At 55.2% G+C, this 115033-nt stretch carries 110 protein-coding genes and 3 pseudogenes (2 of these 113 cut by a window edge); 66 read left to right on the top strand and 47 right to left on the bottom strand.

Features of this window, described 5'->3' with window-relative positions:
• The 3 genes from lapB to yciH all read left to right on the top strand — a co-directional run.
• Window positions 1-399, top strand: partial view of a lipopolysaccharide assembly protein LapB gene (lapB, locus tag ABIE11_RS03680; RefSeq protein WP_100779975.1) — the 3' end only. It extends 771 nt beyond the left edge of the window; only the last 399 of its 1170 coding nucleotides appear in the window; its start codon lies beyond the left edge, outside the window; it ends in the stop codon at window positions 397-399.
• Between the two features lie 186 nt (window positions 400-585).
• Complete coding sequence (gene pyrF, locus ABIE11_RS03675; protein WP_429184009.1) at window positions 586-1323, top strand: orotidine-5'-phosphate decarboxylase; 738 nt, start codon at window positions 586-588, stop codon at window positions 1321-1323.
• Entirely contained in the window at window positions 1323-1649 is a 327-nt protein-coding gene (yciH, locus tag ABIE11_RS03670; protein ID WP_123427728.1) for a stress response translation initiation inhibitor YciH, read from the top strand. Before pyrF ends, yciH begins: the two co-directional genes overlap by 1 nt.
• A gap of 101 nt (window positions 1650-1750) precedes the next feature.
• Here the strand turns inward: yciH and osmB are convergent, their stop codons facing one another.
• The 3 genes from osmB to ABIE11_RS03655 all read right to left on the bottom strand — a co-directional run bounded on the left by osmB (window position 1751) and on the right by ABIE11_RS03655 (window position 3235).
• Window positions 1751-1969: an osmotically-inducible lipoprotein OsmB gene (gene osmB / locus ABIE11_RS03665; RefSeq protein ID WP_100780870.1), complete on the bottom strand. Its 219-nt coding sequence runs from the start codon at window positions 1967-1969 to the stop codon at window positions 1751-1753.
• A gap of 265 nt (window positions 1970-2234) precedes the next feature.
• On the bottom strand, window positions 2235-2987 hold the full coding sequence (locus ABIE11_RS03660) for a DNA-binding transcriptional regulator YciT (protein WP_100779978.1): 753 nt from the start codon (window positions 2985-2987) through the stop codon (window positions 2235-2237).
• A gap of 65 nt (window positions 2988-3052) precedes the next feature.
• Window positions 3053-3235, bottom strand: coding sequence for a hypothetical protein (locus tag ABIE11_RS03655; RefSeq protein WP_268196076.1), 183 nt, complete (start codon window positions 3233-3235; stop codon window positions 3053-3055).
• A 193-nt stretch (window positions 3236-3428) separates the two neighbouring features.
• Here ABIE11_RS03655 and ABIE11_RS03650 point away from each other — a divergent pair, with 193 nt between their 5' ends.
• A complete protein-coding gene (locus ABIE11_RS03650) occupies window positions 3429-4298 on the top strand; it encodes a crotonase/enoyl-CoA hydratase family protein (RefSeq protein ID WP_102103841.1) in 870 nt (289 codons plus the stop codon).
• On the opposite strand, the gene pdeR is transcribed toward ABIE11_RS03650, so the two are convergent.
• The 10 genes from pdeR to pspF all read right to left on the bottom strand — a co-directional run bounded on the left by pdeR (window position 4295) and on the right by pspF (window position 17067).
• Window positions 4295-6286 carry a cyclic di-GMP phosphodiesterase gene (gene pdeR / locus ABIE11_RS03645; RefSeq protein WP_100779981.1) on the bottom strand — a complete coding sequence of 664 codons (1992 nt, stop codon included), beginning with the start codon at window positions 6284-6286 and terminating at the stop codon, window positions 4295-4297. The two genes, ABIE11_RS03650 and pdeR, sit on opposite strands and share 4 nt — an antisense overlap.
• Window positions 6287-6606: 320 nt before the next feature.
• Window positions 6607-8541 (bottom strand): exoribonuclease II, encoded by a 1935-nt coding sequence (locus ABIE11_RS03640; protein ID WP_100779982.1) that lies wholly within the window; start codon window positions 8539-8541, stop codon window positions 6607-6609.
• A gap of 87 nt (window positions 8542-8628) precedes the next feature.
• A complete protein-coding gene (locus ABIE11_RS03635) occupies window positions 8629-9630 on the bottom strand; it encodes a CMD domain-containing protein (RefSeq protein ID WP_429184008.1) in 1002 nt (333 codons plus the stop codon).
• A 164-nt stretch (window positions 9631-9794) separates the two neighbouring features.
• Window positions 9795-10583 (bottom strand): enoyl-ACP reductase FabI, encoded by a 789-nt coding sequence (gene fabI, locus ABIE11_RS03630; protein WP_100779984.1) that lies wholly within the window; start codon window positions 10581-10583, stop codon window positions 9795-9797.
• Window positions 10584-10707: 124 nt separating this feature from the next.
• Window positions 10708-11514: a putrescine export ABC transporter ATP-binding protein SapF gene (gene sapF, locus ABIE11_RS03625; RefSeq protein WP_100779985.1), complete on the bottom strand. Its 807-nt coding sequence runs from the start codon at window positions 11512-11514 to the stop codon at window positions 10708-10710.
• A complete protein-coding gene (gene sapD / locus ABIE11_RS03620; protein ID WP_102103838.1) occupies window positions 11515-12507 on the bottom strand; it encodes a peptide ABC transporter ATP-binding protein SapD in 993 nt (330 codons plus the stop codon).
• Window positions 12507-13397 (bottom strand): putrescine export ABC transporter permease SapC, encoded by an 891-nt coding sequence (gene sapC, locus ABIE11_RS03615; RefSeq protein ID WP_100779987.1) that lies wholly within the window; start codon window positions 13395-13397, stop codon window positions 12507-12509. The genes sapD and sapC overlap by 1 nt, the downstream gene beginning before the upstream one ends.
• On the bottom strand, window positions 13384-14349 hold the full coding sequence (sapB, locus tag ABIE11_RS03610) for a putrescine export ABC transporter permease SapB (RefSeq protein ID WP_102103837.1): 966 nt from the start codon (window positions 14347-14349) through the stop codon (window positions 13384-13386). Before sapB ends, sapC begins: the two co-directional genes overlap by 14 nt.
• The gene (sapA, locus tag ABIE11_RS03605; RefSeq protein ID WP_100779989.1) at window positions 14346-15986 is read right to left on the bottom strand and encodes an ABC transporter substrate-binding protein SapA; all 1641 of its coding nucleotides are present in this window, start codon (window positions 15984-15986) and stop codon (window positions 14346-14348) included. Before sapA ends, sapB begins: the two co-directional genes overlap by 4 nt.
• Before the next feature lie 88 nt (window positions 15987-16074).
• A complete protein-coding gene (pspF, locus tag ABIE11_RS03600; protein ID WP_164971786.1) occupies window positions 16075-17067 on the bottom strand; it encodes a phage shock protein operon transcriptional activator in 993 nt (330 codons plus the stop codon).
• 151 nt (window positions 17068-17218) lie between these two features.
• Between pspF and pspA the strand changes: the two genes are divergently transcribed.
• From pspA to ABIE11_RS03525, 15 genes are all read left to right on the top strand, one after another.
• Window positions 17219-17887, top strand: coding sequence for a phage shock protein PspA (gene pspA, locus ABIE11_RS03595; RefSeq protein WP_107703462.1), 669 nt, complete (start codon window positions 17219-17221; stop codon window positions 17885-17887).
• Between the two features lie 54 nt (window positions 17888-17941).
• A complete protein-coding gene (gene pspB / locus ABIE11_RS03590) occupies window positions 17942-18166 on the top strand; it encodes an envelope stress response membrane protein PspB (RefSeq protein WP_100779992.1) in 225 nt (74 codons plus the stop codon).
• A complete protein-coding gene (gene pspC, locus ABIE11_RS03585) occupies window positions 18166-18525 on the top strand; it encodes an envelope stress response membrane protein PspC (protein WP_100779993.1) in 360 nt (119 codons plus the stop codon). Before pspB ends, pspC begins: the two co-directional genes overlap by 1 nt.
• Before the next feature lie 15 nt (window positions 18526-18540).
• Entirely contained in the window at window positions 18541-18762 is a 222-nt protein-coding gene (gene pspD / locus ABIE11_RS03580) for a phage shock protein PspD (protein WP_100779994.1), read from the top strand.
• 201 nt (window positions 18763-18963) lie between these two features.
• Window positions 18964-20661: a sugar phosphorylase gene (locus ABIE11_RS03575; RefSeq protein ID WP_429184007.1), complete on the top strand. Its 1698-nt coding sequence runs from the start codon at window positions 18964-18966 to the stop codon at window positions 20659-20661.
• A 13-nt stretch (window positions 20662-20674) separates the two neighbouring features.
• Window positions 20675-21967: an ABC transporter substrate-binding protein gene (locus ABIE11_RS03570; RefSeq protein ID WP_429184006.1), complete on the top strand. Its 1293-nt coding sequence runs from the start codon at window positions 20675-20677 to the stop codon at window positions 21965-21967.
• A 21-nt stretch (window positions 21968-21988) separates the two neighbouring features.
• Complete coding sequence (locus ABIE11_RS03565) at window positions 21989-22870, top strand: carbohydrate ABC transporter permease (RefSeq protein ID WP_429184005.1); 882 nt, start codon at window positions 21989-21991, stop codon at window positions 22868-22870.
• A complete protein-coding gene (locus ABIE11_RS03560; protein WP_107703464.1) occupies window positions 22857-23699 on the top strand; it encodes a carbohydrate ABC transporter permease in 843 nt (280 codons plus the stop codon). The genes ABIE11_RS03565 and ABIE11_RS03560 overlap by 14 nt, the downstream gene beginning before the upstream one ends.
• Before the next feature lie 28 nt (window positions 23700-23727).
• Window positions 23728-24780, top strand: a complete 1053-nt coding sequence (locus tag ABIE11_RS03555; protein WP_429184004.1) for a zinc-dependent alcohol dehydrogenase — start codon at window positions 23728-23730, stop codon at window positions 24778-24780.
• 17 nt (window positions 24781-24797) lie between these two features.
• Window positions 24798-25586, top strand: a complete 789-nt coding sequence (locus tag ABIE11_RS03550) for a sugar phosphate isomerase/epimerase family protein (RefSeq protein ID WP_429184003.1) — start codon at window positions 24798-24800, stop codon at window positions 25584-25586.
• Window positions 25587-25597: 11 nt separating this feature from the next.
• Window positions 25598-26656: a Gfo/Idh/MocA family protein gene (locus ABIE11_RS03545; RefSeq protein WP_429184002.1), complete on the top strand. Its 1059-nt coding sequence runs from the start codon at window positions 25598-25600 to the stop codon at window positions 26654-26656.
• Window positions 26650-28920 carry a glycoside hydrolase family 65 protein gene (locus tag ABIE11_RS03540; protein ID WP_429184001.1) on the top strand — a complete coding sequence of 757 codons (2271 nt, stop codon included), beginning with the start codon at window positions 26650-26652 and terminating at the stop codon, window positions 28918-28920. The genes ABIE11_RS03545 and ABIE11_RS03540 overlap by 7 nt, the downstream gene beginning before the upstream one ends.
• Entirely contained in the window at window positions 28913-29620 is a 708-nt protein-coding gene (gene pgmB / locus ABIE11_RS03535; RefSeq protein WP_429184000.1) for a beta-phosphoglucomutase, read from the top strand. Before ABIE11_RS03540 ends, pgmB begins: the two co-directional genes overlap by 8 nt.
• Window positions 29601-30683, top strand: a complete 1083-nt coding sequence (locus tag ABIE11_RS03530) for an ABC transporter ATP-binding protein (RefSeq protein WP_429183999.1) — start codon at window positions 29601-29603, stop codon at window positions 30681-30683. Before pgmB ends, ABIE11_RS03530 begins: the two co-directional genes overlap by 20 nt.
• 67 nt (window positions 30684-30750) lie before the next feature.
• A complete protein-coding gene (locus ABIE11_RS03525) occupies window positions 30751-31665 on the top strand; it encodes an OmpG family monomeric porin (protein WP_429183998.1) in 915 nt (304 codons plus the stop codon).
• A 34-nt stretch (window positions 31666-31699) separates the two neighbouring features.
• Here the strand turns inward: ABIE11_RS03525 and ABIE11_RS03520 are convergent, their stop codons facing one another.
• A complete protein-coding gene (locus ABIE11_RS03520; protein WP_429183997.1) occupies window positions 31700-32710 on the bottom strand; it encodes a LacI family DNA-binding transcriptional regulator in 1011 nt (336 codons plus the stop codon).
• A 153-nt stretch (window positions 32711-32863) separates the two neighbouring features.
• On the opposite strand from ABIE11_RS03520, the gene ABIE11_RS03515 reads away from it, so the two are divergent.
• The 4 genes from ABIE11_RS03515 to ABIE11_RS03500 all read left to right on the top strand — a co-directional run bounded on the left by ABIE11_RS03515 (window position 32864) and on the right by ABIE11_RS03500 (window position 37250).
• Window positions 32864-34261, top strand: coding sequence for a YcjX family protein (locus tag ABIE11_RS03515; RefSeq protein WP_100780006.1), 1398 nt, complete (start codon window positions 32864-32866; stop codon window positions 34259-34261).
• Window positions 34258-35307: a TIGR01620 family protein gene (locus tag ABIE11_RS03510; RefSeq protein ID WP_429183996.1), complete on the top strand. Its 1050-nt coding sequence runs from the start codon at window positions 34258-34260 to the stop codon at window positions 35305-35307. The genes ABIE11_RS03515 and ABIE11_RS03510 overlap by 4 nt, the downstream gene beginning before the upstream one ends.
• Before the next feature lie 106 nt (window positions 35308-35413).
• Window positions 35414-36961: a transcriptional regulator TyrR gene (gene tyrR, locus ABIE11_RS03505; protein ID WP_100780008.1), complete on the top strand. Its 1548-nt coding sequence runs from the start codon at window positions 35414-35416 to the stop codon at window positions 36959-36961.
• A 52-nt stretch (window positions 36962-37013) separates the two neighbouring features.
• Window positions 37014-37250, top strand: a complete 237-nt coding sequence (locus ABIE11_RS03500) for a DUF2543 family protein (protein ID WP_429183995.1) — start codon at window positions 37014-37016, stop codon at window positions 37248-37250.
• 123 nt (window positions 37251-37373) lie between these two features.
• Here ABIE11_RS03500 and ABIE11_RS03495 read toward each other — a convergent pair whose 3' ends face one another.
• The 3 genes from ABIE11_RS03495 to tpx form a co-directional block, all read right to left on the bottom strand.
• The gene (locus ABIE11_RS03495) at window positions 37374-37697 is read right to left on the bottom strand and encodes a hypothetical protein (RefSeq protein WP_232731011.1); all 324 of its coding nucleotides are present in this window, start codon (window positions 37695-37697) and stop codon (window positions 37374-37376) included.
• An 81-nt stretch (window positions 37698-37778) separates the two neighbouring features.
• Complete coding sequence (locus ABIE11_RS03490) at window positions 37779-38540, bottom strand: GIY-YIG nuclease family protein (protein WP_100780010.1); 762 nt, start codon at window positions 38538-38540, stop codon at window positions 37779-37781.
• A gap of 387 nt (window positions 38541-38927) precedes the next feature.
• The gene (gene tpx / locus ABIE11_RS03485) at window positions 38928-39434 is read right to left on the bottom strand and encodes a thiol peroxidase (RefSeq protein WP_429183994.1); all 507 of its coding nucleotides are present in this window, start codon (window positions 39432-39434) and stop codon (window positions 38928-38930) included.
• Window positions 39435-39529: 95 nt separating this feature from the next.
• Between tpx and ycjG the strand changes: the two genes are divergently transcribed.
• Complete coding sequence (gene ycjG, locus ABIE11_RS03480; protein ID WP_107703474.1) at window positions 39530-40495, top strand: L-Ala-D/L-Glu epimerase; 966 nt, start codon at window positions 39530-39532, stop codon at window positions 40493-40495.
• Here ycjG and mpaA read toward each other — a convergent pair.
• Window positions 40486-41199, bottom strand: coding sequence for a murein tripeptide amidase MpaA (mpaA, locus tag ABIE11_RS03475; RefSeq protein WP_123427763.1), 714 nt, complete (start codon window positions 41197-41199; stop codon window positions 40486-40488). The genes ycjG and mpaA overlap by 10 nt on opposite strands.
• Before the next feature lie 184 nt (window positions 41200-41383).
• Here mpaA and ABIE11_RS03470 point away from each other — a divergent pair, with 184 nt between their 5' ends.
• Window positions 41384-43000, top strand: a complete 1617-nt coding sequence (locus ABIE11_RS03470; protein ID WP_409255146.1) for a peptide ABC transporter substrate-binding protein — start codon at window positions 41384-41386, stop codon at window positions 42998-43000.
• A 49-nt stretch (window positions 43001-43049) separates the two neighbouring features.
• On the opposite strand, the gene ABIE11_RS03465 is transcribed toward ABIE11_RS03470, so the two are convergent.
• The 3 genes from ABIE11_RS03465 to ABIE11_RS03455 all read right to left on the bottom strand — a co-directional run bounded on the left by ABIE11_RS03465 (window position 43050) and on the right by ABIE11_RS03455 (window position 46727).
• A complete protein-coding gene (locus ABIE11_RS03465) occupies window positions 43050-43190 on the bottom strand; it encodes an Ecr family regulatory small membrane protein (RefSeq protein WP_142503374.1) in 141 nt (46 codons plus the stop codon).
• Window positions 43191-43265: 75 nt separating this feature from the next.
• On the bottom strand, window positions 43266-44498 hold the full coding sequence (locus tag ABIE11_RS03460) for a diguanylate cyclase domain-containing protein (protein WP_429183993.1): 1233 nt from the start codon (window positions 44496-44498) through the stop codon (window positions 43266-43268).
• 99 nt (window positions 44499-44597) lie between these two features.
• The gene (locus ABIE11_RS03455) at window positions 44598-46727 is read right to left on the bottom strand and encodes a putative bifunctional diguanylate cyclase/phosphodiesterase (RefSeq protein ID WP_429183992.1); all 2130 of its coding nucleotides are present in this window, start codon (window positions 46725-46727) and stop codon (window positions 44598-44600) included.
• 453 nt (window positions 46728-47180) lie between these two features.
• On the opposite strand from ABIE11_RS03455, the gene ABIE11_RS03450 reads away from it, so the two are divergent.
• Window positions 47181-48335: a methyl-accepting chemotaxis protein gene (locus ABIE11_RS03450; RefSeq protein ID WP_371972507.1), complete on the top strand. Its 1155-nt coding sequence runs from the start codon at window positions 47181-47183 to the stop codon at window positions 48333-48335.
• A gap of 27 nt (window positions 48336-48362) precedes the next feature.
• Here ABIE11_RS03450 and ABIE11_RS03445 read toward each other — a convergent pair whose 3' ends face one another.
• On the bottom strand, window positions 48363-49484 hold the full coding sequence (locus tag ABIE11_RS03445; RefSeq protein WP_429183991.1) for a membrane-associated sensor domain-containing protein: 1122 nt from the start codon (window positions 49482-49484) through the stop codon (window positions 48363-48365).
• A gap of 201 nt (window positions 49485-49685) precedes the next feature.
• Between ABIE11_RS03445 and zntB the strand changes: the two genes are divergently transcribed.
• From zntB to dbpA, 3 genes are all read left to right on the top strand, one after another.
• Window positions 49686-50669 carry a zinc transporter ZntB gene (gene zntB / locus ABIE11_RS03440; RefSeq protein ID WP_100780017.1) on the top strand — a complete coding sequence of 328 codons (984 nt, stop codon included), beginning with the start codon at window positions 49686-49688 and terminating at the stop codon, window positions 50667-50669.
• 265 nt (window positions 50670-50934) lie between these two features.
• Window positions 50935-51087: a hypothetical protein gene (locus tag ABIE11_RS03435; protein ID WP_157809239.1), complete on the top strand. Its 153-nt coding sequence runs from the start codon at window positions 50935-50937 to the stop codon at window positions 51085-51087.
• A gap of 58 nt (window positions 51088-51145) precedes the next feature.
• Window positions 51146-52519 (top strand): ATP-dependent RNA helicase DbpA, encoded by a 1374-nt coding sequence (gene dbpA, locus ABIE11_RS03430; RefSeq protein ID WP_429183990.1) that lies wholly within the window; start codon window positions 51146-51148, stop codon window positions 52517-52519.
• A 45-nt stretch (window positions 52520-52564) separates the two neighbouring features.
• On the opposite strand, the gene ttcA is transcribed toward dbpA, so the two are convergent.
• The 7 genes and pseudogenes from ttcA to nifJ form a co-directional block, all read right to left on the bottom strand.
• Window positions 52565-53500: a tRNA 2-thiocytidine(32) synthetase TtcA gene (gene ttcA, locus ABIE11_RS03425; protein WP_100780019.1), complete on the bottom strand. Its 936-nt coding sequence runs from the start codon at window positions 53498-53500 to the stop codon at window positions 52565-52567.
• A 49-nt stretch (window positions 53501-53549) separates the two neighbouring features.
• Window positions 53550-53765, bottom strand: a pseudogene (locus ABIE11_RS03420) (tyrosine-type recombinase/integrase); the annotation flags it as partial.
• 136 nt (window positions 53766-53901) lie between these two features.
• Window positions 53902-54378 (bottom strand): ferritin-like domain-containing protein, encoded by a 477-nt coding sequence (locus ABIE11_RS03415; RefSeq protein WP_100780020.1) that lies wholly within the window; start codon window positions 54376-54378, stop codon window positions 53902-53904.
• Window positions 54379-54782: 404 nt separating this feature from the next.
• Window positions 54783-55052: a hypothetical protein gene (locus ABIE11_RS03410; RefSeq protein ID WP_312154048.1), complete on the bottom strand. Its 270-nt coding sequence runs from the start codon at window positions 55050-55052 to the stop codon at window positions 54783-54785.
• Between the two features lie 127 nt (window positions 55053-55179).
• On the bottom strand, window positions 55180-55305 hold the full coding sequence (locus ABIE11_RS03405; protein ID WP_256469542.1) for a hypothetical protein: 126 nt from the start codon (window positions 55303-55305) through the stop codon (window positions 55180-55182).
• A 34-nt stretch (window positions 55306-55339) separates the two neighbouring features.
• Window positions 55340-55552: a KTSC domain-containing protein gene (locus ABIE11_RS03400; RefSeq protein WP_100780022.1), complete on the bottom strand. Its 213-nt coding sequence runs from the start codon at window positions 55550-55552 to the stop codon at window positions 55340-55342.
• A 286-nt stretch (window positions 55553-55838) separates the two neighbouring features.
• Window positions 55839-59363: a pyruvate:ferredoxin (flavodoxin) oxidoreductase gene (gene nifJ, locus ABIE11_RS03395; RefSeq protein ID WP_429183989.1), complete on the bottom strand. Its 3525-nt coding sequence runs from the start codon at window positions 59361-59363 to the stop codon at window positions 55839-55841.
• A gap of 268 nt (window positions 59364-59631) precedes the next feature.
• Between nifJ and ABIE11_RS03390 the strand changes: the two genes are divergently transcribed.
• Window positions 59632-59898, top strand: coding sequence for a putative hemolysin (locus ABIE11_RS03390; protein WP_100780875.1), 267 nt, complete (start codon window positions 59632-59634; stop codon window positions 59896-59898).
• On the opposite strand, the gene hslJ is transcribed toward ABIE11_RS03390, so the two are convergent.
• From hslJ to ABIE11_RS03370, 4 genes are all read right to left on the bottom strand, one after another.
• Window positions 59899-60312: a heat shock protein HslJ gene (gene hslJ, locus ABIE11_RS03385; protein WP_123427772.1), complete on the bottom strand. Its 414-nt coding sequence runs from the start codon at window positions 60310-60312 to the stop codon at window positions 59899-59901.
• A gap of 128 nt (window positions 60313-60440) precedes the next feature.
• Window positions 60441-60569: a DUF2474 domain-containing protein gene (locus ABIE11_RS03380; RefSeq protein ID WP_100780025.1), complete on the bottom strand. Its 129-nt coding sequence runs from the start codon at window positions 60567-60569 to the stop codon at window positions 60441-60443.
• On the bottom strand, window positions 60569-61579 hold the full coding sequence (gene cydB, locus ABIE11_RS03375; RefSeq protein ID WP_100780026.1) for a cytochrome d ubiquinol oxidase subunit II: 1011 nt from the start codon (window positions 61577-61579) through the stop codon (window positions 60569-60571). Before cydB ends, ABIE11_RS03380 begins: the two co-directional genes overlap by 1 nt.
• Window positions 61579-62985, bottom strand: a complete 1407-nt coding sequence (locus ABIE11_RS03370) for a cytochrome ubiquinol oxidase subunit I (protein ID WP_429183988.1) — start codon at window positions 62983-62985, stop codon at window positions 61579-61581. The genes cydB and ABIE11_RS03370 overlap by 1 nt, the downstream gene beginning before the upstream one ends.
• A gap of 434 nt (window positions 62986-63419) precedes the next feature.
• Between ABIE11_RS03370 and ABIE11_RS03365 the strand changes: the two genes are divergently transcribed.
• The 7 genes from ABIE11_RS03365 to patD all read left to right on the top strand — a co-directional run bounded on the left by ABIE11_RS03365 (window position 63420) and on the right by patD (window position 70763).
• Window positions 63420-63611: a cold-shock protein gene (locus tag ABIE11_RS03365; protein ID WP_100780028.1), complete on the top strand. Its 192-nt coding sequence runs from the start codon at window positions 63420-63422 to the stop codon at window positions 63609-63611.
• 81 nt (window positions 63612-63692) lie between these two features.
• Window positions 63693-65102 carry a PLP-dependent aminotransferase family protein gene (locus ABIE11_RS03360; RefSeq protein ID WP_100780029.1) on the top strand — a complete coding sequence of 470 codons (1410 nt, stop codon included), beginning with the start codon at window positions 63693-63695 and terminating at the stop codon, window positions 65100-65102.
• A gap of 293 nt (window positions 65103-65395) precedes the next feature.
• Entirely contained in the window at window positions 65396-66541 is a 1146-nt protein-coding gene (gene ydcS, locus ABIE11_RS03355; protein ID WP_429183987.1) for a putative ABC transporter substrate-binding protein YdcS, read from the top strand.
• 17 nt (window positions 66542-66558) lie between these two features.
• The gene (locus ABIE11_RS03350) at window positions 66559-67572 is read left to right on the top strand and encodes an ABC transporter ATP-binding protein (RefSeq protein WP_429183986.1); all 1014 of its coding nucleotides are present in this window, start codon (window positions 66559-66561) and stop codon (window positions 67570-67572) included.
• Window positions 67573-67579: 7 nt separating this feature from the next.
• Window positions 67580-68518, top strand: a complete 939-nt coding sequence (locus tag ABIE11_RS03345) for an ABC transporter permease (RefSeq protein WP_409255131.1) — start codon at window positions 67580-67582, stop codon at window positions 68516-68518.
• Window positions 68508-69314 carry an ABC transporter permease gene (locus ABIE11_RS03340; RefSeq protein ID WP_100780033.1) on the top strand — a complete coding sequence of 269 codons (807 nt, stop codon included), beginning with the start codon at window positions 68508-68510 and terminating at the stop codon, window positions 69312-69314. Before ABIE11_RS03345 ends, ABIE11_RS03340 begins: the two co-directional genes overlap by 11 nt.
• 24 nt (window positions 69315-69338) lie before the next feature.
• Window positions 69339-70763, top strand: coding sequence for an aminobutyraldehyde dehydrogenase (gene patD / locus ABIE11_RS03335; RefSeq protein ID WP_429183985.1), 1425 nt, complete (start codon window positions 69339-69341; stop codon window positions 70761-70763).
• Between the two features lie 79 nt (window positions 70764-70842).
• Here the strand turns inward: patD and ABIE11_RS03330 are convergent, their stop codons facing one another.
• Genes ABIE11_RS03330 through ABIE11_RS03320 form a run of 3 tightly spaced genes read right to left on the bottom strand, consistent with a single transcriptional unit; the run spans window position 70843 to window position 71738 of the window.
• Window positions 70843-71025: a DUF1869 domain-containing protein gene (locus ABIE11_RS03330; protein WP_095282123.1), complete on the bottom strand. Its 183-nt coding sequence runs from the start codon at window positions 71023-71025 to the stop codon at window positions 70843-70845.
• Between the two features lie 4 nt (window positions 71026-71029).
• Window positions 71030-71383, bottom strand: a complete 354-nt coding sequence (locus ABIE11_RS03325) for a DUF1971 domain-containing protein (protein WP_231275678.1) — start codon at window positions 71381-71383, stop codon at window positions 71030-71032.
• Between the two features lie 28 nt (window positions 71384-71411).
• The gene (locus ABIE11_RS03320) at window positions 71412-71738 is read right to left on the bottom strand and encodes a DUF1971 domain-containing protein (protein ID WP_100780036.1); all 327 of its coding nucleotides are present in this window, start codon (window positions 71736-71738) and stop codon (window positions 71412-71414) included.
• A gap of 249 nt (window positions 71739-71987) precedes the next feature.
• Here ABIE11_RS03320 and ABIE11_RS03315 point away from each other — a divergent pair, with 249 nt between their 5' ends.
• Together ABIE11_RS03315 and ABIE11_RS03310 are read left to right on the top strand one after the other, a co-directional pair.
• A complete protein-coding gene (locus ABIE11_RS03315; RefSeq protein ID WP_095284283.1) occupies window positions 71988-72161 on the top strand; it encodes a GhoT/OrtT family toxin in 174 nt (57 codons plus the stop codon).
• An 85-nt stretch (window positions 72162-72246) separates the two neighbouring features.
• Complete coding sequence (locus ABIE11_RS03310) at window positions 72247-73005, top strand: alpha/beta fold hydrolase (protein ID WP_429183984.1); 759 nt, start codon at window positions 72247-72249, stop codon at window positions 73003-73005.
• 31 nt (window positions 73006-73036) lie between these two features.
• Here ABIE11_RS03310 and ABIE11_RS03305 read toward each other — a convergent pair whose 3' ends face one another.
• From ABIE11_RS03305 to ABIE11_RS03295, 3 genes are read right to left on the bottom strand one after another with little or no spacing between them, the layout of a single operon-like run.
• Complete coding sequence (locus ABIE11_RS03305) at window positions 73037-75211, bottom strand: virulence factor SrfC family protein (protein ID WP_429183983.1); 2175 nt, start codon at window positions 75209-75211, stop codon at window positions 73037-73039.
• Entirely contained in the window at window positions 75208-78189 is a 2982-nt protein-coding gene (locus ABIE11_RS03300) for a virulence factor SrfB (protein WP_107703493.1), read from the bottom strand. Before ABIE11_RS03300 ends, ABIE11_RS03305 begins: the two co-directional genes overlap by 4 nt.
• Before the next feature lie 4 nt (window positions 78190-78193).
• On the bottom strand, window positions 78194-79540 hold the full coding sequence (locus tag ABIE11_RS03295) for an SrfA family protein (protein ID WP_429183982.1): 1347 nt from the start codon (window positions 79538-79540) through the stop codon (window positions 78194-78196).
• Window positions 79541-79822: 282 nt separating this feature from the next.
• On the opposite strand from ABIE11_RS03295, the gene ABIE11_RS03290 reads away from it, so the two are divergent.
• Both ABIE11_RS03290 and ABIE11_RS03285 read left to right on the top strand, forming a co-directional pair.
• Complete coding sequence (locus tag ABIE11_RS03290; RefSeq protein WP_429183981.1) at window positions 79823-81421, top strand: ABC transporter substrate-binding protein; 1599 nt, start codon at window positions 79823-79825, stop codon at window positions 81419-81421.
• Between the two features lie 109 nt (window positions 81422-81530).
• Window positions 81531-81764, top strand: a complete 234-nt coding sequence (locus ABIE11_RS03285) for a YdcY family protein (RefSeq protein ID WP_102103795.1) — start codon at window positions 81531-81533, stop codon at window positions 81762-81764.
• Window positions 81765-81767: 3 nt separating this feature from the next.
• On the opposite strand, the gene ABIE11_RS03280 is transcribed toward ABIE11_RS03285, so the two are convergent.
• Window positions 81768-82217 carry a DMT family transporter gene (locus ABIE11_RS03280; RefSeq protein ID WP_102103794.1) on the bottom strand — a complete coding sequence of 150 codons (450 nt, stop codon included), beginning with the start codon at window positions 82215-82217 and terminating at the stop codon, window positions 81768-81770.
• The gene (locus tag ABIE11_RS03275; protein ID WP_429183980.1) at window positions 82214-82732 is read right to left on the bottom strand and encodes an N-acetyltransferase family protein; all 519 of its coding nucleotides are present in this window, start codon (window positions 82730-82732) and stop codon (window positions 82214-82216) included. The genes ABIE11_RS03280 and ABIE11_RS03275 overlap by 4 nt, the downstream gene beginning before the upstream one ends.
• Before the next feature lie 148 nt (window positions 82733-82880).
• Between ABIE11_RS03275 and ABIE11_RS03270 the strand changes: the two genes are divergently transcribed.
• The 5 genes from ABIE11_RS03270 (at window position 82881) to ABIE11_RS03250 (ending at window position 86510) form a co-directional block, all read left to right on the top strand.
• Window positions 82881-83456 (top strand): helix-turn-helix domain-containing protein, encoded by a 576-nt coding sequence (locus ABIE11_RS03270; protein WP_429183979.1) that lies wholly within the window; start codon window positions 82881-82883, stop codon window positions 83454-83456.
• A gap of 65 nt (window positions 83457-83521) precedes the next feature.
• Window positions 83522-84559, top strand: a complete 1038-nt coding sequence (locus tag ABIE11_RS03265) for an NADP-dependent oxidoreductase (protein WP_429183978.1) — start codon at window positions 83522-83524, stop codon at window positions 84557-84559.
• A 259-nt stretch (window positions 84560-84818) separates the two neighbouring features.
• Window positions 84819-85487, top strand: a complete 669-nt coding sequence (locus ABIE11_RS03260) for a GntR family transcriptional regulator (RefSeq protein WP_100780046.1) — start codon at window positions 84819-84821, stop codon at window positions 85485-85487.
• A gap of 172 nt (window positions 85488-85659) precedes the next feature.
• Complete coding sequence (locus tag ABIE11_RS03255; RefSeq protein ID WP_228483284.1) at window positions 85660-86166, top strand: hypothetical protein; 507 nt, start codon at window positions 85660-85662, stop codon at window positions 86164-86166.
• On the top strand, window positions 86163-86510 hold the full coding sequence (locus tag ABIE11_RS03250; protein WP_129035244.1) for a hypothetical protein: 348 nt from the start codon (window positions 86163-86165) through the stop codon (window positions 86508-86510). Before ABIE11_RS03255 ends, ABIE11_RS03250 begins: the two co-directional genes overlap by 4 nt.
• A 61-nt stretch (window positions 86511-86571) precedes the next feature.
• On the opposite strand, the gene pqqU is transcribed toward ABIE11_RS03250, so the two are convergent.
• Window positions 86572-88686, bottom strand: coding sequence for a TonB-dependent receptor PqqU (pqqU, locus tag ABIE11_RS03245; RefSeq protein ID WP_231275672.1), 2115 nt, complete (start codon window positions 88684-88686; stop codon window positions 86572-86574).
• A gap of 269 nt (window positions 88687-88955) precedes the next feature.
• On the opposite strand from pqqU, the gene ABIE11_RS03240 reads away from it, so the two are divergent.
• Complete coding sequence (locus ABIE11_RS03240; protein ID WP_429183977.1) at window positions 88956-90017, top strand: YncE family protein; 1062 nt, start codon at window positions 88956-88958, stop codon at window positions 90015-90017.
• 116 nt (window positions 90018-90133) lie between these two features.
• Here ABIE11_RS03240 and ansP read toward each other — a convergent pair whose 3' ends face one another.
• Window positions 90134-91630 carry an L-asparagine permease gene (gene ansP / locus ABIE11_RS03235; RefSeq protein WP_100780049.1) on the bottom strand — a complete coding sequence of 499 codons (1497 nt, stop codon included), beginning with the start codon at window positions 91628-91630 and terminating at the stop codon, window positions 90134-90136.
• Window positions 91631-92059: 429 nt separating this feature from the next.
• Between ansP and ABIE11_RS03230 the strand changes: the two genes are divergently transcribed.
• On the top strand, window positions 92060-93043 hold the full coding sequence (locus tag ABIE11_RS03230; RefSeq protein ID WP_429183976.1) for an aldo/keto reductase: 984 nt from the start codon (window positions 92060-92062) through the stop codon (window positions 93041-93043).
• 1 nt (window position 93044) lies between these two features.
• Here ABIE11_RS03230 and ABIE11_RS03225 read toward each other — a convergent pair whose 3' ends face one another.
• Window positions 93045-93935: a LysR family transcriptional regulator gene (locus tag ABIE11_RS03225; RefSeq protein ID WP_100780051.1), complete on the bottom strand. Its 891-nt coding sequence runs from the start codon at window positions 93933-93935 to the stop codon at window positions 93045-93047.
• Between the two features lie 111 nt (window positions 93936-94046).
• On the opposite strand from ABIE11_RS03225, the gene ABIE11_RS03220 reads away from it, so the two are divergent.
• Window positions 94047-94445 carry a (R)-mandelonitrile lyase gene (locus ABIE11_RS03220; RefSeq protein ID WP_194512391.1) on the top strand — a complete coding sequence of 133 codons (399 nt, stop codon included), beginning with the start codon at window positions 94047-94049 and terminating at the stop codon, window positions 94443-94445.
• Here ABIE11_RS03220 and ABIE11_RS03215 read toward each other — a convergent pair.
• Window positions 94442-95977 (bottom strand): methyl-accepting chemotaxis protein, encoded by a 1536-nt coding sequence (locus ABIE11_RS03215; protein ID WP_429183975.1) that lies wholly within the window; start codon window positions 95975-95977, stop codon window positions 94442-94444. The two genes, ABIE11_RS03220 and ABIE11_RS03215, sit on opposite strands and share 4 nt — an antisense overlap.
• Between ABIE11_RS03215 and ABIE11_RS03210 the strand changes: the two genes are divergently transcribed.
• The 10 genes and pseudogenes from ABIE11_RS03210 (at window position 95976) to pptA (ending at window position 104859) form a co-directional block, all read left to right on the top strand.
• On the top strand, window positions 95976-96110 hold the full coding sequence (locus ABIE11_RS03210; protein ID WP_255409570.1) for a hypothetical protein: 135 nt from the start codon (window positions 95976-95978) through the stop codon (window positions 96108-96110). The two genes, ABIE11_RS03215 and ABIE11_RS03210, sit on opposite strands and share 2 nt — an antisense overlap.
• A gap of 324 nt (window positions 96111-96434) precedes the next feature.
• Window positions 96435-97436: an LLM class flavin-dependent oxidoreductase gene (locus ABIE11_RS03205; RefSeq protein ID WP_429183974.1), complete on the top strand. Its 1002-nt coding sequence runs from the start codon at window positions 96435-96437 to the stop codon at window positions 97434-97436.
• Window positions 97433-98554, top strand: a complete 1122-nt coding sequence (locus ABIE11_RS03200; protein ID WP_129035252.1) for a M20 peptidase aminoacylase family protein — start codon at window positions 97433-97435, stop codon at window positions 98552-98554. Before ABIE11_RS03205 ends, ABIE11_RS03200 begins: the two co-directional genes overlap by 4 nt.
• Before the next feature lie 16 nt (window positions 98555-98570).
• Window positions 98571-100833: pseudogene (locus ABIE11_RS03195) on the top strand (NtaA/DmoA family FMN-dependent monooxygenase).
• A gap of 9 nt (window positions 100834-100842) precedes the next feature.
• Window positions 100843-101229: pseudogene (locus ABIE11_RS03190) on the top strand (GNAT family N-acetyltransferase); the annotation flags it as partial.
• Window positions 101230-101361: 132 nt separating this feature from the next.
• A complete protein-coding gene (locus ABIE11_RS03185) occupies window positions 101362-102285 on the top strand; it encodes an amino acid ABC transporter permease (RefSeq protein ID WP_100780059.1) in 924 nt (307 codons plus the stop codon).
• Window positions 102269-103042 carry an amino acid ABC transporter ATP-binding protein gene (locus ABIE11_RS03180; protein ID WP_100780060.1) on the top strand — a complete coding sequence of 258 codons (774 nt, stop codon included), beginning with the start codon at window positions 102269-102271 and terminating at the stop codon, window positions 103040-103042. Before ABIE11_RS03185 ends, ABIE11_RS03180 begins: the two co-directional genes overlap by 17 nt.
• 9 nt (window positions 103043-103051) lie before the next feature.
• On the top strand, window positions 103052-103939 hold the full coding sequence (locus ABIE11_RS03175; RefSeq protein WP_107703506.1) for an ABC transporter substrate-binding protein: 888 nt from the start codon (window positions 103052-103054) through the stop codon (window positions 103937-103939).
• Between the two features lie 37 nt (window positions 103940-103976).
• On the top strand, window positions 103977-104594 hold the full coding sequence (locus tag ABIE11_RS03170) for a glutathione S-transferase family protein (RefSeq protein ID WP_429183973.1): 618 nt from the start codon (window positions 103977-103979) through the stop codon (window positions 104592-104594).
• Between the two features lie 34 nt (window positions 104595-104628).
• Entirely contained in the window at window positions 104629-104859 is a 231-nt protein-coding gene (pptA, locus tag ABIE11_RS03165; RefSeq protein WP_012017474.1) for a tautomerase PptA, read from the top strand.
• Window positions 104860-104901: 42 nt separating this feature from the next.
• Here pptA and ABIE11_RS03160 read toward each other — a convergent pair whose 3' ends face one another.
• The gene (locus tag ABIE11_RS03160; protein WP_123427826.1) at window positions 104902-105204 is read right to left on the bottom strand and encodes an ArsR/SmtB family transcription factor; all 303 of its coding nucleotides are present in this window, start codon (window positions 105202-105204) and stop codon (window positions 104902-104904) included.
• Window positions 105205-105364: 160 nt separating this feature from the next.
• Between ABIE11_RS03160 and fusA the strand changes: the two genes are divergently transcribed.
• Complete coding sequence (fusA, locus tag ABIE11_RS03155; protein ID WP_429183972.1) at window positions 105365-107467, top strand: elongation factor G; 2103 nt, start codon at window positions 105365-105367, stop codon at window positions 107465-107467.
• A 61-nt stretch (window positions 107468-107528) separates the two neighbouring features.
• On the opposite strand, the gene ABIE11_RS03150 is transcribed toward fusA, so the two are convergent.
• A complete protein-coding gene (locus ABIE11_RS03150) occupies window positions 107529-108101 on the bottom strand; it encodes a flavin reductase family protein (RefSeq protein ID WP_429183971.1) in 573 nt (190 codons plus the stop codon).
• A 137-nt stretch (window positions 108102-108238) separates the two neighbouring features.
• Here ABIE11_RS03150 and ABIE11_RS03145 point away from each other — a divergent pair, with 137 nt between their 5' ends.
• From ABIE11_RS03145 to ABIE11_RS03120, 6 genes are all read left to right on the top strand, one after another.
• On the top strand, window positions 108239-108931 hold the full coding sequence (locus ABIE11_RS03145; protein ID WP_429183970.1) for an ABC transporter ATP-binding protein: 693 nt from the start codon (window positions 108239-108241) through the stop codon (window positions 108929-108931).
• Window positions 108928-109896: an ABC transporter substrate-binding protein gene (locus ABIE11_RS03140; protein ID WP_429183969.1), complete on the top strand. Its 969-nt coding sequence runs from the start codon at window positions 108928-108930 to the stop codon at window positions 109894-109896. The genes ABIE11_RS03145 and ABIE11_RS03140 overlap by 4 nt, the downstream gene beginning before the upstream one ends.
• Before the next feature lie 39 nt (window positions 109897-109935).
• The gene (locus tag ABIE11_RS03135) at window positions 109936-111591 is read left to right on the top strand and encodes an ABC transporter permease (protein ID WP_429183968.1); all 1656 of its coding nucleotides are present in this window, start codon (window positions 109936-109938) and stop codon (window positions 111589-111591) included.
• 72 nt (window positions 111592-111663) lie between these two features.
• Window positions 111664-112509: an N-hydroxyarylamine O-acetyltransferase gene (nhoA, locus tag ABIE11_RS03130; protein WP_100780069.1), complete on the top strand. Its 846-nt coding sequence runs from the start codon at window positions 111664-111666 to the stop codon at window positions 112507-112509.
• A 323-nt stretch (window positions 112510-112832) separates the two neighbouring features.
• Complete coding sequence (locus tag ABIE11_RS03125) at window positions 112833-113747, top strand: LysR substrate-binding domain-containing protein (protein WP_429183967.1); 915 nt, start codon at window positions 112833-112835, stop codon at window positions 113745-113747.
• Window positions 113748-114028: 281 nt separating this feature from the next.
• Window positions 114029-115033 carry the beginning of an autotransporter outer membrane beta-barrel domain-containing protein gene (locus tag ABIE11_RS03120; RefSeq protein ID WP_429183966.1) on the top strand. The gene runs 1215 nt beyond the window's last position, so only the first 1005 of its 2220 coding nucleotides appear in the window; it begins with the start codon at window positions 114029-114031; its stop codon lies off the right edge, out of view.

Here is a 115033-nt window from a genome sequence, read left to right as displayed (position 1 = left end):
TGTTATCAGCAGCTTGGGCGTCCGGATGAGTGGGTGAGTTTCTTACGTCGCTGCGTCGAAGAGAACACCGGTGCGACGGCGGAGCTGATGCTGGCGGATGTCGTGGAGCAGCACGAAGGCAACGATACCGCCCAGGTCTATATCACCCGTCAGCTGCAGCGTCACCCGACCATGCGCGTCTTCCACAAGCTGATGGACTACCATCTGAATGATGCGGAAGAAGGGCGCGCGAAAGAGAGCCTGATGGTGCTGCGTGACATGGTTGGCGAACAGGTGCGCAGCAAGCCGCGCTATCGCTGCTCAAAATGCGGATTCACCGCCTACACGCTCTACTGGCATTGTCCTTCTTGCCGCGCCTGGTCAACCATTAAGCCGATACGCGGTCTGGACGGGCAGTAATTTTTTAAAACACTGCATATTAGTTACAACATACTCTTTGCGTTTTATGACCTGTTAAACTCCGTGCGGTCTGCCGTCATGCAGGACGGTAAATCGATTCTGTCAATTTCTGGCGCCGACAGGTAGAATGCTCGCCGTTTATCTATCTCGCGCCGCTGCGGCGCCCATAGACGAAAAGGGCTGGTCATGACGTCTGTTGCATCCTCTTCTTCCCGCGTAGTTACCGAATCTCCTGTTGTTGTTGCACTCGACTATAACAATCGCGACAGCGCACTCGCGTTTGTCGATCGCATCGACCCACGCGAGTGCCGTCTGAAAGTCGGCAAAGAGATGTTCACCCTGTTTGGACCGCAAATCGTGCGCGACCTGCAACAGCGTGGCTTCGAGGTATTTCTAGACCTGAAATTCCATGACATCCCAAACACCACTGCCCACGCGGTAGCAGCTGCGGCTGAACTGGGCGTCTGGATGGTGAACGTTCATGCATCAGGCGGGGCGCGAATGATGACCGCCGCTCGCGAAGCGCTGGTGCCCTTTGGCAAAGACGCACCGCTGCTGATTGCCGTTACCGTACTCACCAGTATGGAAGCGAGCGATTTACTTGATCTGGGCGTGACGTTGTCACCGGCTGAGCACGCTGAACGCCTGGCGCGCCTGACGCAAAATTGCGGGCTGGATGGCGTGGTCTGTTCCGCTCATGAAGCCGTGCGTTTCAAGTCTGAGCTGGGGCAGGCATTCAAACTGGTTACTCCGGGCATTCGTCCTCAGGGCAGTGATGCAGGCGATCAGCGTCGTATCATGACGCCAGAGCAGGCGCTGGCGGCAGGTGTTGACTATATGGTGATTGGTCGTCCGGTCACGCAATCTGCCGATCCGGCGCTAACCTTAAAAGCAATCAATGCATCTCTGGGTAAGGGGGCATAATGAGCGATTCTAACAGCCGTCTGGTCTATTCGACGGACAGTGGCCGTATCGATGAGCCAAAAGTGGCCGTGCAGCGTCCGAAGGGCGATGGCATTGTGCGCATCCAGCGTCAGACCAGTGGTCGTAAGGGCAAAGGCGTCTGCCTGATCACCGGCATTGACGAGGATGACGCAGCGCTGGCAAAACTGGCCGCAGAGCTGAAAAAGCGATGCGGATGTGGTGGCGCGGTCAAAGACGGCGTAATCGAAATTCAGGGCGACAACCGCGAGTTAATTAAAACCCTGCTCGAAGCCAAGGGGATGAAAGTCAAACTGGCAGGCGGCTAAAATAATAAGCCACGGTATTTACCGTGGCTTTTTTCTTGGTGCGTAAGTCAGAAAATTGCGTTCTGAATTAATCAAATCAAACAGTGGCTATTTAATATATCTTATTTACCGACCTGATGGCCGATAACACCACCTACGGCGGCACCACCTAATGTACCCAGCGTGCTACCATCGGTTAAGACTGCACCACCGAGAGCACCGGCACCTGCCCCGATCGCGGTGTTACGGTCACGTTTAGACCAGTTAGAACATGCGCTCAGAGACATTGCGAGGGTTACTGCCAAAACAGCTGCGGCTAATTTTTTGCTGGTTAAATTCATCATACTTTCTCCTGAATTATTGATTCACGGAAATAAGCTATCTGTAAGTATAGTCAAAAGAATACTTCAGCGTCATATTCCGTGAAACCTGGTCGCGCAGGTGTTACACAATCACGCAGGTGATAGTCACTTCCTGTTATATCGCTAATAGTAATTTTAAGTTTTTGGTATCGAAACGACAGGTAAATAATCTTAAAGGGGTGTTCAGAATTATCTCAGATGCCAGAATAGGCTATGCGCCCGAGAAGACGGGCGCAGGTGAGCGTCAGACAGAGTGTTTGACGATATCGACGGTCAGGCCATCGCGCTGCAGTTGCTCGCGGTGCGCATCGCTCAGACGGTCATCGGTAATGACACGGCTGAAGCGGGAGATCGGCCCCATCATATAGGGATGCACCGCGCCAAATTTCGAGCTATCTGTCAGCACAATGGCTTCACAGCCTTTTTCCAGAACCGCGTTTACCACATCGGAACGCATCATATCGCGGCCGGTAAAGCCGGTTTCCGGCTGCCAGCCGTCAATCCCAATAAAGGCCTTGCTGAAGTGAACCTGCTGAACATACTGACGCGTCAGCGGCCCGACCATGCTTTCGCTTTTTTTCTGGTAGATACCGCCCAGCAGAATCACCTCGCATCGCGTCTCTTTCAGCAAATGGGCGATATAGCTGCTCACGGTAATGATCGTGATGTCTTTCTGCTCCGCGAGCGTGCGGGCCAGCAGGGCGTTGCTGCTGCCGTTCTCGATAAACACGGTTTCACCGTTGTTGACCAGCGAGGCGGCAAACTCCGCCAGTTCACGTTTTAGTGCGAAATTGGTCATCATGCGCGTTTCAACGTCTTCACTGTCCAGCGGTACGGCGTAACCGTGAGCACGGCGCAGATAACTCTGTTTTTCAAGCAGATTCAGATCCTGACGAATAGTGACCTCTGAAACGCCGGTCGTTTTGGCCAGCTCGACGACACTCACGCGTCCTTTGTCGATCACCATCTGCAGAATGATTTGTTGTCGGGAATTCATAGCATCCATATAAACGCGGCGAACGCCGCGGGTTGAAAGTACGACAAAACGAAAAGGGGTAAAGGTTACACTTCCCAGGGGGCTTTAGACGGGTCGGGATCGGGCGAATGGCCCGTACCGTTCTGCGCCAGTAATTCAGATTTCAGGATCTCAAGATTACGGATCGCGGAGTGGTAATCGCCAGCGACCAGAATATCCAGCACCGTATCAATACGTTGTGCCACTCTCTGCGCGTCAACTTCAGACATCATCTCACCCTCAGAACGAAAAGTTAATAATTTCAATGATGCAGAAATTGCTTCCAAAAGAGAAGGGAAAAAATGCACTAACCAAATTACATAAATGAAAGTGATAAATTTATCCCTCCGCATACAGACGAGTTGGGTGGTGGATTAGTCTAAAACTGCGCGCAAGGCGCTTTTTTATATGAGGAATTAGACTATGACAGTCATCAACCAAGCAACCTGCAAACTGTTCACCGATCCTGAACGTTTTACCCAACTCGCAGGCTATTACGAGGAGGAACGGCGCACCGTGTGGATGCTGCTACGCGCCCAGCCGCGTCCTTGCTTTAATCACGCATTAATTGAGGAGATCATGAATATGTCCTGGCTGGTGCGGCAATCCGGTTTTGCCGTCGACTTCTGGGTTACCGGTTCACTGGTTCCGGATATGTACAACACGGGAGGGGATTTACGCTTCTTTGTGGAATGCATTCAAAACGGACGCCGCGAAGCGTTACGCGCCTACGCTCGCGCCTGCGTCGATTGCGTTCACGCGGCGTCGCGCGGGTTTGATACAGGCGCCATTACGCTGGCGATGGTGGAGGGCAGCGCGCTCGGCGGGGGATTTGAGGCCGCGCTGGCACACCATTTTGTGCTGGCGCAGCGCGATGCGCGGCTGGGCTTTCCGGAAATTGCTTTTAACCTGTTCCCCGGCATGGGCGGATATTCGCTGGTCGCTCGCCGCGCAGGTATGAAGCTGGCCGAGGAGTTGATCTACCGAGGTGAGTCGCACACGGCGGAGTGGCACGAGCAGTTTGGTCTGGTGGATGTGCTGTTTGAGCCGGGGCAGGGATACGTATCGACACGCACGTTCATCGATACCTTACAGCCGAAGCTGAACGGTGTTCGGGCAATGCTTCGCGCCCGTCAGCGTGTGTTGCGGCTGCCACGCAGTGAATTAATGGATATCACTGAGGACTGGGTGGATGCGGCGTTCTGCCTGGAGTCGAAAGACATTGCTTATATGGAACGTCTGGTGATGCTGCAAAACCGTCATAATGCGGCGGGCATGCGCAAAGCCAGTTAACGCATTTTTTTCGCCTGATAACGCTTGAGCCAGCGCTCGAATGCGGCAGCGGGCATCGGCTTAGCAAACAGAAAACCCTGCCGTTCGTTGACGCCGTTCTTGGTCAGAAAGGCGTCTTCTTTCGCGCTCTCCACACCTTCCGCGATGACCTGCAAATTCAGCGCCTGAGCCACGGCCACAATAGCGCGCACCAGCGACTGTGAAATCGACTGCTTATGGATATCGCGCACAAACACTTGGTCGAGCTTAATGGCGTCAATCGGGAAGCGGGCCAGCTGTGACAGGGAGGAATACCCGGTGCCGAAGTCATCGAGGTGAATTTGTGCCCCCAACTGACTGAACTGTTGGATCACCGACAGGGCCAGCTCCTCGTTTTCAATCAGGCAGCTTTCCGTCAGTTCCACATCAATCGGGCAGTATTCGAAATGAAGATCTTTCAGCGCCTGCTTGAGATCGCTGAATATCGTCTGGTCGGCGAGCTGTCGCGCAGAGACGTTCACCGCCACCCGCAGGTTGATGCCTTTATCACGCCATTTCGCGACCTGACGCACCACGTCGAGCATGACCCAGCGCCCGAGGGGAACAATCAGTCCCGACTCTTCGGCGTAGGAGATAAACTCCAGCGGCGGGATCAGCCCGCGCTCTGGCGACTGCCAACGCACCAGCGCCTCAAGGCTACGCACTTCGCCGCGCCAGGTTATTTTCGGCTGGTAGTGAATCAGCAGCTGATCGTTATCCAGCGCTTTGCGCAGGTTGGTATCCAGCCACAGGTATTCGAATACCCGCTGGTTCATTTCAGGCGAGAAGACGCAGAACTTACCGCGGCCGCTCTCTTTGGCCGTGTACATCGCCGTATCGGCGTTGCGAATAATGCTCTCGCGATCGGTGCCGTGCTGCGGCGCCAGGGAGATCCCCAGCGAACAGCCAGTGTAGATTTCGATAAGACCGATGCGGAAGGGCTGGCGCAGACGCGTCAGGATGCGCGAAGCCATCGCCTCAAGGGTGCTTTGTGAGGTGTTGGTCGCCAGCACGATAAACTCATCGCCGCCGAGACGCGCCAGCACCTGGCCCTCTTCCAGACAGCTTAAAATCGCCAGGGCGACCGCCTGCAGAAGCTGATCGCCAAACATATGCCCGTAGGCATCGTTCACTTTTTTAAAGTTATCGAGATCAAGATACACCACGCCGACCTGAGCCTCGCCGCGCGTATCGATCGCGTCGCTGATGAGTTCATGAATGGCGTTGCGGTTGGGGAGACCGGTAATGGTGTCGGTATTGGCCAGCACGCGCAGACGCTCCTGCGCGCGGCGTTCTTCAGTGATATCTGTACCGGAACAGATAAGAAAAATTTCATTTTTCCCGCTGCCGCTGTGGACGAATTTGTTTCTGAACAGAAACAATCGTTGGCCTTTTCGGGTCTTGATCCAGCGCTCGACTTCGTAAGAACTGCCGTTACGGAAAAAACCGGAAATATTTCGTTTAGATGCTGCCGCTTCGCTGCGGCTCATGAACAGCTTAAAGACGTTTTGCCCGATCACTTCCTGCTCTTTCATGCCGGTATATTCTTCGCTCAGACGATTAAAGCGCTGAATATTGCCCTGCTGATCGAGGATCACTATTACCGAGTTAGCTTCAGAAACCACCTGTTCGGCAAAGGATAACCCCTGCACCAGGTCGCGCGCGACGGAAGGGGTGTCGTTCCAGGCAGAGGCCGTGCCGGCCCACTCTTTTTTGTTGATTTTGCGCCCCACCAGATGGACGGGAACATCGGTGCCGTACAGGGAAAGGGTCAGGGTGATGCTGGAGGTAATAACGGTGAGCTGGCGAATCAGTTCTGCTTGATCGTCGCTTAAGGCGATGACCTGCGTCGTGTCCGAGTTTTCACTGGCGGCGAGATGGAGAGCATTACTGTCCGCTGTAAGACGCCACCAGGGGCTGTGTGTGCCCATGTAACGAAACAGCAAATTATGCTCCAGATCGTCAATCATGTTTTCTCCCGGACCTGCTCAATGGCGCAAAATTATGCATTTGCATTCGACTTTTCCGTAGTGACACAGCGGCATAACCGAGCTGAACTTATTGTTTTTCCCTACATTCTTATATTAAAACGAGAAGCGATAAAAAGGATACACGTGGATAAAAATTCCCGTAATCAAAGATGACGGTCTTCTTTTACTGTAGATAATTGTGATTGTTTTTGTGGGCTTCGAGAGGAATATATTAAGAAAAAGTGATGAATACACGATTTAGCAAGGGAAGAAAAATGTCGGCGTTCCTAAAAAGAAACCGCCGACATATTTAAGGCTTATCAGGCAACAGGGCGCGCGATAATACTGCGGGTTTCCATGCGCACTTCTGCAATATTGACATCAATCACATCGGTGACCTTGTAAACCGTCTCACCTTTGATCTGCACCGCGCCATTTTCCTGGCTGCAGGTCAGCTCATCGCGAACCGCATGCAGGAACGGGGCAGGGATAAAGGCAACGGCGCCATTGTCCACCAGACGCACGCGCATACCGCCGCGGCTAACGTCAATGATCTCTGCCGCGAAACGGGTCTCCGTTCCGGCTTTATCATTCAGGAAGCGTGCGTACAGCCAGTCACCGACATCGCGTTCAGCCATGCGGTTCAGGCGGCGACGCTCTGCCATCTGGATGGTTGTCTCTTCCTGCGGACGGGCGATGGTTTCACCCTTGATGATCGCTTTCAGCAGACGGTGGTTCACCATGTCGCCGTATTTACGAATCGGTGAGGTCCAGGTCGCGTAAGCGTCGAGACCGAGGCCAAAGTGCGGGCCAGGCTCAGTGCTGATTTCGGCGAAGGACTGGAAGCGACGGATGCGGCTGTCGAGGAAACCAGACGGCTGCGCGTCCAGTTCGCGGCGCAGTTTGCAGAAGCCATTCAGCGTCAGCACTTCCTGCGGATCGACGTGAACGTCATGCGTTTTCAGCAGGGCAGCCAGCGCTTCGGTGTTCGCCGGATCAAAACCGGTATGAACGTTGTAAATGCCAAAGCCCAATTTGTCGCGCAGCACACGGGCGGCACAAATGTTGGCGGCAATCATCGACTCTTCAACGATGCGATTGGCGATACGACGCGGTTCAGCAACGATATCCAGCACTTCGCCTTTTTCGCCCAGTACAAAGCGGTAATCCGGACGATCTTTAAACACCAGCGCATGGGTTTTACGCCATTCGCCACGGCTCAGGCAGAGGCGCTGCAGCAGGGTAATTTGCTGAGCAATCGCTTCGCTTTCCGGTTTCCAGCTGCCGGTGTTCTCCAGCCAGTCGGAGACATCATCATAGGCCAGCTTCGCTTTGGATTCGATGGTCGCGGCGAAGAATTCGATATCGTCTTCAATCGTGCCGTCTGCGGCAACGGTCATGCGACAGGCGAGTACCGGGCGGACTTCGTTCGGACGAAGAGAGCAGAGATCGTCGGAAAGTTCACGCGGCAGCATCGGGATATTGAAGCCCGGCAGATAGTTAGTGAACGCGCGAATTTTCGCTGAGTCGTCCAGCTTGCTGCCTTCAGCAATCCAGGCGGTCGGATCGGCAATCGCGACGGTCAGGTGCAGTTTGTCGTCACTGCCTTCTTCGATATACAGCGCATCATCCATATCTTGGGTGCTGGCGCTGTCGATAGTGACAAAGTTCAGGGCGGTCAGGTCGCGACGCGCCAGGCCTTCATCCATCATCTCTGTCGCAACGCCGTTTGGCGCCTCTTTTTCCAGATTATGACGGGCAAGCGTTACCCACCACGGCACGAAATGATCGTCGCTGTAGGTAATAAAATGAGTCAGTTCTGCGTAGAAACCGCGATCGCCTTTCAGCGGATGGCGACGCATCTGGGCAACGGCCCAGTCACCTTCTTTAAAATCGTGTTCAACGCCGCGTTCTGCGCGGCAAGGGATAGCATCTTTGAGCAGCGGATGGTCCGGCACAATAGACAGGCGATCGTCTTTGCGATGCACTTTACCGACAAAACGGGTCAGGAAAGGTTCGATCAATTCTTCTGGCTCGGCGGATTCACGATCTTTTTCGGTGTGAATCACTGCCGTCACACGATCGCCGTGCATCACTTTTTTCATCTGCGGAGGCGGGATGAAATAGCTTTTCTGTGCATCGACTTCCAGGAAGCCAAAGCCCTTTTCCGTGGCTTTTACCACCCCTTCAGCGCGTGGCGTCTGGGAATGCAGTTGCTGTTTAAGCTGCGCTAGCAGCGGGTTGTCCTGAAGCATAGTGTTCTATTTTCGTGGCCATTGAGCGGCTGACAGTTTTACGCGAATCTCACTGCTACAGCAAGCGCATTTCGGGATTGTGCAGGGTTATTGGCCCTTGCTTAAGGCGATTTTCAGGCGGTTGATCCAGCCCAAAAAAGCACTCCAGGTCAGTAAATGGATGGCGTCGGCGGCGGGAATACCCTCTTCAATAAGAGGGGAAAATTGCGCGGCGCTAAAGCGATCGGGAGAGCGGCTCAACAGTTCGGTCGCGGCAAGCACAGACGCCAGCGCGCCATAGCGCGAATTTGCCGCGTGCATATCGCTTTGCAGAAATTCCCCTAAGCATTCGAGCAGCGCCGGTTCGTGACACAGGACTGGCGTTAGCTCACGTAACAGCGGCTCTGCCTGCCAGCGGGAGAGCGATTCCAGCTGCTGAGCGGTGGCATAGCGTAACTCTACGCCCGGGAAAATCGGCTCCCACGCACTCATATCCACATCAGGAATCAGCGCATGCGGCGGAATATGGTGTCCAGGCAGCCAGCGCACAGGGTGCCCCAGCATTGCCTGAAATGACGCTACGACGCGGGCCTGAAAACCAATAAAGCCAATAATCTGGTTGATGACAATAACGTCGTAGGTCGTTAGGCCGACCTCATCGAGCTGCAGCTGCGCTTTGCCATCGATAATATCCGGCGAACTGGTCAGCTGGCGGGCGTACTGGGTGATTTGGGCGAGGCGTTGATTACTTTCACGCGAGGAGTCAGGGCCGGGAAGTGGGGCGAGCAGGGCGGCATAGTGGTTACACAGTCGCTGAACACCACAGGCCTGCGCCACGGTCAACGCGGTGCTCAGGCGGTCATAGGCGCTGAGCGTGTGCAGGCGATTCACCGCGATATGCAACGGGAACAGTAAATCGCACAGCGCACGCGCCGGTTTCAGCCAGCTTTCGCACGGGGTCACAATCTCTGTGGGCAAGGCTAAATCGAGCAGAAAACGATCGTCGACATGAGCGGCCTCGGGAACCAGCGGCAAAACATCATCCCGACAGTGATTTGTCTGGGTCTCATGATACCAGTGGCCTTTGCCGGTAAAGCGGCGTTGTTCCATGTGCGTTCCTTGATCTCAAATGGCGATCAATATCCTGGCGCATGGCTTTCAGTGCGAAAAATATTGTTAGGTGATAACAAATAGCGGAACGGAATAACGACGGGAAAAAGGGCGGTTCTGGCGGGAGAAAAACTCTCTTCCCGTGCGGGAAGAGAGTGAAACACTTATTTGATTTCCAGCTCGTTCATTGCCGCGATGTTGAAACCGCCGTCAACGTGAACCACTTCGCCGGAAATACCCGCAGAGAGGTCAGAGCACAGGAAGGCTGCGGAGTTACCCACGTCTTCGATGGTGACGGTACGACGAATCGGCGTAACCGCTTCGCAATGCGCCAGCATTTTACGGAAATCTTTGATACCGGATGCCGCCAGCGTACGGATTGGGCCAGCAGAGATACCGTTAACACGCACGCCTTCAGGACCCATCGCGTTCGCCATGTAGCGCACGTTAGCTTCCAGAGAGGCTTTCGCCAGGCCCATCACGTTGTAGTTAGGGATAGCGCGCTCAGCACCCAGGTAGGACAGGGTCAGCAGAGCGGAGCCTGGGTTCAGCATGGTGCGGCAGGATTTAGCCATCGCCACAAAGCTGTAAGAGCTGATGTCGTGAGCGATTTTGAAGCCTTCACGGGTTACCGCATTCACGTAGTCGCCGTCCAGCTGATCGCCCGGTGCAAAACCGATTGAGTGAACGAAGCCGTCGAATTTCGGCCAGACTTTTGAAAGCTCAGCAAACATGCCATCGATGCTTTCGTCTTGTGCAACGTCGCATTCCAGAATGATGCTGGAACCCAGCTGCGCGGCGAACTCTTCAACGCGGCCTTTCAGCTTGTCGTTCTGGTAGGTGAACGCCAGCTCAGCGCCTTCGCGGTGCATAGCCTGTGCAATGCCGTAGGCGATGGACAGTTTGCTGGCAACGCCAGTCACCAGAATGCGCTTACCGGAAAGAAAACCCATAGCTTAGATCCTTATATTCATTGTTATGGCGAACGCCCTCTCATCGTGGCGATCGTCGTTAAAACGCGGCGATAATAGCACGTGTCGCGTTCAGAGTTAATCCGACCACTTTATATGGCCGGTGTCATTTATCCTTGCGCCAGGCATCAGCCGTCAGCGCCTCACCGAAATGCCCGGCAATCAGGCGCTTGGTCAGGTCGTGCAGCGGGGAGGCCAGCACATCGGCGGTGCTTCCGCGCTCCACCACTTCACCCTGATGCATCACCAGCACCTGGTCGCTGATGTGTTTCATCATTCCTAAATGCTGGGTCACATAGATATACGAAATACCCTGTTTCTCCTGCAATTCAAGCATCAGGTTGATGAGCTGTGAACGCATCGACATATCGAGTGATGCCAGCGCTTCGTCGGCGATAATCACCTTCGGACGCAGGATCAACGCGCGCGCAAGCCCAAGACGCTGTTTCTGCCCCGGTGCCAGCATGTGCGGATAATAGCTGACGTGATCGGGCAGCAGGCCGACCATGCGCAGCGTTTCAATAATACGTTTACGCCGCTCTTCTGGCTCCAGGTCGGTATTCAGTCGCAGCGGGAAATCCAGAATCTGCGAGATACGCTGACGCGGATTGAGCGACGTCGACGGGTCCTGGAAAATCATACGAATGCGCTGACTGCGGAACGAATAGTCGCCAAACGACAGAAAATGGTCGTCGATCAGCACATCACCCGCCGTCGGCTCGACCATCCCCGCCAGCATCTTCGCGAGCGTAGATTTCCCCGATCCGTTTTCGCCGATAATCGCCAGCGTCTGCTTCTCGCGCAGGGTAAAGCTGAGAGGCTTCACCGCTTCGACAGTTTGACGATGAAACAGCCCCGTGCGATAGCGAAAGGTCTTACTCAGGTTGCGAACTTCCAGCAACGTTTCGACCATTTACTCTCTCTCCATGTTCAGCGGGAAATGACAGGCGTACAGATGGTTTTTCGCGCCGGTCAGGCGGGGCGTTTCAATGCATTCGCGCTGGGCGTACGGGCAGCGAGGGCCAAGTCGGCAGCCAATCGGCAGCGACTCCAGCAGCGGGATAGCGCCCGGCAGGGTATTCAGTCGGCTTTTATGCGGCATCGCGCTGCCAAAATCCGGGATCGCGCGAATCAGTGCCTGGGTATACGGATGGTGCGGCGTCGTCACCAAATCTTCACTGATGGCCGTTTCTACCGTCTGACCGCAGTACATCACGTCGATCTTGTCCGCCCATTTACTCAGCATCTGCAGGTCATGGCTGATGAGCAGAATGGTGGTGTTGTTGTTCTGATTCAGACGCGACAGCAGGCGAAAAATCTGCGCCTGGGTGGTCGGCTCCATGGCGTTGGTCGGCTCATCGGCGATCAGCAGGCGCGGCTGATTGGCAAGCGCAATGGCAATCATTACCTTCTGGCACTCACCGTCCGTCAGCTCGTAAGGGAAACTGCGCATCGCATCTTTATGGTCTTTAATTCCCACGCGGTGCAGCAGCTCAATCGCGCGGCGTTTACGCCAGCCGACACGCTGCCACCAGCGGCCTTTATAGGTCCAGCCAGGGATATTCTGCATCAGCTGTTTACCGACGCGTTCCGACGGGTCGAGACACGACTGCGGTTCCTGGAAGATCATCGACACGTTATGACCCACCAGCTTGCGCCGTTCGCGAGGCGACAGGCGCAGGAGATCGATATCGTCAAAACGCATACGGTCTGCGGTCACGCGCCAGTTATCTTTGGCGACACCGCAGATCGCTTTTGCGATAAGGCTTTTACCTGAACCGGATTCGCCCACCAGCCCACGGATTTCACCCTCGGCCAGGGTAATACTGATGCGGTCGACCGCTTTCACCCAGCCTTCGCCGGTCTTAAATTCAATGGTCAGATTGCGGATATCAAGTAACGGCATTATTGCACCCCCGCATTAATTGCGCGGCGAATACCGTCGCCCAGCAGGTTGATCAGCAGCACGCTCACCATAATGGCGGCACCGGGCAGCATCACCGTCCACGGCGCGACATAGATCAGTTCGAGCGCATCGCCGAGCATTGCCCCCCATTCAGGCGAGGGCAGCTGCGCGCCGAGATCGAGAAAACCGAGCGCGGCAATATCCAGAATGGCCATCGACAGAGCGCGGGTGATTTCGGTCACCAGCCCCGAGGCGATATTCGGCATCACCGCGAACCACAAAATATTCAGCGTAGTGGCGCCGTCTAGACGCGCCGCCACCACGTACTCTTTTTCCAGCTCATCATGCACCATGCTGTAAACCGAGCGTACCATGCGCGGCAGCAGCGCCAGCCAGACGGCAAACATCGCATGGGACAGGTGCGGCCCGGCGAACGCCACCACGATAATCGCCAGCAGCAGAGACGGGATCGACAGCAGGGTATCGAGAATATGGTTCAGCACCGCCGAACGCAGGCCGTGCGTGGCGCCCGCAAACACCCCGAGCGCCAGGCCAAAGAAGGTCGCGGCGAACGTGACGACGAACGCGCCGCCGACGGTCGGGGCCGCGCCACTTAACAGGCGACTCAGCACATCGCGACCTAAATCGTCCGTGCCCAGGAAGAACGACACTTCGCCGTAGCGCGACCACGACGGTGGTAACAACTGATAGCCGAGGAACTGCTGATCAAGCCCGTAAGGGGCAAACCAGCCGCCAAAAATACAGAGCAGCGCCAGGCCGCCACAGCCGTACAAACCGATCATCGCTGTGGTGTCGCCGTAGAATTTGCGCCATACGGTACGGACTACGCCGGGCGTGCGCTTCTCCCGGTATACGCTATCGTAAGGCATACGATTCCTTATGTTTCAGCGGGTTGGCCATCGCACCCAAAATGTCAGAAATCACGTTCACGATAATGACCAACGAACCGATCACCATCACACCGGCAGATATCGCCGCATAGTCTTGCTGACGAATGGCGTTGATCATCCAGCGGCCCAGACCCGGCCAACTGAACACCATTTCGGTAATCATCGCCAGGGTCAGCATGGTGGAGAATTGCAGCCCCAGGCGCGGAATGACCGGCGGAAGGGCGTTATGCAGGACGTGACGACGTAAAACCGTCAGGCGAGAGAGGCCACGAGTGGCAGCTGCTTTCACGTAGTTTTGCTCAAACACATCGATAGTGCTGGTGCGCATCAGGCGAATGACTTCCGTGGTTGGCGCGACCGCCAGCGTCAGCACCGGCAGCACCATGTGGCGCAGGGTGCTGATGATCATTTCGTGACGCCAGACGGAGTCAGAAAGCCAGGCGTCGATAATCGCAAATCCTGTGACGGTTTTGACGGTGTACAGCAGATCAAAGCGACCCGAGACCGGCAGCCAGCCCAGGGTCAGAGAGAAGAACAGCGTCAGCAATAGCGCCAGCCAGAACACCGGAATCGAGAAGCCAAGCAGCGCGAGGGCGCTGATCAGCTTATCCTGCCATTTATTGCGAGTGATTCCCGCCAGCATCCCCACCGGAATGCCCACCAGCAGGGCAAAACCAAAAGCCAGAATGCACAGCTCCATGGTCGCCGGGAACACCTCTTTCAGCTGCTCAGAGATCAGCTGGCCGTTAATGCTGGAGACACCAAAGTCCCAGTGCAAAACGCCGTTAAACCAGAACATCCAGGCATCCCAGAAGGACGATCCCTGCAGCGGGGCATGGGGCGTGAAATAGCTCAGGCTAAAGCCGATAAAGGTCAGAAAAAACAGCGTCACTGCCAGCAGCAACAGACGGCGTAAGGTAAAAATAATCATGGTTTTTTCACCTCATCTTGTTTCTCACGCGACACGCCTGCGAACGAAGCGTTGCCGAATGGGCTGAGCACCAGACCTTTAATATCATAGCGATAGGCCTGCAATCGCAGAGAAGAGGCCAGCGGTAACACCGGCAGTTCGCGGGCCAGGATGTTTTGCGCTTCGTCGTAAGCCTCAATACGCGAGGCCAGTTGCTGGGACGACAACGCTTTTTGCAGCACCGTATCAAATTCACGGTTACACCAGTGAGCGTAGTTGGTCTGGGAACGAATAGCGGCACAGCTCAGCAGCGGGCGGAAGAAACTGTCGGGATCGTTACTGTCCGTCGACCAGCCAGAGAGCGTCAGATCGTGATTCATATCCATCAGACGCGCCTCCTGGAAGCGGCCTTCGACGGGGACTATCACCACTTTCACGCCGATCTGAGCCATATCCGCCTGGATCAATTCCGCCGTTTTTAATGGACTCGGGTTCCACGCCTGTGAACTGGTCGGGACCCAAAGCTGCAACGTGAGGTTGGTCGCGCCCAGCGCTTTGAGCTGCTCGCGCGCTTTAGCCGGATCGTATTCGGTAATTTTCGCTTCGTTGTCATAGGCCCAGGACGCACGCGGCAGAATCGACGCCGCCGTTTCAGCGGTACCGTAATAAATAGACTGCATCAGGCGTTGGTTATTGATCGCCAGTGCGAGGGCATGACGCACGGCGGGGTTATTCAGCGGCGGCTTGTCGGTATTAAAGGCCAGATAAGCGATGTTCATACCGGGGCGCAGGGTCAGACGTAAGCGCGGATCGTCGCGCAGTATCGTCAGCTGGCTGGCGGCAGGCCACGCGAGCACATCGCATTCGCCGGTCAGCAGCTTGGACAATCTGCCCGTCCCGCCGGAGCCGAGATCGACCACCACCTGCGGCATCAGCGGCGTGCCGCGCCAGAAGTGTTCGTGACGTTGTAACCGAATATACTGACCAGCCCGGTATTCCGCCATCTGGAACGGACCGGTTCCGACCGGCTGGCGGTCGAGCAGCTCCTGATGATCCACTTTTGTCAGCTTATCGGCGTACTCCGCCGACATGACCGACGCATAGTGGGTAGCCAGGTGCCATAAGAAAGAGGCGTCAGGGCGCACCAGACGAAACTCCACCGTCCGGCTGTCCAGCTTACGCACGTCTTTAACCGTATCGGCAAACTGCAGGCTGTCGAAATAGGGGAAACTGCCGCCGTTGACGTTATGCCACGGGTGATTGCGGTTAAAAATACGCTGGAAGGTAAACACCACATCATCGGCGTTCAGCTTACGGGTCGGTTTAAACCACGGCGTCGACTGAAACGCCACATCGTCGCGCAGATGGAAACGGTAGGTTGCGCCGTTATCAAGCACTTCCCAGCTCTCGGCAAGCTCCGGCACCAGGCGGTAGGTGTAAGGGTCAACATCGAGCAGGCGATCGTAAAGCTGTGCGGCGAGGGTGTCGACAATCAGGCCGCTGCCTGCTTTTTGTGGGTTCAGGGTGTCGACTTGCCCGTTCACGCAATAGACAAAACCACTGTCGCGAATATCAGGAAGCGCAGTCTGTTCGGGCGCAGCAAAGACCAGGCGGCTAAACAGACCGAGTGCAATCAGGGACGATAAAACCAGACGCATAATTTTCAGGGTTTTAAGATTCGATCTGCAAAGTGTATCGCACTTACCCCTGATTCGTAAAAATGTCTGCAGGTAAGTGCCGATAATGTCAGCGCATTTGATGCTTCTTGAGCAATGCCCTTAATTGATGGTAGGTCAGACCCAGCAGTTCGGCTGCCTGCTTCTGGTTATATTTTGCCTCTTTCAGGCTCAGTTCGAGCAACTGGTGTTCCTGTTTGTGCTGAAACTGGCGCAAATCGAGCGGCAGAGAAGGGGTATCGGCATGCGGCGTCGGTTCTGGCTTTGTCGGCGCGGCGCGGTAAAAGGGATCGATAATAATGTTATCCAGCTCAGTCTCACTGCTGGCGTGGCGATACACGGAACGCTCCACCACGTTTTTCAGCTCACGAATATTGCCCGGCCAGCGGTAGTCCAGCAGCGTTTCCCGCGCGTAATCGCTAAAGCCGGGGAACAGCGGCATTCCAAGCTCGCGGCACATCTGAATGGCGAACTGCTCGGCCAGCAGCATGATATCGCTGCGGCGCTCGCGCAGGGGCGGGAGCTGCACCACGTCAAAGGCCAGACGATCGAGAAGATCCGCGCGGAATTTCTCCTCCGCCACCATTTCCGGCAAATTGGCATTGGTGGCGCACACCAGGCGCACATTCACCTGCAATGGCTGGCTGCCGCCCACGCGCTCCAGCTCGCCGTACTCAATCACGCGCAGCAGTTTTTCCTGCACCAGCATCGGGGCGGTAGCCAGTTCATCAAGAAACAATGTCCCGCCGTCTGCACGCTCAAAACGTCCGGGATGGCGTTTTTGCGCGCCGGTAAAGGCCCCCGCCTCATGGCCGAACAGCTCTGTATCCAGCAAATTCTCGTTCAGCGCCGCGCAGTTTAAGGAGATAAACGGCCCGTCCCATCGCCCGGACAGATAATGCAGACGGTTGGCGATAAGCTCCTTTCCGGTGCCGCGCTCACCGATAATCAGTACCGGTTTATTGAGCGGGGCCAGGCGCGAAACCTGCTCCAGCACCTCAAGAAAACTGTTCGCTTCGCCCAGTAAATTGTCTTTGTAATCAGCCATGATGAAATTAACCACTCGTTAGCGATATTCACCAGGTGAGAGTAGGATGTCCGTGGTGTAAAATCAACCACAATCATATAAATCAATAAGATAAAAACTTGGCACGGGAATTGTATTAGCTCATCAGCAGGGCATCGCCCGATAACAGAAATGTGAGGATTGAATTATGGGTATTTTTTCTCGTTTTGCCGACATCGTGAACGCCAACATCAACTCGCTGCTGGAGAAAGCGGAAGACCCGCAGAAGCTGGTGCGTCTGATGATTCAGGAAATGGAAGACACGCTGGTTGAAGTCCGTTCCACCTCTGCGCGTGCGCTGGCTGAAAAGAAACAGCTGTCACGTCGTATCGAGCAGGCTACCGCACAACAGAGCGAGTGGCAGGAAAAAGCGGAACTGGCGCTGCGTAAAGATAAAGACGATCTGGCCCGTTCGGCGCTGATCGAAAAACAAAAGCTGACCGACATCGTCGCGACGCTGGAGCATGAAATTACGCTGGTGGATGAAACGCTCACCCGCATGAAAAAAGAGATCGCGGAGCTGGAAAACAAACTCAGCGAAACACGTGCTCGCCAGCAGGCTCTGACGCTGCGCCACCAGGCGGCCAGCTCATCCCGCGACGTTCGCCGTCAGCTGGATAGCGGTAAACTGGATGAGGCGATGGCGCGTTTCGAATCTTTTGAACGCCGCATCGACCATATGGAAGCCGAGGCCGAGAGCCACAGCTTTGGCAAACAGAAAACGCTGGATCAGCAGTTTGCCGATTTGAAAGCGGATGACGAAATCAGCGAGCAACTTGCGGTGCTGAAAGCCAAAATGAAGCAAGACAACCAATAATAATGAATGCGGCACTTCCGCGTGCCGCAACGCATCGTAAGACAAGGAGACCCTATGAGTGCGCTGTTTCTGGCTATTCCCCTGACCATTTTCGTGCTTTTCGTTCTGCCGATCTGGTTATGGCTGCACTACAGCAACCGCTCTTCCCGGGGCGAGCTCTCGCAAAGCGAGCAGCAACGGCTGTTGCAGCTCACCGATGACGCGAAAAAAATGCGTGAACGCATCCAGGCGCTCGAATCCATTCTGGACGCTGAACATCCAAACTGGAGGGAGAATTAATGGGCGGACTGAATTTAAATAAAAAACTGTGGCGCATCCCCCAGCAGGGGATGGTGCGCGGCGTGTGCGCCGGGCTGGCGCGCTATCTGGATGTGCCAGTGAAACTGGTGCGTGTGGTCACCGTGCTGTCGATCTTCTTTGGTCTGGCATTCTTTACCCTGGTGGCGTACATCATTTTGTCCTTCGTGCTCGATCCGATGCCGGACAGCGCCATGTCATCGGAAGATGCGCCGACCAGCAGCGATTTGCTCGACTCGGTGGACGCCGAACTGGCCTCCGGCGAGAAGCGTCTGCGCGAAATGGAACGTTATGTCACGTCCGACACGTTTACGCTGAGAAGTCGTTTTCGTCAGCTTTAACAGAGAGATAAAAATATGAATCGCAACTGGCAGCAGGCCGGTCAGAAAATGAAACCGGGCCTTAAAATTGCAGGCAAATTCGTTTTACTGACCGCGCTACGTTATGGCCCGGCAGGTGTGGCGGGTTGGGCGGTGAAATCTGTTGCCCGGAAACCGATCAGAATGTTACTGGCCGTGGCACTGGAGCCGCTGCTCAAGAAGGTCGCAGGCCGTTTTTCCCGCCGTTATTTTTCCTGACGCTCCCCTTCATTAAATGCCTTCTCTCATCGCGAGAGAGGGCATCAGCCCCGTTTTGAATATCATTATCATTGTTTCATCCTTTCTTTGCGTTAGCTCACATTAATGAGCAGAGCCGCTTTTTATTTGCACTTTTGATCCCTGAGGTTCGTTGACAGAAATTTTTATGGGGAGTAGATTGCTTTCCGTGGGACCGCTACCATGGAAATCAACGTGAACAATAAAATAACGCATTTAATTAATCTTATTTATGGCGATTCTTTTTCTCATAAGGATTTTAGTATTCTTCAGGAAAAGATAGGAAACGCGCGAAAGGTTATTAGTCATCAGCGTAAGGCGAACTGGGATGAAAAGGATGTGGTATTAATTACCTATGCCGATCAGTTTCAAAATCGCAACGAAAAAGCGCTGCCTGTCTTCACGCGATTTTATAATCGCTGGCTGTCTGATTCATTTTCTCACGTCCATCTTTTGCCTTTTTATCCGTGGTCTTCGGACGATGGATTCTCGGTCGTCGATTATCACCGTGTGGCACCAGAAACAGGTGAGTGGGGCGATGTGGCTGAGTTAAAAAAATCAACGAATCTGATGTTTGATTTTGTCTGCAACCATATGTCAGCCAAAAGTGAGTGGTTCAACAATTATTTAAACCAGGTCCCCGGCTTTGAAGAATTTTTTATCGCCGTAGACCCGGCAACGGATTTATCAGCCGTTACCCGTCCGCGCGCACTGCCGCTGTTAACACCGTTCACAATGGCAGAGGGCACGGTGCGCCACCTGTGGACAACCTTCAGCGAAGACCAGGTTGACCTCAACTTTGCCAGCCCGCAGGTCCTTATCGCCATGGTCGATGTGCTACTGAAGTATCTGGCTGAAGGTGCCGATTACATCCGCCTGGATGCGGTCGGGTTTATGTGGAAAATTCCAGGAACGACCTGTATTCATCTGGAGCAAACTCACCGCCTGATTCAGCTGTTCCGCGCGATCACCGAAGAAGTTGCGCCCGGTACGGTCATTATCACTGAAACCAATGTCCCCCATAAAGACAACATTTCTTACTTCGGCGATGGCACAAACGAAGCGCAGATGGTCTATCAGTTTTCACTGCCGCCGCTGGTGCTTCACAGCGTGCATAGCCAAAACGTTGAGGCCCTATGCCAGTGGGCGCAGCAGCTGACGCTGCCTTCATCGAAGACCACCTGGTTTAACTTCCTCGCCTCCCACGACGGTATTGGCCTGAACCCGGTGCGCGGGATTATTCCTGAGAGCGATATTCTGGCACTGGTCGAAAAACTCCAGCATGAAGGCGCGCTGGTAAACTGGAAAAATAATCCGGACGGCAGCCGCAGCCCCTATGAAATTAATGTGACTTATCTGGATGCATTAAGTCGACAAGACAGTTCAGATGACGAACGTATTGCCCGATTCCTTCTGGCTCATGCCGTGTTATTAAGTTTTCCAGGCGTGCCCGCAATTTATATTCAAAGCATTATTGGCTCTCGTAACGATTATGATAACGTTGAGCGGCAGGGTTATAATCGGGCGATAAATCGGCGGAAATATCACGAGGGTGAAATTGATAACGAGCTGGAATGTCATAGTAGTCTTAGATGCAAAATTTATACTGCATTAAAAAATATGCTTTCACTGCGCCGCCAGCAAAAAGCGTTTCATCCTGACAGCACAGCATTTTATGACGCACCGAATCAGCATGTTCTTAGAATCATTCGTGTCGCAGATAATGGTGAGCGGATCGCGGCGCTGTTTAACTTTAATGAACATGCGAAAATTATTTCCTCGGGAATTCACTCTGGGGTGGAATTACTTACGGGAATGCCTGTTAACGGAGATTCTGTAACCCTTAATCCGTGGCAGGTTATGTGGATTAAAGAAATCTAAAAGGACGATAAAAATGAAGATGCCTAAAATTGTGCTGTTATCAGCACTGGTTTCGTGCGCCCTGTTGTCAGGCTGTCGGGATGACAACAATAAAGTAGTCGCCATTGAATTCATGCACTCGTCGGTGGAGCAGGAGCGCCAGGCGGTAATCACTCAACTTATTGAACGCTTCGAGAAAGACAACCCGTCCATCAAGGTAAAACAGGTTCCGGTGGAAGAGGATGCCTATAACACCAAGGTGATTACATTGGCCCGTACAGGCGCTTTGCCTGAGGTGATAGAAGTCAGTCACGACTACGCCAAAGTGATGGACAAAGAACAGCTGCTCGACCGCGATGCCATCAGCGCCGCGATTGGCGCTGTCGGTGAAAACACGTTCTACGACGGCATTCTGCGCGTGGTGCGCACGGAAGACGGTAAGGCGTGGACAGGTGTTCCGGTTAGCGCGTGGCTTTCCGGCGTCTGGTACCACAAATCGGTGCTGGCCGCTGCGGGGATTCAGGAGCCTGCGACCTGGGAGCAACTGCTCAAAGCCAGTCAGACCCTGAATCACCCTGAGAAAAAACAGTACGGTATCGCCTTACCGACGGCGGAAAGTGTCATGACCGAACAGGCATTCTCTCAGTTTGCGCTGTCGGGTGGTGCGAACGTCTTCGATGCGAAAGGGAATGTGGTCATCAATACGCCAGAGATGGCGAAAGCGCTGGCGTTCTATCGCGATCTGGCGGCAACCACCATGCCGGGCTCCAACGATGTGATGGAAATTAAAGACGCCTTTATGAACGGCTCCGCGCCAATGGCGATCTACTCCACCTACATCCTTCCTGCGGTATTTAAAGATGGCAATCCGGCCGATCTCGGGTTTGTTGTGCCGACGGAAAAATCCTCGGCGGTTTACGGCATGGTGACATCACTGACCATCACCAACGGGCAAACCGAGGAAGAAACCAAAGCGGCAGAAACCTTCGTCACCTGGATGGAGCAGGCTCAAAACGCAGCCGACTGGGTGATGATGTCGCCGGGTGCGGCGCTGCCGGTCAACAAACGGGTGGTGGATACCGCGTCGTGGAAAAACAACAACGTCATACAGGCGTTTGGTCAGCTTCCGTATGAGCTGATAGCCCAGTTCCCCAACGTGCAGGTCTTTGGTGCTGTCGGCGACAAAAACTTTACGCGTATGGGCGACGTCACCGGTTCGGGTGTGATCAGTTCGATGGTGCATGACGTGACGGTCGGGAAGAAAGATCTCTCCACCACGTTAAACGATAGCCAGAAGCGTCTGGCCGATCTGATTTCACAACGATAGGAGCGCACCGCGAAGGGAATTATGAAGAGGTTGTTTACTGGCCGTTCCGATCTGCCTTTCGCCATGCTGCTGTTGGCCCCCAGCCTGATATTGCTGGGGGGCCTGGTAGCCTGGCCGATGATTTCGAATATCGAAATCAGTTTTTTACGCCTGCCGCTGAATCCGCGTATCAGCGCCACCTTTGTCGGTCTGGAGAATTATATCCGGATTCTGGGGGATTCCGCGTTCTGGCACTCATTGTGGATGACCTTCTGGTATACGGCGCTGGTGGTGCTTGGCAGCACTGGCCTGGGTCTGGCCGTGGCGATTTTCTTCAATCGCGAGTTTCGCCTGCGTAAAACGGCGCGTTCACTGGTGATCCTCTCGTACGTCACACCGTCCATCTCGCTGGTGTTTGCATGGAAATACATGTTCAACAACGGCTACGGCATCGTGAACTATCTGGGCGTTGATGTGCTGCACCTGTACGACCAGGCGCCGCTGTGGTTTGACAACCCCGGCAGCAGCTTTGTGCTGGTGGTGTTGTTCGCCATCTGGCGCTACTTCCCGTACGCATTTATCTCGTTTTTGGCGATTTTGCAGACCATCGATAAATCACTGTACGAGGCGGCAGAGATGGATGGTGCGAACGGCTGGCAGCGTTTTCGGATCGTGACGCTTCCCGCGATCATGCCGGTGCTGGCAACCGTGCTGACACTGCGGACCATCTGGATGTTCTATATGTTCGCGGACGTTTATCTGCTCACCACTAAGGTCGATATTCTCGGCGTCTATCTCTACAAAACGGCGTTTGCTTTTAACGATCTGGGGAAAGCGGCCGCCATCTCAGTGGTGCTGTTTGTGATTATTTTCGCCGTCATCCTGCTGACCAGAAAAAGGGTAAACCTCAATGGCAACAAGTAAACGCACCCTCAGTCGCGTCGGATTTTACGTCGGACTGGCGCTGTTTCTGCTCATCACGCTGTTTCCGTTCTTCGTGATGCTCATGACCTCGTTCAAAAGTGCGAAAGAGGCGATTTCTCTGCATCCGACGATCCTGCCGCAGGCATGGACGTTGCAGCACTACATCGACATCTTTAACCCGCTGATTTTCCCGTTTGTGAACTATTTCAGGAACAGTTTGCTGGTCTCCCTGAGTTCGTCGGTTATTGCGGTATTCCTGGGGACACTCGGGGCCTACGCGCTGTCGAAACTTCGCTTTAAAGGGCGGGCCACTATCAATGCCAGCTTCTATAGCGTCTATATGTTCTCAGGGATTTTACTGGTGGTGCCGCTGTTCAAAATTATTACCGCGCTCGGCATTTACGACACCGAACTGGCGCTGATCATCACAATGGTGACTCAGACGCTACCGACGGCTGTTTTCATGCTCAGAAGCTATTTCGACACCATACCGGACGAAATTGAAGAAGCGGCGATGATGGATGGGCTAAACCGTCTGCAAATTATCTTCCGTATCACCGTCCCGCTTGCCATCTCCGGCTTGGTCTCGGTGTTTGTCTATTGCTTCATGGTGGCCTGGAACGACTACCTGTTTGCATCGATTTTCCTCTCAAGCGCCAGCAACTTCACATTGCCGGTCGGGCTGAACACGCTCTTCAGTACGCCGGACTATATCTGGGGCCGCATGATGGCCGCGTCCCTGGTGACGGCATTGCCGGTGGTTGTGATGTATGCGCTTTCTGAACGTTTCATAAAAAGTGGTTTGACCGCCGGTGGCGTAAAGGGCTGAGGCGGCCTGTTTTTAACAAGGAGTAGTCATGAAAAAATTAGTTGCGACAGCGCCGCGCGTAGCCGCGCTGGTCCAGTACGAAGATCGCCCTGTGGCGGCAAATGAAGTCAAAATTCGCGCCCGTTACGGCGCGCCAAAGCACGGAACAGAAGTGGTCGATTTCCGGGCCGCAAGCCCCTTTATTGACGAAGAGTTCAATGCTGAGTGGCAACTCTTCACACCGCGTGCCGAGGGTGCTGCGCGCGGTATTGAGTTCGGTAAATTCCAGCTGGGCAACATGATTGTTGGCGACATCATCGAATGCGGCTCAGAGGTCACGGATTACCAGATCGGGGATTCCGTTTGCTGCTACGGGCCGCTTCAGGAGACGGTAATCGTCAACGCCGTTAACAACTACAAGCTACGTAAAATGCCGCAAGGCGCATCCTGGAAAAACGCCGTCTGCTATGACCCGGCACAGTTCGCCATGAGCGGGGTACGTGATGCTAACGTTCGCGTCGGAGATTTTGTGGTGGTGGTAGGGTTAGGTGCCATCGGGCAGATCGCTATCCAGCTGGCAAAAAAAGCGGGTGCGTCCATTGTGATTGGCGTTGACCCTATCGACCACCGCTGCGACATCGCCCGTCGTCACGGCGCGGATTTCTGCATCAATCCGATCGGCAATGACGTTGGGCTGGAGATTAAACAGCTCACCGGAAAGCAGGGTGCCGACATCATTATCGAAACCAGCGGCTTCGCCGATGCGTTGCAATCCGCACTGCGCGGACTGGCTTACGGCGGAACCCTCTCTTATGTCGCATTCGCGAAACCCTTTGCCGAAGGATTCAACCTGGGCCGCGAAGCGCATTTCAATAACGCGAAGATCGTCTTCTCACGCGCCTGCAGCGAGCCGAATCCGGAATACCCGCGCTGGAACCGTAAACGCATCGAAGAAACCTGCTGGGAGCTGCTGATGAATGGCTACCTCAACTGCGACGATCTGATCGATCCGATCGTGAGCTTCGAAACCAGTGCGGAAAGCTACATGACGTATGTCGATAAGCATCCGGAACTGAGCATCAAAATGGGCGTGACTTTTTAAGCAAGCGAGAACAAAAGATGAAAATTGCAACACAAAATCAGGCCTTTTTCCCGACCGATATTCTTGAAAAATTCCAGTACATCAAGGCAATGGGGTTTGATGGCTATGAAATTGACGGCAAGCTTTTGGTTGATAATTTGGCGGAAGTGAAAGCCGCCATAAAAGCGACCGGGCTGCCAGTGACCACCGCCTGTGGCGGCTATGACGGATGGATCGGTGATTTTATCGAAGAGCGCCGTCTGAACGGTTTGCAGCAAATCGAACGTATTCTTGAAGCGCTGAGCGACGTGGGTGGAAAGGGCATCATCGTGCCTGCAGCCTGGGGAATGTTTACCTTCCGACTGCCGCCGATGACCTCGCCGCGCAGTCTGGCGGGCGATCGCAAAGCGGTCAGTGCCTCCTTGCGCTGGTTAGATGACGTAGCGGCGCGTACCGGAACCCTCGTTTACCTTGAGCCGTTGAACCGCTATCAGGATCACATGATCAACACGCTGGCGGATGCGCGTCGCTATATCGAAGAAAATGCGCTCAAGCACGTGCAGATTATCGGCGATTTCTACCATATGAATATCGAAGAGGATTCGCTGACCGGCGCACTCCACGATAATCGTGACAGGCTCGGGCATGTCCATATCGCCGACAATCACCGTTATCAGCCTGGCAGCGGCACGCTCGATTTTGCTGCGCTGTTTGATCAGCTCCGCGCCGATGATTATCAAGGCTACGTTGTATATGAGTGCCGCGTGCGCGCGGAGGATCCGGCCAAAGCCTATCAGGCTTCGCTCAACTATTTACGTGACTGCTGAGGATGACGAGCGTGATGAGTGCTTCTACACCTTTGCCTCTGCGCGTCGCCATCCTTGGTGCCGGGCAGGTTGCAGACAAAGTGCATGCCTCGTATTACGCCACGCGCAGCGATCTGCAGATGGTGGCTGTCATGGACAGCCGCCTGGATCAGGCGCAGGCATTTGCTGAGCGCCACGCTATCGCAGGTGTGTATCAGGACGCGAGGTTGATGTTGCAGGAGGCAAAGCCTGACATCGTGAGCGTTTGCTCGCCGAATCGTTTTCACTATGAACATGTGATGGCGGCGCTGGAGGCGGGTTGCCACGTGATGTGCGAAAAGCCACCCGCTATGACCCCTGCGCAGGCAGACGAGATGCGTCTGGCGGCCCGGCATGCTGGAAAAGTGCTGGCATACGATTTTCACCATCGTTTCGCGCTGGATGCGCAGCTGCTGCGTGAAGCGGTCCAAAACGGCACCTTTGGCGAGATTTATGTCACCAGCGCGCAGGCGTTACGTCGTTGCGGTGTTCCCGGCTGGGGTGCTTTTACCAATAAGTCGCTACAAGGCGGTGGGCCGTTGATTGATATCGGCATCCATATGCTCGATGTGGCGATGTACGTGTTGGGGTTCCCGGCGGTGAAACGCGTGACAGCACACAGTTTTCAAAAGCTGGGCACCACTAAGCATTGCGGGCAGTTTGGTGAATGGGACCCCAAAGGCTACACCGTTGAAGATGCGCTGTTTGGCACTATTGAGTTTTGCAACGGGGGGATCTTACGTCTCGATACGTCGTTTGCCCTTAACATCCGCGAGAAATCGATCATGAACGTCTCATTTTGCGGTGAAAAAGCGGGCGCGACATTATTCCCGGCGCATATTTATGACGACGTGGGGGGCGAGCTACAGACGATTTTAAGCCGCGACGACGCGGACGATCAGCGCCATTTACGCAGCATGGAAGCATTTGTGCGCCATGTGCTGGGCGAGCCGGTCATGATTGCCGATGCCGAGCAGGGGCTGGTGATCCAGCAGCTCGTGGAGGCGCTCTATGAATCGGCAGAAAAACGGGAGAGCGTGGAATTATGCTGAACCTCTCTCGTCTTTCAGAACCCACGTTCAGCCCGCACAGTCTGAACAAGTACGCGTCGATCATGGCCTGTGGTAATGGCTATATGGGCATTCGCGCCAGCCATGAAGAGGACTATACACAGCAAACGCGCGGCATGTATCTGGCGGGGGTTTACCACCGCGCAGGGCGCAACGAAACGAAGGAATTGGTGAACCTCCCCGATGTGATGGGGATTGAACTGCAGCTGGACGGCGAGCATTTTTCGCTACTGGCAGGTGAGCTTCTCTGCTGGGAGCGTGAGTTAGCGTTCTCTAACGGCGAGCTACGTCGCAGCCTGGTCTGGCGTTCAACCAGGGGAAAACGCTTTCGCATCGACAGCCGCCGCTTTGTCTCACTGGATCAGCTGCCATTGGTGGCGCTGCAATTTTCCGTCACTCCCCTGGACGGCGCTGCGCACATCAGCTTCTCGACGGGAATCGACGCGACGCAAACCAACAGCGGTCGACAGCATCTGGATGAAACCTCTGTTCAGGTGTTTGATCAGCATTTCATGCAAGGCGTGTATGAAACTCAGGATCGCTCGACTGACGTCGTGATCTCCGCGAGCTGTCAGCTGGATACCCCGAGTGAAAACTGTTTTACCGCCAAAAACCGGCGTCTGAACTGCCACCATACGCTGGAGGCAGAAGAGGGGCAGAAAGTTACGCTGGAGAAAATCGTCTGGATAACCCATCGCCACGATAAAGCACTTGAGCAGTCTGCCTTTGCACAAAAAAGCCTGGCCGAGCTAAAACTTTGCGCGGAGCAGGGGTACGACGCATTGCTGGAACAGTCTGCACTTGCCTGGGACACGCACTGGCAAACCAGCCGCGTTAGCGTGCAGTCCGACGATCCTCAGGATCAGCTCGCCCTCGACTACGCGGTCTGGCATTTGACGACCATGACGCCTGCGCACAACGAGCGTTGCAGTATCGCGGCGAAAGGGCTGACCGGCGAAGGCTATAAAGGCCACGTTTTCTGGGACACTGAGATCTTCCTGTTACCGTTCCACCTCTTTACGCGGCCGCAAACGGCCCGCAGCTTGCTGCGTTATCGCTGGCTGAACCTTGCCGGAGCCCGTGAGAAAGCACAGCGCAACGGCTGGGCGGGAGCGCTGTTTCCGTGGGAGAGCGCAGACAGCGGACAGGAAGAGACGCCTGAATTCGCGGCCATCAATATTCGCACCGGCCTGCGACAAAAAGTGGCGTCGGCGCTGGCGGAGCACCATATCGTCGCCGATATCGCCTGGGCCGTCGTGGCCTACTGGCAAGCGACGCGCGACAGCGACTTCATGCGCAGTGAGGGGCTGGCGCTGCTCATGGAAACCGCGTCGTTCTGGATCTCCCGGGCCACAGACGTGAATGGCCGGCTTGAGATCCACGACGTTATCGGCCCGGACGAGTATACCGAGCATGTGAACAACAATGCCTTTAGCAACTATATGGCCTGGCAAAACGTCCATGATGCCCTGGCGCTGATGGAACACTTTAATCGGCAGGACGATGCGTTTACAGAAGCGGCGCAGAAATTCCTGGCACGGCTGTGGCTGCCTTCCGCTGATGCGCAGGGGGTTATCCCGCAGGATGACACCTTTATGGCGAAACCTGCGATAGATCTTCGCCGTTACAAAGCGCAGGCCGGTAAGCAAACCATTCTGCTGGATTACTCCCGCGCGGAGGTCAATGAAATGCAGATCCTCAAGCAGGCTGACGTGGTGATGCTCAACTATCTGTTGCCAGATAAGTTCGACCGCAAACAATGTGCGGCGAATCTGGCCTTTTACGAGCCGCGCACGATCCACGACTCCTCATTGAGTCAGTCGATTCACGGCATTGTGGCTGCTCGCTGCGGTGATACTGCCCGCGCCTATGCGTTCTGGCGAGCGGGTGCGGCGATTGATCTGGGTGACGATCCTCACAGTTGCGACGATGGGATCCACGCTGCCGCAACGGGGGCAATCTGGTCGGGTGTCGTTCAGGGCTTTGCAGGGATGCAGATTATTGATGGCGAACTGCATCTGACGCCGCAACTACCGGCACACTGGCAGCGACTGCAATTCTCTCTTCAGTGGCGCGGTGCACGCCTTGATATTCTGGTTGAGGGCGCATCAGTGACGCTGCGTTCCAGCGCGCCGATTGCAGTGACGCTTTGGGGGAAAGCACACCACCTTTTAGCCCATGAAACGCGTACTGTTAATTTACCTGAATTTGGGACCGCTACCACGGAGGGCGGCAACAATGTTTAAGGCGGTGATTTTCGATTTAGACGGGGTGATTACCGACACGGCGCATCTGCACTTTCTGGCCTGGCAGAGCGTGGCGTCAGAGATAGGCATCCCGATTGACGAGGCGTTCAATGCCGGGCTGAAGGGTATTAGTCGGATGGAGTCACTCGCCCGTATTTTGCGCCACGGTGGAATGGAAGAGGCGTTCAGCCAGAAAGAGCGCGAGCAACTGGCGCAGGCCAAAAATGCGCTGTACATCGAATCGCTTAAGGGGTTAACCCGCGATTCACTTCTGCCGGGTATTGCGCAGCTACTGGCGGAAATCCGTGCGAACAAGGTGCGCATCGGGCTGGCGTCGGTCTCCCTTAACGCGCCCACGATCCTCCAGGCACTGGGTATCGCCAACGCTTTCGATTTTTGCGCCGACGCATCGCGCATTCAGCTCTCGAAACCGCATCCTGACATTTTCCTGGCGGCCTGCGCAGGATTAGGCGTCACACCGGAGCAGGCGATTGGGATTGAAGATGCGCAGGCGGGTATTAAGGCGATCAATGCCGCAGGCATGCTGTCGGTTGGGATCGGCGGCGAGTTATCCGGCGCGGATTTAACACTTTCTTCCACGGAAGAACTGTCCTGGCCGCGTTTATCCGATTTCTGGCAGGCCATGCGCGGCCAGAACAGGCATCACTTAAGGGGGCATAATGGCTCAGCTATCGCTTAAACATATTCAAAAAATCTACGACAACCAGGTTCATGTGGTGAAGGATTTCAGCCTCGAAATCGTAGATAAAGAGTTTATCGTCTTTGTCGGTCCGTCGGGCTGTGGCAAATCGACGACTTTGCGCATGATTGCCGGGCTGGAGGAGATCAGCGCGGGTGAGCTGTTTATCGATGGGGTGCGGATGAACGATGTTCCGGCCAAATCGCGCGATATCGCAATGGTGTTCCAGAACTACGCCCTGTATCCGCATATGACCGTCTACGACAACATGGCGTTTGGTCTGAAGATGCAAAAAATAGCGCCAGCGGTCATTGAGGAAAGGGTCAGCTGGGCGGCGCAAATTTTGGGGCTGCGTGATTATCTGAAGCGAAAACCCGGGGCGTTATCCGGTGGCCAGCGCCAGCGTGTGGCACTCGGAAGGGCGATTGTGCGCGAGGCGGGCGTGTTCCTGATGGACGAACCCCTGTCCAACCTCGATGCCAAGCTGCGTGTGCAGATGCGTGCAGAGATCAGCAAGCTGCACCAGAAACTGAACACCACCATGATTTACGTGACTCACGATCAAACGGAAGCCATGACCATGGCGACGAGAATTGTGATTCTCAAGGACGGTTATATTCAGCAGGTGGGCGCACCGAAGCAAGTCTATAACGAACCGGCCAATATGTTTGTTGCCGGTTTTATCGGATCACCGGCCATGAATTTTATTCGCGGGGCAATTGATGGCCGTTATTTCGTCACTGAAACGCTGCGTCTGGAGATCCCTGAAACGAAACTGGCTGTGCTGAATGCGATGGGATATCAGCGCAAGGCGGTGGTCTTTGGCATCCGGCCCGAAGACATTCTCACTTCATCAGGCATCTCCATGGATATCACAGCCAAAGTCAGCGTGGCAGAACTCACCGGCGCTGAGTTTATGCTCTACGCCACAGTGGGTGGACATGAGCTGGTTCTGCGCGCCGGCGCGGTCAACGATTACCGCGCCGGGGATAACCTGGCCATTCAGTTTGAAATGGATAAATGTCACTTCTTCGACGCTGATAGCGAAATAGCGCTGAGATAAAAAGATTTCGTTGCCGGGAATTTTCTTTCCGGCTTTTTTAGTCGTTATTTTATAAAGGAATATACAAATGAGTACTCTACACAGAAGTGCTGCGCTTTTATTATGCGCAGGGGTAACGTGCGCCCAGGCGGCTGACAATCAAGAAAAATGGCATTTTAATATAGGTGCTATGTATGAGATTGAAAACGTCGAAGGGCAGGGCGAAGATAAAGATGGATTATATGAGCCTTCCGTCTGGTTTAATGCCACCTGGGACGCATGGACTATTTCACTGGCCATGTATCAGGAAGGTCCGGTGGATTACAGCAGCATGACACGCGGGACCTATTTTGATCGCCCGGAATTTGAGCTGCGCTATCGTATTATCGGCAGCGACGATTTCACCCTCGGTTTGACCGGTGGCATCCGCAATTATGGCTACCATTTTAAAGATGAACACGGCGCGAAAGACGGCACCGCCAATATGCAGCGCTATAAAATTCAGCCAGACTGGGATCTGAAACTTAGCGATGACTGGCGTTTTAGCGGCTGGTTTGCGATGTATCAGTTTGCCAACGATCTTGAAAAAACCGGTTATTCCGACAGTCGTGTCGAAACCGAAACCGGATTTACCTGGACCATTAACGAAACCTTTTCGGCTAAAGCGAACTACTATTTAGAGCGCGGGTTTAATATGGACGGCGGCCGGAATAACGGTGAATTCTCGACGCAGGAAATTCGAGCTTATTTACCGATTTCGTTAGGGAACACCACGCTGACGCCGTATACCCGAATTGGTCTGGATCGCTGGTCGAACTGGGACTGGCAGGACGATCCTGACCGCGAAGGGCATGATTTTAACCGCCTGGGTATGCTCTACGCGTACGATTTTACGAATGGGTTGTCCATGACGCTGGAATACGCGTACGAATGGGAAAATCACGACGAAGGCAAAAACGACCGCTTCCACTATGCGGGCGTCGGCGTGAACTACGCATTCTGACGGGTGACTGCCAGGGGCTGTGACGCCCCTGGATTCAACGAAGAGAGGGCGTTTCAGAGAGTGCCGTGTCAACAATGACCTGGCGTGGTGCCTCTTTTCCGGCGATACGTTTGAACAGGACATCGCAACTCTGTTCGCCCAACTGGCGGGTAGGGATTTCGAAGCCAGCCGGCGCAGGGGTCAATATCAACGACAGCAACGGATCCGTATAACCGGCGATCGCCAGCTGTTCCGGGATCATCAGGTTTAATTCCTCCGCTGCGCGATACAGAGCGAGAAGTTTCATACTGTCCGTGGCGAAAACGGCGCGTGGTGGCTGTGCTGAGGAAAGCAATTGACAGGCCGCGTCCAGCGCACTTTCGTGGGTATATCCGCCGTCGACAACCCAGTCAGCATTAAAGGCAATGTTGTGTTTTTCAAGGCTGGCTTTATAACCCGCGAGACGGTCTATTGAGACGTGGTAATCAACGGGCGCATGCAGACAGGCGATTTTACGGTGGCCATTGCGAATAAACGTATCGGTTAACGTCATACTGCCGTGGAAATTATCCGTATCGACCGAATAGATATTCTGGAAATCGCCTTCGACTTTACCAATTACCACGACGGGAATGCCATAGGTATCAAGCCGTGGGAAAAAAGATTCATTGGCCGGGGAACTGAGCATAATAATTCCCTTAACCATTTTTTGCTTAATTTTATTTTCGCATTTCTGCAAATCATCTTCGCTACTTTTCGACGTTTGAAGAATAACGTCAAAACCTTCCTCTTCGGCTTTTTCCGTAATGGTATGTAACACGTCAGAGAAAAAAGGATTACCGGCTGTGGTCTTGGCTGAACGCGTGGAAATAACCATGATCGCGTCAAAACCTGAAGAGGTCAGGGCACGGGCCAGCTTGTTGGGTTGATAATTTAATTCATCAATCGCTTTTTGCACTTTTTCAAGTGCTTCCGGGGAGATATTTGTTTGCTTGTTTAGAACCCTGGACACGGTTGATTTTGATACGCCAGCAACACGTGCAATATCATAAATGGTGGGTGACATACACCTTACAACTCCATGATAGCGGTAGTGGGATTATATTACGGGAGAAAAAACGGGAATGACAGTGACAATGAATTGAAAATCAACGATCTGCCCCAATTTATTGTATTCTGAAGCTGATATCAGCGGTCTTCGGGGCAAAACAGGATGGCGATGAAGCGACTTAAAAACGAATTCAACTCACTGGTTAACCGTGGCGTAGACCGCCATTTGCGTCTGGCGGTGACGGGACTTAGCCGCAGCGGCAAAACCGCATTTATCACCGCGATGGTTAACCAGCTTCTCAATTTACACGCCGGGGCGCGACTGCCGCTGCTGAGTGCCGCGCGCGAAGAGCGCCTGCTCGGCGTGAAGCGTGTACCGCAGCGCGACTTTGGCATCCCGCGTTTTACCTATGACGAGGGGCTGGCACAGCTGTATGGCACGCCGCCCGCCTGGCCGACGCCGACGCGCGGGGTGAGCGAAATCCGTCTTGCGCTGCGCTTTCGTTCTAATGAATCCGTATTACGCCATTTTAAAGACACATCCACGCTCTATCTGGAAATTGTCGATTATCCCGGTGAGTGGTTGCTCGATTTGCCGATGCTGGCCCAGGACTACCTGAGCTGGTCGCGGCAAATGACCGGACTGCTGCAGGGGCAGCGCGCGGAGTGGTCGGCAAAATGGCGTGAGCTGTGCGCCGGGTTAGACCCGCTGGCTCCGGCCGACGAGAACCGTCTGGCGGCAATTGCGCAAGCCTGGACCGATTATCTGCATCAATGTAAACAGCAGGGGCTGCATTTTATCCAGCCTGGACGATTTGTCCTGCCGGGCGAAATGGCGGGCGCGCCTGCGCTACAGTTCTTCCCGTGGCCAGATGTCGATAGCTGGGGCGAATCAAAACTGGCGATGGCGGATAAACACACCAACGTCGGGATGCTCCGCGATCGCTTTAACTACTACTGCGAGAAGGTGGTGAAGGGGTTCTACAAAAATCACTTCCTGCGCTTCGATCGCCAGATTGTGCTGGTGGATTGTCTGCAGCCCTTGAACAGCGGGCCGCAGGCTTTCAACGATATGCGCCTCGCCCTCACGCAGCTGATGCAAAGTTTCCATTACGGACAGCGCACTCTGTTCCGCCGCCTGTTTTCACCGGTGATCGACAAACTGCTGTTTGCGGCGACCAAAGCCGATCATGTCACGGTCGATCAGCACGCGAATATGGTGTCGCTGCTGCAACAGCTGGTGCAGGACGCATGGCAAAATGCGGCGTTTGAAGGGATTAGCATGGACTGTCTGGGGCTGGCCGCGGTGCAGGCGACGCAGAGCGGGCTGATTGATGTCAACGGTGAGAAAATCCCGGCCCTGCGCGGTAATCGTCTGAGCGACGGCGAGCCGCTGACGGTCTATCCTGGGGAAGTGCCCGCCCGTCTGCCGGGGCAGGCGTTCTGGGAAAAGCAGGGTTTTCAGTTTGAAGCGTTTCGCCCTCAGGCGATGAACGTCGATCAGCCGTTACCGCATATTCGCCTGGACGCGGCGCTGGAGTTTTTAATAGGAGATAAACTGCGATGAGTGAACCCTTAAAGCCACGCATCGATTTTACCGGCACGCTTGAGCAGGCGCGCGACGAAGCCTTTAAATCCGCCCAGGCGTTCAGTGGCCCGGAGGCCGAGAAATTCGCGCCTGTCGTTGCTGACGAACTGCTGCCGGACGAAGGGCCGGCCGAAGCGGTTGTTGAGGCCGCCCTGCGGCCTAAACGCAGCCTGTGGCGCAAAATGGTTACCGCCGGTTTGACGCTCTTTGGTGTGAGCGTGGTCGGTCAGGGCGTGCAGTGGACGATGAATGCCTGGCAGACCCAGGACTGGGTGGCCCTTGGGGGCTGCGCGGCCGGTGCGCTTATCGTCGGGGCGGGCGTTGGGTCGATTGCGACCGAATGGCGTCGTCTGTGGCGACTGCGCCAGCGCGCCCATGAGCGCGACGAAGCGCGCGATCTGTTGCACAGTCATGCTACCGGAAAAGGGCGGGCATTCTGTGAAAAACTGGCGAGCCAGGCCGGGATTGACCAGTCCCATCCGGCTCTGCAGCGCTGGTACGCGGCGATCCATGAAACGCAAAACGACCGTGAAATCGTGAGTCTCTACGCGAGTATCGTTCAGCCCGTGCTTGATTCGCAGGCTCGGCGTGAGATTAGCCGCTCGGCGGCGGAGTCGACGCTGATGATTGCTGTCAGTCCGCTGGCACTGGTGGATATGGCCTTTATCGCATGGCGAAATCTGCGGCTTATCAACCGCATTGCCACGCTGTATGGCATTGAACTGGGCTATTACAGCCGTCTGCGCCTTTTCCGCCTGGTTCTGCTGAACATGGCCTTTGCCGGTGCCAGTGAACTGGTCCGTGAAGTGGGGATGGACTGGATGTCTCAGGATCTTGCCGCACGACTGTCCACCCGCGCGGCACAGGGGATCGGTGCGGGTCTGTTAACCGCGCGTCTGGGGATCAAAGCCATGGAATTATGCCGCCCCCTGCCATGGATGAATGACGATAAACCGCGTCTCGGGGATTTCCGTCGTGAACTGATTGGCCAGTTGAAAGAGACATTGAGCAAAAAACCGCAGTAAACGCTGAAGAATTCACCTCGCTGTCAATATTTGTTGACAGCGAGCTTCCAGCCAGACGATATCTGACATATCATTTTAAGGTTACTGGCTAAAGAGTGAATTTCCCATGCGTCTGGAAGTGTTCTGTCAGGACCGTATCGGCCTGACCCGCGAATTACTCGATCTCCTTGTTTTGCGTGACATTGATTTGCGCGGCATCGATATCGACCCTATCGGGCGAATTTATCTCAATTTTGCCGAAATCGAATTTAATACCTTTAGCAGCCTGATGGCGGAAATCCGCCGTATCGCTGGCGTTACGGATGTGCGTACCGTGCCGTGGATGCCGTCAGAGCGCGAGCATCTGGCGTTAAGTGCGCTGCTCGAAGCGATGCCTGAACCGTTTTTATCCCTCGATCTGAAAGGCAAAGTGGAGCGCACCAACCAGGCGAGCTGCCAGCTGTTCGGCCAGAGTCAGGAAAAACTGAGCAACCATCACGCGGCGCAGCTGATCGCCGGTTTCAATTTCCAGCGCTGGCTCGACAGCAATCCGCAGGGCACGCACAGCGAACATGTGGTGATCGGCGGCCAGAACTTCCTGATGGAGATCACTCCGGTGCATCTGCGCGGTGAGAATGACGTCAGCGTGCTGACAGGCGCGGTAATCATGCTGCGTTCGACCATCCGTATGGGACGCCAGCTGCAGAATCTCTCCAACCAGGATGTCGGCGCCTTCAGCCAGATTATTGCCGTTAGCCCGAAAATGAAGCATGTGGTGGATCAGGCGCGTAAGCTTGCGAATCTCACTGCGCCGCTGCTGATCACCGGCGAAACGGGAACCGGCAAGGATTTACTCGCACATGCGGTTCACACCGCCAGCCCACGCGCGGCAAAACCCTATCTGGCCCTGAACTGCGCGTCTATTCCGGAAGATGCCGTTGAGAGCGAACTGTTCGGCCACGCGCCGGAGGGCAAAAAAGGCTTCTTCGAGCAGGCCAACGGCGGCTCGGTCTTGCTGGATGAGATTGGCGAGATGTCGCCGCGGATGCAGGCTAAACTGCTGCGCTTCCTCAACGACGGCACTTTCCGCCGCGTCGGGGAAGATCATGAGGTTCACGTCGATGTGCGCGTCATTTGCGCGACGCAGAAAAACCTCGTCGAACTGGTGCAAAAGGGCGTATTCCGGGAAGATCTCTATTATCGACTCAACGTACTGACCCTGAATATTCCGCCGCTGCGCGACTGTCCGCAGGACATTATGCCGCTGACCGAACTGTTCGTGGCGCGTTTTGCCGACGAACAGGGCGTGCCGCGTCCGAAGCTCTCGGCGGATTTGGGGTCGATGCTGACGCGCTACGGCTGGCCGGGCAACATCCGCCAGTTGAAAAACGCCGTCTACCGTGCGCTTACGCAGCTGGAAGGCTACGAGCTGCGCTCGCAGGACATTCTGTTGCCGGATTACGATGCGGGAACCGTGTCGGTTGGCGAAGAGGCGATGGAAGGCTCGCTGGATGACATCACCAGTCGTTTCGAGCGCTCGGTGTTGACCCAACTTTATCGCAACTATCCGAGCACCCGTAAACTGGCGAAACGCCTGGGTGTGTCGCACACGGCCATCGCCAATAAGTTGCGTGAGTACGGTCTGAATCAGAAGAAAGCGGACGACCAGAACTGAGAAAATCCCGCGCGTGCGGGGTTTTTGCTATCCAAACATTAAGGCTTAATTTATGAGCAATGAAATACCTTTAAAGTTTTATGACATCGCGGATGAATATTCAAAGGAATCCCCAAAGCCCGTCAGCGAAGCAGAGCGCGACGCTGTAGCCTATTATTTCCAGTCGCTGATCACGCGTTTAATGAATAACGAGGAGATCAGCGAAGAGGCGCAGAGTGAGATGGCCCGGGAAGCCGGTATCGATGAAACGCGGATCGATGAGATCGCAGAGTTTTTGAATACGTGGTGACGGTTCGAGGTTTGCTTAAGCTTCTTGGACTAATATCGAAAGAATGATGACTATAAAAGTTGTCTGACTAATGGGAGTCGTTTGATGTTTAAAACATTCATGACTCCCATTGACCATTTACTGTTAAGCACACCCTTTGGTAAAACATTTTGTACATTGGCGCAATGAAGTTAGCCCAGTTATTAATTGTGCTTTTGCTTCAACTTCTTCTTGGGAAGTCGAGCAGCATTTAAAATACGCATTAGTTGTAAATGCAGACTTCTCATCGCCATTAATTGTATGGCAATTTGCCTTATGAACACATGTCATCACACGGTCTGATTGACGGTTGGTGCCCTTTGCACTTTTTAGCAAGTTAACCACGAACCCATATGGATTTTCTTGAAGCCAGATCTTATATGCTTCTTCACTATTCGTCATTAGGCTACTATGAAAAACTTTAATCATTTATCCATTCCGCTTTAGATTAAACTCTTCTGTCAGGGACGGTGCTGGTGCAGCTCCTCTGAAAAGATGCTGTACACTCATTCAATTTAATTGCATAGTTTTTTTTGAAAGCATTCTAAAACTAACGCTATCACCAATTTTGTAACTTTCTTGGAAAAACTCTCGTAATCCTATGCCGCCCATTATTCTAGGTGTATGTGATTTATTCGCTGTGCGATTAATGATTGCAGTGAGCATAACGGTACCATCAGAATTTACGATGCTGAGATTATCCCCATCGTGAGAGAACTCATGAGAGGAGGAGGTTGGAACATTGAAAAAACCACGTTTCCAGTAGGTTGGTGCCATATTGAAATGGTAGTCAACGGATGCGATGAATTCCACATCTTTCGTATCATCGGGTATCTGATCACCTGATTCGTTGTCCATTGAGGAATCATCTGTGATACTTTTTGTACCGCCATTCCACTCTGGGTCAATTGTTTTTATAATACTATCCTCCAGCCCAGCCGCGAGGTTGAGATGAAACGGTCCATAGTGCATCAAACCATTATCCGGGAGTGCCAAAATATCAACAGCGATGTTTTTCTGCAAAGCCTCGCGGATGTAGCCATGGTTTTTTATATTTGTTGATTGTGACATGCCCGGTTTTTTGTAATGATACATCCTTTTTTTAAGTAATCTGGTGGTTTTACCAATATATTTTACTTCACCATCACAAACAAATGCATAAAGGTTATTACAGACATCCCGAAATGATTCAGTCATGATGTAATGCAATTGTCCGTTCTGTAATTCCCAGTAGCCAATTTTAATAAAACCAATGTTGAGTAAACGATCCATTTTTTAACCTTAAAAGAAATATAAATATAATATCCTTTAACTTTTATTTTTTTTCAATCACTTAGCCCCAATTAAATACGGAATTGTGACTCAACCGGAGGCGAGCTTGTCCTTCGGTTCACATCGGTCCTTGTCATGATCAAGGCGACTGGGGACAATTTGCACTTGAATAGCCAATGCTGTTTAGATCTCGCAAAACCGCATCCTGTTACCAAACGGATCATACCCTTCCAGAATTTTCCCCCACGCCTGCTCCACAGTTAAGTTCATCCCGCAACCATTCGATAGTGTGCACAGGGACAAAGAGTGTCGTTGCTGGGCAGACGTCAGACAAAAGAAAGCCCCGCATCAGCGAGGCTTTGAAATTCTGAGCAATGAGCGATGCTATTACGCTTTCAGCACATCCAGCGCAGCGGTGTAGTCTGGCTCGTTGGTGATTTCGTTGACCAGCTCGCTGAGGATCACGGTGTCGTTTTCATCGATCACCAGGACTGCACGGGCAGCCAGACCTTTCAGTGGGCCTTCTGCGATACCTACGCCGTAGTTTTCGAGGAAATCAGGGCTACGAAGGGTAGAAAGCGTGATAACGTTGCTCAGACCTTCTGCGCCGCAGAAACGGGACTGGGCGAACGGCAGATCCGCGGAAATGCACAGCACCACGGTGTTGTCGACTTCGGTCGCCAGCTGGTTGAATTTACGCACGGACGCAGCGCAAACGCCGGTGTCGATGCTTGGGAAAATGTTCAGGACTTTGCGTTTACCGGCGAACTGACCCAGTGTTACGTCAGACAAATCTTTTGCCACGAGGGTAAAAGCCTGTGCTTTGCTGCCTGCCTGCGGAATGGAACCTGCAACAGAAACCGGGTTGCCCTGGAAATGAACGAGTTGTGACATAGATATCTTCCTGTTTACATATAGTTAACGTCGCGGCTAGTGTATGACAACAGCGGATAACACGGCAAACCTATTTTTCCCTACAGGAGTGAGTGATGAGAACCGTCAAGGTCTATGAAGAAGCGTGGCCACTGCATACCCCGTTTGTGATCTCTCGCGGTAGCCGTAGCGAAGCCAGCGTAGTCGTCGTCGAGATTGAAGAAGACGGTGTAAAAGGCGCGGGCGAATGCACACCTTATCCTCGCTACGGGGAAAGTCTCGCGTCGGTGATGGCGCAGATCATGACTATCGTTCCTGAACTGGAAAAGGGGCTGACACGCGAAGCGCTGCAACAGGCGCTACCGGCGGGTGCGGCGCGTAATGCGGTCGACTGTGCGCTGTGGTCGCTGGAGGCGCATCGGCAGAATCATACGATTAGCGACTCGCTTGGCGTGGTCCTGCCGCAGACCATTGTGACGGCGCAAACGGTGGTGATCGGCGAGCCTGCGCAGATGGCGTCAAGTGCTAAAGCGCTGTATGAGGCCGGGGCGCGGTTGCTGAAAGTGAAGCTGGACGATCATTTGATTAGCGAGCGGATGGTGGCGATCCGCAGCGCGGTTCCGGAAGCGACCCTCATTGTCGATGCCAACGAATCCTGGAAGAGTGAAGGGCTGGCCGCGCGCTGTCAGCTGCTGGCTGATTTGGGCGTGGCGATGCTGGAGCAGCCGCTGCCGTCGGCACAAGACGCCGCGCTGGAAAACTTTATCCACCCGTTGCCTATCTGCGCCGATGAGAGCTGCCATACGCGTGACAGCCTGGCCGGGCTGAAAGGGCGCTACGAGATGGTGAATATTAAACTTGATAAGACGGGTGGATTAACTGAAGCGCTGGCGCTGGCGAAACAGGCCCGGGCTGACGGGTTCGCGCTGATGCTTGGCTGTATGCTCTGCACCTCAAGAGCCATCAGCGCCGCACTGCCGCTGACAGAGCAGGTGAGCTACGCCGATCTTGATGGACCCACCTGGCTCGCCGTGGATGTCTCACCTGCGCTGAATTTTACTACCGGGACACTTCACCTCTGAGATTGCCAGCGCAGCAGGCCGGTCATCGCTTTCAGGTATTTCTCGCTCGCTTCATCAGAGGAGACGGGCGGGAACTCGGCCGTGATGCAGTGCAGGCCGAGGTCTGCACACCAGCTGCCAAACGAGCCTGGCGTTTCGTATCCGACGCTGGTGACCAGCGGCAGCGCGAAGGCGTCTGCCAGCCACTCGCCTAACTCCGTGTGGCGTGGATCTTCGATGCAGGCCAGCGGATCGTGAAACGACACCACCCACGCCGGTTGTAGATGATGAATGAGCTGGCACAGCCCCTGGGTTTCAGGCTCTGAGCCGGGTTTTTCACCGGTGAGGAGCACCACGTCACGCTCGTCCGCCGCGCTGTTCCAGCGATAAACCGTCTCTCCCGCTCGCCAGTTGGCCGCCGGGAAATTGCGGTTCAGATCGACACCGCGCGCGTTGGCCCGCAGCCCTAACTGGCACCCGTCCGGATTGACCGTTAACACCACGTGATGACGACGCAGATCGGGCGCCAGCGTACGCAGCGCGCAGGAGAGGGTGACGATGGAGGAGTTCTCATCCCCGTGCGTCCCGGCGATGATAAGCCCGCTGTGGCGGTCGGCCTGCGGGGCAGGAAACCAGATCAGCGGGGCACCCAGAAATGAGCGGCCATAATGTTCCGTTCCGGGCGGGAAAGCGCCACGTTCCGTTCTTGGGCGGGTAAGTGACATATGAAATCCTGATAGCGAGTTCTTTATAGCCAGTGTTGTGTAAAACACGCGCTTAATCAAATAGTTTCACGGGCCGGAGAAACTGATCCGATCTCAACTTTCCGCGCGAAGGTGTTTGCATTTCTCTGTTCTGAAACAAATAATTACGCATCTGCTTGTCACCCATCATTCCAAAGGGGATCTCATGAAGCATCCTGTTTCGCTGCTCTGTACTGCGCTGTGGCTGTGTGGACTCACTTCTGTTTCTTATGCAGCTGATATTCCTGAGGGAACGAAGCTGGCGGAAAAACAGGAACTGGTCCGCCATATCAAGGACGAACCCGCTTCGCTCGACCCGGCGAAAGCCGTCGGCTTACCGGAAATTCAGGTGATCCGCGATCTGTTCGAAGGGCTGGTGAATCAGAATGAAAAGGGCGAACTCGTCCCTGGTGTCGCGACAAAGTGGCAGAGCAATGACAACCGTATCTGGACATTTACCTTACGCGACAACGCGAAGTGGTCAGACGGTACGCCGGTAACGGCGCAAGATTTTGTCTACAGCTGGCAGCGCCTGGTGGACCCGAAAACGACATCGCCTTTTGCCTGGTTTGCGGCGCTGGCGGGGATCACCAATGCCCAGAGCATTATCGACGGCAAAGCCCAGCCCAATACGCTTGGTATCACGGCCGTGGATGCCAAAACCCTTCGCGTGCAGCTCGATAAACCGCTGCCCTGGTTCGCCAATCTGACCGCCAGCTTTGCATTTTATCCGGTGCAGAAAGCCAACGTTGAGAGCGGAAAAGAGTGGACTCGCCCAGGCGCTCTGGTGGGCAACGGTGCCTATGTTCTGAAAGATCGCGTGGTGAATGAAAAGCTGGTGGTTGAGCCAAATACGTCGTACTGGGACAACGCCCAGACGGTACTGAAAAAAGTGACTTTTATTCCGATCAACCAGGAGTCATCGGCCACTAAACGCTATCTGGCGGGGGATATTGATATCACCGAATCCTTCCCAAAAAATCTCTATCAGAAGCTGCTCAAAGATATTCCGGGACAGGTTTATACGCCGCCGCAACTGGGCACCTATTACTACGCGTTTAACACTCAGAAAGGGCCCACGGCCGATCAGCGTGTGCGACTGGCACTGAGCATGACCATCGATCGTCGGATTATGGCGGAGAAGGTGCTCGGAACGGGCGAGAAACCGGCGTGGCACTTTACGCCGGATGTGACCGCTGGCTTTACGCCAGAAAAGTCACCGTTCGAGCAGATGTCGCAGGCGGAGCTGAATGCGCAGGCCAAAATGCTGTTACAGGCTGCCGGATACGGCCCGCAGCGACCGCTGAAACTGACGCTGCTCTATAACACTTCAGAAAACCACCAGAAAATTGCGATTGCGGTGGCGTCGATGTGGAAGAAAAACCTCGGCGTGGATGTGAAGCTGCAAAATCAGGAGTGGAAAACCTATATTGATAGCCGCAACACCGGCAACTTCGATGTGATCCGCGCCTCCTGGGTGGGGGATTACAATGAGCCGTCCACTTTCCTGTCACTGTTAACATCCACACACAGCGGTAATATTTCGCGCTTCAGCGATCCGGCGTACGACAAGATTATCAACCAGGCGACACTGGAAACGACGGCCAAAGCGCGCAATGCGGATTACAACGCGGCTGAGAAAATCCTTGCCGAAAAAGCCCCGATCGCGCCGATTTATCAATATACCAACGGTCGCCTGATTAAGCCGTGGGTGAAAGGGTATCCGATAAATAACGCGGAAGATGTGGCGTATAGCCGGACGATGTATATCGAGAAGCATTAATATGAATAAAAAGGCCCGTATGAGAACGGGCCTTTTTTTGATTCGCCAGTCAGGGCGCGTCAATCGCCGGGTAGAGGCTGCTTTCCAGATACCCCACCAGGTGCCACATCTCACCGCTAAAAATAAACCATAAGCCAAATATAATAACGCTGAGAATAATTAGGATGAGTATGACTTCTGTTTTCCCCATAGCAAAAGTGACCCACCTGACCGCTGTTAATTCGAGGGGGGCATTGTAGCGGGGCTTTAATCAATACTCCAGTTTTCAGGCGGCGAGCACTTTATTGCGGCCATTGTTTTTGGCGCGATATAAGGCGTCGTCTACGCGTTTTAACAGATCGTCGATGCTCTCGTCCGGATTATGTCGCGCGACGCCAATACTCACGGTAAAGCGGGGCAGGCCGGGAATGACAATGCGCGCCACTTCGGCACGAATGGTTTCGGCCACCTGCATCGCAGCCTCAAGCGTGGTACGCGGCAGCAGGATCACAAACTCTTCGCCGCCCCAGCGGAACACAAAATCGTCTTTACGGCTGCAGGCTTCGAGCATGCGCGACAGAGAAATCAGTACCTCATCTCCCCTGGAATGGCCGAATACGTCATTGATATTCTTGAAATGATCCATATCGACGAGTAACAGGCTGAACTGCTGCTGGGCAGGCAAATGGGACGGATGAGTCTGTTCAGTGAGGAGATAAAACTGTCGACGATTTAGCAGGCCGGTCATGGAGTCCCGCAGGGCGGCGTGCTCCAGCTCGTGCTCAAGCCTTTTTTGCTCGGTGATATCGTGAACGATGCACAGCATGAGCTTGTCGCCGTAAATCTCAATCGGACCCGCGTACGTCTGCACGTGGCGGGTAGAGCCATCGGCCAGCCGGTGGACAAAATTAAGGGGTTTATGCCCTCCGGGAAGACGGGCGATCTCCGTCATAATCGGCAGGATATCGCGCCCCAGGGTGTTAATTTCCCATGTGTGTTTTGTGCACATGTCATCGTGGCTGTAGCCGTAAAAATTGAGGGCCGCCAGATTCGCGTCGACAATCTGCCCGTCACGCGCGGTATCTATGAGCAGCATGGGCGCACTGTTAGTCTGGAAAAAGCGGGCGTAGAAACCCTGTTTTTTACGCTGGTAGTTGGCTGAGCGGCTCGCTTTCAGGCCGGAAGGGGCCTGGGAAATCAGCCCTTCAAACACAATGATTTCACCCGCACTTTCATGCTCGGTGAGGGACAGGCGACAACTCAGGGTGGTTTCCTGATCGTTGCGCCAGACGGTCCAGATTTCGACAATTTCCAGCTCGGATTTGAGATCCGGAACGTACATTGACAGCTGCTGCTGTGCACTGGCGGAATAAGCGCCCTGACGCATGTCATTCAGCGTTTTATTACGCATCATGTCTCTCGCCGCACTATTGGCGAAAATAACCTGCTCAGAGACGGGTGAGACTAACCAAACCGGTGTTTTGACGAAATTCAGCGCATCAAAGCTGTGTGGCAACATAGAGTCTTCCCAGTCATCGGCAGCCAACGCTCATGAAATTTGCGGTATCACGGTTATACACACGTGGGCATATTTCAAAACATACTCCACTTCATCACATCAGGCATGATTTTTTTGTGAATGAAGTGGGGGTTCTATTTGATTTTTACCAATTGGAATAATTTGTTTGTCAGATTTATTCTGTAATACCAGCCACGGCACCTGTTCTGCAGGAAGCGGGCGGGAAAAATAATAGCCCTGCAGATAATCACATCCCAGATTTGCCAGCATTTGCTGCTGCTGTTGGGTTTCAATACCTTCAGCGACCACCACCATATCCATGGTCCGGGCAACGTGGATAATGGTTTCGACAATCTTTTTGCTTTTATCGTTTTCCCGCATGCTATCAATAAAACTTTTATCTATTTTAAGTTCTTTGGCCGGAAGCACATTCAGCATCAGCAGGTTAGAGTATCCGGTGCCAAAGTCGTCGATGGAAACGGTAAAACCGGCGTGGTTAAACATATCTAATAATTCAATACTGCGTTCCAGGTTTTTCAGGGCCGTGCTTTCAGTGACTTCGAGGATCAGTCGTGAAGGTTCGAGATTGTATTTCTGCATGGTGCCGGAAATGACCTCGAATATATCCTGTTGCTCAAACTGAATAGGGGACAAATTAAACGACAGCGTCCACTGGCTGAATCCCTGTTCCGTCCAGAAGCGCAGTTGTCTGCAGGCCTGATCAATGGCCCACACCCCCACCGGAATGATTAATCCTGTTTTTTCCAGCGATGGCAGGAATACGTTCGGCAGCAGAACACCCTGTTCAGGATGGTGCCAGCGCAACAAGGCTTCAAAGCCGTGGATCTCATTCACTGCGGCGTGGTAGGTGGGCTGATACCAAAGCTCAAACTGCTCGCGCTCCAGCGCCTGGGTGAGATCCTGCAGGAAAGACGGCTCTGCTGAGATGCTTTTCGACATCTCCGGGCGATAAATCGCCCAGCCGTTGCGCCCTTCCTGTTTAATGTGATGCATCGCGGCATCGGCTTTAAACTTCAGTTCGTGGAGGGTTTCACCGTGCTGAGGATAAAGGCTCACGCCAAGGCTTAAGGTGATATTCAGCGCGTGGCCGCCAATGGCGAAAGGGCGGCGAATATCGTCGAGCAGGGTCGTGGAGAGTTCGGTAATTTTCTCGTCATCGCAGTCGGGCAGCAGCAGGATAAACTCATCGCCGCCGAGCCTGGCGAGACTCATTCCCGGCGTCAGTCGGGCGGTAATGCGCTGCGCGACGCTTACCAGCAGCTCATCGCCTACCTGATGCCCCCAGGCGTCGTTCACCAGTTTGAAATGGTCAATATCCAGAAACATCACCGCAAACTGTTTTTTATTCAGCAGTGAGCCGTGCAGGCAATCCTGCAGGCTGAGATCCATCTGCGTGCGGTTGGCTAGCCCGGTAAGAGCGTCAAAGCGTGCTTTACGCTCCAACTGGGTGTTGAGCTGGCGCAGGTTTTCCGTCAGGCGATGAGTGCGAAAATGGGAGTCCACCAGCGAGATAATCAGCATGATACCCAGTAGCACGAGCGTAGTGGTGGAGACCCAAATCGACAGCCCTAACTCGCTCACTCCGCCCAGCATCATGTGCGCGGCGTGCTGAAAATTGGCTGCGCTCATTCCCGTGTAATGCATCGCGCAAATGGCAACGCCCATCACCACGGCCGCGGCGACGCGGTTGATAAACACGCCTTTGTGCCGACGGCGCAGGTGAAAGGCAAGCCAGAGGGCGGCACCCGAGGCGACAATGGCGATCGCGACGGAGATCGTCACGAGGGTCATGTTCCAGCGAATGTCATCACTTAGCATCAGCGCCGCCATCCCGGTGTAGTGCATGGCCACGACGCCTGCGCTAAGGATCAGCGTGGAAAACAACCAGCGAAAAAAGGAGAGAGAATCACCCGGAACGGCAATATTAATGGCGCTGGTGGCCGCGACAATGGCGATGCCCAGTGAGCCGACGGTAAGCCAGACGTGATAGCTCATGTCGATCGGCATTTTCATCGACAGCATACCGATGAAATGCATTGACCAGATACCTATCCCCAGCGTGACGCCCCCGGCCATGCGCCACCAGAGAGCGGCTTTGCGGCTGGCACCCGATATTTTTCCGGCGCTGTCGAGCGCCACAAATGAAGCGATAAACGCCACCAGGAATGAGATGGCAATGAGAACGGGGTCCCAGGACACATCGAGCATTATGCAATCCCACGCTAAAAAGTCGTTATTGAGTTCATCCGGTGCGTGACTCATCACCGCCGTGGCTTACTCTAACTAATTCCAAGATTAGTTGCTTATCAAAAATCAACAACAAACGCGTTATTTTTACGTGCAGGAACGCATCAAAGATATATTCTCTCATTAATGACTTAAGTAGCGCTACATGATTTTAATCAGCAGTAGCATTCGCTCTTAATAAACATTGCGTTAATATTTAATCATCTGTTTGCTAACTATTGTTGTCACAAAGAAAATAGGGGTGAAAAGAATAAAACGCCCATGATTGATGTTAAGCCGATTCTACGTGCTGACTTAAGGTAAATTTACGGTATCCGAAGGTGAATAATAAATGCCACTTAAAATGTGGTGGAAAAAGAAAATGCGAATGCTATAACCAATATACCTCCTCCGACTTGTTGTATGGGATCAATTATGCTTAGAAATATTAGCGTAAGAACCTTTATTATATATTTTCTGCTGGTCGTGCTTTTAATCATTGATGGTTTAGTTTGGACTTTATCGGAAAGTACAACGCTTTTTATCGCAGTAAATATTATTAATGTGCTTGCGGTCATGTTGCTGTGGTCCTACATGACAAAATATCTTGTGACGCCGATCAACACCGTGAAAAAAAGTATCGAAGAGGTCACCTCAGGCAATCTTGCCGTTTCTATCCCCGAGTTTGGCAACAACTGTGCAGGGCGTTTAATTCCTGGGATCAACAGCTTATCCAGTAACATCGCCACGCTGGTGCGGGAAATACGCGCCTCGTCGCAAACCGCGATGACCCTCTCAGAACAACTCTCCTCACGCAGCGCGGAATTGTCGGTGAAGACAGAGCAGCAATCCGCTTCACTTATTCAGACCGCTGCCAGCATGGAGCAGATGGCGGCCAGCACCCGTAACAACGCCGATAACACCCGTCTTGCCAGCGAGCGTGCGAACCACGCGACGGTGCAGGCGCGCAAAGGTGGCGAGCTGATGGGGCAGGTGGCAAATAATATGCAGTCGATTACGGAATGCGCGCAGCAAATGACCGAGATCATCTCTCTGATCGACGGCATCGCGTTCCAGACCAATATTCTGGCGCTGAACGCGGCGGTCGAGGCGGCAAGGGCTGGCGATCACGGCAAAGGTTTCTCCGTGGTCGCCGGTGAAGTGCGTAATCTTGCCCATCGCAGTGCAGAAGCGGCGAAAAGCATTAAGTCGCTGATCGACGTGACGAGCAATAACGTGACGCAGGGCGTGACGGTGGTCGCGGAAGCCGAGAAAAATATGCACGAAATCGTTAACGGTTCCGGGCATGTCAGCAAACTGATGGATGAGATTTCGGCGAGTACGTCTGAACAGGAAAAAGGGATTTCGCAAATCACGCAGGCGCTGTCTGAGCTGGAGCGTGTGACGCAAAGCAACGTGGCGATGGTGGATGAACTGTCAGGCTCCTCCGATGTGCTGAAAAACCAGGTGATTGAACTTCAGACGCGCACCCGGAATTTCAGGCTGGAGGGCGGCTCGCAACCTGACTGGCAGGAGAGTGTGCGCCAGGAGCACAGCGCCTTTCCCCGCCACGCAGAACACTCATACTGACTGAAAAAAAGCCTGGTTCGCCAGGCTTTATACTTTGTAGCGGTTTCGTCCTGCCTGTTTCGCCTGATACAGCGCTTTGTCCGCCCTCGCTATCAGTTCCCGCGCGGTCACGCCGGGTTGCCATAACGCCAGCCCCTGGCTCACCGTCACGCGGTCGCTGACGGGAGAACCCGCGTGAGGAATATTCTGCGCCTGAAGCACCGCCGCAATATTCTGTGCAGCCGACTGTAACGCCTGCGAGTCCGCATCGGGCAGCAGCAAAACAAACTCCTCGCCACCAAAACGCCCGACAATGCCGCTTGAGGTCAGCGCGGCGGATTCCAGCGCCCTGGCGATGGCCATCAGACACAGGTCGCCTTTTTGATGCCCGTAATAATCGTTATAAAGTTTAAAGTGATCGACATCGAGCATGATCAGCCCAAAGCTGTTTCCATCCTGCTGATGGCGCAGGATGGCCTGATCCATCTGCGCTTCAAATGACCGACGGTTCGCAATCCCGGTCAGCGGGTCGTTGTTGGCCAGCAGGCCCAGGCGTTGAATCAAATCCGCATTTTCCTGCTCGCGGCGCAGGGCGAGCAGAAACCAGCTGTTGAGAATACGTCGGCCTGATTCAATCAGTCCCGCCAGCAAAATCCACTGCAATCCATTCATGACCGTCAGGCCATTGCGGTAAAAAAGTGAGGTGACAAGAATCGTCAGCCAGACCGGCAGAATAAAGCTCAGCAGGACTTTGGGATCAAAGTAGAGTGAGATCAGCGCGGTAAACAGCAGTAATGCGGCAGAGGGGAAGATGATGCGCAGATCGTTGCTGACGATCAGGACAAAGAAACAGCCCGCCCAGCACAGACTGAGGGCCACCACGGTCCACTTTGCTAACGTACCGAGCCACTGTGCGTTTTGCAGGGGTGCCATCCGCATGATGAATAACACGGCGGCGGAGAGGGTCAGGTCGGCCACCATCATGGTTTCCAGCACTGCCGCAGGGTGGTGGAAAAGGACCTCTGACTCGAAGGCGGAGAAATAGTTACGCCCCAGGATGAAAGAGGAGAACAACATATTTACCCACAGGAACCATGTCACACTGGTTTTAATGGCAATGGTCCGCATTTCTGCAAGACGAACATCGAAGGCCGCACAGGGCTTTTTCATCGTCACACTCGTAAAAGATACATTTAAAAACAAAATGGCAGCATTTCTGTAACTCTACTGTTTTGCATCTTTCTGTCCAGTGGTTAGAGTAGGAAAAGGGTTAATTCATGAGCAAATTCAGCGCTATGCTGTCGGTAGATGTTGAATAACCTTTCGGGAAGGCTAGACTGACGATGTTCATGACAAAAAGGGGGAGTCACTGTGGAAGGCATTAAGGGATCGGACGTTAATGTTCCGGATGCGGTATTTGCGTGGCTGCTGGACGGTAAAGGCGGGGCGCGACCCCTTGAAGATGACGATATTATCGACAGCGAGCACCCCTGCTGGTTGCATCTGAACTACACCCATCCGGACAGTGCGCAGTGGCTGTCATCGACGCCGCTGCTGCCAAACAGCGTGCGCGATGCGCTGGCCGGTGAGAGCCTGCGACCGCGCGTCAGCCGTCTCGGGGAGGGCACGCTGATTACGCTGCGCTGCATTAATGGCAGCACCGACGAGCGCCCGGATCAGCTGGTCGCCATGCGTCTTTATATGGATGAACGTCTGATTGTCTCCACCCGTCAGCGCAAAGTGCTGGCGCTGGATGATGTGGTCAACGATCTGAAAGAGGGGACCGGGCCGGTCGACTGCGGCGCGTGGCTGGTCGATGCCTGCGATGCGCTGACGGATCACGCCAGTGAATTTATCGAAGAGCTGCACGACAAAATTATCGATCTCGAAGATAACTTGCTCGATCAGCAAATTCCGCCTCGCGGTTATCTTGCTCTGCTGCGTAAACAGCTCATTGTGATGCGTCGCTACATGACCCCGCAGCGTGATGTCTACGCGCGGCTCGCCAGCGAACGTCTGCCGTGGATGAATGACGATCAGCGACGTCGTATGCAGGATATCGCCGATCGGCTCGGGCGCGGGCTGGATGAGATCGACTCCTGTATTGCGCGAACGGCGGTAATGACCGATGAAATCGCAACGGTGATGCAAGAGTCACTTTCGCGCCGGACGTACACCATGTCGTTAATGGCGATGGTCTTTTTACCCAGCACGTTTTTGACCGGGCTATTTGGTGTGAATCTCGGGGGTATACCGGGCGGGGCATACCGGTTCGGCTTTTCCGCTTTTTGCATCATGTTAGTTGTTTTGATTGGTGGTGTTGCGTGGTGGTTGCATCGCAGTAAATGGCTGTAAATTTACATATTTTCAGGCTTCAAAACGCGTTTTTGTTTGAGCGAAGTCAATAAACGGCTACCCCGTTCGGTGCAGTATTACTCCCGCAGGTGAATGCAACGTCAAGCGATGGGCGTTGCGCTCCATATTGTCTTACTTCCTTTTTTGAATTACTGCATAGCACATATTGATTCGTACGACGCCGACTAAATTAGTCGGCTTTTTTTTGCCTCCAGAATCTCAGCGTCTACCCTAAAAGGGTCACCCCGATAAACTGGAGGGAAACATGAGCTATCTGCTTTCACTGCTTTACACGCAACTGTCGGTACCTGACTCGATACCCATCGATCCGGTGCCTGTCCCCGATCCGATTCCCCGTCCGCAGCCAATGCCCGACCCGCCGCCGGATGAAGAACCGATTAAATTGTCGCATCGGTAGCGCAGATCTGCGAGGATACGCGCCAACTGACTGTGATTTTTTACCTTGAGAGTACATTGTGACCGCTTTTTCTACGCTGAACGTTCTGCCTGCCGCCCAACTCGACAATCTTACCGAGTTGGGATATCTCTCGATGACCCCTGTACAAGCTGCCGCGCTTCCGGCGATTCTGGAAGGACGAGACGTTCGCGTGCAGGCTAAAACCGGCAGTGGAAAAACGGCCGCCTTTGGCCTGGGATTGCTCCAGCAGATTGATGCGGGCCTGTTCCAGACGCAGTCCCTGGTGCTCTGTCCGACGCGCGAGCTGGCGGATCAGGTGGCAGGGGAGTTACGTCGTCTGGCGCGCTTCCTGCCTAACACCAAAATTCTGACCCTCTGCGGTGGCCAGCCGTTCGGTGCGCAGCGCGACTCGCTGCAACATCCGCCGCACATTATTGTCGCCACGCCTGGCCGTCTGCTCGATCACCTGCAAAAAGGCACCGTTTCGCTGGATGCCCTGCAAACGCTGGTGATGGATGAAGCGGATCGCATGCTGGATATGGGCTTTACCGATGCCATCAATGAAGTGATTCGTTTTGCGCCCGCGACGCGCCAGACGCTGCTGTTTTCCGCGACCTGGCCAGAAGCGATTGCGGCAATCAGCGGACGGGTGCAGAACAACCCGGCTACCATTGAAATCGACGCGGTGGATGCGCTGCCGTCCATCGAGCAGCAGTTCTACGAAACCTCGCAAAACGGCAAGATTCCGCTGCTGCAAAAGCTGCTGAGCAAACATCAGCCGGCCTCCTGCGTGGTGTTCTGTAATACGAAGAAAGATTGCCAGGCCGTCTGTGACGCGCTTGCAGAGGCGGGGCAGAGTGCGCTCGCCCTGCATGGCGATCTGGAACAGCGCGACCGCGATCAGACGCTGGTGCGTTTCGCCAACGGCAGCGCACGCGTGCTGGTGGCAACGGACGTGGCAGCGCGCGGCCTAGACATCAAATCCCTGGAGCTGGTGGTTAACTACGAGCTGGCGTGGGACCCGGAAGTTCACGTTCACCGTATTGGTCGTACAGCGCGAGCGGGCAACAGCGGTCTGGCGATCAGCCTGTGCGCACCAGAAGAGGCGCAGCGCGCCAACATTCTGTCTGAAATGCTGCAGCTGAAACTCAACTGGATGCCTGCTTTGGGCAGCATCAGTATCACGCCACTGGCCGCTGAAATGGCGACTCTGTGCATCGACGGCGGCAAAAAAGCCAAAATGCGTCCCGGGGATGTTTTAGGCGCGCTGACCGGGGATATCGGACTCGAGGGTGCGGATATCGGCAAAATTGTGGTGCATCCGGCACATGTCTATGTAGCGGTGCGTCAGAAAGTGGCGAATAAAGCATGGAAACAGCTGCAGGGCGGGAAGATTAAAGGCAAAACCTGTAAGGTGCGTTTGCTGAAATAAGGCACAAAGAAAAGCGTCTCAGAGAGTCTCTGAGACGCCAGAGTATTACTTCACTTCCAGAACGTTCAGTCGCATTTCATCCAACTGAGACTCATCTTCTTCCGGCTGCCAGCCCGCAGGCTGCATCGGGATCTCTTCGCGGTCGAACGCCAGATCGCCACCGTTCACCACTTCCGCGCCGTGCTTAATGCCTTTGAAATCGAACAGTTCAGTATCACACAGGTGAGAAGGCACAACGTTTTGCATCGCGCTGAACATGGTCTCAATGCGGCCCGGATAACGTTTATCCCAGTCGCGCAGCATATCGCCAATCACCTGACGCTGCAGGTTCGGCTGGGAGCCGCACAGGTTACAAGGGATGATCGGGTATTCACGCGCCTGCGCAAAACGTTCGATATCTTTTTCACGGCAGTAGGCCAGCGGGCGAATGACGATGTGTTTTCCGTCGTCGCTCATCAGCTTCGGCGGCATCCCTTTCATTTTGCCGCCGTAGAACATGTTCAGGAACAGGGTCTGCAGGATATCGTCGCGGTGATGGCCGAGTGCGATTTTCGTCGCGCCCAGTTCGGTGGCGGTGCGATACAGAATACCGCGGCGCAGACGGGAACACAGGGAGCAGGTGGTTTTCCCTTCCGGGATCTTTTCTTTGACGATGCCGTAGGTATTCTCTTCGACAATCTTATATTCGACGCCCTGTTGCTCAAGGTATTCCGGCAGGATGTGTTCCGGGAAGCCAGGCTGTTTCTGGTCCAGATTGACCGCCACCAGGGAAAAGTTCACCGGTGCGCTTTGCTGCAGATTGCGCAGGATCTCCAGCATCGTGTAGCTGTCTTTACCGCCTGACAGGCAGACCATAATGCGGTCGCCTTCTTCAATCATGTTGAAGTCTGCAATGGCTTCACCGACGTTGCGGCGCAGACGCTTTTGCAGTTTGTTCAGGTTGTATTGCTCTTTCTTATTAACTGATTGATTATCTTGCATTTATACTTTACTCAAATATCAAATGGGGCACCAGTGGGACAAAACCATTTTAACGCGCCAGCGTCATGAGGCGCATTTCGACCTGCTCGCTGTTCACTACTTCTATCCATGAAGCATAGATTTCATACACCCTCTGCGCATTTTCGTGCCCCATCTGATTGGCAATAGAAGACGGGTTAGCGCCTGCTGATAGCAACCAGCATGCGAAAGTGTGCCGTGTATGGTACGGATTGCGGCGACGAATGCCAGCACGTTTTGCAGCAGAAGCTCATCGCGCCCCGATACGGCCCGTGAGGAGTGGGGTTTCTGAGTACCAGGCCATACCAAACCTCAGGCCAAAAAAAGGCCTGCAGGCGTGCTCAATGCACGGCGGCAGGCCGATTATTTACCAACAAACGAATTTAGGGCTGCTGATCAGCAATCACCGTCAATTTTTCGTCAGTGGCTTTCTCTTCCTTGAGGGTTTCTTCCAGCAGCCTTGCCGCATCTTTGTATCCCAGCTTTTTAGCAAGAGCATGCAGTGTGCCGTAAGTGGCAATTTCATAGTGTTCCACTTTTTGGGCGGCGCCAATCAGACCTGCATCGCGGACCGGCCCCGCTTCGACGGAGTCGATGATTTCCTGCGCTTCTTCTGCCAGCCCTTCAAGGGCATGGCATTTCATGCGCTTGATTCGCACACCTTCTGTGCTTTCTACCAACTGATCAAGCCGTTCAATTTGACCATGCGTTTCTTCAAGGTGCTGATTAAAAGCAGCAATCAGTTTGGGATCTGTCGCCGCCCGCGCCATTTTAGGTAACGCGCGGGTGATTTGTTTTTCTGCGCTGTAAATATCAGAAAGGTCATGAATGAATAAATCTTCGAGAGTCTTGATTGTCATTAAATACTCCTCTCACAATTCGACTTGTGAAAAAGTGATGCGCATCATTCACGCAGTCTTTAAGGGTAGCTGATATTTAGGGCAGGGGGCACATAGAAAGGATTTAGCAATAAAATGAGAAACTTCCTGGCGGAGGCGTAAATTCAAAAACAGGAGAATGTTAAATATATTATATGCTAACGTTTAAGGGGGGAAATATCTCTGATGAAATGACAGTCTCTGCCGGGATAATAAAGGCTGAATTAACAATCACTCAGAGGCTATCGACAGTGATAAATAAAACGTAAGCGCTGAAGTCACATCAATTTGCTGGATCGCGGGCATGTGTTTTTAAGGCCATCACCATGAGCAGAAGCACAATGACGGCGTTATCCCGTAAGCCTCGTAAAGCCGGGCAGCGTTGTTTACTCCACCTGGCCTGATTTTGCCAGCAGCGCTAAAACTCTCTCCGTCACCTTATCTTCATATCCTTCCTGCTCGGGATGGTTGAACTTAACCAGTGGTGCCGAGCTTCTTTCCTCCTCGTATGAAGTTGAAAGAAGGCCAGGATTGCCACTCATGTTATTAATTACCGAGGATAAAACAGTGATGGCAATCTTTGATGCGTGAAGGTCTATTTGTAGCTCATTAATTGTCTGTTCAAGGGTTTCAACGCGTTCGTTTAAGTCAGTCATTTGATCTCCTGGTTATCGAGAAGGCCGATGTTCAATTGAATGTGCGCATACACATTCAATTTTAGCCTAAGCGGAGAAAGAGACAGCCAATGACTGATATCTATTAAAACTAACAATAAAAGGCGTGTTAATCCGCATCCAGTGCCTGCAGTAATTCACTGAGATGACGCACGATATCGCCGAAATCAAAAATTAATGCCATCCACAGACAGGTTAGCAAAATCAGAGCAGCCCATGATAAGCGGGTAAGCACGGAAGAAATCCTTTCACGTGGATAGGGATAAGGCTCAGTATACGGTGATTTCCTTAAACTTCCCCTTTACGACGCCATCATAAAAGCGACCTTTTGACACGACCTGCAAAAAATCGTTATAGACACGTACCGGAACCTGCTGATACCGCAGCGTCCGACGATCGAGAAAGCGGATTTCCAGCGTGGCGCTGCGTTCATCATAGCCAATGGAGGCGATACGTGAAGACCTTACAGGATGATGGACCATGATGATTTGTCCCTTACAGCATAAAACAGGAGATTTATCATCTAACAGCAGGGGCGAGCGTGCAAGTGGGTGACGCGTAACACGGGGTGGAAAAATAATTACAGTGAATGTAATTCATTGAACTATATGAATTAAAAATTATTCTTTCCTGTTAGTTGAGGGTAAACTTTAAACCGTTATATGCCTTTATGATTCTTCATCCGTTAATGCACTGAGAGTGTTTTACTGAGCTATCATCCAGAATTGACAGGATATGCCCGGAGCTGATGCTCCGGGCTTTTTTTTATCACTCGCTGGTCGATTTCTCGCCTTTTCCTGCCATCTGCGCCAGGAAGTCATAGCGTTTTTGCAGATCGGCCGCCGCGTCCTTCCACAGTTGCTCGGCCACTTCTGGCTGCTGTGCATTGAGACGACGGAAGCGTTGCTCCTGCATCAACGTTTCTGCCAGCGCATCAGACGGTGGACGTGAGTCCAGCGCCAGCGGCAGTTTCCCTTCATCGGCACGACGCGGATCGAAGCGATACAGCGGCCAGAACCCGGTCGCCGTCAGCTGGCGCATCTGATCGTGGCTCAGCGCCAGATCGTAACCGTGCTCTTCACAAGGGCTGTAAGCGATGATCAGCGACGGCCCTGGATAGGCTTCCGCTTCCTGTATCGCTTTCACCGTCTGGTTGAGCTGCGCGCCAAGCGAAATCTGTGCGACATACACATGACCGTACATCATCATGCTGACGCCCAGGTCTTTACGCGCTTTGCGTTTACCGTGCTCACCAAACTTGGTGACGGCACCCAGCGGGGTGGCTTTGGACGCCTGACCGCCGGTGTTGGAATAACACTGAGTATCGAGCACCAGAATGTTCACGTTTTCCGTCAGGCTCAGAACATGATCCAGTCCACCAAAACCAATGTCGTATGCCCAGCCGTCACCGCCAATCAGCCAGATCGATTTTTCGACCAGCGCATCGGCGTCGGTTAACAGCTGCTGTGCACCCTCCACGCCCTGAAGATGCTGACGCAGTTCTGCCACCTGCTCGCGACGCACCTCTGGTGTGGCGTCGCTGTGCAGCGCTTCATTTAATTCAGCAGGAAGCTTATCGGCAAACTGTTCCAGCAGACGCATCACGCGGGCGCGATGCTGATCCACCGTCAGACGGAAGCCCAGCCCGAACTCGGCGTTATCTTCAAACAGAGAGTTTGCCCAAGCCGGGCCACGGCCATTGGCATCGGTGGTATACGGCGTAGAAGGCAGGTTACCGCCGTAGATAGACGAACAGCCGGTGGCGTTCGCGATCAGCATGCGGTCGCCGTACAGCTGGGTGAGCAGCTTGATGTAAGGCGTTTCGCCGCAGCCGGAGCAGGCGCCCGAGTATTCAAACAGCGGTGTAATCAGCTGGGAAGTGCGAATATCGATACGTTCGAGCTTACTGCGATCGATTTCCGGCAGGCCGAGGAAGAAGTCGTAATTCACTTTCTCTTCTTCCACGTGTTCCAGGCGCGACATCATATTGATGGCTTTGATTTCCGGATTCTGGCGATCTTTCGCCGGGCATACTTCGACGCACAGATTACAGCCTGTGCAGTCTTCCGGCGCGACCTGCAGCACGTACTTCTGCCCACGCATATCGCGGGATTTCACATCCAGCGAGTGCAGGCTGGCAGGGGCATTTTCCATCTCTTCCGGAGAAACCACTTTTGCGCGGATGGCCGAGTGTGGACAGGCTGCAACGCAATGGTTGCACTGCGTACAGAGATCTTCCTTCCAGATCGGGATCTCTTCGGCGATGTTGCGTTTTTCCCAGCGGGTGGTGCCCACCGGCCAGGTGCCGTCCGGCGGCAGGGCGGAGACGGGCAGGGCATCGCCCAGACCCGCCAGCATTGCGGCGGTCACGGTTTTAACAAAATCAGGCGCGGCGTCAGACACCACTGGTGGCCGGTTTGCACTGGCGGTATTCACCGGCTGAAGCGGGATCTCAGAAATAGATTCACGGGCCAGAGCCAGCGCTTGCCAGTTTCGCTCGACCAGATCCTGCCCTTTGCTGCTGTAGCTTTTGGCAATGGCGCCCTGCAACGCGGTCAGCGCGCTGTCGCCCGGCAGAATATCCGTCAGGTGGAAGAAGGCCATCTGCATGACGGTGTTAATGCGTGCCGCCAGGCCGCATTCACGGGCAATTTTCGCCGCGTTGACGGTAAACAGACGGGCTTGTTTCTGATTTAGCACCGCCTGCACTTCCTGCGGCAGTCGCGACCACACTTCGTCAGCATTGTACGGGGTGTTAATCAGGAAAATTCCGCCCGGTTTCAGGCGTTCGGCCATCTGATATTTGTCGATAAACTGCAGCTGGTGACAGCCAACAAAATCGGCCTGCTCAACCAGATAGGCGGAACGAATCGGTTTTTCGCTGACGCGCAGGTGCGAGACGGTCAGGCCGCCCGCCTTTTTGGAGTCGTAGACGAAATAGCCCTGGGCATACCACGGCGTGGAGTTACCGATGATTTTGATATTGTTTTTGGTGGCAGAGACGCTACCGTCACTGCCCAGACCGTAAAACAGCGCTTCCAGCTTCGACGTCGACGGCAGGGTGTTTTCTGGCAGCAGCAGTGACAGGTTAGTCACATCGTCATAAATACCGACCGTAAAGCGCGGTTTCGGTTTTCCGGCGCTCAGCTCATTAAACACTGCCAGCACGCAGTCAGGCCCGAACTCTTTCGACGACAAACCATAGCGTCCGCCGATGACGCGCGGCAACGTTTCGCGCTCACCGCTGTTGAAGGCTTCGGCCAGGGCCGTCATCACATCCAGATAGAGTGGTTCTGCATGCGCGCCCGGCTCTTTGGTGCGATCGAGTACCGCAACGGAACGGACGCTTTCCGGCAACACGGACAGCAAATGCTTCGCAGAGAAGGGACGGTACAGGCGCACTTTCAGTACACCGACCTTTTCGCCGCGTGAAAGCAGCTCGTCGACGACCTCTTCACAGGTACCAATCGCAGAGCCCATCAGCACGATAACGCGCTCGGCCTGCGGGTGGCCATAGTATTCAAACGGCTTATATTCACGCCCGGTGGCCGCCGAGAAATCACTCATCGCCTGCTCAACGTGATCGTAAACCGCGTTGTACCAGGGGTTGGTGGCTTCACGGGACTGGAAATAGGTGTCGGGGTTTGCGGAAGTGCCGCGAATAACCGGATGCTCAGGGTTCAGCGCGCGTGCGCGGTGGGCATCGATCTCGTCCTGCGGCATCAGCTCGAGAATCGTGTTGTCCGACAGCGGGACGATTTTATTGATTTCGTGAGAGGTGCGGAAACCATCGAAGAAATGAATAAACGGCACCCGGCTTTTCAGCGTCGCGATGTGGGAAATCAGCGCAAAGTCCTGGGCTTCCTGCACATTACTGGCACACAGCATGGCGCAGCCCGTCTGACGGACGGCCATCACATCCGAGTGGTCACCGAAAATCGACAGAGCATGGGTGGCAACGGTACGCGCTGCCACATGCAACACGAACGGCGTTAACTGCCCGGCGAGCTTATACAGCGTGGGGATCATCAGCAGCAGACCCTGCGATGAAGTGAACGACGTCGAGAGGGCACCTGTTTGCAGTGCGCCGTGAACCGCGCCGATAGCACCGGCTTCCGACTGCATCTCGACGACCCGGGGTACATCGCCCCAGACGTTTTTTAGCCCGTTGCCCGCCCAGGCATCAGCCTGTTCCGCCATGGTCGAACTTGGTGTAATGGGGTAGATGGCGATAACTTCGCTGGTGCGGAACGCGACGGACGCGGCCGCGCCATTACCGTCAATAGTGATCATGTGACACCCTTACATTGCGCAAAAAAGAGGGACCCGTGAAACGTCGACGAGTCCTGATAGTTATATCCCTATTTTAGCAAAGGTCAGGCTTTCCGATTTTCGCTTTTGTGTCCTGGCTATTCTTCGCATCAATGTGTAGATCAAGTTTCTGGCAAAAAAATCGCAAGAATTTGTTTCTCAGGTGCATAAATACGCAGTTCCGCTCTCGACGGGGCGGCGCAGGGTGCCTATTATGCTTAGGTTTCGCAATTTGTATGGGGAAGAGAGAATGCGTTCAGCGTTTTGGGTAGGGTGTGCGGCATTACTGTTGTCTGCGTGCAGCAATGAGCCTGTTCAGCAGGCGACAGCGGCACATGTTTCACCGGGAATGAAAGCGGCAATGTCCAGCTCCGGGCAGGCCAGTTGCGCAATGGTGGGCGGATCGTTGTCTGTCGCTCGCCAGCTTGATGGCTCGGCTGTCGGGATGTGTGCGTTGCCTAATGGCAAACGCTGCAGTGAGCAGTCGCTTGCCGTAGGGTCATGCGGTAATTACTGATTAGTCTGCGCGTTTAAACATCAGCGTTTTATCTGCTGTCGCCAGCGTCAACTGATTTTCCGTCAGATCGACCTGCGCGCCTTTGCGCAGCATATCGCCTATTGTTGCATCCAGCTCGTTAAGCTGCTGATCGGTGCAGAGTTTGCGCGTCATCGCCATGGCTTTGACCTTCAGCTCGCCTTCCGATAATTTGCCTTCGCCGCTAAAGCGGTTGCACATCACGCCGGAAACAGCCATTTTCTCGCCAAAGCGTAATTCCGGTGGCACCGCGGTGGGTTTGACCGCCGCGCCGTTTACGCTCTCCAGCACAAAACGGTGCCCTTCGAGTTGGCCTGCCTGAACAGACGCCTTTCCGGGATTAACACAACCTGCCAGCGCCAGGGTCACCAGGCTTAACGCCACGAGCTTTTTCATATTGCTTCTCAAACTATAAATCCGATAAATATATGCGAATATCTTTAACGATACCCTCCCGTTTGTCATGGGTGTTTATCTGAAAGTGCCGAAAGCCGGGCAGGGATATCCACCCGGCTATCAAAACGTTAGTGCGATTTAAAGCCTGCGGCAGTCATCAGGATGCGGAAGAACATCCCCACAGCAGCCAGTGCCAGCACGCTGCCTCCCCAAATAATGGCTAACCACATCAGGCGTTTCCAGACCGGCTGTTGCATCAGTGATACCCCTCCCCATGTTGCACTTTTCCGCGAAACACGTAGTAGCTCCAGAACGTATAGACCAGAATAATCGGGATGATCAGCAGGGCGCCGACCAGCATAAAGCCCTGGCTTTGTGGCGGGGCCGCGGCCTGCCAGAGTGTGATGGACGGCGGAATAATGTACGGCCAGATGCTGATCCCAAGCCCGCTAAATCCGAGGAAAATCAGCCCCAGCGTCAGCACAAACGGTGCGTTGTGGCTGTCGCTATCGTTCAGTTTTTTCCATGCCCAACCGCTCAGTGCGAGGACCAGCAAAGGCACCGGCAGCAGGAACCACAGATTGGGCAGGGTAAACCAGCGCTCGGCGATTGCCGGATGTGCCAGCGGCGTCCACAGGCTGATGACCGCGATGACCATTACCAGCGTCAGCAGCAGCTTTTTAGATACCCCGCGCATTTTTGCCTGAAGCGGATTTTCACTTTTCATCACCAGCCAGGTCGCGCCGAGCAGGGCGTAAGCTACCGTCAGACCCACGCCACAGAACAGATTAAACAGCGTAAACCAGTCAAATGGGCCGCCGCTGTAGGCGCGCTCGGTCACCGAGAAACCGTTTATTACCGCGCCAACCACCACGCCCTGGCTGAAGGTGGCAAGAATGGAGCCGCCAATAAAAGCTTTGTCCCAGAACGGCCGGTGTGCTGGCGTCGCTTTAAAACGAAATTCAAAGGCCACGCCGCGGAAAATCAGGCCGATCAGCATCAATGTGAGTGGGATAGTCAGGGCATCGATAATCACTGCGTAAGCCAGCGGAAACGCACCGAAAAGCGCGGCCCCTCCGAGTACCAGCCAGGTTTCATTCCCGTCCCAGACCGGGGCGACGCTGTTAACCATCACGTCGCGATCGTCTGCGTCGCGGGTGGTCGGAAACAGAATGCCGATGCCTAAATCGAAGCCGTCCATGACGATATACATCAGCGTGGCGAATACGATAATCACAAACCAGATAATGGAAAGATCGATGCCCATTATGGTTTCTCCTTAATCACAAATTCAGTGCTGGCGGCAGAAAGCGGGCGAGCCGGACGGCCATCGTTTTCGGTCGGGAAGGTTTCGTGTTCCTGCGGACCTTTTTTGATAAGCCGCACCATGTAGCTGTAGCCAACGCCGAACACCGAGGTATAGACGACAATAAAGGCCAACAGGCTTACGCTCATATGCAGATCGCCATGGGCAGATACCGCATCCGACGTGCGCTGCAGACCATAAACGACCCATGGCTGACGACCCACTTCGGTGGTGACCCAACCGGCAAGGATGGCGATCAGGCCGGACGGTCCCATCAGCAGAGCGAACCACAGGAAAGGACGCGAGGTATAAACGCGCTGTCTGTAGCGCAGCCAGACGGCGACAACGCCTAACAGCAGCATCAGCATTCCCAGCCCCGCCATGATGCGGAATGACCAGAAGACGATGGTCGAATTCGGGCGATCCTCTTTCGGGAAATCTTTCAGCGCTGGCACCTGTTTATCCAGGCTGTGCGTCAGAATCAGGCTGCCAAGGGCCGGAATTCCCAGCCCATAGCGGGTGCGCTCTTGCTCCATATCTGGCCAGCCAAATAACAACAACGGTGTCGGTTCACCGGGCGGATTTTCCCAGTGGCCTTCAATCGCCGCAATTTTGGCGGGCTGATGTTTTAACGTATTCAGGCCGTGCATATCACCGACCATCGCCTGAATTGGAGCAACAATCAGTGTCATCCACAGCGCCATGGAGAACATGTGACGAATAGCGGGCGTATTGTTACCGCGCAGAAGATGCCAGGCCGCAGATGCACCCACGAACAGGGCGCTGCTCAGGAATGCCGCAATGGACATATGGAACAGGCGATAGGGGAAGGAGGGGTTAAACACCACCGCGAACCAGTCGACCGGGACCACCACGCCGTTGACGATCTCATACCCCTGAGGGGTCTGCATCCAGCTGTTGGACGCCAGGATCCAGAAGGTCGAAATAATGGTGCCCAGCGCCACCATGCAGGTGGAAAAGAAGTGCAGCCCCGGCCCGACTTTGTTCCAGCCAAACAGCATCACCCCGAGGAAACCGGCTTCGAGGAAGAAGGCGGTCAGCACTTCGTAGGTCAGCAGCGGGCCGGTAATACTCCCCGCGAACTGCGAAAATCCGCTCCAGTTGGTCCCGAACTGGTAGGCCATCACCAGCCCGGACACCACGCCCATGCCAAAGTTGACGGCGAAAATTTTGGACCAGAAATGGTACAGCGAGCGCCAGACGGGGTTTTTGGTCTTCAGCCAAAGCCCTTCCAGCACCGCCAGATAGCTGGCGAGACCAATGGTGATCGCCGGGAAAATAATGTGGAAGGATACGGTAAAGGCAAACTGTATCCGCGCCAGATGAAAAGCATCTAAACCAAACATGCACAGCCTCAATGTCAATCGGTGTGGTGTTATGGTATAGGGGGCGGAACCGAACTATCAGAGGCAGAAATTTGAAATTTATGTATAACAGTTTGCGAAATAGATGGGCTTTAGTCATCTGATATAGTGAACAGTTAAGCGCGACTAACGCATATAGCCGTTAAACGTTCAGAGCATAAGAATTTTATTTTTATGAGTTTTCTTCATTAAAGGGGTTGTTTTGTTCTCTCAGTCATGCGTTAATGGCTCCTCGGTTTGATACCCAAAAAAATATCTGACGTCGTTTCAAAGCATTTCTCATCACGTTGTGCCTCTCCGCAGCCTCTTGGGTCTTCTCTTTACACTCTGACACTCCGATTAGTTTTGTCTCAGACCATCATTGCCTTGAAAGGCCCAATTTGTTATTCACGTATTTACGTGTTCTGGAGATTCATATGGTTTCTTATATCCATTTTCGCTGCCCATGCTGTCATGGCTCGCAATACCGCACATCCGTTTTTGATGTGTCTGAAAAAAACCCACATGGTGCGAAATGCATTTTCTGCAAATCGTCCATGATGACCTTTGACCATCTGGCAACGTCCGCGCCATCTGAGCGTGCACACCTCAGTCATCGTCCGTCATAACACCGCATAAGCTATAACAGTTCATTAAAACTGCCAATTTTCTCCTGCTGATATACTATGGTGTGAAGCAAGGAGAGAACGATGAAAAAATACCAGCGCCTGGCGCAGCAAATCATTTCGCAAATCGAACTTGGCGTATGGTTGCCGGGAGATAAACTACCGTCGTTGCGTGAGCAAGTTGCCAGCAGCGGCATGAGTTTCATGACCGTCGGTCATGCCTATCAAACGCTGGAAAGTCAGGGGCGAATCGTTGCTCGCCCACAGTCGGGATACTACGTTGCTCCACGCCCGATAAAGCAGCAGCCTGCGCCACCGGCGCAGGTGATGCGCGACGAAGTGGTCGATATCAATACCTATATTTTTGATGTCCTGCAGGCCAGCCGCGACCCCTCTGTTTTACCCTTTGCCTCCGCATTCCCCGACCCGCGGCTTTTCCCGCTTCAGCAGTTGAACCGCTCCCTTGCTAATGTCAGCAAAACCGCAACCGCCATGAGCGTGATTGAAAACCTGCCGCCGGGTAACGTCGATCTCCGCCATGCTATCGCCCGCCGCTACGCGCAGCAGGGGATGAATATTTCGCCGGAAGAGATTGTGATCACCGCCGGTGCGCTGGAAGCCCTCAACCTGAGTCTTCAGGCCGTGACCGAACCCGGTGACTGGGTGATTGTCGAAAACCCCTGTTTCTACGGTGCACTTCAGGCGCTGGAAAGGTTAAAGCTCAAGGCGCTGTCGATCGCCACCGACGTGCGCGAAGGGATCGATCTCAACGCCCTCGAGCAGGCGCTGAACGACTATCCGGTGAAAGCCTGCTGGTTGATGACTAACAGCCAAAATCCATTGGGCTTTACCCTTAGCGCCGAGAAAAAAGCCCATCTGGTGGCGCTGCTGACGAAACATAACGTCACCTTGATCGAAGATGACGTTTACAGCGAACTCTATTTTGGGCGCGAAAAACCGCTGCCCGCAAAAGCCTGGGACCGCCAGGATATGACATTACACTGCTCATCTTTCTCGAAATGTCTGGTTGCCGGTTTTCGTATCGGCTGGGTCGCTGCGGGCAAACATGCGCGCCGCATCCAGCAATTACAATTGATGAGCACACTTTCGACCAGCTCCCCGATGCAGCTCGCGCTGGTGGATTATCTCGCCACCAAACGTTATGACGCCCATCTTCGCCGTCTGCGCCGTACGCTGGCCGAGCGTAAGCAGCAGGCGTGGCAATCGTTAATGCGCCATCTGCCGGCGGAAGTGAAAATTCACCACAACGACAGCGGCTACTTTTTGTGGCTGGAACTGCCTGCACAGCTGGACGCCGGGCTGCTCAGTGAGCAGGCGCTGGCGCACCATATCAGCATCGCGCCGGGCAAAATGTTTTCTACCTCCGACGTCTGGACGCCGTTCTTTCGCTTTAATACCTCCTGGGCGTGGGGGGAGCGAGAAGAACAGGCTGTAATCCAGCTGGCGAAATTAATAAGCGTCATGCTGAAATAAGCGAAAAGGCTTATTTACCGCACGCGTAATATCCTCGTATAAATAAACAATGCTTATCCTGTGACCGGTGCCGGGTTTATTCCCGACTGTCGGTCATAGGAAATCTGCATACCGCCGCTCGCCGCTAACTCCTTGTCTATAATCCACTTAACAGGGAATGCGCCCTCTGTCACAACCTGATGAAATTTCCAAAGCCCGCAGGGTGCGGCGCATTTGCGCAGTCTACGTTTATTAAAGGAGATATTTTTACGGCACGGCTGCCGCCAAATTTCATTGCGACAGGAGTAAATCAAATGAGCAAAAAATTTGCCCGCAGCAGCCTGTGCGCGCTCGGCATGAGCATCATGACCGCGCAAGCCGCAGAGCCGCCGAAAGAGATCGGCAAAGGCGAGGGAAGGCTGGATATCATCGCCTGGCCGGGATACATCGAACGCGGCCAGACGGATAAAAATTACGACTGGGTCACCCAGTTTGAAAAAGAGACCGGCTGTGCGGTAAACGTCAAAACGGCAGCCACCTCCGATGAGATGGTCAGCCTGATGGCAAAAGGGGGCTATGACCTGGTCACCGCTTCCGGCGATGCCTCGTTACGTTTGATTATGGGGAAACGGGTTCAGCCCATTAATCCGGATCTGATCCCCAACTGGAAAACCCTTGATTCGCGCATCGTGAAAGGCGAATGGTTCAACGTTGGCGGCAAAGTCTACGGCACGCCGTATCAGTGGGGACCGAACCTGCTGATGTACAACACGAAAACCTTCCCGACACCGCCGGACAGCTGGGCGGTGGTCTTTAAAGAGCAAAATCTCCCGGACGGCAAAACCAACAAAGGCCGTGTGCAGGCCTACGATGGCCCGATCTACATTGCGGATGCCGCGCTGTTCGTCAAAGCCACGCAGCCGCAGCTCGACATTACTGACCCGTATCAGCTCACCGAAGCGCAATACGCAGCCGTACTGAAAGTGCTGCGTGACCAGCACGCGCTTATTCACCGTTACTGGCACGACACCACCGTTCAGATGAGCGACTTCAAAAACGAAGGCGTGGTGGCGTCAAGCGCATGGCCTTATCAGGCTAACGCCCTGAAAGGGGAAAACCAGCCCATCGCCACGGTCTTCCCGAAAGAGGGGGTAACCGGCTGGGCAGACACCACCATGCTGCACGCCGAAGCCAAACATCCGATGTGCGCCTACAAGTGGATGAACTGGTCGCTGACACCAAAACTGCAGGGCGATCTGGCGGCGTGGTTTGGCTCTCTGCCGGTGGTGGCTGAAGGCTGTAAAGCCAGCACGCTGCTCGGTGAAAAAGGCTGCGAAACCAACGGCTATAACGAATTCGACAAAATCATGTTCTGGAAAACCCCGATTGCAGAAGGCGGAAAATATGTCCCGTACAGCCGCTGGACGCAGGATTACATCGCCATCATGGGTGGCCGTTAATCGCCCGGGAGCAGACCATGACGTACGCAGTTGAGTTTAACGACGTCTCCCGTTTGTACGGCGACGTACGGGCGGTGGACGGTGTCACCATAGGCGTTCGCGACGGCGAATTTTTCTCCATGCTGGGGCCTTCTGGCTCCGGCAAAACCACCTGTCTGCGGCTGATTGCCGGGTTCGAGCAGTTGAGCGGCGGGGCGATCAAAATCTTCGGCAAAGAGGCGAGCGAGCTACCGCCGTGGGAGCGCGATGTGAACACCGTGTTCCAGGATTACGCCCTGTTCCCGCATATGTCGATCATTGAAAACGTCGCCTACGGACTGATGGTGAAAGGCGTCGATAAAAAGAAACGCCAGGCGCAGGCGCGTGACGCGCTGGAGAAAGTGGGATTAGGGTTTGCGGAAAAGCGTAAGCCGTCTCAGCTATCCGGCGGGCAGCGCCAGCGTGTGGCTATCGCCCGCGCGCTGGTCAATGAGCCGCGTGTGCTCTTGCTCGACGAACCGCTCGGTGCGCTGGATCTGAAGCTGCGCGAGCAGATGCAGTTCGAGCTGAAAAAACTGCAGCAGGAGCTGGGGATCACCTTTATTTTCGTTACCCACGATCAGGGCGAAGCGCTGTCGATGTCCGATCGTGTCGCCGTGTTTAACAACGGGCGAATTGAACAGGTCGATACGCCGCGCGAGCTCTATATGCGCCCGCGTACGCCGTTCGTCGCCAGCTTTGTCGGCACATCCAACGTGTTTGATGCCGCCGTTGCAAAACAGGTTTGCGGCATGGAAGGAATTTATTCGCTGCGCCCGGAACATATTCGCCTCAATCAGAGCGGCGACGTTCAGGTACAGGGCGTGGTGCAGGCGGTGCAATATCAGGGCGCGGCTACGCGGTTTGAGCTGCGTCTTGCCGATGGCGCAAAACTGCTGGTGAGCCAGGCCAATCTGAGCGGCGCGAATATCCCTGTGGATGTTGCCCCAGGGCAGCAGGTGCTGGCCTCCTGGTCGCGCGAGGCAATGGTGCCGCTGCATGAGGAAAGGTGAGATGGATATGAGCGTTTCACCTGCACCATCCTCCCGTGGCCCGGTCAGCCGGATCACGACGCTGCTCTGGCGCAAACCGTCGCTCGGGCTGTTCCTGCTCCTGCTCGGGCCGCTGATGTGGTTTGGGATTGTCTATCTCGGCTCGCTGCTGACCCTGCTGTGGCAAGGTTTCTACACCTTCGACGATTTCACCATGTCGGTGACGCCGGATCTGACCTTTGCGAACTTACTGGCGCTTTTCAACCCTGCCAATTACGACATCATCCTGCGCACCTTGCTGATGGCCATTGCCGTCACGATTGCCAGCGCCATTCTGGCCTTTCCGATGGCGTGGTACATGGCGCGCTACACGCGCGGTAAATGGAAAGCTTTTTTCTATATCGCGGTGATGCTGCCGATGTGGGCGAGCTACATCGTTAAGGCCTACGCGTGGACGCTGTTGCTGGCAAAAGATGGCGTCGCGCAGTGGTTTCTCGGCTATATGGGGCTGGAGCCGCTGCTGATGTCAGTGCTGACGCTGCCCGCAATTGGCGGTAACACGCTGTCGACGTCCGGCCTGGGGCGCTTCCTCGTCTTTGTCTATATCTGGCTGCCGTTTATGATCCTGCCCGTCCAGGCGGCGCTGGAACGTTTGCCCCCCTCGCTGTTACAGGCGTCAGCCGATCTGGGCGCGCGCCCGCGCCAGACTTTCCGCTACGTGGTGCTGCCGCTGGCTATTCCTGGCATTGCGGCCGGTTCGATTTTTACCTTCTCGCTAACGCTGGGCGATTTTATCGTGCCGCAGCTAGTCGGCCCGCCGGGTTATTTCATTGGCAACATGGTCTATGCGCAGCAGGGGGCGATCGGCAACATGCCGATGGCGGCGGCGTTCACCTTAGTGCCGATTGTCCTTATCTCACTCTATCTGGCGTTCGTGAAACGTCTGGGAGCGTTCGATGCACTCTGAACGCGCGAACGTGTTCCTGAAACTGGCGGCCTGGGGTGGGGTGATCTTCCTTCACTTCCCACTTCTGATTATCGCCATCTATGCTTTTAATACAGAGGATGCGGCGTTCAGCTTCCCGCCGAAAGGGCTGACCCTGAAGTGGTTTAGCGTGGCGGCATCAAGAAGCGACATTATCGATTCAGTGACACTGTCACTTCAAATCGCGTCGCTCTCGACGGCCATTGCGCTGGTGCTGGGGACGCTGGCGGCGGCGGCACTCTGGCGCAGCGAGTTTTTCGGCAAAAACGCCATCTCGCTGCTGCTTCTGTTGCCGATTGCGCTTCCGGGGATCATCACCGGTCTGGCGCTGCTGACGGCGTTTAAAACCATCAATCTCGAGCCGGGCTTTTTCACCATCGTTACCGGTCACGCGACCTTCTGCGTGGTGGTGGTGTTCAACAACGTCATCGCTCGCTTCCGGCGCACCTCGTGGAGCCTGGTCGAAGCGTCGATGGATTTAGGTGCCGACGGCTGGCAAACCTTCCGCTACGTCGTGCTGCCGAATTTAAGCTCTGCACTGCTGGCGGGAGGCATGCTGGCGTTTGCACTGTCGTTCGACGAAATCATCGTCACGACATTTACGGCGGGACATGAGCGTACGTTACCGCTGTGGTTACTCAATCAGCTTGGACGCCCGCGTGATGTGCCCGTCACCAACGTGGTCGCGCTGCTGGTGATGCTGGTAACGACCATTCCGATTCTGGGGGCCTGGTGGCTAACCCGCGACAACGAAAACGTGGTCGAAAGCGGGAAATAACGTTGATTTCAACAGGACAATGCTATGCAAACTCAACTGCTGATTAATGGTGAACTGGTCACCGGCGAAGGCGAAAACCAGCCGGTTTACAATCCTGCCACGGGCGAGGTACTGCTGGAGATCGCCGAAGCGTCTGCCGCACAGGTCGACGCTGCCGTGCGAGCCGCCGACCGCGCCTTTTCACAATGGGGCCGAACCACGCCGAAAGCGCGTTCCGAATGCCTGCTGAAACTGGCCGATATGATTGAGGAACATGCCGACACATTCGCGCGCCTCGAATCGCAAAACTGCGGCAAGCCGCTGCACTGTGTCATCAACGACGAAATCCCCGCAGTCGTGGATGTGTTCCGTTTCTTTGCCGGTGCCGCTCGTACGCTGAATGGGCTGGCGGCGGGAGAGTACCTCGACGGCCATACTTCCATGATTCGCCGCGATCCGGTGGGCGTGGTGGCGTCCATCGCGCCGTGGAACTATCCCCTGATGATGGCGGCGTGGAAGCTGGCTCCGGCGCTGGCCGCCGGTAACTGCGTGGTGATCAAACCTTCAGAAATCACGCCGCTGACCGCGCTCAAGCTGGGGGAACTGGCGAAAGGGATCTTCCCGGCAGGGGTATTAAATGTATTGTTTGGTCGCGGCAAAACCGTCGGCGACCCGCTGACGGGGCATGAAAAAGTACGCATGGTCTCCCTGACCGGATCGATTGCCACCGGCGAGCACATAATCGGCCACACGGCGTCGTCGATTAAACGCACCCACATGGAGCTGGGGGGGAAAGCGCCTGTCATCGTCTTTGACGACGCAGATCTCGACGCGGTTGTCGAAGGCGTGCGGACCTTCGGTTTCTATAACGCGGGCCAGGACTGTACCGCCGCATGCCGAATATACGCGCAAAAAGGCATTTACAACGCTCTGGTCGAAAAGCTCGGTGCGGCGGTGGCCACGCTGAAAACCGGCGCGCCGGATGATGAATCCACCGAACTGGGGCCGCTCAGTTCTGCGGCGCATCTGGCGCGGGTCTGCCAGGCAGTGGATGCAGCCAAAGCGCTCGGACACGTCAACGTGGTGACCGGGGGCAATAAAGTGGACGGCGCAGGGTATTACTTCCAGCCCACGCTGCTGGCGGGAGCAAAACAGGATGACGCCATCGTCCAGCGCGAAGTGTTTGGCCCGGTGGTCAGCATGACGGAGTTCAGTGATGAAAAGGAAGTTCTGGCCTGGGCCAATGACTCGCAGTATGGTCTGGCGTCATCGGTGTGGACGAAAGACGTGGGCCGTGCGCATCGACTCAGCGCTCAGCTGCAATACGGCTGCACCTGGGTGAATACCCATTTCATGCTGGTCAGCGAAATGCCGCACGGCGGCATGAAGTTATCCGGTTACGGCAAAGATATGTCGGTGTATGGCCTGGAGGATTACACCGTGGTCAGGCACGTCATGATTAAACACTAGCGTCATTTACGCCCGGTAGCGCTGCGCTTACCGGGCTTAAATCGTTGCCGGGTCAGGCGTCACCGCCACCCGGCAGTGTTTACCAGCCACAGACATCATGCTCATTTTCCGTGTCATACGCGCGCACGGTATTGACCAAATCTTTCACAACATCGGCGGCGACATCGGGAATTAACAGCTCCATTGGGGCCTGTGTCTCGTAATCGACCGACACGCCGTTGCTGTTATTCGTGACGGTGACGGTATACGTTGCCTTGCCCATCTTCTTACCCCTTATGTGTATTAACGACTTTTCCCAGGCCCGCGCCTTCAAGATTTGCCTGCGGATCGGCGAAGAAATCAATACTGAAGTAGGTATCGTCGGTCAGAAGCTCAATGCGGTGCCATTTTTGCGGTGGCGAAATGCCAAAAGAACCCGCTTCGATAATCAGTTCAAGATCGGGTTCAGTGGCTTGCGCATCCGGGAATCCAAAATATTTCACCGCGCCCTGCATAACAGACAGGCGGCCATACACGCCCGCTTTGGTGTTGTGATGGGTGAACAGGGCCTTCGGTGCGGAGTCTTTGTTCCAGAATGGAGTGGCGCGGGTGTGAACAAAATTTTCAGGAATACGTAGCATAATAAGTTCCTTACGGGCGTTTAAATGCTCAAAGAGATTTCAAAACTTCCGGTTCAACAAAGAAATCGACGTTAAAAATCGTATCGTCAGTCATCGTTTCAATGTGATGCCATTTTTCAGGCGGAAACACGCCGAAATGGCCAGCCTTGATGATGAGTTCGCTGTCAGGGACCGGTGTGAACTCGTCGGCATAACCTAAGTAACGTATCGCTCCCTGACTTACCGACAAACGGGGATAAACGCCCGGTCGCGTGCCTTTATCAAGATGGCGCTGGAAAATGCCAGCAGGGGCGGTGTCCTTGTTCCAGAAAGGGGTGGAACGGGTATGAATACAACTCTGCGGAATGCGTAGCATAGTTTCTCCCTCTAAAGCCTGCTGTTATTACACCACTTTTCGGGCACAATCATTGTGCAAAATGTGCATATAAGATGCAACTTTAAAGGGGTAGGAAAAGGGGTAACTCAGGCGGGGAATTAACGTCTACGAAATACTTCATTGTTATTAACCATGTGATTTTAGTGGTTAATCTGTAACATTAAAACTTGATCTGTATCAATATATGACGCATATTGCGCGCGGTTATTTATCGATCGAGTGCACAGAATGACGCTTTATCAAAAGATGTTGGTGTTTTACGCAGTCATGGCAGCGATTTGCGCCCTGATTACCTGGTTCCTGTCGAAAGACCGTAAACGCATTCGGTTTCTGAGCGCGTTTCTGGTGGGCTCGACCTGGCCGATGAGCTTTCCTGTGGCACTGTTGATCTCGCTTTTCTGAAGCACGCTTCCAAAATTTAAAGACAAAATAGCATTCCGCTACGGGTGACTGTATAAATACACAGTACATCAACAAAGGAGTGCTTATGAACAGTTTTTACTCGCAGCAAGCCTGCTGCAATGTGCGCTGGCAGGACCTCCCTGGTTCTGGCGATCCCGTGGTCTTTATTCACGGCCTCGGCTGCGCCTCTTCGTATGAATATCCCCGCGTCGTCTGCGACCCGCAGTTTGGTGCGCGTCGGGCCATTCTTATCGACCTTCCCGGCAGTGGCTATAGCGACAAACCTGAACACTTTCTCTATCGCACCAGCGATCAGGCGAAGGTCGTTGTCGAACTTCTGAACCATCTCAATATTGACGCATTCTGGCTCTATGGCCATAGCATGGGCGGCAGCATCGCTATCGAAACCGCCTGTCTTACCGAAAACCGAATTCGCGGGCTGATTGTCTCTGAACCCAATTTTCATGCAGGAGGGGGCATGTTCAGCCGCGCGATTGCCGCGCAGAGTGAGGCCTCATTTATTGAAACTGGCTATCACGCTATGCTTGCCGCCGAAGCGTCTGCGTGGGCGGGGTGTCTGCGCAGTAATGCACCTTATGCCGTCTGGCGCGGTGCCGCGTCTCTGGTTGCGGGCGTTACCCCTGACTGGAGCGCACGCTTTTTGGCGCTGAAATGTCCGGTCACGCTGTTGTTTGGCGAACTCTCGCTGCCAGATGCCGAGGCCGAAGAGATGCGTCAGCAGGGTGTCCGAATTCTGGTGATCCCTGCCGCCGGGCATTCCATGTCGTGGGAAAATCCTTCCGCGCTGGCGCGCGCGCTTTCAGATTGTGTCTCAGAAGAGTGACAGCCCGCACCGTCGCAGGCTGTCCTTAGGGTTAACGCAATATCGTTTGTAACGCCTGACGTGCGCCGGGCTGGATATCATGCGGGTGCTGATAGCCAATGTTCTCAATCGCGCGGGTATAAAGCGCGACCAGCCAGTCGTACACGTACACCGTGGCGGCGTGAACCGGCTGCTCACCCAGTTGCGTCAGTCTTGGCGTTGCGCTGCTGACGACAGGCGTCACGAAGATGGCCTGGCCTTTACGCACGCGGCTTGCGGGGCGCGTCACCGCAGGTGTTTCAGCGTAGCCCAGCCAGCCGATGAAGTTACCGATGGCCGCATGCAGCTGTGCGGCACTGCTTTTATCGGCTTCTACGATGCGCTGTAACTGTTGCGGCAGATTCAGGCGATAGCTGCTGATCACCAGCGTATCGGCAATCTGGGGGAGTGCAGCAACGTCCAGCCCTAGTCTGTTCGCGGCGGCTTCGTTACGGCTCCACTGGCGCAGATGATTGATCCAGACACGATGCGCCAGACGCGCTTTATCTTTGGTCTGGAAGACCTCATGGCCTTCGCTAGCGTTGTCGGCAAAGAGATCAATCGCGTCGGTGAACAAACCGTTAACCTGCTCTTCGCGGGGCTGCTGAACGGTAAGCAGCGTTTCGAAGGCTTTCAGCGGTGGCAGCAGCCCTTCAAGCAATTCACCATGGCGGGCCGCGCTGGATTGTAGCGTGCGCACCATCGCTTCAGCCTGAGTGCGTTGTGCATCAGGCTCAACGGTCATCGGCGCGAGATAGCTTTGCATCAATGCACGAAGCTCGCGTTGCTGAGTGTTCTTCAGCGCTTGCAGGCGAGACTGGCGTTGTGTGGCAAGCGTTGCCTGCGACAGCCACTCCACCACGCGCTGCATGCTGTGCGTGTCGAGAGCCTGCAACGTTCCCCAGCGCTGGCCCGGTTTGCCGAGCAGGTGCTGCACCGCCTCATCCAGATTCTGTTTGGTGAGGAAACGCGCGTCGTGCGGCGTAATGGCCCATACCAGGCCAGGCAGGGCGGACTCTTCCGTCGTCTGGGTATCTTTTACCCAGTTCAGTAAGGTTTTCGCCGTTTTTGCCGTTTGCTCGTGGCGGGCGGTAGCGTTGCAAATCACCAGCACGTCGGGCTGCATCTGCTGGCGATAATGTTCCAGCAGCCATGTGCATTTGGCCTCTGCAAGCGGCGAGAGATCGGTCTCCGATGGCGCGGGAATATCAATGATATCGACGTTATCCAACACACCGTTTTCAGCGGGCAGGACCAGTTCGCGTGTCAGGAATGCCAGCACATCGACGGGAATGCTAATGGCATTCAACATCTCGCCATTATTCAGCGGGTGCAACACGGCTTCCTGTGCGTCCGGCGCGGTGAACTCTGCGCGAGTGAGGAACCCTTCGCTGGGCAGGCCGAAATTATCGACCAGCAAACTCAGCGGTGCCGCCAGTTGGCGGGCGTGGCTGGTCTGATGCAGCACGTGGGCCAGTTTCAGCCACTGTTGGGTCAGTTCCTGCTGCTCACCCCACAGCAGCGACCAGACGCTGGCGCGAGTGCTTAAATCGAGGGAGGGGATCAGCTGCGCGAACTGATGCCACAGGCTATCGTCCATCTGCTGTTCAGAGGCGGGAACGGTGCTGCGCCAGTAGCGGGCAATAGTCGCCACTTCCTGGGCGGTGATCCCCGGAACGCCTTGCGGCTGGCGCAGGGCACGCCATTTTTCGACGCGCGCTTCAATCACCGATTTTTCTACCGGGCGAATCAGCGTGTGCAGCGTGGTACGCGCAATGAACAGCTGGACCAGCTCGGCTTCCGTGACCAGGCTCAGGCGCAGCGGGAAGGCATCGTCGCTGGCATCGCTGGAGCGCGGCGTGAAACGCACGGCCATGTTGGTCAGGGCGTGGCCGGGGTTGATATGGGAAAAATAGTCAAAGGTGCGCTGGCCGGGAGAAACATCCAGCCGACCATTTCCGCTGCCGCACAGTGAAGCCAGCAGGTGCGCTTTGGCAGCCTGCGAATGGCCGTAAAGGCCAATGCTGCTGTGTCCGGTCAGGGCGCGGTCAAGCGCCTGTCCGCGTGCCTGCGCGCAGGTGAGGCGGGCCAGCAGGGCGTCAGCATCGTTATCCAGCATCGGGGCATGCAGGCGCGTGTCGTTGATCCACTCAATTAACGCCTGAGAAGTGGCAGTCATCGCTGTCATTTGAGATATACGCTCCCGCTGTCGATCCAATAGTGGCTTCCGCTATGACGGCGGTCGGCCAGGGTATTCAGTTTAAACGTTAAGGCGTCAGGCGGCACCGGTGTCCCGTCCTGGAGCCAGGCGTCGCTCAGCTCAAACGACTCCGGGCCTTCGTGTTTCGTTCCGCCGCGTAGCTGCAGGCGCACGTTCAGCACGCCGTCTCCGGCGATGGCTTTTGCCAGCTCTGCTGAGTTAATACTTAGCGTATAGAGCGGAGTGGCGGGCCAGCGGGCGTTAGCCAACTGACGGAAGCCGAGCGTCACGTTACCGCGTAGCGGGAAGTGCAGTCGCGCATCCAGCTTCGCGCCCGGCTTGTCGAGGTCGATGTCCTGATACCAGACATTCTCTTCGCGCAGCGTGTTGACCGTATTATCTAGCACGCCGAGATAACGCACGGTAGAGTAGGCACCGATGTCGGCAGCTTTGAAATTAAAGCGCGGTAAACGCAGGTCCAGAGCGAGGCTGCACAGCATCGCGCCTACGGCAGCCGTAGATTTTGGATTACCGATACGGCCCTGCTGGCTAAACGGATACCACTCATGTACTCGGTATTTATCCAGCCAGACGATGCGGTTGACCGGCACCGGCTGCAGGTGGCGAATCAGCGCCTGCACCCCAGGCAGACAGCCAGGACGCCCGGTGATCAGCAAAATATCGCAGGCATAATGGGAAATCGCTTCGCACACGGCATGCAGCGGAGCGGCCAGCGTAAACTGGCCCGCCAGCATCGCGTCCTGCATTTCCTGGAAGTTGACATGCAGCGGAACCGCAAACAGATCGAACGGTGCCGAACCGGCTGGCAGCGCGTGGTCGATCGCCTGTTGCAGATAGTTCATCACGTTGCGGGTCGGCTGCTGTTTTAGCAGATCGCCGAAGGTGGCGTGTAAACCCGCCAGCGGATCGTCGATATCGCTGCTCTCCCAGGCGGCGAGGATTCCGTGTCCAATCGGCATAAAAAGCTGCAGCGCCGTCTGCTGGCGCAGCACTGCCTGAGTATCAATGCGCCCGGAGTCGCCAAACAGCGAAGCCATCAGCAGAGAAGCATCGGCGATACCGGATTTTTGCAGCTGCGTTTGCAGGGCGGGCAGGACGTAGCGCTGGATAACGTCCAGCAGCGTGTCGTCGCCCGCGACTTTAAATCCTTCGCGGAACAGCAGCTGCGGGGTGATTTTGACATTGTTACCAGAGCCGTCATCCAGTTGATAGTGGGTAATCGCCATATCAGTGGTTCCGCCGCCAATATCGATGGAGGCCACGCGCAGCGAGCGCCCAGGCTGTGCGCCCGGCTCTACTTCGCGGTCCGGACGGGCGAGAGAGGCGAAGAACGCCTCTGTCTGGCCGCCGAAATGGGAAATGGCTTCGTTGTACAGCCACACGAGCTGTCCGCAGCTGGCTTCGTCCCACTCCATCTGAATAGCGGGAACCGGAACCACGCTCTTATCCTGCTGCTTGCGGCTGGCAAAATCGTCATCCTGCGGGTGCCAGCCCATCGCTTTCCAGACAATAGCGATGGCTTCAAACATGCGGCGGCGGAAAATCTCGCGCTCCTGTTTAGGCATGGCGGAGGGCAAGGTCAGGATCAGGGTACGCAACTGGCGTGGCGAGGCCGGGAAGCCCAAACGCAGACGCGTGGCGACGCTGTTGATCTGGCCGAGAGCCTGAGCGAGGAGTTCGCACAGCATGTGCGTCATCAGCGTGCTGCGGCTGTACTGCGGTGAGAAGACCGGCAGACGTTCATCCGGCGGCAGGGTGAACAGCGGCTGCCCGTCATCGTTCATCAGGTTCATCAGCGGGAAGGCGGTTGCCAGCGGTTCGCGCTGGGTTTTGGCATTCATGCTGCTAAAGCGCCAGTCCTGAACTGTCGGGGTTTCATCCCACAGATAGCGACGCGGGCTGGAGATCCCGCTGTTGCCCTCAGTGCCCAGACGCTGCATCGCCAGTTTGCGCGCTTCATCGCCCACGCGCACGATTGAAGGCCAGACAAACGCATCTTCGCGGCCACTTTCAACGGAGAAGTGCTGCTTGCCAAAGCGGGCTTCAGAAAACTCAAGGCGGCTGGTAAACAGCGGCTCATTCAGGAACTGCGGTTCGCTTAAGGATCGCACCTGCAGTTCGGCGGTCTGGCGTAAGCCGTCATTGGCGTCGCCGTGATCTTCAATGATCACGCCGCAGGTGTGGGTGTTGCCGACATCGAGGATCAGATCAACCGGAATGGCGGGCGTACTCAGGGTGTGAGTAACGAATTTCACTTCCGGAACGGTGATCTGCTCGCCCAGCATAGTCATCAGGTTGAGCCAGTGGGCCTGATATTCAAAGCCGCGCATCGCCTGGTGCAGGTCGCGCTCGGAGCGGTTTTCGACGCTGGTGGCGTAGCCGCTGAATGCCTCGCGCAGCCAGCCGTCAATCCAGGTCTGATCGAGAAAACTCAGCACCTCGTCGTCGCGCCAGGCCAGCGCAAACCGGGTGCCGTTCAGAATATCGTTTTCGACCGGCGACAGGCCCGGCGTGGCATGATCGGCTATCTGGCTGTCCAGCGCGAACGTCACACGGTGGGTGTTACCCGCGCTGTCCGGCGTCTCAAGCTTACGCACCTGCGCGCGCGCCCAGTTATCCGGGCCGTCGACAAAGGTACGCGGCGGATTAAAGCGTAAAAAAGGCACCGGAAGCCAGACGCCATCGAGCACCGCCAGGGACTGATGCAGGGTAAACGTGCTTTCCGGTTTCACCACTTCAGGCTGACCGCCGCGTGCAGCGGGCAGCGTGTAGCGGCCATTGACCAGATCGTAATTGAGGCGCAGCAAAGGGCCATTGGCGGTTTTACGCACGAAACGGCCCAGACTTGCCGTGTCCTGTGGCGTCAGGCCAAAATCAAGAAACTGTACGCCGCTGTTCGCAATCAGCGTGACGCTTTGTTTGTAGTCGCAAAGATTTACCAGCATAGGATCAGGCACCTGCTTTCTTGAACGTCAGCGGAACGACGGTTTTGGCATCATAACGGGCAGTACACTCCGCCACGTCGTTAGTCCCGGCTTTACAGGCGATTTCCGGCATCGGGTAGCGCGAACCGTCCGTGCAGCGGGCATTGCCGCGGCTCTTAATCATCAGTTCGCCGTTGCTGTGAAGGCCCGAGAAAATGTCGCTTCGACAAATAACGTTATCGCCCTGAACCACGCGAGCGGTCCCCTTGTTGTTCTGAATTTGATAACGCAGTGACGGTGCTTTCCCGGTGATCGGATCTTTCACGTCCAGCATGGCGCGCCAGGTGCCGTTGAGGAATTTCGTTGAGCCGGTTTTTACCTGAACGGCGTCCATCACCATGGCATCTTTAGGGATCGCGGAAATTATCACCGGTTCTGCGACCGGGGCCGGTGCAGGTTCTGCGGCTTTAACCGGCAGAATTTCGGCCTGGTGCAGGGGCAGATTCATCGCCATCTCAACCGCCGGTTTTACCGGTTTCGGGGCAATAGCAATCGGTGCCGGAGCAGGCGTTGCGACAGGCTCGGCCGAAGGCGCCTGTTTAGGCCACAACAGAGGAGTCGCGATGGCCGCGACAATCACGGCCGCCACAGGCAGAGACCAGAGCGGAACGCGGCGTTTTTTGCCTACAACCACAGGCGCAGGTTCTGCGGGCGTGGACACTTCAGGCATCACCACGGGCGCAGGCTCAGCGGAATAGAGGTCGTCCTCTGTCACACGAACCACAGGCGGTGGTGCGATGAGCGGCGCGTCGGCTTGCTCAAACACAATCGCCGGGGCGGGTTCTTCAGGCTCAGGCTCTTCAACTGGCGCAGGCATCGGCTCAGGCTTGAGGGATTCACGCAGGCAATCCAGAACATCCTCTCGCGCGTTTTCATTGAGATTCACAAAACCCCAGAACGCGATAACCGGCTTGCCGTCGACGAGGAACAGGAAATTTTCGCCGGGGAACTGGAATGCTTTTGAAAGCAGGGAACCAAACAGCTGTTGTGCGGTTTTAGGCGACTGGAGGCTCTTTTTACTCAGCGATTCGACGCTTGAGAGGGTGTTCTCCAGATAGCGCAGGGCGCGAAAACGTGCGTCTTCATCGGCGGCATTCCAGCCCAGAACGTCACCGTCCACCGGTGAATACCAGTCGACACGGTCACCGCCTTCGTTCACCTGCGGGATCGCCAGACAATCGACGATCGTCTGCTGTTTGCGCAGACGCAGCGCTTCACGGATTTGTAGTGCTGATTCAAATACGGCCTGTCCGCCGCCGCCAACGGCCTGAAAATCATCGAGATTGCCGCTGCGTAAAAGTGTTTTTGCCACGATTTGGTCCTGTAGACTTCTTCACCCCAATACTTTAACGAAATCGTTTTGCAAGCAAACGGACGAGGAGACGCTAAAAGCGGCGATTTCTTAGCGGATAGAAAGGTGCATTAGTGGTTGACGAAACAGCACACTTAAGGCAAATCACCGGACGATGGCTGGCTGTTAAACCAGCGAAATTAATGGCTTTAGAATATCCTGATAGTGTTTCGTTATTTGCCACCCGCTCAGGGCTGTGCTGTTATTGACGTTCTATATATAAAAATCAAAAGGCTTATAACCATGACCACAGGGAAAAAGCTGCTCGCGCTTGCGCTGAGTACACTCTTACCGGCAAGTGCTGCCTGGGCGGCAAACACAGATACGATCATTTACTGCTCTGAGGCGTCACCGGAGTCGTTCAACCCGCAAATCGCCAGCTCCGGCCCGTCATTCGTTGCCAGCTCTCAGGTGCTTTATAACCGTCTGATTAATTTTGATCCGGTCAAAAATACCCCGGTTCCGTCGCTGGCGGAATCCTGGACTATCTCTCCGGACGGCAAAACCTATACGTTTACGCTGCGTAAAGGCGTGAAATTTAACAGTAACAAATACTTCAAACCGACCCGTGATTTTAACGCCGATGACGTTATTTTCTCGGTGCTGCGTCAGAAAGACCCTAAGCATCCGTATCACAACGTCTCCCAGGGTAATTACGAATATTTCAATGACGTCGGACTGGATAAGCTGATCCAGGAAGTCAAAAAAGTCGATGATTACCATGTGCAGTTTGTGTTGAGTGAGCCGAACGCGGCGTTCCTCGCCGACTGGGGAATGGATTTCGCCTCGATCCTGTCAGCCGAATATGCAGACGCTATGCTCAAAAAAGGGACGCCGGAAAACGTCGACACCTGGCCAATTGGTACCGGCCCGTACGTGCTGCAGCAGTATAAAGTTGATTCTCTGATCCGCTACGTTGCTAACCCGAATTACTGGGACGGCGAGGTGCCGACAAAACATCTGATTTTCTCGATTACGCCGAACGTGGAAACGCGCCTCGCGAAGCTGCAAACCAACGAATGCCAGATTATCCCTGCGCCATCCCCGGTTCAGTTTGACGTGATTAAGAAGAATAAAGATCTGACGCTGCATTCCGTTGATGCGCTGAACGTCGGCTATCTGGCGTTTAACACCGAGAAAAAACCGTTTGATAACGTGCTGGTGCGTCAGGCGCTGAACTACGCGACGGATAAAACTGCCATTGTTAACGCCGTGTTTATGGGTTCCGGTACGGTCGCTAAATCACCGATTCCGCCGAACATGCTCGGTTATAACAAAGATTTGAAAGACTACAGTTACGATCTGGAAAAAGCGAAAGCGCTGCTGAAGCAGGCGGGGCTGGAGAAGGGCGCAGAAGTGACCCTGTGGTCGATGCCGGTTCAGCGCCCGTACAACCCGAACTCCAAACGCATCGCGGAGATGATTCAGAGCGACTGGGCGAAGGTGGGCGTGAAGGCGAAAATTGTCTCTTACGAGTGGGGCGAGTACCTGTCCGGAATGCGTAAAGGCGAGCACGACAGCGCGCTGTTTGGCTGGATGTCTGATAACGGTGACCCGGACAACTTCGCCGATGTGCTGCTCGGCTGCAACAGCATCAAGACCGGCTCGAATGCCGCACGCTGGTGTGACAAAGGGTATAATGACCTGGTACAAAAAGCGAAGCTGACCAGCGAACCGGCGAAGCGTGCGGCGCTGTACAGCCAGGCGCAGGAGATTTTCTACCAGCAGGCGCCGTGGATTGCGCTGGCAAACGGCAAAACGTTCTACGCCACACGCAGTAATGTGACCGGATATAGCGTTAGCCTGATGGGCAGTGATTTCTCCAAAGCGAAGCTGAACTAATCTGATGCCTGGTGGCGTTGCGCTTATCGGGCCTGCTGGACAGCGTATGTGTTAGCCGGGTAAGGCAATGCCGCCGCCCGGCGATATGACTCGATGACAAGGAGTGACAATGTCACATTTAGACGACGTGATCGCGCGCGTGGATGCCGCGGTGGAAGAGAGTGTCATCACTCACATGAATGAACTGCTCATCGAACTGAGCGAAGACAGCGAACTGAGCCGCGAAGATCGCTACGCTCAGCAGCAACGTCTGCGTAACACCATTGCGCACCACGGCAAGCAGCATAAAGAAGAGGCCGACGCCCGCCACGATCAGCTGACCAAAGGCGGCTCGATTCTGTAAACGTCAGAACTGGCGCCTAGCAACCAGCCAGGCGCCAATCACCAGCAGCACCGCACCGCAGACCGGGCCAATCAGCGCCCGCAGCGGGATCCCCTGGCTTTTCAGCACGTCCATCACCAGCCCGCCAATCAACTGACTGGCGACCAGCACCGCAATCGTCGTGGCTGCACCGACATACTGATAGCCGCTGATGCTGGCAAAGACAAAAAATGACCCCAGCAACCCAGGAATCAGCGTCCACCAGCGTATTGTGGACGCCAGCTCGCTGAAGCCCGCCACGCCGTTTTTAATCAGTAATATGCTGACAAACAAGACAATACCGACCAGTGAGTTCAGCAGCATGGCGATCAAAATCGTCGATGACGACTGGGTGATGCGCACCATCAGCGTGTTTTGCACCACCAGACCGATGCCGGCAGCCACCAGAAAGACCAGCGTCAGGGATTGATTCATCCGATCGCGTCCGGTTCGTGGCGATCGTCGAGCTGGAGCTGCATAAAGGTCAGATCCAGCCAGCGGCCAAATTTTGTTCCCACCTGCGGCATCTGCCCGGTAATGACAAAACCGAGGGTCTCATGCAGATGAATGGAGGCCTGATTTTGCGCTTCGATGCCCGCCACCATCACGTGTTTGCCGATAGCGCGCGCTTCAACGATCAGCGTTTGCATCAGTTCGCGGCCAATGCCTTTACCCTGATGATCGGGATGAACGTAGACCGAATGCTCGACCGTGTGGCGGAAACCGTCAAAGGCGCGCCAGTCGCCGAAGGAAGCATAGCCTGTGACCACGCCGTTTTCTTCGCTGACCAGCACCGGATAGCCCATCAGCGTGCGCGCTTCAAACCAGGCAATACGGTTCTCCGTATCAACAGTGGTGTCGTTCCAGATTGCTGCAGTATGCAGCACCGCGTGGTTGTAAATCTCGCCGATAGCGGCGCAATCTTCATTACTGGCGTGACGGATAATCATCGGAACCTCGGGATCGGTTGTTCACTATAGTGGTACGTATTACTCACAATATTACACAAACGCCGCGCCAGACCGCTACGGCATAAGACATATTTTTTTGTTATGACAACGGCATTGAAATCGAGTCCATACACTATAGTATGACGTCATGAACACTATGCCAGACGATATGAATCAACGGATTAGCGCGCGAATTCGGGTGGAACGCGAATCGCGCGGTTGGTCTCTTAGCGAGCTTGCTGAGCGGGCAGGCGTGTCACGCGCCATGATCCACAAAATTGAACGCAGCGAAAGCAGCCCGACCGCAACGCTTCTGGCGCGGCTGTCGGGGGCGTTCGGTATCAGCATGTCGACGCTCATCGCCCGCGCTGAGATGCAGGAAGGCAAGCTGCTGCGCTTTGCCAACCAGCCGGTGTGGCGCGATCCGCAAACGCATTATCTGCGCCGCCACGTTTCACCGCGTACCGACTTGCCAATCGATCTGGTTCAGGTCGAACTCCCCGGCGGCAGCGATGTGCCGATGCCTGCGTCATCCTACGCGCTGGCGCGTCAGCTTATCTGGTTGCAGTCCGGTGAACTGGTGTTTCAGGAGGGCGATACCCGCCATGAAATGCAGGCCGGAGATTGTCTGGAGCTGGGGCCACCTAACGACTGCCGCTTTATCAATGAGACGCAAAACCCCTGCGTGTATCTGGTGGTGCGCCTGAATCAGTCTGGCTTGTAATGATAAGGCAGTTGTCGGCAACAGGCGCTAGTCTCTAAGGACATTTGCGTAATAAGGAGCGATCCATGAGTCAATCTGCAAACACAAACCGCCGCCTGGTGCTGGCGTCTCGCCCACAGGGTGCGCCGGTCGCGGACAATTTTCGTTTAGAAGAGCAACCGATCCCAACGCCTGCGGACGGGCAAGTTTTGCTGCGTACCGTCTGGCTGTCACTCGACCCGTACATGCGTGGCCGCATGAGCGATGCGCCGTCCTATTCGCCGCCGGTTGAAATTGGCGCGGTGATGGTGGGCGGCACGGTCAGCCGCGTTGAGCAGTCGAACCACCCGAAATTTAAAGCGGGCGAGTGGGTGCTGGGCTACAGCGGCTGGCAGGAGTACGAACTCTCTGACGGCACGGGCCTGGTCAAACTCGGCGATGAGGTGAAACAGCCATCCTGGGCACTTGGCGTGCTGGGAATGCCCGGTTTCACGGCCTACATGGGGCTGCTGGATATCGGCCAGCCGAAAGAGGGTGAGACGTTAGTGGTTGCAGCGGCAACCGGCCCGGTTGGGGCGACCGTCGGTCAGATCGGCAAAATCAAAGGCTGCTATGTGGTCGGCATTGCAGGTGGCGCGGAGAAATGCCGCCACGCGGTTGAGGTCCTCGGGTTTGACAAGTGCCTGGATCATCGCGCGGACGATTTTGCCGAACAGCTGGCTCAGGCCTGTCCGAAAGGCATCGATGTGTACTACGAAAATGTCGGCGGTAAAGTGTTCGACGCCGTACTGCCGCTGTTGAATACCTCGGCGCGCGTGCCGGTGTGCGGGCTGGTGAGCGGGTACAACGCCACCGGACTGCCGGACGGGCCAGACCGTCTGCCTCTGCTGATGGCGACGCTGCTCAAGAAACGCATTCGCATGCAGGGCTTTATTATTGGCCAGGATTACGGTCATCGCATTCAGGAATTTCAGGATGAGATGGGGCGCTGGATCAAAGAGGGCAAAATTCAGTATCGCGAGCAGGTGATCGACGGGCTGGAGAATGCACCTCAGGCGCTGATTGGCCTGCTGGAAGGCAAAAACTTTGGCAAAGTGGTGATACGCGTCGCGAATGATAACTAATGGTACTCATTATGGCGGGAATCCCCGCCATAATATATTCTTAAAGTTTGACTATAATGTCTTTAATAATACCAGCATAGCTATCGGCCATACCGGATTCGGTGAGCCGAGGGCAAAAAAAATGCATAAATTTTGGTTCTTGAATTTTTTAGCGTCATTCCAATACCAGTGTGAAGATACAGGATATATCGACAGGCACTCGTTCAGGTCAAAACGGGTGGATGAATAGCGCTTATTTTTTAAGCTGAAGGAAATGCACATGCTTGAATTGGAACATTTAGAAAAAGCACAACGCCTGAGCCTTACGATGCAAGTTGAGGTGAGCCTGAAAGGGGCGTTGATTGCCGGAGCGCTCAAACCTGGCGCCAGGCTTATTACCAAAGAGATTGCGGATAAATTAGGCACTAGTATTACTCCTGTTCGCGAAGCACTTTTACGGCTGGTTTCCGCCGGAGCCCTGCATGCCACACCGGCACAGGCTTTTCTGGTACCGGAGATCACCCTCGATCGCTATACAGAAATAAACGCCATTCGTAAGCAATTAGAGTCGATGGCGGTTGCAGCAGCCTGTGAAAAAATGACAGACAGCAAGCTGCAGGAATTACGCGATCTGGCAGAGAAATTCCACGCTGCAATGCGTAACGGCGAGGCGCAGCGCGCCCTGCATGCTAATCGTGCGTTTCGCTTCAGGCTGTATGAATGCGCCCAGATGCCAACATTAACGGCGATGATTGAGCAACTTTGGGTGCGTATTGGCCCCTGCTTCAATTATCTCTACGAAGATGTACACGACATTTCAAAATACTCGTATCGCTACGATGAACTGCTGGATGCGCTTGAGCGCGGCGATGCAGTGGCCTGTGATAAAGCGATTGATAAACTCATTGACGGGTCGACGGCGCTTTTATTGCAGCAGTATTTTAGTTAAGGAATAGTTTAATTCCTTTTTACTTCTTCACTAAAACTATTGCCCTGCTTAACTATTACCCGGAGGAATTGCTCTTCCGGGAATATTATTTCATGTTTATTGATGTAAAAACTCACCATCAAGTTTTGAAGAGGCATGCCGATATTCACTCTACCTTTTTAGACAAGGATAGATGATGAAATATCTGAGCTGGATTTTGATTCCTGTTGCCCTGAGCGTATCAGGCTGCAGCACGTTATTCCCAGAGCCAAAACTGTACACCCCTCCAGCAAACAGTGCTGATGTCGCAAAAATCCGTCTTATCGGGCCTCCTATGAGCTACGGGATTTATCAATACGACCCTTCCGGTAAAGAAACGGGTGGATGGGTTTTAAAGCATAATCGTTACCTGAATCCTTTCCTGGGTTCAACAAAGGATATTGGCTTACCCAAAATAACCGGAAAGAGTTACAAAGATGATTATTTTGAAACGCTGCTAATACCTAATCAAAAAACCATCATTGAGCATTCATTGTATCAGGGCTGCCACGTCACCCTTTCATTCGTACCTGAAAAGCAAAAAATCTATGAAGGGCACATCAGCTACGCAGACAAGACGGGCTACTGCGTGCTGTATATGAAGGAAGTCGCATTAGATACCACCAATGGCATCTATGTGGAAAAGGATGTTAAGCAATGAGAGCGGCGAAGGCGTTAGGAATTGTTTTACTTGTCTTAATGAGCGCGTCATGTGCGTCAAATTACGATAAAACGGGCGCAACCAGCTTAGCGCAGTATTCTGAAAAAGAGATCAAACAGAAAATCACTCCTGAGGTGACCACCCGCAAAGATGTTCTGATTGCCTTCGGCGTTCCCGCCAATACACCGGATTACAACAAAGTGAACCACTGGGTATATACCTCAAAAATCGTCGATCGCCGCATCTACCTTATCATTCCGGTGATCCTCGACAGGAAACAATATCTGTCGGTTGATTTCTCTGATCAAGGGATTGTGACCGCGTACCGTTACGTTGAGGAATAATTGGCCTCTGAAACCCCGCATTCGTCAGGCGGGGTTTTTGTTGTGTAGCTTCTATTAACCGTTATTCGAAACGATATGACACGGACATCCCCACGCCGTAATTACGCCCCGGAGCCGGTTCGTAGTAGCGGCCGTTGGATTCGTTAACGATGACCGATCCGACATACTCTTTGTCGAACAGGTTATCGACGCGCCCGAAGACGTCCATTCCCCAGTTGCCGTAGTTAAATTTGTAGCCCGTATTCAGGCCGACCACGGTGTAGGAAGGGGCTTTGGCGGTGTTTTCATCGTCCGCCATGATATCGCTCATATAGCGCACATCCGAGCCTGCGTACCAGCCTTCTTCCGGCTGCCAGCCGAACGACGCATAACCCATATTGCGGGCGATGCCCGGCATACGGTTGCCGTTACAGTCGGCGTCGGAGCAGACGTTGGTGCGGTACGTTGCATCCAGATACGTCCACGCCATTTTCAACTTCCAGTTCTCGGCAAACTGCTGATCGAGGGAAAGCTCCACGCCCTGACGACGCGTTTTCCCGGCGTTTTTATAGCTGGTACGGCCGCCGGCGCTGGCGTCTACCACAATCTCATCATCCGTATCGGTGCGGAAAAGCGCCGCCGTCAACAGACCATTGCCGACGCGGGTTTTGCTGCCCACTTCGTAAGTATTGTTGGTGGAGGGTTTCAGGCCGAAGTTCAGCCCGCTTTGATTTCCGGAACGGTAGGAGAGTTCGTTGATGGTCGGCGTTTCAAACCCGCGGCCCGCCGCAGCGTAGACGTTCCACCCATCGGTGATGGCGTATTTTAAAGAACTGGCAGGCAGCCATTTGTGGTAGCTCGCGTCGCCGCTGTCATCCCCGTTGGCGCCTTGTACGTAGTGATCGTTGGAGTCAAACCACACGGAGCTGTAACGCACGCCTGCATCCAGGGAGAGTTTTTGCGTCAGCTGCCAGCTGGTCTGCAGATACGGGTCGACGTTCCACATCAGGTTACGTTCGTTGCGGCGTTTATCGCCTTTCACACCGTACTCCGGCACGCCGTTGTTCATGACGAAGTTCTCGTAACCGCGACGATCTTCGCTCATGTTTTCGTAGTTCAGCCCGGTGGTGAAGGTCACGGGCACCAGCAGTTCGCCGCGATGCGTCCAGCGGGTGTCCACGCCCTGATAGTGGCGCTGCATATCGATCACGCCGCCGGAGTGGGTCTCTTTCAGCTGCGGCTGATAGGGAATCGACTGATACTGCGTCATTTCACGCTCACCGGCGTACATCATCACGCTGAGATCGTCCTGCTCCGTCAACTGGCGCTCATAGCGCAGGCCAGCCTGGGTCTGCTTGATGGTTTTGCGGGTGTTGTACTGATCGGCGCGCGGAGACTGACGCGGGTTGTCGCGCCACTCCTGATAATCCAGTCCGCCCGGATCGTTAGCTTTCATGTCGACGCTGTTGAAAATCAGCGTCAGTTTACTGGCGTCATCAATGCGCACACCCAGTTTGGCGTTCGCCAGATTTTTACGCGCGCCGCTGTGGTCGCGATAGCCCTTCGTCGTGAAACGGGTCGTCGACACCGTGTAATCCACATCGCCCGCATGGGTGCCGTCACCCATTGCGCCGGTGGCTTTCAGGCCGTAGCGCCAGGTGCCGTAGCTGCCGTAATAGCTGCTCGCTTCAATGGTCGGCGGCTGTTGGCCGGTCTGGCTGGCGATATTGATCACGCCGCCGGAGGCATTGCCGTACAGGGCAGAGAACGGGCCGCGCAGCACTTCGACGCTGTCGATGCTGGAGAGATCGATATTTGAAGTCTGCCCCTGGCCGTCCGGCATAGTCGCCGGGATGCCGTCGACGTACATGCGAATACCGCGCACGCCGAAGGTAGAGCGGGCACCGAAGCCACGCATGGAGAGCTGCAGGTCCTGAGCGTAGTTCTGCCGGTTCTGAATTTGTAAACCTGGCACGCTGCCGAGCGATTCAGAAAGGTTGATGCGCGGCGCAGCCTGACGCATGTCATCCCCGTTCACGACGCTAACCGCGGCAGGGGTATCGAGTTCAGAAACGGTCTGCGGCGTGGCGCTGACGATCATCGTTTGTTCTTGTGCAGCCAGTGCCGCTGCGGGGGCAAAGATCGTCGGCATCCACAACAGGGTGAGTGTGGCCTGACGGGCAGAAATGATTTTCATGAATAAAGAGCCGGTTGATGAAGAAAACGAACCAAATGGAACACATGTGCGTATGGTAAATCTTTTGTAAAGGTTTTGAAAACTTTAACAGCACGTTGCGTTAACAGAAGTGTAGATAAAAACGAAGCGGGGCGCGAAACGGGAAACTAAGGCTCCACATTCAGGTGAATAATGATTACTATTCTCAACAATAAAACAGGATGAAGCGATGACTTCGTCTCAGGGAAGCAATGTCGGCATTACACATTTTTTTATCAAAGGGAGTCGTCATGTCATTACGTCATCTGTGCTCACCGCGTCTGCGTGGTTCTCTGCTGTTGGGTTCACTGCTGGTAGCGGGGTCGTTTAATGTTCATGCTGCAGAAGAGATGCTGCGAAAAGCGGTGGGTAAAGGCGCTTACGAAATGGCGGTCAGCCAGCAGGAAAATGCCCTGTGGGTTGCGACCACGCAAAGCCGCAAAACGGATAAAGGTGGCGTGGTTTACCGTCTTGATCCCGTCACACTTGAAGTGACGCAGGCCATTCATAACGATTTAAAACCGTTCGGCGCCACCATCAACAATGCCACTCAGACCCTGTGGTTTGGTAACACCACCAACAGCGCGGTAACGGCTATCGACGCTAAAACCGGCGAAGTGAAAGGGCGCCTGGTGCTTGACGATCGCAAGCGCAGCGAAACCGTGAAGCCGCTGCAGCCGCGCGAGCTGGTGGCCGATGACACCACCAATACCGTCTATATCACCGGTATCGGCAAAGAGAGTGTGATTTGGGTGGTGGATGGCGAAACCCTGAAACTGAAAGAGACCATTGCTAATACCGGTGCATTCAGCACGGGTCTGGCGCTGGATGCGCAGGCAAAACGTCTCTACAGCACCAACGCCGACGGCGAGCTGATCACCATCGATACGGCCACCAACAAAGTGCTGAGCCACAAAAAAGTGCAGGACGACGGGAAAGAGCATTTCTACCTGAACCTGAGCCTGGATACCAAAGGGCAACGCGCGTTCCTGACCGACTCCAAACAACCGGAAGTGCTGGTGGTGAACCTGAAGGACGCAAGCGTGATTGAGAAAATCGCTGCCCCTGAATCGCTGGCGGTGCTGTTTAACCCGACGCGCAACGAAGCTTACGTAACGCACCGCGAAGCGGGCAAAGTCAGCGTGATCGACGCGAAAACCTACAAAGTGACGAAGACCATCGATACGCCAACCTTCCCGAACAGCCTGGCGCTGTCCGCTGACGGCAAAACGCTGTATGTGACGGTGAAACAGAAATCTACCCGTCAGCAGGAAGCCACCCAGCCTGACGACGTGATCCGTATCGCGCTGTAAAGCGTGTGTGGTAGCGCCGCGTAAATCTGGCGCTGTGGGTAAAAAAAAGGAAGGCCCAGGCCTTCCTTTTTTCTTGTTGCCGGGGAGCGGTGTCGCCTGGCCCGGCCTGCAAAATATTACCGCGACGTCTCTTCAATCAACGGCGCGTCGTGCTGCACATCATCCGCCAGTACCGGCGCGGTGCTGTGGATTTCATTTACACGCTTACGCACGCCAAACCAGCCAGCAACCAGCAGAACCGCCAGCAGCGGAATGGTGGCGATGGTGTAGGTGCCGTTTGGATAGTCAAACGCCATCAGCACCAGCACGCTCAACAGGAACAGCAGGGTCAACCACGAGGTCACCGGTGCGCCCGGCATCTTGAAGCTCACATCCGCCGCTTTACCTTCCTTGATCGCTTTGCGCAGGCGCATCTGGCACACCACGATAAACGCCCAGGAGGCGATAATGCCGATTGCCGCCACGTTCAGTACGATCTCAAACACCTGAGACGGCACCAGATAGTTCAGGAACACGCCAAAGACATACACCACCAGCGTTGCCAGAATCCCCGCGTACGGCACCTGCTGTTTGCTCATTTTCGACATGAACTTAGGCGCAGAACCGCCCATCGACATGGAGCGCAGGATACGGCCCGTGGAGTACAAACCGGAGTTCAGGCTCGAAAGCGCGGCGGTCAGTACCACGATATTCATGATGCTGCCCACGTAAGGCACGCCGAGCTTCGAGAAGAAGGTCACGAACGGGCTTTGACCCGCCTGATAAGCATTCCACGGCAGTAACAGTACCAGCAGTACCACCGAGCCTACATAGAACAGACCGATACGCCAGATGACGCTGTTGATCGCTTTTGGCACCATGGTCTGCGGATCTTTACATTCACCCGCCGCGGTCCCGACCAGTTCGATAGAGGCGAAGGCAAACACGACGCCCTGGACCAGTACCAGCGCAGGCAGCAGGCCGTGCGGGAAGAAGCCGCCATTATCCGTTATCAGATGGAAGCCGGTTGCGCCGCCGTCGAGCGGTTTACCGCTGCCGAGGAACACCGTACCGACCACCAGGAAGATCACAATCGCCAGGACTTTTACCAGCGCGAACCAGAACTCCATCTCGGCGAACCACTTCACGCCAATCATGTTCATGGTGCCGACAATCGCCAGCGCGCCAAGGGCAAACACCCACTGTGGCACATCGCCAAACGCGCCCCAGTAGTGCATATACAGCGCGACCGCGGTGATATCCACGATCCCGGTCATCGCCCAGTTGACGAAGTACATCCAGCCCGCCACATAGGCTGCCTTTTCGCCGAGAAACTCACGGGCATAGGAGACAAAGCTGCCGCTGGAAGGGCGGTGCAATACCAGCTCGCCGAGCGCACGCAGAATAAAGAAGGAGAAAATACCGCACACCAGATAGACCAGTGCGAGAGCCGGGCCAGCCATTTGCAGGCGCGCGCCTGCACCGAGAAACAGCCCCGTACCGATAGCGCCGCCGATGGCGATCATCTGTACCTGACGGTTGCCCATCGCCTTGTGATAGCCCTCTTCGTGAGAGTTCAACCAGCGACGTTTCGCAGCGTGATGATCGGCTGCGTTTTTATTGCTTGTTTTCATTGAGATACCTGTTTACCTGTCTGAATCATCTTAGGGATGCCCGTACATGGCTGTCAGCAGACCAAACGATTGCTTCTGCGCAGCCAGATGTCGCCTTTCCAGTCATTCTGCGTATGGATAAGGCAAAACATGGCGAAGCATCCTACCCGCAATCCATAAGCGACGCAAAATATAACCGGTCTGAAAGTGATACGGATCGAATGAAATGGTGTGGTCAGAGCAGACGGGGATCACAACATGCTGAATAGTGACCAGTTTGCAGAGAAAATGACCCGTTAACTGCTGCTTTAATCATCAGGTGTGCTTAATAGTTGCGCAATGGCATTGATGAACTGAATTCATAAGCACAAGCTTTTCTGCGCTGTAGTGCTCATGAACCAATCCCTCTACAGTAAAAACGTTAATCACGAAAACCCATGAGGAAAAGAGATGCAACAGCGACAACTCGGACAAAACGGTTTAACGGTTTCCGCACTGGGGCTGGGGTGTATGGGCTTAAGCTTCGGTTACGGCCCGGCGACGGACAAGGCGCAGGCCATTGCCCTCATCCGCGCAGCGGTAGATCGCGGCGTCACCTTTTTCGATACCGCCGAAGTTTATGGCCCGTATATTAACGAAGAGGTGGTCGGCGAAGCGCTGGCACCGGTGCGCGACAAAGTGGTGATTGCGACCAAATTTGGTTTTGACTGCGATCAGCCGGGCCAGGTACTTAACAGCCGCCCTGAACATATTCGCGCGGCGATTGAAGGATCGTTAAAACGTCTGAAAACTGAGGTGATTGACCTCTATTATCAGCACCGCGTCGACCCGGACGTGCCGGTGGAAGAGGTCGCGGGAACGATTGCCGATCTGATTGCCGAAGGCAAAGTAAAACACTTTGGCCTGTCAGAAGCGGGCGTCGACACCATTCGCCGCGCGCATGCGGTCTGCCCGGTCACCGCGCTGCAAAGCGAATATTCCCTGTGGTGGCGCGAGCCCGAGCAGGCGATTCTGCCGCTGCTGGAGGAGTTAAACATCGGTTTTATTCCGTTCAGCCCGCTGGGTAAAGGGTTCCTGACAGGGGCGATCAACGCACAAACCACCTTCGACAGCAGCGATTTCCGCAACGTGGTGCCGCGCTTTAGCGAAGCCTCACGGCAGGCCAACCAGCAGCTGGTGGATCTGGTGCAGCGCCTGGCCGCCGAGCAGGGCGTGACAGCGGCGCAAATCGCGCTGGCGTGGTTACTGGCGAAAGCGCCGTGGATTGTGCCGATTCCGGGTACCACCAAACTGCATCGTCTGGAGGAGAACCTCGGAAGCGTGAACGTGACGCTGTCACAAGAAGCGCTCGCCCGTATTAATGAGGCGCTGGCGAGCATTGATGTGGTCGGCGATCGCTACCCGCAGCATTTGCAGGCGCGCGTCGGCAAGTAATTTAGGTCTTACGCAGGGCGTCGACCAGCAGCGAAAATGCGGTGGTGTGCTGGCGGCGGCTCGGGTAGTAAAGGTGGTACCCGTCGAAATACGGGCACCATGCCTGCAGGGCCGGGATCAGTCGGCCCTTCGCAATGGCATCCTGCACCGTATCTTCCGGCACATACGCCAGCCCCAGACCTGCCTCGGCGGCATCAATCCGCTGCGGCAGGTTATTTAACGTCAACTGACCCTCCACCCGCACGCGTATCTCTCGCCCGTCTTTTTCAAATTCCCAGGCATACAGCCCGCCGAGGGTAGGCAGGCGCATATTGATGCACGAATGGTTTGCCAGCTGCTCCGGCGTTTCTGGCATGCCGTGGCGCGCAAAATAGTCTGCCGAGCCCACCACCGTCATTCGCATATCTGGCGCGATGCGCACCGCAATCATGTCTTTGGCGATCTGTTCGCCGAGGCGCACGCCCGCATCAAAACGACCATCAACGATATCCGTCAGACCGTTGTCGACGGTGACCTCAACGTGAATATCCGGGTATTGCAGCATAAAGGGTTTCAGCACCGGCCACAGCACCGCCGACATGGCGTGCTCCCCGGCGGTAATGCGAATGTTCCCGGCGGGTTTGTCACGCATCTCGCGCAGGGCCGTCAGTTCCTGTTCGATCTCCAGCAGGTGTGGGCTTAAGCGCATAAAAAGCTGCTCGCCGGCTTCGGTCGGGGCCACGCTGCGGGTGGTGCGCGTGAGCAGGCGCATATCCAGACGCGCTTCAAGATTGCGCATTGCGTGGCTCAGTGCCGACTGCGACACGCCAAGCTGGGCAGCGGCGCGGGTAAAGCTCCGCTCGCGAGCGACTACCATAAACGACAACAAATCGTTGAAATTGTCTTTCAGCACGGCGAGGCTCCCGATATATGAATTTGGCTCATGGTTCCTTTCTGATTATGCAGTCTAATGCTGCTCCCAGGTTTGCGCTACTGTTAACGCATCAGCAAAACAGGAGACAACATGAAAATTATCCGAAGTGGTTCGTTACCCTCAGCCCGTGGCCCTGAAGCGTGGTTTAGCGGAACTGTGCGCATCGATGCGCCGTTTCAGGCAACGGAACCCGCGTCCGTCGGCGGCGCGACGGTGACTTTCGAGCCGGGTGCGCGCACCGCCTGGCACACCCATCCGCTGGGACAGACTCTGATTGTTACGCAGGGGCGCGGCTGGTTACAGGAGTGGGGCAAAGACGCCGAGGTGCTGAACCAGGGCGATATCGCCTGGATACCGCCTGGCGTAAAACACTGGCACGGGGCCAGTTCACAGACCGCGATGACGCATATCGCCATCGCCGAATCTGTGAACGGCAGCCCGGTGGAGTGGCTGGAAAAAGTGAGCGACGAGGAGTATCAGGGGCGTTAGCCGCCAAATACCGCAATCGCCTGTTGCAGCCGTGTGGTGCGCTCCGTCAGGTGATTCGCGGCGCGGGTGACGTTATCGACCATCCCCGTATTGTTGTGGGTCATCACGCCGATTCGGGAAATAGACTCGTTGATGAGCGTCAGTGCCAGCGTCTGTTCCTGCGTCGCATGGCCGATCTCTTTGATCAGCGACGTCACCTGTAACACATTGCCAATCATCGCCGTAAGGTGGGTTTCGGTCTGTTCGACCATTGCCACACCGGCGTTGACGCTGGCGACGTTCTTCTCGATCAGCGTTTTGATCTCTTTCGCCGCCGAGGCCGAGTGCTGCGCCAGGTTGCGCACTTCGGCGGCCACGACCGCAAAACCACGGCCCGCTTCACCCGCGCGCGCCGCTTCTACGGCGGCGTTGAGCGCCAGAATATTGGTCTGGAAGGCGATTCGGTCGATCACACCAATAATATCGACAATCTGGCTGTTATCCTTCGACACCGACTGCATCATGCCGATGGTCTGCTTCATGGCGGTTTCGCCGCTGTGGGCGCTGCTGCTGGTGCGGTCGGCCATATGGATTGCTTCCCCGGCGGTTTGCGCGGTTTGCTCTACGGCGCTGGCGATCTCCTCCACGGCGGCAGCGGTTTGCTGCAAATCATCAGCCGTCTCTTCAGAGCGCGCCTGTAACGCAGCACCTTCTTTTGCCACCTGCTGGCTGATGGTGCTGATCCCGGCAATTTGCGTTCCGACGTCATCGACCAGAGAATTTAAATTCAGCCCCGACTGATTGACCAGGCGCATCATCATGCCCACGTCATCGACACGATCAAAATGAAAATAAGCGGGTTTTCGCCCGGAAACGACCTGTTGCATCTGGCGGACAATCTTTTTAAGAGGGCGGCAAACCTGCGCATTCAGATATAACCCCAGCACAATAAAGAGCGCCATCAGCCCGGCGATTTGCATAACACCTTTTGGTAATAAAAGGGATACCAGTAACGAAAGCAGAGCGGTAACGGCAATACCGTAATTGACTCTTTTTGCCGTGCTCATTTTTTTAAAGAGTGAAAGAAAAGAGAATAACCCGCGACGAACCAGTAAGCCTTTATAAAAACGATGCCGGGTAAGCTGGTTATTTCTGACCCGCTGATAGAGATGTTCAGCGGCGTCTATCTCATCGCGCGGGGGGATATTTCTTACGGAAATATAACCGGTCAGCGTTTCGTTTTGATACACCGGCGTGACGTTGGCACGCACCCAGTAGTGATCGCCGTTGTGGCGGCGGTTCTTGACCAGCCCGGTCCAGCTCTGGCCCTGTTGGAGCGTAAACCACATGTCCCCAAAGGCGTCAGGCGGCATATCCGGGTGGCGAATGACATTGTGCGGCTCGCCAATAAGATGTTCTTCTTTATAGCCGCTGGCTTCAATAAACGCAGAGTTGGCATAGGTAATATGGCTCTGCGTATTGGTGGTCGACATCAGCGTCGACCCTTCGTTAAGTAAATACTCGCTTTGTGTAACAGGAGTGTTATTTCTCATGAAAAACTCCATGGTGATGTCAAAAAAACAGAAAAGCCGCCCGAAAAATATTCAGGCAAGACAAAAGTTATTGTTGTGTTTATTACGGCCTGCGCATTCTTCCACAAAACAGGGTGAACAAGAAAGCACCTGAATTAACTATTTTTTATCTATTAAACATTGCTTATGTAATGAATTTGCAAAAAAAAGAGTGCCGCCATTTTTAATGGCGAATGAAATTCTCTCCTTAAGTTAAATATTAAGTGAAATATGAATAAACCACGGAAATTGAACTCCCGAAATACCCTTTCATTAACATGGACAGAACGCGGCGGCTAATCTGTTCTGCGCGATAGGCTTATGAAGAGAAGGGGGATGCATTTCTGATTTCCGGCAAACTAAATGTAAATTAATTGTTTCTCAGAGTTGAAATCCGCCTTTAATAATGGCGACATGTTAAGTCAAACGAGAACACAACATGTCCTGGCGAATCAGCATTCTGGATAAAAGCCCTGTGGCGGTGAACGAAACGGCCGCCGACGCGCTGGCGCGTACCCTGAGTCTGGCAAAACAGGCCGAAGCGCTGGGTTTTCACCGCTTCTGGATTGCCGAACATCACAATACCGCGCAGCTGGCCTGCCCCTCGCCTGAGCTGCTCATTGCCTGGATTCTGGGACAAACCAAACACATCCGCGTCGGCTCTGGCGGCGTGATGCTGCAACATTACAGCCCGTACAAAGTGGCGGAAAACTTCAATGTGCTGGCGTCGATAGCCCCTGGCCGCGTCGATTTGGGCGTCGGGAAAGCGCCCGGCGGTCTGCCGCTCTCCACACGCGCCCTGCAACAGGGGCTGCATCAGGACGAAAAGGGGAGTTTTGCCGATCAACTGACCCAACTCGATCGCTGGCTTACCCCATCAACTGACGTGCAGGACGACAGCGTCAAAGCCACGCCATTGCCCTCTGCGCCCGCGGAGAAATTCCTGCTCGGCGCAAGCGTTGAAAGCGCGCAACTGGCGGCGAAACTCGGCTGGAACTTTGTCTTTGCCGCCCATCTCAACGGGGATGTGAATCTCCTGCGCGACGTGCTGGAAACCTGGCGCACTCACAGCGCGCTTAACGTCATCGTGGCGGTCCAGGCGATCGTCGCCCCGACTCAGGCGCAGGCCGATGCGCTGGCGGAAAAAGTGGAAGTGTGGGGCGTTGAGCTGGCGAACGGCCAGCGGGTAACGGTCGCCAGCGAAGAGCAGGCCTATGCCTTTGCGCGACAGGCCGAAAGCGAACCGCTGCGCATTGCCCGCCGCGCCCAGTCGCTGATCAAAGGCACGCCGGAATCGGTGCTCAATGAACTGGAAAACCTGCACCAGACCTGGGGCATCGACGAATTTATTATTGATACGCCCGTGGCGGACGGACTCGCCCGCACGCAATCGCTGCGCTTACTGGCGCAGGCCAAATTTGCCGGGGAGGTGCTGGTATGAGCCTCGGACAACAGCTGATCGACTGGCGCCGTGAACTGCACCGCCATCCTGAACTGTCAGGGCAGGAAGTCGAAACCACCGCCCGTCTGCGCCAGTGGCTGTCGGGGGCCGGGATCACCGTGCTGCCGTACGATCTCCAGACTGGGATCGTCGCCGAAATTGGTCAGGGCCAGAAACAGATTGCCCTGCGCGCAGACATCGACGCGCTGCCGATTGAGGAGCGCAGCGGTGTGGAATTTAGCTCGCAGAATCCGGGCGTAATGCACGCCTGCGGTCACGATATTCACACCAGCGTGATTCTGGGCGCAGCGTTGCAGCTCAAAGCCCGCGAAGCCACGTTGCCGGGGCGGGTGCGCATTCTGTTCCAGCCCGCCGAAGAGAATTTTGGCGGCGCGAAAAGCCTGGTCCGCGCCGGTGCGCTTCAGGATATCAGCGCGATTTTCGGCATGCACAACGAACCCGGTTTGCCGGTAGGGGCCTTCGCCACGCGCGGCGGGCCGTTTTACGCCAACGTCGACCGCTTTGTGATCCGCGTGACCGGTAAAGGGGCGCACGCCGCCCGTCCGCACGAAGGCTCCGACGCTATTCTGCTCGCCAGTCAGCTCGTCACCGCCCTGCAAAGTGTCGCCAGCCGTAACGTCAATACGCTGGATTCCGTGGTGCTGAGCGTGACGCGCATCGAAGGCGGCAACACCTGGAACGTACTGCCGGAGAGCGTGGAGCTGGAAGGGACGCTGCGCACCCATCGCATTGAAGTGCAGCAGAACGTCAAAGCCCGTGTAGGCGAAATCGCTGCCGGTTTTGCCAGCGCCTTTAACGCGCAGATTGATATCACCTGGTACGCCGGACCGACCGCGCTGGTGAACGATGAACGCTGGGCCGATTTCGCCACCTCCGTGGCGCGCGAAACGGGTTACGAAACGCAGCACGCAGAGCTGCACATGGGCGGTGAAGATTTTGCCGTCTATTTACAGCACATTCCCGGCGCGTTCGTCAGCATTGGCAGCAACAGTCCTTTCGGTTTGCACCATCCGGGTTTTAATCCGGACGAAGCCTTAATCGAACCCGCCGCGCACTATTTCTCGCAGCTTGCAGAAAAAGCATTACATCAAATTTAACCAGTAAGGGGTGACTATGTCTGCAACACGACAATTGCGTCTTGGGACCATATTGCATGGCGCATCGGGAAATATGTCCGCCTGGCGTCATCCGGCAGCCGTGGCTGATGCCAGCATTAATTTCAATTTCGTCAAAGAGACGGCGTTAAAAGCGGAAGAGGGGAAACTCGATTTTTTATTCGTCGCCGATGGACTTTATATTAATGAAAAGTCGATCCCGCATTTTCTGAATCGCTTTGAGCCGTTAACTGTTTTATCCGCCCTGGCGAGCATAACTTCGCGACTGGGGCTGGTCGGAACGCTGTCGACCTCTTACAGCGAGCCGTTTTCCGTCGCGCGGCAGTTTGCCAGCCTCGACCATCTGAGCAACGGGCGTGCGGGCTGGAACGTGGTGACCTCGCCCCTGGAAGGCTCAGCGAAAAACTTCTCTCGCGAAAAACACCCCGAGCACGCTCTGCGCTATCGCATCGCCGATGAGTATCTCGACGTCGTGAAAGGGCTGTGGGACTCCTGGGAAGAGGACGCCTTTGTGCGCAATAAAGCGAGCGGGCAATTCTTTAATCCGCAGAAATTACATACGCTGGATCACCACGGTGATTTCTTCCAGGTCGCCGGGCCGCTGAATATTGGCCGCACACCGCAGGGCCGCCCGATTGTGTTTCAGGCGGGGGCCTCGGAAGACGGCAAAAAACTGGCGGCGAAACATGCCGACGCCATATTTACGCATCACGAAACCTTAGACGAAGCCAAAGCTTTTTATCGTGACGTGAAATCTCAGCTGGAATTAAACGGCCGCCGCGCTGATGAACTGCATATTTTCCAGGGCGTGAGCGTGATTGTCGGAAAAGATGCCGCAGACGTGGAAGAGCAGTATCAAACCACCGCCGCGCTGGTGTCTATAAACGACGCGCTGAATTACCTCGGACGCTATTTCGAGCATCACGATTTTAGCCAGTATCCTCTCGACGAACCTTTCCCGGATATCGGCGAATTAGGGCAAAACAGTTTCCGCAGTACCACCGATGAGATCAAACGTAACGCCCGCGAGCGGAACCTGACGCTGCGCCAGGTGGCGCTGGAAGCGGCATCCCCGCGCCCGCGTTTTTCCGGCACCGCGGAAGAGGTGGCCGATGGCCTGCAGCAGTGGTTCGACGCCTACGCCGCAGACGGTTTCATTATTCAGGGCGGTACGCCAGACACCTTCCCGCGCTTTGTCGATCAGGTGGTGCCGCTCCTGCAGGCCCGCGGACTGTTCCGCACCGACTATCCGGGCACCACGCTTCGCGAAAGCCTGGGGTTAGACCAGCCAAAAAATCAGTTCACACAACAATAAGAGAAGACACGCTATGCAGAAAACCTCGCTCGTTCTGGCGCTCGCGCTGGCCTTTACCCCTGCCGTCTGGGCAGAAAATGTGAACATTAACGGCACCGGTGTGAGCATCGAGGCCAATAAAACGCCGGTGAATACCGTCAAAAACGGCGATGCCGTGGCGCTACTGCCGAAGGATTATCGCTTTGCGGTGCCGGGTAAATTCACTGTCGCCGTGGCGGGGCTGAACCAGCCGCCGCTTACCGTGTTCTCCGATGACAACAAAACTCTGCTGGGCAGCGAAGTGGACGTTGCGCGTCTGGTGGCCGACAGCCTCGGGCTGGAGCTGAACGTGGTGCCGACCTCCTGGGAGGACTGGCCGCTCGGCGTGGCATCCGGAAAATATGACGCGGCGATCAGCAACATCACGGTGACCAAAGAGCGCAAAGAGAAGTTCGATTTTGCTACCTACCGGAAAGACTCCCTCGGTTTCTACGTCAAATCGACCAGCCCGATTAAATCCCTTGAGAAGGCTGAAGACATCGCCGGGCTGCGCATTATTGTCGGCTCCGGTACCAATCAGGAAGCGATCCTGCTGGCGTGGAACGCGGAAAACCTCAAAAAAGGGCTGAAGCCGTTTACCCCGGTCTACACCAAAGACGACGCGGCGCAAACGCTGGCGTTGCAGTCCGGGCGGGCTGATGCGTTCTTCGGGCCGAATGTGATTGGCGCGTGGAAAGCGGCCCTGACCGGCAAAACCAAACTGGTGGGCAGCGTGGATGGCGGCTGGCCGAAAGCGGCGCACATCGCCGTGACGCTGAAAAAAGGCTCCGGGCTGGTAGAACCGGTGCAAACGGCGCTCAACGGTGTGATTAAAAACGGGGATTACGACAAGGTGCTCAACCGCTGGGGCGAAGGTGTCGAGCGTATTCCGAGCTCAGAAGTGAACCCGGCCGGGCTGGGCGACTAAGGAGGTCACATGAGCGATCTTTTTCGCGACGTTTCGCCGGAAGATGCCGATCTTCAGCCCATTATTGACGGGCTGTTCGGAGAGTACGCCGCCCGTTACGGCGACTACTTTTCCAAAGACGCGGAAATCGAACTGACCGAGTGGTATCTGCCGCCGCAGGGGCTGTTTATCGTGCTGGAGCGCGACGGCGAGATCATCGCCACCGGTGCGTACAAACCCTTTGACGCGCACACCGCCGAGATCAAACGCATCTGGACGAACAAAACGCTGCGCCAGCAGGGGCTGGCCGCGCGCGTGGTGCAGGAGCTGGAGCGCAGGGCGGTGCTGGCGGGGTACAGCGGTATCTATCTCACTACCGGTTTTCGTCAGCCGGAAGCGGTGAGGCTCTATCTGAGCCAGGGCTACGCGCCGCAATTCGATCTCGATCGCGATCCGGAAGAGTACAGCCAGCCACCCTTTGACGGGCGTCTGCGCTTCACCAAAACGCTGGTTAGCGAAGCGTTCAGTAAATCCGCATTAGGAACGACGATGAACAACAACGTTGAAACCATCAAAGTGGTCCCGGCGCGCTATCCCTGGCGCACCGTCGGAGCGATTGCCGCGCTGTTTGTGCTGGCGGTCGTCGTTCAGTCGGTGGCCTTTAATCCGCGCTGGGAGTGGGGCGTGTTTGCACGCTGGTTCTTCGATCCGGTGATTCTGGAAGGGGTCGGGCAAACGCTGCTGCTGACCTTAATTGGCACGGCGTTAAGCGTGGTGCTGGGCGGCATGTTAGCGCTGGCGCGACTCTCTTCGTCGTGGCTGTTAAGCACCCTGGCGTTTGGCTACATCTGGCTGTTCCGCTCGCTGCCGCTGATTGTGGTGCTGATTATTCTCTACAACTTCTCGTATCTGTACGACACGCTCTCCCTCGGCGTGCCTTTTACTCAGATAACCTGGGGCAAATTTGAGACCATCAACGTGCTGGGGCAGTTTTCTACCGCCGTGGTTGGCCTGACGCTGGTGCAGAGCGCTTACACCGCCGAAATCATTCGCGGCGGCTTTTTAGGCGTCGATCACGGTCAGTACGAAGCGGCTGCCGCGCTGGGTCTACCGGCCTGGCGTCGCACGGTGCGCATTATATTGCCGCAGGCGCTGCGCACCATTTTGCCGTCCGGGTTTAATGAGATTATCAGCCTCGCCAAAGGCACCGCCATGGTGTACGTCCTGGCCATGCCGGAGCTGTTCTACACCATTCAGATGATCTACAACCGCACGCAGGAGGTGATCCCGCTGCTGATGGTTGGCGCGGCCTGGTATCTGGTGATCACCACCGTGCTGTCGGTCATTCAGCATGTGGTGGAGCGCGGTCTTGCCCGCAGCGAACGCCGCTCGGCGGTAAATCAGTCTCGCGCCAGTCAGCGCACCCGTTCCGTTACCCCATCACAGGAGCCTATCCATGCCAGCCTCTCCTGAAGGACATATTTCGATTACCGGCGTCAGTAAATTCTTTGGTCGCCATAAGGCGCTGGATAACGTGTCGCTGGAGATTCCGCCAGGTTCGGTGACGGTGATCCTCGGCCCGTCCGGCTCCGGTAAATCGACGCTGCTGCGCACCATTAACCACCTGGAGCGCGTCGATGAAGGCTTTATCCAGATCGACGGGGATTACATCGGCTATCGCCGTCAGGGCGACAAACTCTATGAGCTGAAAGAGAAAGAGATCCTCAAGCAGCGCGTCAACGTCGGCTACGTGTTCCAGAACTTTAATCTCTTCCCGCATCTCACGGTGCTGGAAAACCTGATTGAAGCGCCGATTGCGCATAAGCAACTGAGCCGTAAAGCGGCGGTAGAGCGGGCGTACGGCCTGCTGGATGTGGTCGGGCTTCGTGAAAAAGCCGACGCCTGGTCGCGTCATCTTTCTGGCGGCCAGCAGCAGCGCATCGCCATTGCCCGTGCGCTGGCCCTGCGTCCGCGGGTGATGCTGTTTGATGAGCCAACGTCGGCTCTCGACCCGGAACTGGTGGGCGAAGTGCTGGACGTGATCAAAAAACTGGCCCGATCCGGCACTACGCTGGTGGTGGTGACGCATGAGATCGGTTTTGCCCGCGAAGTGGCCGATCAGGTGGTGTTCATGGTCGATGGCAAAATAGTCGAGCAGGGCAGTAGCGACGAGGTATTAAACCGTCCGTCCCACGCCCGAACGCGTCAGTTCCTGTCGAAAGTGCTGTAAGGAGAGGGTATGAAATACGGATTGCTGGCGCTGCTGGGCGTCGTTTCAGTGAGCCAGGCCAGCATTGATTTAAAGGCTAACGAACAGCCGCTGCCGGTGACAGTGGATCAGGCGGCGATCGCGAAGATCCCGCAGGGCTATAAATTTGTTGAGCCGGGTACGCTGACGGTCGCCATTTCTGCCCTTAATTCGCCGCCGCTGGCGCTCCTCGCCAGCGATAACCGCACCCGCATTGGCAGCGATCCGGATATCGCCCGGCTGCTGGCGGGGAGTCTCGGGTTAAAACTGAAACTGGTACCGACCGCCTGGGAAGACTGGCCGCTCGGGATCAGCTCCGGGCGTTACGATGTAGCGCTGGTGAACATTGCAGTGACCGAGCAGCGTAAAGAGAAGTTTGATTTTGCCACCTATCGCGTCGATTCACTGGCGTTTTCGGTGAAATCCACCAGCGACGTGCAGACAATTAAAAATGCCGAAGATCTGGCGGGTAAAAAGGTGATTGTCGGCTCCGGCACTAATCAGGAGCGCATTCTTCTCGGCTGGAACGAGGAGAACAAAAAGGCCGGGCGCGAGGCGGCGCTGCCGGTCTATCTGACGGATGACGCTTCCGGCAATTTGTATATTCAGTCCGGGCGCGCGGATGTGTTTTTCGGCCCGCAGTCGGTTTCCGCCTATAAAGCGGCGCTGACGGGCAAAACCCGGGTAGTGGGGCTTGGGCCGAAAAAAGCCTATGTTGCGACCACCACCAAAAAGGGGAATGAGCTGGTGTATGCCCTGCAGGCCGCGCTCGATGGGGCGATTCAGCGTGGGGAGTATCAGCAGGTGCTGGCGCGCTGGGGTGAGCAGGGCGAAGGCGTCGCGCGCTCCGAAGTCAATCCGCCGGGCATCACCTACTGATGTTCTACACTTAGAATTTGTTCTGAGTGGGGGCAGTATGATTAACGTGTATGGCGTACCCGGCTGGGGTTCGGCAATCAGCGAAGTGATGCTGACCCTGGCCGATATTCCCTATCGTTTTATCAACGTCGAAGGGTTTGATTCGCCCGGCCCGCAGCGCGTTCTGCTGGAGAAACTCAATCCGCTGTGCCAGGTGCCGACGCTGGAGCTGGAAAATGGCGCAGTGATGAGTGAAACGGCCGCCATCGGCCTGATGATTCTGGACCGTTGCCCGGAACTCGCCCCACCCGTGGGCCATCCCGACCGGGCACAGTTTCAGCGCCTGCTGATCTGGCTGGTGGCCAATGTCTATCCTACGTTTACCTACGCCGATTACCCTGAACGCTGGGCGCCGGACGCACCGGAACAGCTGCGCGAAAATTGTATCGCCTGGCGTAAGTCGCTCTATCTGTGGCTGGATAATCATCTTAAAGCCGCGCCCTATGCGCTTGGCGAGCAGCTCACGCTCATTGACGTCTATGTTGCGGTGATGCGCACCTGGGGCCCGCGCCACGCGTGGTTTGCCGCCAATACGCCACGTATCACCGCCATCGCCGATGCTGTCTGTCAGCGGCCAGAACTGCACAAGGTGTTAAAGGCGAACGAAATTATCTGATAAGTTGAAACGCTCACAACAACAGGAGCCTGCAATGCCACACGTTGATATCAAATGTTTTCCCCGCGATCTGAACGATGAACAAAAAACCGCCCTGGCGGCGGATATCGCGGAGGTGATTATTCGTCATTTTAACAGTAAAGACAGTTCAGTCTCTGTGGCCCTGAATCAGGTGCAGCAGGAAGACTGGAAAGCGCAGGTCTGGGATACGGAAATCGGACCGAAGCTGGATGAACTCATCAAAAAGCCTGGGTATTCGATGTAAGATTTAGGCCGGGTGGCGTCTGCGCTTACCCGGCATCAAACGCTAGCCCATCACCCGCAACAACGTATCCAGCAGCCCCGGAAAGCGGGCATCCAGATCTTCTCTTCGAAGCGAAATCATATTCTCGCGCCCCTGCGGGCGCTGCCAGATCACGCCGCTATCGCGCAGCACGCGCCAGTGGTGGGTCATGGTCGATTTGGCAATGTCTTCCGGGCGCAGGGCGTTGCAGCTCAGTTCACTGCCATCGGCGAGCAGGCGGAGGACCTCCAGTCGCAGCGGGTTACCGAGGGCTAACAGCACATTTTCCAGCGTGATTTGTTCAGGTTCGGGGTGGTTGGCGATCATAGACTTCCTGGGTTAGCGGGAAGGTGAGCTATCTTAATGATAGGCCCATCCTTAAAAAAATAGTTCGTATATACTCGTACAATAGGACTATTATAGCAGACGAACACACAGACGACCATTCCGGTCGTTCTACTCAAGTCAAAGTGACTAAGGATTTATCATGCCCCGACCCATCCCTCTTGAGCGTTATCGCAACATCGGTATCTCCGCGCATATCGATGCCGGTAAAACGACCACCACCGAGCGCATTCTGTTTTACACCGGAATGAGCCACAAATTGGGTGAAGTCCACGATGGCGCGGCAACAACTGACTGGATGGCGCAGGAGCAAGAGCGCGGGATCACCATTACGTCCGCGGCGGTGAGCTGCTTCTGGCCCGGTATGGATCGTAATTTTGAACCGCACCGGATCAACATTATCGACACCCCAGGGCACGTGGATTTCACCATTGAAGTGGAACGATCCATGCGCGTGCTCGACGGTGCGGTGATGGTTTATGACTCCGTCGGTGGCGTCCAGCCGCAGTCGGAAACCGTCTGGCGCCAGGCGAACAAATACCACGTCCCGCGCCTGGCGTTCGTCAACAAAATGGACCGTCCGGGAGCCGATTTCTTCCGCGTGGTGCAGATGATGATTGATCGCCTGAAGGCCAATCCGGTGCCGATTGTCATCCCTGTTGGCGCTGAAGAGCACTTCAGCGGGGTGGTCGATCTCATCAAAATGCGCGCCATTTTGTGGGACGACGCCACCCAGGGCATGACCTTCAGCTATGCGCCGGTCCCGGACGATTTGCTGAGCACCGCCAAAATCTGGCGGGAAAAAATGGTCTCGGCCGCCGCGGAAGCCAGCGATGCGCTGATGGATAAATACCTGGAAACGGGCGATCTGGATGAAGCGGAAATCATCGACGGGCTGCGTACACGCACGGTCAAAGGTGAAATCCAGCCGATGCTGTGCGGCAGTGCCTTTAAAAACAAAGGGGTACAGCGCATGCTCGACGCGGTGATCGAACTGATGCCGTCGCCCCTCGATGTGCCGGCTATTGATGGCGTGGATGATAAAGGGCAACCGGCGGAGCGTCACCCGAGCGACGACGAACCCTTCTCGGCGCTGGCGTTCAAGCTGATGACCGACCCGTACGTCGGCCAGCTGACCTTTATCCGTGTCTATTCTGGCGTGCTGAGAAAAGGCGATGCGGTGTATAACCCGGTGAAAGGGAAGAAAGAGCGTATCGGGCGTATTGTGCAGATGCATGCCAACGACCGTCATGAAGTCGATGAACTGCGCGCGGGCGATATCGCCGCCTGCGTGGGGCTGAAAGATGTCACGACAGGCGACACCCTGAGCGATCCGGATCACCTGATCACCCTGGAGCGTATGGAGTTCCCGGACCCGGTGATTTCTCTGGCGATTGAGCCGAAAACCAAGGCCGATCAGGAGAAAATGGGGATCGCGCTGCAGCGCCTGGCGGCAGAAGATCCGTCGTTCCGCCTGCACACGGACGAAGAATCCGGCCAGACGATTATCTCCGGGATGGGCGAGTTACACCTGGAAATTATCGTCGACCGCATGAAACGCGAGTTTGGCGTTGAAGCGAACATTGGCCGTCCACAGGTCACCTACCGCGAAACCTTGCGTAAAGCGGTGAAAGAGATCGAGGGAAAATTTGTCCGTCAGTCCGGCGGTAAAGGGCAGTACGGCCACGTCGTGCTAAGCCTTGAACCGCTTGAGCCAGGCAGCGGCTTTAAATTTGAAGACGCCACCAAAGGCGGCGTGGTGCCGCGCGAGTACATTCCGTCCGTGGAAAAAGGCTTGCGTGAAGCCATGAACAGCGGCGTGCTGGCGGGTTATCCGGTGGTAGACGTGAAAGCGACCCTGACTTTTGGTTCGTATCATGACGTCGACTCCTCGGAAATGGCCTTCCGCATGGCGGCGATCTTTGGCTTTAAAGAGGGCGCGCGCAAAGCGGACCCGGCGATTCTGGAGCCGGTGATGCACGTGGAGGTGGAAACGCCGGAAGAGTACGCCGGGAATATCATGGGCGATCTCTCTTCCCGTCGCGGGATGGTGCAGGGCATGGAAGAGCGGTTCGGCAGCCAGATTATTCGCGCTGACGTCCCACTGGCCGAGATGTTTGGTTACGCGACCACCCTGCGATCGATGTCGCAAGGGCGTGCAACCTACAGTATGGAGTTTCACCATTACGCCGAAGCGCCGCGCAACGTGGCCGATGACATTATTGCCAGTCGCGCGAAAGGCTAGCGCAGCCCGTTAAGCAGGAAAAATGCCCGGTAAACCGGGCCGACAAAATCAGCGCCGGAATTTATTCCGGCGCTTTTACGATCTTCCCGCTCGTCACAAAAGTTCCCGCCCCCAGGTGATGCAGCGTATTCAGTTTCTCCTCATCAAACTGCCAGCGTCCGGCGACAAACGCGCGTGAATCCGCTGCCGCAGCCACCACTTCGCCAAACAGCGTATCGTACTTTTCCGCCGCTGAGGTTGCAGGGAGTAAGCGACACTCCATCCATGCCAGACACCGCTCCTCTATCACCGGCAGGCCCAGCACCGGGCCGCGGACTGCCGGAATGCCATAGGCGTTGAATTTATCCTCATCGCGACCGCTGACGCTGCCCACGGCGTAGGTCCAGTTTGCGGCGGCGACGCCCGGAATGACGATACCAAACATGCCGCTGCGCTCGATCAGTTCGCGCGACCACGCGCTTTTATCCACCACAATCGCAATGCGCGGTGGTTCGAATTCGACGGGCATCGACCAGGCCGCGGCCATCACGTTGCGTCTGTCGATTTGCTCATCGCGGCTGGTGATAAGCACCGTCGGGCCGTGATTGAGAAGGCGGCTCGCATGTTTTAATTCAACGGGACGGAAATGGTTCACAGGAACTCCTCATACAGGGGCAATACGGCATTAAACGGCTGAAACGCAGGTGAAATCAAGCTGCAACATGCGTGTCATGCGTTCGTCATACAGGCTCCCTACAGTGGCGAACACGAAATCCCAAAGAGGATAACAAGATGTACAGCACTATCACGCTCAACGGCGTGTCGTACGCGTTTGGTGCGAACACCGTGTTAAATCTAGTCGATCTGCATATTGATGCGGGTAGCGTCGTCGCGCTGCTCGGTCCGTCTGGCTGTGGGAAAAGCACACTGCTGCGACTGCTCGCCGGGCTTGCACAGCCCGCACAGGGCGAAATCTTCTTTGGTGACCGACGGGTGGCGAAAGCAGGATGGTCGCTGCCGCCGGAGGTCCGTGACATTGGCATGGTCTTCCAGGATTACGCCCTCTGGCCACACATGACGGTGGCACAAAACGTGGCCTTCCCCCTGAAAATGCGCCACATCCCGCGCCGTGACATCGGCACGCGCGTGGCGCAGGCGCTGGCACGGGTTGGCTTAAGCGATTTTGCCGACCGCAAACCGGCGGGGTTATCCGGCGGCCAGCAGCAACGGGTAGCACTCGCCCGGGCGATCGTCGCCGAGCCGCGCGTGCTGCTGTTCGACGAACCGCTCTCCAATCTCGATAGCGAACTGCGCGAATCACTGTGTCATGAGATGGCAACGCTTCTGCGCCAGCTCGGGACGACGGCCATCTATGTTACCCACGACCGTCGGGAGGCAGAACTTCTGGCCGATCGCATCGTGCATTTGTCTGCAGGCAGCGTCGCTGCCGATCGTTTGATTTCATCCTCAGGGGAGTTCGCATGAAAAGGTCATTTGCCGTTACTAAAGGAGTTTTTCTCGCCATGGCGCTATCTTCCGTCATGATGTCCAGCGCCCACGCGCTGACCGTCTACACCGCAGGGCCAGGATCGCTGGCCAAGAATCTGGCAACCGGGTTTGAAAAGAAAACCGGGGTGAAAGTGGATATTTTCCAGGCGACCACCGGCAAAGTCATGGCGCGTCTGGAGGCCGAACAGGCCAACCCGCAGGCGGATATTTTGATCTCCGCGTCCTGGGATACAGCGGAAGATCTTCACCAGCGCGGCTGGCTGTTACCGTACCAGAGCGCGAACGCGCAGCACGTTCCGGCTACTCTGAAATCCACGGATTATGTCGCCCAGGGCGTGTCGGCGCTTGGCATCGTCTGGAACACCAAAAGCGGCACCCCGGAGCCAAAAGAGTGGCAGGATCTGACCACCGATGCGTTCAAAGATAAAGTCACCACGCCCGATCCGGCGCTGTCAGGCGCGTCGCTCGACCTGCTGATCGGGCTGCAAAACGGCATGGGCGACAACGCCTGGACGCTGTTTGATAAGCTGAAAAAGAACGGCATGGTGGTCAGCGGCCCGAACGCGCAGGCGGTGACGCCGGTGATGCAGGGGGCGAAAGCGGCGGTATTTGGCGCGGTTGACTATGTCTCTTACGGGAATATCAATCAGGGCGAATCGCTTAAAGTCATTTTCCCGTCCAGCGGCACGGTGATCGCGCCGCGTCCGATGATGATCCTGAAATCCACCGCCCATGCCGACGACGCCAAAGCGTTCGTCGATTACGTGTTGTCGCCAGAAGGCCAGACGATGGTGGCCGACGCCTGGCTGATGCCCGCGCGCGACGATGTTCAGGCTAAACGTCCGCTGCTCAACGAGCTAAAAATTCTGCCGACCAAAAGCGAGGGTAGCAGCGAGCGCAGCGATGTTCTCAAGCGCTTCAACACGCTTTTCTCCCTGTAATTCATTCGACGGGGGCAACCCCGTCTTCAGGATTGTCTCGTGAATCAACGATTTTTATCCGTGATGACGCTGGCGCTGCTGGTGATTCTGGTGGCGTTTCCGCTCGCGTTTATTCTCCTTCAGGCGGTATTTCCGCAGTTCAGTGCCGGATCGTTTTCCGGTGCGTTTGGCGGGGTAAAGGCGCTGTTAGCTGAGCCGCAGCTCCCCGGCATGCTCGGTGGCACGCTGCAGATTGCGCTCGGCGTGGCGCTGGTGAGCGCGCTGATCGGCTTTCCCCTCGGCGTGGCGCGCGGGCTGTTTAATCTGCCGCTGCCGCGCCTGTGGGATTTGCTGTTTCTGATCCCGTTTTTAACACCGCCCTATATCGCGGCGCTGTCGTGGATGCTGGTGCTTCAGACTAACGGCTATTTGCAGCAGCTCACCGGAATTTCCCTGAACGATCTGCTGTTCAGTAAAACCGGGATTGTGCTGGTGATGGCGCTGAATATTTTCCCGGTGGTTTACTTCGCCGTTTCGCGCAGTCTGCTCGCCAGCGGGCAGCGTCTGGCGCGGGTCGCCCGCGTTCATGGTGCCAGCGCGGGCAGGGCGTTCTGGCATATCACTCTGCCGATACTTTCCCCGTCCCTTGCAGCCGGGATGCTGCTGGCTTTTACCCTGGCGATTGAGGAGTTTGGCGTTCCGGCGGCGCTGGGAACGCGCGCGGGCGTAGTGATGCTGACCACCGATATCGAGAAAAAACTGGCCGACTGGCCAATCGATCTTTCGGGGGCATCGATGCTGTCGGTAGTATTAGTCGCCATCGCCCTGTGCGCCTGGGGAGTGCAGAAAAAGCTTACCGGTCAGCATGATGTCACCAGTATCACCGGTAAACCGACGGAAAACATGGGCGCGGAGGCGGGGCGCTGGACGCTGCCGATGGTGGCATTCATGGCGCTGGTAGGAATAATTGCGGTGATGTTGCCCGGCGCATCGATGGTGTTGTCGGGGGTTTTGGGCACGTTATCGGGCGGCGTGACGCTCTCTAACGTGACGTTGTCACACTATGCCGCGCTGTTTAGCCAGCAGGGTGACGCCCTGGCAGCGCTGGGAACCAGCCTCTCCCTGGCGTTCGGCGCGGCCTGCATCACCGGGCTGCTTGGCTTGCTGGCGTCGTGGCTGGTGGTGGTGCAGAAGATCACCGGGCGCGGCCTGATTGATGCGCTCTCTCTGATGCCTGCGGCGCTGCCCGGTGTGGTGGTCGGCGTCGGGTTGATCCTGCTGTGGAACCAGCCGTTCTGGGTGATTTCGCCCTATAACAGCTGGGCGATCCTGTTGCTCTCCTACTGCTGTTTACTTCTGCCGTGGCCGGTGCGCTATGTCGGGAGCGCACTGCGCCAGCTGGGCGGCAATCTTGAATCCGCCGCGCGCGTGCATGGTGCATCGGCGTTTCAGGCGCTGCGCTTTATCGTGCTGCCGCTGGTCTCCCCGGCGCTGCTGGCGGCGATGCTGATGGTCTTCGCCATTGCCTCTCGGGAGCTGGTAACGTCGCTGCTGCTTGCACCAGCCGGTACGCAAACCGTCTCGGTGTTTATCTGGCGTCAGTTTGAACAGGGCTCCGTGGGGCAAGGGATGGCGATGGCGACACTGACGCTAGTGACCGGGCTGGTGCTGATGCTCACGGCGCTTCGCATCATGCAGCGCGGCGCGGCCCGATAAAAAGCACTTTTGCACCAGTGGGTAGGCAAAAATAGTTTATAAACAGGGAATATCTCTACAAGGAACTTCACTATGTCCCCATTTCTGAGCGCCTATTTTGCCCGTATCGGCTGGCAGCAGCCGGTTTCCGTGGATATCGACACCCTGCGGGCGCTGCATTTGAGTCACAACTGCGCGATCCCGTTTGAAAATATTGACGTGGTCATGCCGCGCGAAATCCAGCTCGACGATCAGAGCGTGGCAGACAAACTGGTTTCGGCGCGTCGCGGCGGGTACTGCTTTGAGCAGAACGGGCTGTTCGAGCGCGTGCTGCGCGAAGTCGGTTTTGAGGTGCGCAGCGTGCTGGGCCGCGTGGTGCTGGCGAATCCGCCACAGATGCCGCCGCGCACCCACCGTCTGCTGCTGGTTGAACTCAACGGCGAGCGCTGGATTGCGGACGTCGGATTCGGTGGACAGACGCTGACGGCGCCGATTCGCCTGATTGCCGCAGAAGAGCAGGCCACGCCACACGGCGTCTATCGCCTGATGAACGAGAACAATGACTGGGTGTTGCAGTTCCGCCATCATGAGCACTGGCAGTCGATGTACCATTTTGACCTTGCGACGCAGTATTTCACCGATTACGTGATGGGCAATTTCTGGTCTGCTCACTGGCCGCAGTCGCACTTCCGCCATCACCTGCTGATGTGCCGACACCTGCCGGACGGCGGTAAATTGACACTGACCAATTACCACTTTACCCACTGGCAGGGTACGCGCGTGGCGGAGCAGATTAACCTGCCGGACGCCAAGGCGCTGTATACGCTGATGCAGGAGCGATTTGGGCTGGGCGTGGATGATCCGAAACACGGTTTTTCATTGACCGAACTGACGGCGGTGATGGCCGGGTTTGATACGCATCCCGATGCGGGGAAATAGAGTTAAAAGGGGCGAAAGCCCCTTCTGTTTTAATTGACGGCGAACGCTATTCGATCATCCAGGTAATATTTTTGTGCAGTCTATAATCCATATTTATTTTTAAATGACTTTAGTGTGTTGGATTAAAAATAAAATAAAGGTATGTCTTTTATGCCATTGCGATGCAAATAAAGCATCACCTGTGCAATTTACACTGCCGCAGAATTAAAATAATATCCCCACTCAATGCAAGGGCGTGAATTTAACGGTGATGTGACAGCCTATAGCACCATACATCCACTGCTATAATTTAACGATTATCCGTTGCTTTGCTGAGGATTCAGATGCGTCATCTGCCGAAAATTAATCAGCTAAAAAATCTTCGTGCGGTTATTCAGCACGGGAGCATACGTTCGGCAGCGGAGGCGAATCATCAGACACAGTCTGCGATGACCCGCAGCATTCAGGAGCTGGAAAAAACCTTGGGTGTGGTACTGCTGGACAGAACCGCGCGCGGCGCTTTGCTTACCGAGGCTGGCCGCATTTTTGAACCGCGAATGAACCTCGTACTCAACGAGCTGGAACGCGCCGTTGATGAGCTTCGCCAGCAGGAGAGTGCGGCCCATGGCGTGGTGATGTTTGGCTGCTCACATCTGCCAGCCTTCGGGATCATGCCGGGTATCATTGAGCGATTTCAGGCCCGTTATCCGCAGGCGACATTAACGGTGATCGAAGGGCAGCTGTCGGAGCTGTTGGCGTCGCTGCGTCTGGGGCGGATGGACTTTTTTCTCGGTATCGTCACACCGGATATTGCCCTGCAAGAGTTCAGCGAAGAGCTGCTGGGTATGGCGAAATTTTGTGTTTTTGCCCACAAGGATCATCCCTTGTCACAGGCGCGGTCGCTTGCAGAACTACGCAATGCGAAATGGTATCTCCCCATTGCCAGCGCCGGTTTTTTTAGCGCCATTGAGAGCGTGGTTTTTCCTGATGGCAAAGGCCCTGAAGCCTCTGTTCTGTATGGCGATTCCACCACTATTGCCGAACAGCTTATTTTGGGCGAGGGCTATCTTTCCGTGGGCCCGCAGGCCATGCTGGCCCTTCCGTGGCTGAAAGATAAGTTATGTCGGATAAATGTCGAGGAGATCCTGCCCGAAGGGAAATACAGTTTGATCTATCGCCAACAACAAACGCTCACACCCGTTGCAAAATTACTGATGAATGATATCCGTCACGCATTTATAAAATATTTCCCTGGTTAGCTATAATTACTTCTCCTGCTGGCGTTCTACACCAGCACACTAAAGGTCAGATTATGTTTATTTATTTTCCCCGTCCGCGGTGGGTTAATGCTGCTTCGCGCATGCCGACTCTTTTATCTTTTTCGATAAACCTGCTTCTCCTGCTTATTATTATTCCGATATCGGTTTCTGTTCAGGCGATTGATAATATTACTGAAGGGCAAGTTATTACTGTTCCTGGCGATGCAGGCTCACCGGCGACGGCGCTTAATTTTCATATTAACGGAACGTTAAATATAGGCGTGAGCGGGGGCGAAACGGGCATCGTACAAAGCTATAGCGGCTTTGTGGCGTCAACTGCGGATTCGGAAGGCCACGTGGTGGTGACGGGCGACGGTTCTCACTGGGATAACACCAGTTTCCTCTACGTCGGACATACGGGTAACGGAACCTTGCTCATTCGTGATGGCGGTTTGGTGACGAATCTCTCCACCGGATTTATCGGTTTTAATGCTTTGTCATCGGGCACGGTCGAAGTCACCGGGCCGGGCTCCACCTGGAATACCGTTAATAGCCTGGGGATTGGCCGCGACGGGGCGGGTACCTTGATCGTCGCTGATGGAGGCGTCGTCAATTCCCGCACGGTCACGCTTGGGCAAAACGCGGGGTCAAGCGGGGTGCTGATTATCGGAGGTGAGACTTCGCGCGCGCCGGGCACCGTTGTCGGGGATCGGATTACTGCCGGAGAGGGTTCCGGTAACATTATTCTTAATCATAACGCCACGGACTACGTATTCGACAGCACCCTGAATGATGGGCTGGATAATGCTGAAGGCGCGGGCACCGGGTTGGTCGGGAATATCTCGATCGACGCTGTTAACGGCAGAACGCTGTTTAATCGCGATCACGGTGATTTTACCGGGCTGCTACAGGCTCAGGAAAATGGCGTGATGAGCGTCAACGGCGATATGTCCGGTGCGACCGTGTCCCTGCTGTCGGGCGGCACGCTTGAGGGCACCGGGCGTGTCGGGAATACCACCAATGCAGGAACGATTTCGCCGGGCAACTCCATCGGCACCCTGACCATTGACGGGGATTATCACGGCGACGGCGGCAGAGTGCTGATGGAAAGTGTCCTCGGCGGCGATGATTCCCCCGCAGACCGGCTGCTTATTACCGGCAGCGCGTCGGGCAATACCACGGTTGAGATCGTGAATCTCGGTGGCGAAGGGGGATTCACGGAAAACGGTATTCCCCTGATTTTTGCCGCGCAGCAATCGGACGGCGAGGCATTTACGCTTCACGGT

Source organism: Lelliottia sp. 489 (assembly GCF_050435885.1).
Taxonomy (GTDB): Bacteria; Pseudomonadota; Gammaproteobacteria; order Enterobacterales; family Enterobacteriaceae; genus Enterobacter; species Enterobacter nimipressuralis.
Note: the sequence above shows the minus strand (reverse complement) of the source record. Positions and strands in the feature narration are given on the sequence as shown.

Coding starts and splice junctions, on each gene's coding strand:
- ABIE11_RS03330 (WP_095282123.1), bottom strand. CDS start 71,025: ATGGGCAAGGCAACGTATACCGTCACCGTCACGAATAACAGCAACGGC.
- ABIE11_RS03215 (WP_429183975.1), bottom strand. CDS start 95,977: ATGAGAAATAACACTCCTGTTACACAAAGCGAGTATTTACTTAACGAA.
- patD (WP_429183985.1), top strand. CDS start 69,339: ATGCAAACTCAACTGCTGATTAATGGTGAACTGGTCACCGGCGAAGGC.
- ABIE11_RS03200 (WP_129035252.1), top strand. CDS start 97,433: ATGAGCCTCGGACAACAGCTGATCGACTGGCGCCGTGAACTGCACCGC.
- ycjG (WP_107703474.1), top strand. CDS start 39,530: ATGAGAACCGTCAAGGTCTATGAAGAAGCGTGGCCACTGCATACCCCG.
- ABIE11_RS03340 (WP_100780033.1), top strand. CDS start 68,508: ATGCACTCTGAACGCGCGAACGTGTTCCTGAAACTGGCGGCCTGGGGT.
- ABIE11_RS03510 (WP_429183996.1), top strand. CDS start 34,258: ATGAGTGAACCCTTAAAGCCACGCATCGATTTTACCGGCACGCTTGAG.
- ABIE11_RS03555 (WP_429184004.1), top strand. CDS start 23,728: ATGAAAAAATTAGTTGCGACAGCGCCGCGCGTAGCCGCGCTGGTCCAG.
- ABIE11_RS03240 (WP_429183977.1), top strand. CDS start 88,956: ATGTCATTACGTCATCTGTGCTCACCGCGTCTGCGTGGTTCTCTGCTG.
- ABIE11_RS03540 (WP_429184001.1), top strand. CDS start 26,650: ATGCTGAACCTCTCTCGTCTTTCAGAACCCACGTTCAGCCCGCACAGT.
- ABIE11_RS03305 (WP_429183983.1), bottom strand. CDS start 75,211: ATGACAGCGATGACTGCCACTTCTCAGGCGTTAATTGAGTGGATCAAC.
- pdeR (WP_100779981.1), bottom strand. CDS start 6,286: ATGATTGACGATCTGGAGCATAATTTGCTGTTTCGTTACATGGGCACA.
- ABIE11_RS03270 (WP_429183979.1), top strand. CDS start 82,881: ATGAACACTATGCCAGACGATATGAATCAACGGATTAGCGCGCGAATT.
- sapA (WP_100779989.1), bottom strand. CDS start 15,986: ATGCGTCTGGTTTTATCGTCCCTGATTGCACTCGGTCTGTTTAGCCGC.
- ABIE11_RS03255 (WP_228483284.1), top strand. CDS start 85,660: ATGATGAAATATCTGAGCTGGATTTTGATTCCTGTTGCCCTGAGCGTA.
- ABIE11_RS03315 (WP_095284283.1), top strand. CDS start 71,988: ATGACGCTTTATCAAAAGATGTTGGTGTTTTACGCAGTCATGGCAGCG.
- ABIE11_RS03285 (WP_102103795.1), top strand. CDS start 81,531: ATGTCACATTTAGACGACGTGATCGCGCGCGTGGATGCCGCGGTGGAA.
- pspA (WP_107703462.1), top strand. CDS start 17,219: ATGGGTATTTTTTCTCGTTTTGCCGACATCGTGAACGCCAACATCAAC.
- ABIE11_RS03390 (WP_100780875.1), top strand. CDS start 59,632: ATGCGTTCAGCGTTTTGGGTAGGGTGTGCGGCATTACTGTTGTCTGCG.
- osmB (WP_100780870.1), bottom strand. CDS start 1,969: ATGAATTTAACCAGCAAAAAATTAGCCGCAGCTGTTTTGGCAGTAACC.
- pyrF (WP_429184009.1), top strand. CDS start 586: ATGACGTCTGTTGCATCCTCTTCTTCCCGCGTAGTTACCGAATCTCCT.
- sapC (WP_100779987.1), bottom strand. CDS start 13,397: ATGCCTTACGATAGCGTATACCGGGAGAAGCGCACGCCCGGCGTAGTC.
- ABIE11_RS03650 (WP_102103841.1), top strand. CDS start 3,429: ATGACAGTCATCAACCAAGCAACCTGCAAACTGTTCACCGATCCTGAA.
- ABIE11_RS03530 (WP_429183999.1), top strand. CDS start 29,601: ATGGCTCAGCTATCGCTTAAACATATTCAAAAAATCTACGACAACCAG.
- ABIE11_RS03160 (WP_123427826.1), bottom strand. CDS start 105,204: ATGATCGCCAACCACCCCGAACCTGAACAAATCACGCTGGAAAATGTG.
- ABIE11_RS03560 (WP_107703464.1), top strand. CDS start 22,857: ATGGCAACAAGTAAACGCACCCTCAGTCGCGTCGGATTTTACGTCGGA.
- tpx (WP_429183994.1), bottom strand. CDS start 39,434: ATGTCACAACTCGTTCATTTCCAGGGCAACCCGGTTTCTGTTGCAGGT.
- ttcA (WP_100780019.1), bottom strand. CDS start 53,500: ATGCAAGATAATCAATCAGTTAATAAGAAAGAGCAATACAACCTGAAC.
- ansP (WP_100780049.1), bottom strand. CDS start 91,630: ATGAAAACAAGCAATAAAAACGCAGCCGATCATCACGCTGCGAAACGT.
- cydB (WP_100780026.1), bottom strand. CDS start 61,579: ATGGGCATCGATCTTTCCATTATCTGGTTTGTGATTATCGTATTCGCC.
- ABIE11_RS03325 (WP_231275678.1), bottom strand. CDS start 71,383: ATGCTACGTATTCCTGAAAATTTTGTTCACACCCGCGCCACTCCATTC.
- ABIE11_RS03320 (WP_100780036.1), bottom strand. CDS start 71,738: ATGCTACGCATTCCGCAGAGTTGTATTCATACCCGTTCCACCCCTTTC.
- nifJ (WP_429183989.1), bottom strand. CDS start 59,363: ATGATCACTATTGACGGTAATGGCGCGGCCGCGTCCGTCGCGTTCCGC.
- ABIE11_RS03175 (WP_107703506.1), top strand. CDS start 103,052: ATGAAATACGGATTGCTGGCGCTGCTGGGCGTCGTTTCAGTGAGCCAG.
- ABIE11_RS03550 (WP_429184003.1), top strand. CDS start 24,798: ATGAAAATTGCAACACAAAATCAGGCCTTTTTCCCGACCGATATTCTT.
- pspD (WP_100779994.1), top strand. CDS start 18,541: ATGAATCGCAACTGGCAGCAGGCCGGTCAGAAAATGAAACCGGGCCTT.
- pptA (WP_012017474.1), top strand. CDS start 104,629: ATGCCACACGTTGATATCAAATGTTTTCCCCGCGATCTGAACGATGAA.
- nhoA (WP_100780069.1), top strand. CDS start 111,664: ATGTCCCCATTTCTGAGCGCCTATTTTGCCCGTATCGGCTGGCAGCAG.
- ABIE11_RS03350 (WP_429183986.1), top strand. CDS start 66,559: ATGACGTACGCAGTTGAGTTTAACGACGTCTCCCGTTTGTACGGCGAC.
- ABIE11_RS03260 (WP_100780046.1), top strand. CDS start 84,819: ATGCTTGAATTGGAACATTTAGAAAAAGCACAACGCCTGAGCCTTACG.
- ABIE11_RS03465 (WP_142503374.1), bottom strand. CDS start 43,190: ATGGGGAAAACAGAAGTCATACTCATCCTAATTATTCTCAGCGTTATT.
- pgmB (WP_429184000.1), top strand. CDS start 28,913: ATGTTTAAGGCGGTGATTTTCGATTTAGACGGGGTGATTACCGACACG.
- pspB (WP_100779992.1), top strand. CDS start 17,942: ATGAGTGCGCTGTTTCTGGCTATTCCCCTGACCATTTTCGTGCTTTTC.
- ABIE11_RS03565 (WP_429184005.1), top strand. CDS start 21,989: ATGAAGAGGTTGTTTACTGGCCGTTCCGATCTGCCTTTCGCCATGCTG.
- ABIE11_RS03470 (WP_409255146.1), top strand. CDS start 41,384: ATGAAGCATCCTGTTTCGCTGCTCTGTACTGCGCTGTGGCTGTGTGGA.
- sapD (WP_102103838.1), bottom strand. CDS start 12,507: ATGCCGTTACTTGATATCCGCAATCTGACCATTGAATTTAAGACCGGC.
- ABIE11_RS03180 (WP_100780060.1), top strand. CDS start 102,269: ATGCCAGCCTCTCCTGAAGGACATATTTCGATTACCGGCGTCAGTAAA.
- ABIE11_RS03415 (WP_100780020.1), bottom strand. CDS start 54,378: ATGACAATCAAGACTCTCGAAGATTTATTCATTCATGACCTTTCTGAT.
- ABIE11_RS03140 (WP_429183969.1), top strand. CDS start 108,928: ATGAAAAGGTCATTTGCCGTTACTAAAGGAGTTTTTCTCGCCATGGCG.
- ABIE11_RS03250 (WP_129035244.1), top strand. CDS start 86,163: ATGAGAGCGGCGAAGGCGTTAGGAATTGTTTTACTTGTCTTAATGAGC.
- ABIE11_RS03525 (WP_429183998.1), top strand. CDS start 30,751: ATGAGTACTCTACACAGAAGTGCTGCGCTTTTATTATGCGCAGGGGTA.
- sapF (WP_100779985.1), bottom strand. CDS start 11,514: ATGGTCGAAACGTTGCTGGAAGTTCGCAACCTGAGTAAGACCTTTCGC.
- mpaA (WP_123427763.1), bottom strand. CDS start 41,199: ATGTCACTTACCCGCCCAAGAACGGAACGTGGCGCTTTCCCGCCCGGA.
- ABIE11_RS03520 (WP_429183997.1), bottom strand. CDS start 32,710: ATGTCACCCACCATTTATGATATTGCACGTGTTGCTGGCGTATCAAAA.
- ABIE11_RS03300 (WP_107703493.1), bottom strand. CDS start 78,189: ATGCTGGTAAATCTTTGCGACTACAAACAAAGCGTCACGCTGATTGCG.
- hslJ (WP_123427772.1), bottom strand. CDS start 60,312: ATGAAAAAGCTCGTGGCGTTAAGCCTGGTGACCCTGGCGCTGGCAGGT.
- ABIE11_RS03220 (WP_194512391.1), top strand. CDS start 94,047: ATGAAAATTATCCGAAGTGGTTCGTTACCCTCAGCCCGTGGCCCTGAA.
- ABIE11_RS03660 (WP_100779978.1), bottom strand. CDS start 2,987: ATGAATTCCCGACAACAAATCATTCTGCAGATGGTGATCGACAAAGGA.
- yciH (WP_123427728.1), top strand. CDS start 1,323: ATGAGCGATTCTAACAGCCGTCTGGTCTATTCGACGGACAGTGGCCGT.
- ABIE11_RS03185 (WP_100780059.1), top strand. CDS start 101,362: ATGAACAACAACGTTGAAACCATCAAAGTGGTCCCGGCGCGCTATCCC.
- ABIE11_RS03170 (WP_429183973.1), top strand. CDS start 103,977: ATGATTAACGTGTATGGCGTACCCGGCTGGGGTTCGGCAATCAGCGAA.
- ABIE11_RS03575 (WP_429184007.1), top strand. CDS start 18,964: ATGGAAATCAACGTGAACAATAAAATAACGCATTTAATTAATCTTATT.
- ABIE11_RS03455 (WP_429183992.1), bottom strand. CDS start 46,727: ATGCTCGATGTGTCCTGGGACCCCGTTCTCATTGCCATCTCATTCCTG.
- ABIE11_RS03210 (WP_255409570.1), top strand. CDS start 95,976: ATGAAAAACTCCATGGTGATGTCAAAAAAACAGAAAAGCCGCCCGAAA.
- ABIE11_RS03380 (WP_100780025.1), bottom strand. CDS start 60,569: ATGCAACAGCCGGTCTGGAAACGCCTGATGTGGTTAGCCATTATTTGG.
- pqqU (WP_231275672.1), bottom strand. CDS start 88,686: ATGAAAATCATTTCTGCCCGTCAGGCCACACTCACCCTGTTGTGGATG.
- ABIE11_RS03125 (WP_429183967.1), top strand. CDS start 112,833: ATGCGTCATCTGCCGAAAATTAATCAGCTAAAAAATCTTCGTGCGGTT.
- ABIE11_RS03495 (WP_232731011.1), bottom strand. CDS start 37,697: ATGATTAAAGTTTTTCATAGTAGCCTAATGACGAATAGTGAAGAAGCA.
- ydcS (WP_429183987.1), top strand. CDS start 65,396: ATGAGCAAAAAATTTGCCCGCAGCAGCCTGTGCGCGCTCGGCATGAGC.
- ABIE11_RS03435 (WP_157809239.1), top strand. CDS start 50,935: ATGAGCTATCTGCTTTCACTGCTTTACACGCAACTGTCGGTACCTGAC.
- ABIE11_RS03445 (WP_429183991.1), bottom strand. CDS start 49,484: ATGAAAAAGCCCTGTGCGGCCTTCGATGTTCGTCTTGCAGAAATGCGG.
- ABIE11_RS03640 (WP_100779982.1), bottom strand. CDS start 8,541: ATGCTTCAGGACAACCCGCTGCTAGCGCAGCTTAAACAGCAACTGCAT.
- ABIE11_RS03400 (WP_100780022.1), bottom strand. CDS start 55,552: ATGGTCCATCATCCTGTAAGGTCTTCACGTATCGCCTCCATTGGCTAT.
- ABIE11_RS03655 (WP_268196076.1), bottom strand. CDS start 3,235: ATGTCTGAAGTTGACGCGCAGAGAGTGGCACAACGTATTGATACGGTG.
- ABIE11_RS03290 (WP_429183981.1), top strand. CDS start 79,823: ATGACCACAGGGAAAAAGCTGCTCGCGCTTGCGCTGAGTACACTCTTA.
- ABIE11_RS03145 (WP_429183970.1), top strand. CDS start 108,239: ATGTACAGCACTATCACGCTCAACGGCGTGTCGTACGCGTTTGGTGCG.
- ABIE11_RS03345 (WP_409255131.1), top strand. CDS start 67,580: ATGAGCGTTTCACCTGCACCATCCTCCCGTGGCCCGGTCAGCCGGATC.
- ABIE11_RS03500 (WP_429183995.1), top strand. CDS start 37,014: ATGAGCAATGAAATACCTTTAAAGTTTTATGACATCGCGGATGAATAT.
- ABIE11_RS03490 (WP_100780010.1), bottom strand. CDS start 38,540: ATGGATCGTTTACTCAACATTGGTTTTATTAAAATTGGCTACTGGGAA.
- ABIE11_RS03460 (WP_429183993.1), bottom strand. CDS start 44,498: ATGTTGCCACACAGCTTTGATGCGCTGAATTTCGTCAAAACACCGGTT.
- ABIE11_RS03515 (WP_100780006.1), top strand. CDS start 32,864: ATGAAGCGACTTAAAAACGAATTCAACTCACTGGTTAACCGTGGCGTA.
- tyrR (WP_100780008.1), top strand. CDS start 35,414: ATGCGTCTGGAAGTGTTCTGTCAGGACCGTATCGGCCTGACCCGCGAA.
- ABIE11_RS03370 (WP_429183988.1), bottom strand. CDS start 62,985: ATGTTTGGTTTAGATGCTTTTCATCTGGCGCGGATACAGTTTGCCTTT.
- ABIE11_RS03205 (WP_429183974.1), top strand. CDS start 96,435: ATGTCCTGGCGAATCAGCATTCTGGATAAAAGCCCTGTGGCGGTGAAC.
- ABIE11_RS03570 (WP_429184006.1), top strand. CDS start 20,675: ATGAAGATGCCTAAAATTGTGCTGTTATCAGCACTGGTTTCGTGCGCC.
- ABIE11_RS03365 (WP_100780028.1), top strand. CDS start 63,420: ATGGTTTCTTATATCCATTTTCGCTGCCCATGCTGTCATGGCTCGCAA.
- ABIE11_RS03410 (WP_312154048.1), bottom strand. CDS start 55,052: ATGACTGACTTAAACGAACGCGTTGAAACCCTTGAACAGACAATTAAT.
- ABIE11_RS03635 (WP_429184008.1), bottom strand. CDS start 9,630: ATGGAACAACGCCGCTTTACCGGCAAAGGCCACTGGTATCATGAGACC.
- ABIE11_RS03265 (WP_429183978.1), top strand. CDS start 83,522: ATGAGTCAATCTGCAAACACAAACCGCCGCCTGGTGCTGGCGTCTCGC.
- ABIE11_RS03280 (WP_102103794.1), bottom strand. CDS start 82,217: ATGAATCAATCCCTGACGCTGGTCTTTCTGGTGGCTGCCGGCATCGGT.
- fabI (WP_100779984.1), bottom strand. CDS start 10,583: ATGGGTTTTCTTTCCGGTAAGCGCATTCTGGTGACTGGCGTTGCCAGC.
- ABIE11_RS03230 (WP_429183976.1), top strand. CDS start 92,060: ATGCAACAGCGACAACTCGGACAAAACGGTTTAACGGTTTCCGCACTG.
- fusA (WP_429183972.1), top strand. CDS start 105,365: ATGCCCCGACCCATCCCTCTTGAGCGTTATCGCAACATCGGTATCTCC.
- ABIE11_RS03450 (WP_371972507.1), top strand. CDS start 47,181: ATGCTTAGAAATATTAGCGTAAGAACCTTTATTATATATTTTCTGCTG.
- ABIE11_RS03275 (WP_429183980.1), bottom strand. CDS start 82,732: ATGATTATCCGTCACGCCAGTAATGAAGATTGCGCCGCTATCGGCGAG.
- pspC (WP_100779993.1), top strand. CDS start 18,166: ATGGGCGGACTGAATTTAAATAAAAAACTGTGGCGCATCCCCCAGCAG.
- ABIE11_RS03310 (WP_429183984.1), top strand. CDS start 72,247: ATGAACAGTTTTTACTCGCAGCAAGCCTGCTGCAATGTGCGCTGGCAG.
- ABIE11_RS03360 (WP_100780029.1), top strand. CDS start 63,693: ATGAAAAAATACCAGCGCCTGGCGCAGCAAATCATTTCGCAAATCGAA.
- sapB (WP_102103837.1), bottom strand. CDS start 14,349: ATGATTATTTTTACCTTACGCCGTCTGTTGCTGCTGGCAGTGACGCTG.